The sequence below is a fragment of the Mycobacteroides franklinii genome, assembly GCF_001853795.1.
GTDB classification, from domain to species: domain Bacteria; phylum Actinomycetota; class Actinomycetes; order Mycobacteriales; family Mycobacteriaceae; genus Mycobacterium; species Mycobacterium franklinii.
In genome coordinates, this window is the sequence record NZ_MLIK01000024.1 from 1 (window position 1) to 112,408 (window position 112,408).

A 112,408-nucleotide genomic window follows, 5' to 3' on the forward strand; every position below is an offset into this window, starting at 1 on the left:
CGGTGTTGGTGCAGACACCACCGAGCATGTTGTCGCGTTCGACGACCGCCACCGACTTACCCAGCTTGGCCGCGGCAATAGCGGCCTTCTGGCCTCCGGGGCCGGAACCGATGACGACGAGATCGTAGGTAGGGGTATCTGGACCGTTGGTCATGGGTGTACTCATACGCCGATTCGCCGAATCGTGCATGCCGTCCGCGTCACGGCGACGTGAACAGTTGTCCCAGCCGAATCTCGCGCGCGCCTCCTGGGACCCACGGTGTGCCGATGGCAGCATGTGACCGTGACGGCATCGCGGCTGGTAGCGACGATGGTTGTGGCTGGATGCTGCGCGCTCACGGCTGCGGCGTGCACGCGAGCGGTCGACGGCCTGGCCGTGGAGCCATCGGGTGGCGCCTCATCCCCGTTGCCGACCACCACGACCGCTGTGCGGGCACCGGCGGGCCCGGTGGGCCCGCTGCTGCTGGCGCCGACGGATTTCCCGCACCAATATCCCGCCACCACGCTGGATCCGGATGCGGCCGGTTTGGCGCTGCGCGATATTCGCGGTGTACCCGATGCGGCCACGGTCGCCCCGACGACCTGCGCGCCGGCGCCACTTCCGGCGGTGCCTCAGGATGCGGCGGTGGCGGTGGGCGCCAACGAGGCCGATAACTCGACCATCACGGTTGCGGTGCTGCGCGTTCCGCAGCCCCTTGCCGCGTACAAGTCTCAACTGGAGCGATGCACCTCGTTCACCTTCAGCGGTCCGGATCAGATCCAGAGCACCGTGACGGTGTCGGAGGCAGTGGCTCCGCCCATCAACGCCGACGATTCGGTCGCGATCAATCAAACGGTGGCACCCGCGGCGAAGGGTACTGGCACGCAGACGACCATGTCCCTCATCGCGCAGATCGCCGATATACGAATCCAGGCCACCTACATGACATTTCAGGGCATCGAGCCCGACGCGGTGCTACTGGATCAGGCGTTCACGGCCGCAGTGCTCAAGGTGCACGACAGCGTCCGCTGATCAGTGACAGCCGGTGCTCGATCTTGGTGACGAACGGCGACGTCATCGCCCGCACGAGCGTGCCGTAGCCGACACCGAAGTCGATCTCGTCGCCGACCGCGATCGGATGATCACCGAGATCGACCACCAGGTGGTCGCTGCTCATCCCGAGGATCGTGATGCCCTCGGGTGGTTGCAGGCCGTCGGGGTCCACATCCTGGCGGCCTAGGGCCAGGATTGCTTGGCGCACAGTCGCGCTGCCGGTGCGCACCGGTGCCGCGCCGAAGGCCGCCTGAGCACGATCTCCCCAGGGTTGAGCCGGTTTCATCGCGACCTCGATGACCTCGGCGCTCAAGATGAAGGCATCAGTGTGCAGGCCGGGGATCGGTGTCCGGTACAGCGGGTCGACACCGAGAAGGATGGCTTCGCCGAGTCGGAGTTCGTCGATCCGGCCGACGTCGTGGGTGTGCAGCGCCCAGTTCAGGTTCGCCGAGTTGCCGCCTGAGACGACGTCGAGCGAGATCCCGTGCAGCGACTCGATGTCGTTCGCGAGTCCGGTGAGGATGCCCATGTTCCGGTCGTCGGGCACGACACCGCTCTGACACGCGAGGTTGGCGCCGAGCCCGGCAAGCCGCAGTGAGGAGTGACCGAGAACGGCCCGCACCGCCTCGGGGGCGTCGGCCAGTGCGATGCCCTCGCGCAGGTCACCTAGCTCGATCATGAGCACCACGGCGTGTGTCCGTTTCTGCCGGGATGCGGCCTGATCGAGTGCCGTCAGCACGACGGCCTCGGTGTTCAGACTGATGTCGGCGACGTCAACGATGCGCGCCACTTGGCTGAGCATGGGCGAGCGGATCAACGTCCGTGGTGGCAATGGGTCGAGGTCGGCCAGTCGTGCGAGGTTCGGTATCCGGGAATCGCCGAGGCCACGGGCGCCGCCGCGCAGCATCGCCGCGCCCACTCCCGGCGAACCCAACACGGCCTTGGTGATGCCGGTGACCCTGACGCCCGCCCCGGCAAGCCGGTCAACCAGGGTCCGCGTGTTCTGCTCGACCTTGTCCAGATCGGTCTCGAGCCGGAGCGTCACACCCGGGTTGTCGTGTCGGCCTTCCCCGCGAGCTTCCTCTCGAGTTTTCCCGCGAGCACCGGGAATGCCGCCAACACCATGTCGACCAGATCCGACGAGGGGCGGGTCAGCGGGTCGGTGACCGGGAGTCCGAGCTCCGAATGATGCTCGGAGATAGCATCTTTCAGCTCGGCGTCGGTCATTTCCTCGTGGTTGATCGTGACCCCGATGACGCGGGTGTCGGCGAACGCCTCGATCAGTGCGATCTCGCTGGCGGCGGTGGGCATCGGCACCATCGGGAAGTCGCCGAGCACTTTGCGCTTGGGCGCGTGCTGCACGATCACGCCGGCCGGACGGCTGCCACGCAGGATGTGAGCCGAGGTGATGTACGCGGGGTGGCTGAGCGCGCCCTGGCCCTCGACCACGATGACGTCAGGATCCTCGCCCTCGAACGCGGCGACGACTTGGTGCTCGACCTCACCCGAGCAGAACTGGGGGACCAGCGCGTCCAGCGCGACGCCGTACTTCCCGCCCTGGATCAGGGTGGTCTGACCGGTGCCGACCATGACCGCCTTGATGCCGCACGCATTGAGGGCCTGAACCAGCAAGGTGGCGGTGGTGCGCTTCCCGATCGCCCCGTCCGTGCCGAGGATCGCGATCCTGGGGCAGGTGACGTCGAAGATCCGGCCGGAGAACAGATGCAGGTCGCGCTTGGCCTTCGGCTGGCGTACATCGGTGATGGTGACGCCGGCGATCACGGCTGCCGCCACGAACTCGGCATCGTCGTTGAGGAACTCGTGCAGGCCGTTGATGATGTGCATCCCGCGGGCGATGCCGTCGAGCAGTACGAGTCGCTGCTCATTCGACAGCAGTCCGTCGGCAGGGGCCAGCCCACAGATCAGGTAGTCGGGTACCTGACCCGCGTGAGCGATGGACTCGGCGAGCGAAGCCAACACCGGGATGCCGTTCGCGGTGTCGTCGAGGAATTGCCCGGCGTCGACTCCGGCCCGCAGGCTGTCGATGACGCTGAGGATCTCGTACTTCTCCGAGTGCCGGACCAGGCCGTTGGCGGTCTTGCCGTCCTGCTCGCCGAATTGGCCTTCGCAGTAGACGATTGCGGTGGAACCGGCAGGCATCGGCAGGGGAGCTGCGGGAAGGTTCCCTTCGCTCCGTTCGGACGCATGAAGAAAGGGAGTACCGCTTGCGAGTGAAGACATGGGATCCTCTGAGAAGTCTCAGAGAAGGCGACGGGATCGAGGCGGGGCGATGAGCCCAACGTCCAACGAGTGGTCTGCCCTGAGGGTCGGCAAGATTACCGACAAGTTAATGGTACCCGATCTGCGGTGACCGTCCCGCTTCCGGGCTTGCCCATCACCGCTGATGCACGCCGACCGCGGGCGCGTTGTCCACAGTTGCGTCCGTATCCACAGATCCCCGGAGGCACTGTCACGACGTGCGGTCGCCGTCGGCGCGATGACGGTCCTCGCTGTCACCGTGCGGCCATGACATCACTGATTCCCGGGCCCCCCGGACGCCCCGACTTTCGACTGAACCGACCCGCCGCTCTCATCGCCGCGCTTCCGGCGATGCTGGGCTTCATTCCCGAAGATTCGCTCGTGGTCGTCACGCTCGCCGATGGGTTGGTCGAGGCGATACTGCGCAGGGATCTGCATGACCTGGACGATCCTGAGCACGCGGCTTTCGAGGCGCTGGCAGAGGTGCTCGGCCCAGGGCCGGCCGACGCGGTGATCGCCGTGGTCATCAGTGCGGTCCTGCCCGATCTGGAGGCCGGCGATATCATCCGTCGGCTCGCCAAACATCTTAATTGCCAGGGTATTTCGCTGACCGCCGGCCATGTGGTGGACCGGGTTGGCTCCGACGGATGGTGGCGGTGCTATGACGGATGCGGTGCCGGTGGGCCCGTCGATGATCCGCAATGTTCACCGCTGACAGCGGCCGCGGTGTTGGCGGGCAGGACAGTGCATCGGCGCCGAGAAGACCTCGTGGCATTGATCGCGCCCACCGACACTCGCCGCACCGCCGTCCTGGCTGCCGCACTGCGGCGCCCATTGCCGGTGCGGCGTGACGATGCGGCGGCGGACCGGCGTGCCGTGAATCGGATCATGCGGGCGGCGTGCCAGGTGGCCGAATTCCGGCCGCTCTCGAATCGCGAGATGCTCGCCATCGCGCGTTCCCTGACCGTCCTGCGTGTTCGAGACACGGTGTGCGCGTTGGCTGCAGGCGTGTTGGCCGCAGATGTGGAGCGGCTTTGGTTGGCGCTGAGTCGGCTATTGCCCGCACCCTGGCGCGCCGAGCCGCTGGTGCTACTGGGTTTTAGCGCATATACGCGCGGCGACGGCCCGCTGGCAGGCGTTGCGCTGGACGCTGCGCTCACGGCCCAGCCAGAGCATCGACTGGGGCAACTGCTGCTCTCGGCGCTGCATTCCGGGATGCGGCCCGCTGAGATCGGCACCCTGGCCGACACGGGATTTCGGCTCGCCCACGAGTTGGGAATCAGCCTGCCGCCCAGAGAGATCCGGCGGGTGGTTAGACCTTTTCGACCATGACGGCATGAGCCATCTCGTGCGGCAGCTCGACGCTCTCGTGGCCGGGAATGATGATGATCACGCCGTCGGGGGACGGCTCCACGGTCACGCGTGCGTTCGGCACGACACCGGCGTCCTTGAGGCGGGACAGCAGGCCGGTATCGGCTTGCACATGCTCGGCCAGCCTGCGCACAACCACGGCGACCTGAGGGCCCGACGGGATGTCGGTGAGCCGTACCGCGCTGGCGCTCTCGGACCGGTCGGCAGGCACACCGAGCTCGGAGAGCCCGGGAATGGGATTGCCGAACGGTGAGGTGGTCGGGTTGTTGAGCACCGTGAGCAAACGACGCTCGACGTCTTCGCTCATCACGTGCTCCCAGCGGCATGCCTCGGCGTGCACGTCCTCCCACGGCAGCCCGATGATGTCCACCAGGAGGCACTCGGCCAAACGGTGCTTACGCATCACGGACACCGCGAGCGCACGACCCTTGTCGGTGAGTTCGAGGTGGCGGTCGCCGGCGACGTTCAGCAGGCCGTCGCGCTCCATACGGGCCACCGTCTGACTGACCGTCGGGCCACTCTGCTCCAGCCTTTCGGCGATGCGGGCCCGCAGCGGCACCACGCCCTCTTCTTCGAGGTCGTAGATCGTTCGCAGATACATCTCAGTCGTATCGACAAGATCGTTCACTACTCGCCCCTTACGGTCGTGCTCAGTCTACCGATCTACAACGCAATTCGGGGCGCTGCGCTTCCATAACGCAGCGCCCCGAGGGCAGGGTAGTAGGTCAACTAGCTCGCGTACGAACGCAGGCGCTCCGCACGGTCACCGTGGCGCAGCTTCGTCATGACTTCGCGCTCGATCTGGCGCACCCGCTCGCGGGACAGCCCGAACAGCTTGCCGATCTGATCCAGCGTGCGTGCCTGTCCGTCGTCGAGCCCATAGCGCAACCGAATGACCTGCTGCTCGCGTTCGTCCAGCGTGGACAGCACGCTGCGCACATCCGAGTGCAGCAGCTCGGCGATGACGGCGTTTTCCGCCGACATGGCCTCGGTGTCCTCGATGAAGTCACCCAGGGGTGCTTCCTCATCGGTCCCGACCGGCATGTCCAGGCTCACCGGATCCCGGCTGTGGTCCAACAGGTCGCCGATCTTTTCCACCGGAATGCCGGACTCCTCGGCCAGTTCCTCGTCGCTGGCTTCGCGACCGAGCCGTTGGTGCAGTTCACGCTTGATGCGCGCCAGCTTGTTCACCTGCTCCACCAGGTGCACAGGCAGGCGGATGGTGCGGCTCTGATCGGCCATGCCACGGGTGATGGCCTGACGAATCCACCAGGTGGCGTAGGTCGAGAACTTGAAGCCCTTGGCGTAATCGAACTTCTCCATGGCGCGGATCAGACCCAGGTTGCCTTCCTGGATGAGGTCCAGCAGCGGCATACCGCGGCCGGTGTAGCGCTTGGCGAGCGAGACCACCAGACGCAGGTTGGCCTCCAGCAGGTGGCTGCGCGCCGCGCTGCCCTCGCGCACGATCACCGCCAGATCCTTCTTGCGGGCCTCGCCGAGGCGTTTCTTGGTGTCGAGAAGGTGCTGGGCGTAGAGCCCCGCCTCGATCCGTTTGGCCAGCTCGACTTCGTCCTCCGCGGTGAGCAGAGCAGTCTTGCCGATGCCGTTCAAATACACCCTGACGAGGTCGGCGGCTGGACTCTGAGCGTCCAGATCCTCGGACTCGGTGGTGCGGGCCGGACGGGTCGTGGCGTTTGCCATCGCTGCCTCCTAGTTGATCCGTAAGTCTCATGTGTTGCAACGCCCGGTCGGCCCAGAAAGTTCCTGAGGTTCCCAAACGTCGCTGTCATTGACCTGCGGATTTGTCGTCGGCAGCTGAGAATGTCCTGAGAATTGACATAGCTGTCCCTAAGACGGGCCGGCGGAGTCCTCTGGCGGGGTGTGCGGTAGCGGTGGAGAAGCGGGATCAATCGCTCTGCGTTCTGCGGTGGGGAAAAGCGCATGATGCTGGGTCTGAGGTCCGTAGCGGCGTGGCTCCTCGGCCTTCCGGGGAGGCCGGTCGTTGGCGATCAGCACCGCCATCCACGGCAGTGGGATGGACGCGGCCAGGATGGCCAGTGATATCCACCCGTTGTGCCACACGCTGTAGGCCCAGCCGGCGCCGATGAGCGCCGGGAACCGGAACGCCATCAGCGTCAGATAACGGCGTACCCGAGCGCGATGCTGGTCCTCTACGGAGACGGAGGCCGCGGTGATGAGTACGGGTCGGCCGTCGTCATCGAACGACAGCTCTTTTCTCATATGTCCAGGATGTCACAATGGAGGTATGGACACGCAGACGATCGAGCGTCCCGACACCACCGTCGACGAGAGCACCGATAGCGATACGCCGAAGGTTTTCCACTACGTCAAGAAGGACAAGATCGTGGAGAGCGCGGTCATGGGAAACCATGTGATCGCCCTGTGCGGTGAGGTCTTCCCGGTGACTCGCTCGGCCAAGCCTGGCTCGCCGGTCTGCCCCGACTGCAAGCGCATCTACGAAATGATGAAGAGGGACTAACAGCCCTCGGGGGAGTCGGACGATGATGCCTCGGCATCATCGGCTTCCTTGCCATTCAGGCCATTCTGGCCATTGTTGGGGCTCAGCCATTCCCGCAGCTGCCGGGCGTGTGTTGCCCCGGCCGGCCAGTTCTCCTCGATCGCCGCATTGAGTTCTGCGCCCAACACGATCGCGAATCCGAGCATGAACGCGAACAGCAGGAACGCGATCGGGGTGGCCAACGCACCGTAGGTGTACCCGGTTCCGGTGATCCAGTTCAGATAGAACCGCAGCCCCAGACTGGCGATCACGAAGAACGTCACGGCAAGCAGCGCGCCGATCCACAGTCGGTGTGAAGGCAACGGTCGCGGTAGGGATACCCGGTACAGCAGCGTCACCAAGGCCACCAGTGCGATGCCCAGCAGCGGGAAGTAGCCGTACCGCAGCAGTGCGTTCCACGAATCGGGTACCACACCGGCGATCCGCTTGGGTCCCAGCGCGATCACCGGCAATGTCACGACGGCCATCGCCAACGCGGCGACATACAGCCCCAGTGCAAAGAACCGCTGACGAACGGGGTGGCGCAACGGTGTCTGGTCATGCGCCTCCACCACGGAGTCCACAAAACTCGATATCGCCGACGACCCCGCCCACAGTGAGATGACGAACCCGATCGACACCACCTCGCCACGCCCGTCGCGCATGATGTCGACAATTGTGGGCTCGATGATCTCGGTGACCACACTCTTGCTGAACACGCTGTTGGCCACCCGCAGGATGCGCTCCTGAATCTCGGGCAGCGTATCCGGACCGAACAGCGGCCCGACAAACGTCAAGCTGCCCAGGATGCCCAACAGCAGTGGTGGTAGTGACAACACCTGCCAAAAGGCGGCTTGGGCCGACTGCGCGAAAATTGAGTCGTCCCAACTCTTTACGGCAGTCCGCCGCATCACATGCAAGACGTCCCGACCGATCGAGACATGGCGCGGCTTCTCACTCATGGCCACACCAGCATTCCTGATGGGATGGTCAGTGGTGGCTACTGGGGGTGAAACCGCGGTGACTAATCCTCGAGCGGGCCGCTGATGTACAGCACGGCGGACATCGCGGACAGCTTCTCGGAGTGCTCGTTGGCGTGGTGCTGGCAAAAGAGCAGCTCGGCTCCCGACGGAAGCGTGGCGCGGACCCGGGCAGCCGCTCCGCAACGATCGCAGCGGTCAGCCTTCGTCAGCTCGGGACTGGTCAGAGTTGCGTTCATGGCTCCTCCGTATCTCTTCCGGAGCTTTGCGGTCCGGTGAACCGCTCGGCGCTTCCGTTTGTACCTGATATGTACATTGTCAGACGTTTGGGGGGTTTCGGTTGTTCCCCATGTGTGTTCGGTGTGTCGCGGCTCACGTCCGGTGCGTTACCGGGCCGGGGCGGGGCCGATGGGCCACCCGTGGGATGAGGATCAGATACTGGTGTGATGCAGTCGATGCCGCCGGACGAAGCCGAACTTGTTCACATCTGCACGGTGCAGGAGTGGTCCTCGGCGCGTGCGCGAGGGGAGCATCGGCCCAGTTCACTGGCCGAAACGGGATTTGTTCATCTCTCCGCGCCGTATCAGGTTCACCTGCCCGCCAATCGCTTGTATCGCGGAAGGTGTGATCTGGTCGTATTGTCTGTTGCCCTGAATCTGCTTGACTCTCCGGTACGTTGGGAACCAGGCGTGCCCAGCGACCCTGAATCGATGCTTTTTCCTCATCTGTACGGACCGCTGCCGATTGCCGCAGTTACTTCTGTGGCGAATTTCCGGCCGGGACCGGATGGCTTTTTTAAGCCGCTGGCACCAAGCACTTCCTAAGCTATCAACGTGGTAGCTAGACTGGCCTAGTTCGTCGGTCTTGAGATAAGGGGGTAACCGCGGTGGCCTCTTCAAATCACCCGCTTACGACCGTGCTGGCCGACGAGCCCGCGGTCGGCGCTTCCTGGCGGCCTGAGCTTGCTGCGATGTTCAGCCAGGGCGCCATCACCGACGATTCGCTCAACCTCTCGTTCACCGAGATCGTCGCCGAGAACTTCCGCCCCGGGCAGCTGCCCGTCGAACTGACCCGCCTACGCGAGGCGGGCACCGTTGTGGTGCCACACGGTGTGTCATTGGGTCTTGCGGGCGCCGATCTGCCGGACGCCAAGCGCGTCAAGCACCTGGCTGCCCTGGCCGCCGAGCTGAACGCCCCCATGGTCAGCGAGCATGTGGCTTTCGTACGGGCCGGTTTTGAGAACGGGCGGCACAGCGGTGTGCTCGAGGCGGGACACCTGATCGCTCCGCCGCGCACCACATTGGCTCTCGATGTGCTGGTGGACAACGTGTCCCGGGTGCAAGACGACCTCGGTGTGCCGTTGGCGCTGGAGAATGTGGCCACGACGCTGCAGTGGCCCGAGAATGAGCTCAGCGAGCCCGACTACCTGCGCGAACTGTCGCGACGTACCGACTGCTGGCTGGTGCTCGATATCCCCAACCTGTACGCGACGGCGGTGGCCTCGGGCACCGATCCGGTTGCGCTGCTGCGTCGTTTCCCCGTCGAGCGCGTCGCGTACGTGCACATCGCCGGTGGCCGCTTGGAGGGTGAGTTGTACTGGGATACCCACGCCGACACCATCATCGACCCGGTGGCCGATCTGCTGACCGAACTGGTGGTGCTCACCTCCGGGCGCAGCCTGGGCGTGCTGATCGAGCGTGACGGGTCGATCGACGAGGCCAGCGTGAGTGCCGACCTTTCGGTTGTCCGCCAGGCGATCAAGGCGGGTGTTGTTCATGCTTGACAACCGCGAGATGCTGCGGCGTCGCCAGTTGTCGGTGCTCTCGGATCTGTTGGCGGGCAAGGCCCCATCCGGTTTTGATGAGTACACGGCGCTGGCAGCGGGTGCGCAGCTGCGGGTCAAGCGACGCTACGACATCGCCAGGGTGGTGCCGTGGCTCGCGCAAACGCCCAACTGGGAGTACGAATTTGAGCAATACGCGCTGCTGCATTCGATGCAGTGCTGTGTGTTGTGCGATGCCAAGGAATTCCGCCACTATTCCTATGAACTGCCGCGCCTGCGCGACTGGGTGATGGATCGTGAGGTCTCCGAAGGACTGCGCCGCATCGCCCTGGTGCGCCGCGGTGGCCGTCGGGAGCTTCAGATCGCGTTCGGAAAGAAGCTACGTTACTTCGCGTTACGGCCGGAGCGAGCCGAGGCGTGATGACCGCCGTCATCGTCATTGCGACGGTGATCGTGCTGCTGGTCGTTGGGTTGGGCTTCTTCGTAGTCACAAATTCGGGTAGTAGACCGCGCAATCATGGTGATGGGCCGGACCATCAACAGACCGGTTATTCCGGTGCCAGCTGCGGTCCCGGTCCGGGAAACTAGCCAGTAATGCTGGGCGCGTGCAGATTTCGCACCGTCGGTGATGATTTGACCTGCTGTGGGTCCGGATAGGTTCCGAGTATCCGGTCGGCCGTTCCTGAGCTGGTGACGGTGAACCAGTAGTTCTCGTTCTTGAAGTGGTGGTATCGGTGGTTCCGCCAGACTGCGCGATAGATCGCATGTCGCGGTTTGTAATCGGTGTGAATGAGATAGTGCGTCCACTCATAGAACACCAGGAACAACGCCACGGTGAGGGCGAAGGTCAGCCCAAGTCCGGTGCGCGGGAACGCGAATAGCGCGATCGCGGTCAACCCGGCGATCACCACGATCAGGCTGGGCCACGGAATGAACACCAGCGGGATGTCCCGCGGGTCCTGATGATGTAGACGGTGGTCGCGGGCGAGCCGCGAGTCGATTTTCACCGGCCCCAACGCGCGCGGGCGCCAATGCAGGATCCCGACGTGGATCAGCCATTCGGCCACGGGGGAGATGGCCACCAGCGCGATGGGGACGATGACATCGGCGACTGTCCAGCTGCCCAACATGATTCGCGCGCCCAGTAGCGCGGCGGACCATATCAGGAGCATCCACGGGCTGGGGTGTTTGACGAATTCGACAAGGGCATCACGCAGGGTCATCGGCTTGCGTACGGTGCGGGTCATTGTCGGTTCTCCGATTCCACTGTGAGGTCTTCTGGGAGATCGTGCAGGAGTTTGTCAAAGGCTTTGGTGCCCAACGCGAGCATGGCGGCCGCGGCGGTCTGCGCGGCATCGGGATCGTTGGTCGCGATGGCGTTCGCGAGTGCGCGATAGTGGCCGATATCGCCGACCTCGGCGGCCATGACGTTCACCAGTACATCCAGCGCCCGCACGTATGAATCGCGCATGGTGTTGAACACCAGTCGGAAGGCAATCGAATCGGCGGTGTCGATGACCAGCTCCCAGAATCCGAGCGCCTGCCACATCCGTTGTAGCGGATCGCTTTCCGATTCCAGCTCGGAGGCCATCGCGCGCAGCCGTTCGGCCACACCCGGGGTTTGGTCCGACCGTTGTGCGGCCAATCGTGCGACCTGGGGGCCGATGATGGCGCGAGCCTCGATGACGCTGGCCAGCGTGCGCCGGTCTACATCTCCGCCGTAGGCGAGCAGCAGCGGCAGCACATCGAAGCCGGCGTCGCTGCGGTAGTCCCGGATCACCGTCGACCCGCCCTGGCGGATGTGGATCAGGCCCGAACGTTCCAGCCGGCCCAGCGCTTCGCGAACGGCGGTGCGTGAGACCCCGAGGGCTTCGGCGAGGGCGCGCTCACTGGGCAGGGTTTCGCCGGGAGTGCGGTCGCCGGTCAGGACCTGTGCCGCGAGCTGGCTGAATATCTCGTCGGGTATCGACTGACGAGCGATGGGCTGCAGTGCCATGCCGCAACCGTAGCACCCGAATTGGTAAGAGGTCTAGTGGTCTGACCAATTCACCGGCTGGTCGACAATGGCGTCGGCTTCGATCTCCACGAGCAGCGCCGGGTCGATGAGCGCCGACACCTCGACCATCGTGGCCGCCGGGCGGATATCGCCGAAAAACGCGCCGTGGGCCGAACCCACCTCACGCCACCGTCCGATATCGGTGACAAAGATGCGGGTGCGAACGACATCGCGCAACGAGGCGCCCGCCTGGCTAATCGCCGACTCGATGCGGCGCAGCACCTCGCGGGTCTGTTCGGCGATGTCATCGCCTCCGACCGGGGGCTGACCCGGGCGCGCTGCGGTGGTGCCGGCGACGGCGATATGGCCGCCGACCCGCACCGCGCGCGAGTATCCGACCGTTGCCTCCCACTCACTGCCCGACGAGATCTGCACGCGTGCCATGGCGGCAGCGTAAGTGTCGGGGAATACCGGCGGCGATCGATTAATTGGACTGCGATGTGACTGATCGCATTCGCATTGGAATCCAGCTCCGGCCCGCCAAGGCGCAGAACTACAAGCAGTGGCGCGATGCCGTGCTTCGAGCCGAAGACAAAGGTGCGGACGTCATCTTCGGCTACGACCATTTCCACTGGCCGGCCGGCACCCTCAGCAGCAACGGGGTGGTGCTCGATGAAGTGCAACCCGATGTCAACAACTTCGAGGGCTGGACCGCGCTGGGATCATGGGCCGAGATCACCTCGCGAGCAGAGATCGGGCTGCTCGTCACGGGTGTGGGATATCGCAATCCTGATCTGTTGGCCGATATGGCGCGCACGGTCGATCACATCAGTGATGGCCGGGTGATTCTCGGGGTCGGTGCCGGTTGGTACGAAAGGGACTACACCACCTACGGATACGAGTTCGGTACGGCGGGTTCACGTTTCGACCTGTTCGAGGACAGCCTGGGCCGGATCGAGAAACGATTGGGCCAGCTGTTGCCGCAGCCGGTGCGCCCCATCCCGATCTTGATCGGTGGTGGGGGTGAGAAGCGCACCATTCCGTTGGTGGCCCGGCACGCTCACATCTGGCATGCGTTCGGCGATATCGACACCTACCGGCGCAAGAACGACATTCTGATCGCCGAGGCCGACCGAATAGGCCGCGACCACAACGAGATCGAACGCTCCACCAGCTGGGGACTGGACCCCGCCCGCGGGCTCACCTCGGCGGAGGCCGATGCGTATGCCGAGGTGGGCGCCAGACTGTTCACCGTCGGGATCGACGCCGATAACGACTACGACCTGTCGGTGCTGGACGCGCCGCTGGCCTGGCGCGACTCGCGCTCCTGATTGGGCTGATCACTGCGGTTGAACGAGGTAGTGCTCGCTGATCCGCAGGGTGGTGGGCACGTCGGCTGTGACGACGGTGGGTGCGGCGGCCGGTGGTACCCGATTCTCCGGGCGCCAGGTGACGTCCGTGGGTACCAGGATGAACAGGCCATCGTGATCGCCCACCGGGCCGAACCCGGGTCCCGGTTCCCCGAACGGCAGTAGTCCGAGTGTGTCGTGCATCAGGGCCTGTGTGCCCAGCACGTCAGAAACCCCGAAGCCGACTTCACTCAGAGATCGGATATCGCCGACGCCGAAGGGGTGCGCGATTCGGTTGTCGAGGATGTTGCGTTCGATGAGTTCGAGCACCGCGTCATCGGGTCCGGCGAAGTAGAGGCTGCGCGCCTGCCAGTTGGGCGCACAGTCGAATTCGTCGTGCCATTGACCATCGGTCTGCAGGGTCACTCGTTGCGAGAGCCATTGCTTGGCTGGCGCCAGGCTTCCCGCAGGAATGGTGAAGGCGAGGTGATGTGCGCCGTGATACGCCGGTCCGGGAACCATTGTCAGCGTGCTTTCCCCGATGTGAACCGTGGCGCTGTCCGCATCCAGTTCCACTGGTAATTCCAGTGTTTCGGAGTAGAAGCGGGCGGCGCTCGCTACGTCGGTCGCGGTGATCTGCACATCGTGAATCCTCATGTCCCCGAGGCTAGAACCTCACGTGCACTTGAGGTCAAACGAGCGGCTGAAGCTCACCCAAGACCGTCGGCAGAAACTCCGCCACGGTGGGATGGATATGCACGGTGCGCTGAAGCTGCCGTGCGGGCACGCCGTACTGCATCGTGTCGAGCAGACAGTGCACCACCTCATCGCCGCCCACTCCCAGGATCGTCGCGCCGAGAATGAGATCGGTGTCGGCATCGACCAAAACCTGCATGTAACCGTCGGTCTCGCCCTTCTCGATGGCGCGGCCCACCTGACTCATCGGTTTGTGCCCGACAAGCACGGAGCGCCCCGACGCGCGGGCCTGCGTCTCGGTCATGCCTACCCGGCCCAGCGGTGGATCGGTGTACAGGGCATAGCAGGGGAGCCTGTCGGTGACCCGGCGCGGATCGTCGTCGAGCAGGTTCGCGGCGACGATCTCGAAGTCGTTGTACGAGGTGTGGGTGAATGCGCCACGGCCGTTGCAGTCTCCCAGCGCCCAGATTCCCGGCGCGGTCGTGCGTAACTGGTCGTCCACCGTGACGTACCCACGGTCGTCGGTGGACACCCCGGCGTTCTCCAGTCCCAAGTCGTCGGTGTTCGGCCGCCGCCCCACCGCCACCAACACATGAGACCCGACCACCTCGGGTGCGCCGTGCGTGCAGTCGACACCGACGGCGACCCCGCCGTCGTGGCGCGCCAAGTTGATACAGGAGGCGTTGAGGCGGAAGGAGATTCCCTCACGCTCCAGGAATTCCTGAATGATCGCCGACGCGGCCGGGTCTTCGCGCTCCACGAGCCGTGGGCCGCGGTGCACCACCGTGACCTGGCTGCCGAACCGGCGGTAGATCTGCGCGAATTCCAGTCCGACATAGCTGCCGCCGATCACGACCAGATGTTCGGGGATGCCGTCGTACTCGATCAGTGAGCTGTTGGTGAAGACGGGAACATCGTCGACACCGGGCCAGTCCGGCACCACCGCGCGGCCGCCGACGTTCAGGAAAATCCTTTCGGCGGAAATGGTTTCATCGCCCACAGCCAATTCGGTGGGGGATGTGAAGCGAGCGTGCTCGTGGTAGACCGTGCAGCCGAGATCCTTGAGCCACTTCTCGCCGCCGTTGCGCGACGGCAGAATCACCGAATCCTTCCGTTCTCTCACCCGGGCCATGTTCATATCTACCGAACCACCGACGACGACTCCCCAGCGTGCCGCGTTACGTGCCATGTGGGCGGCATGCGCACTGGCGACGAGCGCCTTGGTGGGCCGGCAGCCGGTATTGACACAGGTACCGCCGAACAGGTGTCGCTCCACGATCGCCACCGTCATCCCCGCGCCACGCAGACGGGCGGCCAGCGACGGGCCGGCCTGACCGGCGCCCACGACGACGGCATCAAAGTGAGTGCTCACGCGGCCAGCGCCAAGGTGATCGCCAGCGCCGCAGCGACGGTGACCGCGTCCTCGGTGAGCGCGGCGGGCAGATCCTTTCCGAAGGCCACGGCCAGCTGGCCGCGGGCCCACGCCCCGCCGAGCGTGCCGATGACCGCTCCGGCCGCGCCGAGTACCAGGCCGATGATGAGCCCGGGGCTGGTGCCGTCGGCCAGCGTGCCGAATACCGCACCGTAGAACGCGCCCAGCGCGACCCGTGCCGCGAACGCGGGTGGTGCCTTGCGGCTCGGTGTCTTGGGCAGTTTGTCGTTGACGATCTCGCCGACCGCCAGCACCGTGGCGATGATGGCCACGATCAGGCTCGCCAGGAACGATGCCCAGGTGCCTTCCACGAGAAGGCATTTGGCGAATGCGGCCCAGCTCAAGACGGCCAGTGGAGTCATCGCGCGCAAACCGGCGACGATTCCGATGAGGAGCGCAGCTACATACAGACCTGTCATGGGTTCTCCCGATGCGTAAGCCGGTGATCTTGCTAGAGCTGGGCTCGAGCGTAGACCCGCGATGTGGCTTTCGCTTCAGAACAGGGTGGGGTCATCGAAACCCGGGGCGTGCTCGAGTCTGAGCAGTTCGCGTTTGGTCATGACACCGCCGTAAGCGGAGAAGCCATGCAGGCTGTGATCGGCGGCGAGCACCCGGTGGCACGGGACGATCAGTGGAATAGGATTGCGCCCCAACGACTGTCCGACGGCCTGCGCGGCACCCGGCGCACCGACGATCGCCGCCACCTCACCGTAGCTGCGGGTCTTACCCGGCCCGATGGCGCGCGTCGCCGTGTACACCTCACGATCGAAATCGGTGGTGCCGTCCAGATCCAGCGGGATCCACTGCAGATCGTCGTCCTCGCCGGCGAGGACGCGTCGAATACCGTCAATCGCGTCAGATACGAACGGAGGCGGTGCAAGTTTGTCGCCGCCGGGGCGCCGGATCCTGGCCACGGTGGATGCGTCATCGCCCTCCGGAAGCTGAAGTGCCACGACACCCTCGGCGCTCCACGCGATGGCGCAGGTGCCGATCGCGGTGTGGAACAGGCAATGGCCGAGGGTGCTCACGGTGCCGAGTATGCCGTCCGGCACCGACAGGATGGCTAGGCTGGTCGCCATGGTCGGGGCGGGGCATCGTGCCAGGGGTTTGGCCGTCGCCGTGGGGCTGCTGGCGGTGGTTGTCGGTTGTACGGGCGCGCCGGACCGCCATGAGGAAGCCGCCCGTCTGGAATCGGCGATCACACAGATGCCCGGCGTGGATTCGGCATCGGTGTCCTACGAAAACGCCTTCGCGCGGGGAGCGACGCTGGGCATCGATGTGGCGATGCCGACGGCCACCGCGTCACAGATCGGCGATGTGGTCAGCGCCCTCGGACGGTTGAAGGGCCAGGATTTCGACGGGTTCTACCAATGGACCAACATCACGGTCACACCACGTCAGCGGCTGGTCGTCAGAATTGGCGGTGATCCGAATCTGGTCGCACTGACCACCCAGGTCGACCAGCTCCGGGGCGTGGAGGCCGCCTTCCCCGACGAAACAATCGAGCAGTACTCGGGGATCGATATCACCGATCTGACGATGCCGGTCCCTGAGGCGCTGGCCCGGGTGCGCACCGCGGTCGGCGGCGGGCAGGTCGAGGTGGTGCTCAAGCCGAAACAGGCCAGCAGCGAGCCACTCTGGGATGTCGAATTTCCGTTTCCCGTGAACCGTGAGAGGGCGATCCGCGAGCAGCTCGACCGGATGCCGGTCACACTCGACGGTGTCTGGATCGGGAAACAGGGATACCTGACGCGGTTGACCGCGGATGTCCGCCATCGCGAGAGGGCGTACGAGGACATCGTCGCCACCATTGCGGCGTCGGGTGCCGACAAGGACCGACCCATGAGTCTTCTCTGGGGAGCACAGGACGGTCCGCAGGATCGGAACGAGCCGACCTTCCACGGTGAGGTCTCGGTGGGTGCCTGCAGCTACGGACCCAACGACCAGGGTCAACCGGACCCGAAGTACTTCACCCCGGACGCGATCGACCTGCAGAAACGCGTCCGAGAGCGATTCGACACCTGCCCGCGCTGATCGTTCGGGAAGGGAGCCGTCCCCGCCCGCGCGGAAGGGGACTAGTCGAGGTAGTCCCGCAGCACCTGTGACCGGCTCGGGTGGCGCAGCTTCGACATGGTCTTGGATTCGATCTGCCGGATGCGCTCACGGGTGACCCCGTACACCTGACCGATCTCGTCGAGGGTGCGCGGTTGGCCGTCGGTGAGACCGAACCGCAGACGCACCACGCCGGCCTCACGCTCGGAGAGCGTCTCCAGCACCGACTGCAGCTGATCCTGCAACAGGGTGAAGGACACCGCATCCACGGCGACAACGGCTTCACTGTCTTCGATGAAATCGCCGAGCTGCGAATCGCCCTCGTCACCGATGGTCTGGTCCAGCGAGATGGGTTCACGCGCGTACTGCTGGATCTCCAGCACCTTCTCCGGCGTGATGTCCATTTCCTTGGCCAGCTCTTCGGGCGTGGGTTCGCGACCCAGGTCCTGCAGCAGCTCGCGCTGGATGCGGCCGAGCTTGTTGATGACCTCGACCATGTGCACCGGGATACGGATGGTGCGGGCCTGGTCGGCCATCGCGCGGGTGATGGCCTGGCGAATCCACCAGGTGGCGTACGTCGAGAACTTGTAACCCTTTGTGTAGTCGAACTTCTCGACCGCACGGATCAGGCCCAGGTTGCCTTCCTGGATGAGGTCCAGGAACGCCATGCCACGGCCGGTGTACCGCTTGGCCAGCGATACCACCAGACGCAGGTTCGCTTCCAACAGGTGGTTCTTCGCGCGGTCTCCGTCACGGCAGATCCAGGACATGTCACGACGCTGCGCGGCGGGAAGCTTCTCGCCCTTCTCGGTCAGCTCGGTGACGATCTGGGTCGCGTACAGGCCGGCCTCGATCCGCTTGGCCAGCTCGACTTCCTCTTCGGCGTTGAGCAGCGCCACCTTGCCGATCTGCTTGAGGTAGGCACGCACCGAGTCCGCGGAAGCGGTGAGCTCGGCGTCCTTACGGGCCTGCCGCAGCGCCTCGGATTCCTCTTCGTCCCAGACGAAATCGCCTGATGCCTTGTCCTTCTCCGAGGGCTCGTCGCTGTCGGCTTCCGCCTCGGGCTCGGGCTCGGGCTCGGCGGCAACCTCGGCGAGGTCGGCCTCGATGTCCGCGTCGTCGGCGAGGTCAACCTCGAGATCTTCACCGGGCTCGATATCGGCGTCTTCGGCACTGCCCTGCGGCTCGAGGGCGGGATCGGTTGCCTTCGCGGCAGCCTTCTTGGCCGGCGCCTTCTTCGCGGGTGCTTTCTTCGCGGGCGCCTTGGCGGCGGCCTTCGCGGGTGCCTTCTTGGCCGGCGCCTTCTTGGCGGGTGCCTTCTTGGCCGGCGCTGCCTTGGCGGCGGTCGTCTTCAACGGTGTCTCGGCGGTGGCCTGCGTTACCGGAGCTGCTTTCGTGGCTGCCACGTACGCCCTTTCCTGGCTACTTCGTCGACGCGCATGGGCATGCAAAATCGAGAATTTGGCTGTCTGCTTGATGTTCGTCGCTGCGGGGGAGCACCTGCGTGGCCCTGCGTGCGGCTATCTGAATGCCATTGTAACGACAAGAATGCATAACCTGTGAAAAAGCTAAGGCGAAACGCCAGCGTGTGCGGCCATCGCCGCGCCGACGATCCCCGCGCTGTTCTGCAGAGCAGCCGCCACCACCGGGGTGCGATTGGTCAGCAGCGGCACCCATTTGTCGGCCTTGCGGCTGATGCCGCCGCCCACGATGAACAGGTCGGGCCACAGCGCGTTCTCCACCGCCTCCAGGACCTTGGTGACCTCGGGCGCCCACTGCTTGTAGCTCCAGTCGTTCTTTTCCTTGACCGATGACGCCGCACGGTGCTCGGCCTCCATGCCGCCGACCTCGATATGCCCGAATTCGGTATTGGGCAACAGGATTCCGTTGTGCAGGACGGCGGACCCGATACCGGTTCCGAAGGTCAGCAGGACGATCACACCCGATTGGTCCTTGCCCGCGCCGTAGCGGTCCTCGGCCAGTCCGGCGGCATCGGCGTCGTTGAGCACGGTGACGGTTTGGCCGCCCAGCTCAGCGCTGATGATGTCGTGGACGTTGACGCCCAGCCACGATTTGTCGACGTTCGCGGCGGTGCGTGCCTCGCCGTGCACGATCACGCCGGGATACGTCACGCCGACGGGCCCTGTCCAGGAGAAATCACGCACGACTGTGGCGATGGTCTCTGCGACCGCCTTCGGTGTGGCGGGCTGCGGAGTGGGGTATTTGACCCGCTCGCCGATCATCTCGCCGGTCGTCAGGTCGATGACCGCGCCCTTGATGCCGCTGCCGCCGACGTCGATGCCGAACCCACGCTGCTCGGTATCGCCGCCTCCCGTTGCGGGTGCGGCCGGTCCGGAATCGGTGGCGGTCATCGGCGCTCCTTGGTCCTGGGTCTACGTGGCTGGCGAACGCGGGCGGCGAACACAGCCGGAACACACTGAATGCGAGTGACACCCTAGTGCCCACCGGGGCGCCGCGCGTGTTGCTCTCGGCTGTGCTGCGATAGGTGTGTGGGAATCGATCCGGGAGCATTACGTTCGGTGGCGGTGCGGCTGGCGTCCGAGGCCGCTGAATTCGTGCGGCATCGCCGCGGCACCGTCGACTGGACGGCATCGGTGCGTACCAAGAGCTCCGCGACCGATCCGGTGACACTCGTCGATACCGACTGTGAACGGCTGCTGCGCCGGCGATTGGCCTCCCTGCGACCTGAGGACGCGATCCTGGGTGAGGAGGACGGGGAAAGCGGCGGCTCGACGTCAGATGCCTTGCGGGCAAGCGACGCACCACAGGTGCGGTGGGTCATCGATCCGATCGACGGCACCGTCAATTTTGTCTACGGAATTCCGGCATACGCGGTGTCTGTGGCCGCTCAGGTGGACGGTGTGTCCGTGGCGGGTGCGGTAGCCGACGTCGTGGCGGATCGTGTCTTCTCGGCGGCCTCAGGCGGCGGCGCGACCGTACGCGAGGCGAATGGGCTGCAGCGGCCATTGACGTGCAATCCCGTTCGCGAAACGAATCTTGCCTTGGTGGCCACCGGTTTTGCGTATTCGACGGTGCGGCGCGAGCGTCAGGCGCAGCTGGTGGCGCAGCTATTGCCCCGGGTGCGCGATGTGCGGCGGATCGGGTCGGCCGCCCTTGACCTGTGCGGGGTGGCCGAGGGGCGTGTCGACGCGCAGTACGAACACGGCCTGGGGCCGTGGGACTGGGCCGCGGGTGCGCTCATCGCCCGCGAGGCGGGTGCGGTACTGGTGCTGCCCGATGCGAACGCGCGGAGCGCCGACGGCGCCCTCATCGCCGCGATGGCCCCCGGAATTGCCGACGAGCTTGGGCAGCTGCTGACCGACATCGGCGCGATGGCGCCGATTCCCGGCTAGCAGGTGCTCTGCCGCGCCCGGCTGATGAGATCCGAATTGGCCTGGCTGCCGGGTTTGAGGCTGTTCAGGGCCGACGTGACCGCGTTACCGGAGGCGAGCTCGGTGAAGCCGCTGCCGAGCGCCAGGTCCACGGAGTCATCGGACCGCTTGTCCTCCACGAACTCGACGCACGGAGCCACCAGCGACAACGTCAGCGCGTTGGCATATCCGGATTCTCCGAAGCGGATCTGCCCAACGCAGTTCAGGCGGGATCCGCTGGGGTAGAAGGGGTCGTTGTCGGCGGTTGGTGCGGGGAATCCCAGATCGCGCAGCGAGGCGGACACATCACCGGCCTGGCCGGCCTGGCCGTTGGCGTTCAGCACACGCAGCTTGACCGCGTTCAGTGTGGCGGGGCTGGTTCCCGCAAGCGCCGAGCGCGAGACCGGCTTGCCGATGGCGCCCGACCCGGGCTCGGCCTGCTGAGCGGGCGGGTTGCAGGCCGTCGCCTCTTTGACCGGCGCTTCGCGGGTGAGCGCCGAAGCCCACGCGAAAACGGTGACGGCCAGCAACGCGATGCCAAGGATCAGCGCTGGCAAATAGTTCCGGCGGCGGAACGGGCGTCCGTAGCTGTCTACGGAGGTGCCCTCGGTGATGTCTGCGACCACGGATGGCACTCTAGGCCAGCGGACTTCCTGGCGACAGACAGCGAAATAGACGGGGCGTCCACCACCGTGTGATGTAAATCACACAAAGAACCGGCGCGATACGGGCACTAATAGTTTGTGATGTCCGTTTCAGCCTGGTACAAAGCCTTGCTGCGCCTATGCAGAAGCTTGATGACGAGATGTTGATAAGGGGATGGACGCATGGCTACCGACTACGACGCTCCGAGGCGATCCGACGCCGACGATGTGTCAGAGGACTCGTTAGAGGAGCTCAAGGCTCGTCGTAACGAAGCACAGTCGGCGGTGGTCGATGTCGATGAAGCAGAAACCGCCGAATCGTTCGAGCTACCAGGCGCCGACCTGTCCGGCGAGGAACTTTCGGTCCGGGTTATCCCGAAGCAGGCCGACGAGTTCACCTGTTCGAGCTGCTTCCTGGTGCATCACCGCAGCCGCCTGGCCAGTGAGAAGAACGGCCAGCTGATCTGCACCGACTGCGCGGCCTGAGTGCGGAGCTAGTCGAGGACTAGCTCCGTAGGGCAGCCAACACCCGATCGGGGTGGCGGCTGCTCACCAGCCAGTACGGAGTGGGGTCGTCGGCATCGTCGAGGACCACCAGAACCATCGGGCCGATCCAGGCCCGGTGCACGACGAAGGCCGCCGGGTCGAGCTGGCGGCCGAGCGCCGCGCTCTTGGCGGTCGCGGGAATCTCCGCGGACTTGGCGATCACGCTGACCGGTAGATGCGCCGATCCGGCGCGCAGCTCGGTGGCGCCATCCGGTCCGGTGGTGACCTCCACGCGGATCCTGCTGAACCACAACAAGACTCCGGCGACGATCGCGAACAGGATCGGGTACGGAACCCAGCCGGGCAGCTGGCGCATGCTCTGATTGATTTCCAGCCCGATCAGCGTTGCCGCAACGAAGCCGGGCAGCGCCCACCACCATGGAACCCACAGCCGCTCGAGATAGCGGATGTTGGTCGTGTTGCTGGGGGAGTCCGTCACGCGGCCAAGGGTAGTCTGGGCGATCGTGCCCACATCTACGAGATTGGCGATCGTTCGCCTCGATCGAGAGCTTCCCCTGCCTTCCCGTGCGCATGCCGATGATGCGGGGGTCGATCTCTACAGCGCCGAGGACGTCGTGATCGAACCCGGCCGCCGGGCGCTGGTGGGTACCGGTATCGCCGTGGCCGTCCCGAGTGGGATGGTCGGGTTAGTGCATCCGCGTTCGGGCCTGGCTGCGCGCGTGGGCCTTTCGATCGTCAACAGTCCCGGCACGATCGATGCCGGGTACCGTGGCGAGGTGAAGCTCAGCCTGATCAACCTGGATCCGGAGACTCCGATCGTCATCGCCCGTGGCGATCGGATCGCACAGCTGCTGATCCAGCAGGTCGAGTTGCCCGAGCTGGTTGAGGTGGATTCCTTTGACGAGGCCGGTCTGGCCGTGACGACCCGAGGCGCGGGTGGGCACGGCTCTAGCGGCGGACATGCGAGTTTGTGATGGCTTTACACCGCAGCGGTGGTCTCAACGACCTAGATGACGCAGCCGACGCCTCCGCGTCGGGCTCGGGGCCGGACGAAACATTCGACGGCCCATACGAAATCGAGGACTTCGACAGCGCCGAGGATGCCGGAATCGGGCGCCTGGACCTGGGTTCGGTACTCATCCCGGTGCCCGAGGCCGGGCAGATCCAGGTCGAGTTGACCGCGGCGGGTACGCCCGGCGCGGTCTTCGTGCTGACACCCAACGGGCGCTATTCGGTGGCCGCCTATGCCGCCCCGAAATCCGCCGGTCTGTGGCGTGAGATCGCCGGCGAACTGGCTGAGTCGTTGCGCAAGGAAGCCGCCGAGGTCTCCATCACCGACGGCCCCTGGGGCCGCGAGGTCGTCGGAGTCGCCGAGGGCGGCTCCGTGCGGTTCATCGGCGTCGATGGCTACCGGTGGATGATCCGCTGTGTGCTGCAAGGACCCGCCGAGACCTTCGACGCGTTGGCACAGGAGGCGCGCGAGGCAGTCGCCGATACCGTCGTGCGTCGCGATGAGAGTCCCTACCCGGTGCGGACCCCGCTGCCGGTGGCGCTGCCCGCACCGATGCTGGAGCAGCTACAGCAGGCGCAGGCCCAGGCGATGGCCCAGGCCGAAACCGAGGCCCTCGCCCAGGAACCCGCGCCGCAAGATGATCCGACGCCGGTGGCACGCCGCAGCGTCTCCGGGTCGGCGATGCAGCAGTTGCGTTCCACCATCACCGGCGGCTAGATCGGAACCTAATCCGGATCGAACCGGAACACCGATAGCGTTCCGGCCAGCGCCTCGAACTCTTCGGGAGTTCCGTGCCGCACCAACCCGGCGCTCTTGGCGAACCGCACACCCACCGGAACCTTCAGGGCGAACTCCCGCAGCACGCGTCGTGCCGCCTCGGGTGGCACGGTGACGATCCTGACGTGCCGGACGCGGTTTCTTCTGGTGAGCGTTCCGGCACCGGCCGCGGCGGCATTACGCGCCCAGTCCGAGCCCGGATAGCCGCCGACAGCGAACAGCCGGCCGTCCATGTCGAACGGTGTGATCGGCGTGGGGCGAGGCTGACCGGTTTTCCTGCCGGGGACGGTGAGCACCATCGCCGGACCCGTGGGGATGCCGAGGCGGTGAAAGGCCCGCACGAGCTTGTTCATCGGTTTGAGCCACCGGGGTGGCTGCGCGCTCGTCATGGTCACCGTCCCTGCTGCGCCGCGAATTCGGCGGGTGCGAACTCGGCTCGAAATCTGTTGGCCCATGCCGCGAATGTCTCCGCGGGATGCCCGAGTATCCGGTCCACCTCGTGGGTCACCACGGCCGGTTCGGTGAGGGTGGCTGCCTGCATGGCCAGGTACGCGTCGGCGAAATCCACCGGAAATCCCAGACCAACGAAGCGCTGACGTACCAGATCATCGGCAACTTGCTGGTACTCCAGGGGGCGTCCCAATACGTTCCCCAGCACCGCGACCAGGCCGGCATTGGTGAACGCCTGTGGGCCGGTCAGCGGGATGCGCTGCCCGATCAGATCGTCTGTGAGCAGCGCACGGGCCGCGACGCCGGAGATATCGCGGTCGGAGATGGGTGCGGCCGAGGCTGCTGCGTACGGTCCACGGATCACATCACCCGCCGTCAGCTGGCTGCCCCACATGCCGAGAAAGTTGGAGGCGAACACGGTCGGGCGCAGACTCACCCACTCCAGCCCGGACTCGACGGCGTACCGTTCCACCTCCTTGTTCCGGTCGCCGCGAAGCCGGGATGGCTGGCGGGAGAAATCGTCCTCGCAGTTGATGGCGGACAGCGCGACGAGCCGCGTAACTCCCTCGTGCACAGCCTGATTCACGAAGTGGGGGAGATCGTCTCCCAATGCTCGTGAATTCAGGAAGACCGAAGTGGCGCCGCTGAGCCCGGCTCGGGCCGATTCGACGGTTGCGACCTGTGGCGAGAAGTTCGCGTGCGCGGGACGCCGGGTGACCGCACGTACGTCGGCGCCTGCCGCGGCGAGTAGGTCGACAAGTGGGCGTCCCACATTGCCTGTTGCGCCGGTGACGAGAATTGTCATGTCGGGTACTCCAATTCGGGAGGTTCGGGATGGTATTCAGCGGGGTTGGTGGCCCACATGAGTACGACGGGGCGCGAGCGCCGAAAGTTACCGGCGGCGGCGGTAACTTTCGGGGCCGCGGAATCGTCGTAGTGGCATGAGTTCTTCGAATACTCACGACGCGCTGGTGGACGCGGCCTGGCGCGACCATTACCCGTACCTGGTGAACCTGGCCTATCAAATGCTCGGAGACATCGGCGATGCCGAGGACGCGGCCCAGGAGGCGTTCGTTCGGCTGGCACGTGCCGACGAGGCGGAGATCGACGAGCCGCGTGCCTGGTTGTCGGTGGTGACGGGTCGGTTGTGTCTGGATCAGTTGCGTTCGGCGCGGATGCGCCGCGAGCGGACCAGTGCCGCATCCATGGTCGAATCATCTGCGCCACTGCATGTTTCGGTGAGTGAGGATCCCGCTGATCGGGTCACCCTGGACGATGAGGTGCGCGGCGCCCTGCTGGAGGTGCTGCGCTCGCTGAGCCCCGCTGAACGCGTCGCGTTCGTCCTGCACGACGTCTTCGGGGTCCCGTTCGAGGAGATCGCGTCGACGGTGGGCCGCCCGGTGGGCACCTGTCGCCAACTGGCCCGGCGCGCGCGTACCCGATTCCAGCAGTCCACATCGCGGGCCACTGATGTCACAGGTGCCGAGCACCAGCAGCTGATCGAGAAGTTCGTCGGTGCATGCGCCCACGGCGACCTGAGTGGGTTGATGGCGGTCCTAGATCCCAGCGTGTGGGGGATCGGCACCATCATCGGGGATCCCGCGCCCCCGCCGCAGGTCAACCGCGGGCGCACCGATGTCGCTACCAACTTGCTCATGTACCTGGGGCACGGCGCCACGCTGGTGGGTGGGCCGTTCGGGCAGCCGGTTCTTCTTGCCTTCGCACGGCGCCGGCTCTTCGCGGTGGTCACCCTGACGGTGCGCGATGGTCTGGTGCTCAAGATCGAGGCCACCGCCGACCCCGCGGCGCGTGGACTGTGACTCAGATATCACCGAGCGCGTCGACACACGCCCGTCCCAGGCACGTCGGGTCGACCCCCAATTGATCCAGGGTGAAGGTACGCAGCGCCGCGCGCGGTGCCCAGGACGCCCAGTCCTGGCCTACCGCGAGCGGGTGGATCGGGTCATCGGTGGCCGCTGCCACCGCCAAGGGCACGGTCAGCCCGCGGATATCGTCGGCGGACGGATTCACATAGGCCGAGACCTCCTCCATGGCATCGGGTAGACCCGGCCACTGGACGGCCCATGATCGGGTGAGCTCGGCAGCAAGCCAGCCGGGGCTGCTGGCCTGCATCGCGGCGGTTACCGCGGCCAGCCCGTCAGAGCGCAGCGATTCGGCGGTGACGCGCGCCGACACCGAGGCCGGCGAGTTTTCCGGCGCTCCGGTCCATGCGGGCATCGCCGCCAGCACCGCCACTGCCGCCCCGGGGTTCTGCAATGCCCACGTCAGAGCCACGGCGGTGCCGATGGACACCCCGCCCACCACGATCGGTCCACCCCGAGCGGCTCGGTCGAGCGCCCGCCGATACCCGTTGACCAGGTCATTCGGTTCTGGGCGCACCGCGATCAGGGTCGCTCCCGCCGTGGCGAGGGCGGGGCCGAAGGCCCGGTTGATGAAGTCGTCATCGGAACCCGTACCGGGCATCAGAACAGCGGTGTGGCCATCAAGTTTTGGGGATGAGCCGCGTGCGTGAAGAGCGTTGATGGACGTCACGCCCCTGATTTTGCCCCGTGCGTGAGACACCCCGGGGGTCGCCTGGCATCGCGGGGCACAAGGGTCTACCGTGGCGGATGCATCAACCGATTGCGCATGTTGAGAGGCCAGGACTGGAAGTGGCTACCACCGGCGGTTATCTGCGTCGACTTACCCGTCGACTGACGGAGGACCTGGATCAAGTAGACGCCGAGAAAATCGGTGACGACGCCGCCGCCACCGGTGCTCAGCGCGTCATCGATTGTCAACGCGGCCAAGAAGTCACCATGTGCGGAACGCTGCGTACTGTCGAAACCAATTCCAAGGGCTGTGTGGCCGGTGTGAAGGCCGAGCTGTTCGACGGCACCGACACCGTGATGCTGGTCTGGCTGGGCCAGCGCCGCATCCCCGGCATCGAATCGGGTCGCACCCTGCTGGTGCGCGGTCGCCTCGGCAAGCTGGAGAACGGCGGCAAGGTGATTCACAACCCGTACTACGAGATTCAGCGCTAAGTGCCGGAAACCTCAGCACACGAGCCCGAGGGCTCGGGTGCACTAGACGCGCACGAGGGCCCGCATCTGAAGATCAGCGTGCCTGGGACCAAACCCGAGGAACCGGGCAGCTCACCGCTGCACGAGATGTGGCACCAGGCCGGCGGATGGCAGGGCATCGTCTACTCGTCCATCCCGGTGATCGTCTTCGTCGTCGCGGTCAGCGTGTCCTCGCTCATCCCCGCGATCATCTCCGCACTGGTTGCCGCGACCCTCGTCCTGATCTGGCGGCTGGTACGGCGGGAATCGCTGCAGCCTGCGGTATCGGGTTTCATCAGTGTCGGTATCAGCGCGCTGATCGCCTATCTCCTCGGAGAGGCCAAGGGCTACTTCCTCATTGGCATCTGGGCCAACTTCTTCTGGGGCATCGTGTTCTTGGCGTCGGTCATCATCCGCCGCCCCATCGTCGGCTATGCGTACAGCTGGGCGACTGGGGGAGACATGTCCTGGCGCGGCAATCGGCGCATCGTGACGGCCTTTGATATCGCGACAGTGTCCTGGATCGCGTTGTTCGCCGTCAGATTCGTTGTGCAGGAGTGGCTGTACCTTGCGGGGAACACGGCCTGGCTGGGTGGGGCGAAGATCGCCATGGGCTGGCCCCTGACGGCAGTCGGTGCGTTGGTCACCCTGCTGGTGATCCGCTACGTGCGACGTCAGACCGATCAGTCGGTGCAGGACCAGACGGTCGGGCCCGAGCCGACCGCCTAGTGCGGGCTACTCGGGCAGCACTGCCCGATGCAGCTCGTCCTCGATCTCGGCGGTGGCCACCAGGATCAGCTCGTCGCCCCCCTCAAGGGGTTCGTCGGGCTGTGCCGGAATGACGCGTGATCCGCGCAGAATCGCCACCAGCACCGCGTCACGGGGCAGTTCCAGCTTGCGTATCGGCTTACCGCCCCACGGGGTGTCGTCGGGCAGCGTGATCTCCACCAGGTTCGCCTGTCCCTTGCGGAACTCCATGAGTCGCACCACGTCACCGACGGCGACCGCCTCTTCGACGAGGGAGGCCAGCATCCGTGGTGTGGACACCGCGACGTCAACGCCCCAGGCCTCGTCGAACAGCCACTCGTTGCGGGGATCGTTCACCCGGGCCACCACACGGGCAACCGCGAACTCGGTTTTGGCCAGCAGGCTCAGCACCAGATTGGCCTTGTCGTCACCCGTTGCCGCGATCACCACGTCGAAGGTGTGCAGCTCCTCGGCTTCCAGCAGGCTGATCTCACAGGCATCGCCGAGCCGCCATTGAGCCTCGGGCACCGCCTCCGGATCGATGTGGTCAGGGTTGCGTTCCAGCAGCGTGACGTCATGACGGCTCTCGATGAGCTCCCGCGCGATCGAGCGCCCGACGGCGCCGGCGCCTCCGATGGCGACCTTCATCGGGTACCTCCGTGGTCGTCGTCGGCATCCTCGCCCGGTGGCTGGGCCGCGATGGCCATCGCCTCGGCGGCGCGGCCCGATACCGCGGAGACGTAGACCTCGTCGCTGTCCTGGATCACCGTCTTGGCGTCAGGCAGCACGCCGGTGCCGAACCGAATGATGAAGGCCGCCCGCGCGCCGGTGGCGGTCTCCAGTGCCGTGACGCGCTTGCCAATCCAGTCTTCGTGCAGCGCGAGCTCGGTGACGACCACCGAACCCGACGGATCGCGCCATTTGGTGGTGTCGCTTTCGCGGGTGAGGGCGTGCAGCAGCCGATCGGTGGCCCATGGCACGGTGGCGACTGTGGGGATGCCCAGCCGTTCGTAGACCGCGGCGCGCTTGGCGTCGTAGATGCGGGCCACGACGCGCTCGACACCGAAGGTTTCGCGGGCCGCCCGGGCCGAGATGATGTTCGAGTTGTCACCGGAGGAAACTGCGGCGAACGCCTGGGCCCGTTCGATCCCGGCCCGCAACAGCACATCGCGATCAAAACCCATGCCGACGATGCGTTCGCCAGTGAACTCGGGGCCGAGCCGGTTGAACGCGGAGGCTTCCTTATCGATGATCGCCACCTCATGGCCGATCCTGGCCAGGCCGCAGGCTAACGCAGCGCCCACGCGCCCGCAGCCCATCACCACTACTCGCACCGGTTGACCTTTCTGGATACGGCTTCGTCGCAATAGTTGGACGCCGCGTCGCGTCGCCCGACACAGCGATGTCAAGTGAGACCGTACCGCGATTGCTCGCGTGGCCTAATGTTGGCGTTCGTGTCTACGCTTTCCAAGCTGTCGACGGCGGCTCGACGCCTGGTAATCGGCCGACCGTTTCGCAGTGACAGCCTTGGCCATACCCTGCTGCCGAAGCGCATCGCGTTACCGGTTTTCGCCTCGGACGCGCTGTCCTCGGTGGCGTATGCGCCCGAAGAAATCTTCCTGGTGCTCTCCGTGGCGGGCATGTCCGCCTATGCGATGACGCCATGGATCGGCCTCGCGGTCGCCGCGGTGATGATGGTGGTGGTCGCGAGCTACCGGCAGAACGTGCACGCCTACCCGTCGGGCGGTGGCGACTACGAGGTCGTCACCACCAATCTCGGGCCCACCGCGGGTCTGACGGTCGGCAGCGCCCTGCTGGTGGATTACGTGTTGACCGTTGCCGTTTCCATGTCCTCGGCGATGTCGAACATCGGTTCGGCGATTCCGCTTGTCGCGCAGCACAAGGTCACGTTCGCGGTGGTCGCGATTGTGATCCTGATGTCGATGAATCTGCGCGGAGTCCGCGAATCGGGCGCCGCGTTCGCGATTCCCACGTACGCCTTCATGGTCAGCATGTATCTCATGTTGGGCTGGGGGCTGTTCCAGATCTACGTACTCGGTACCCCGCTGAAGGCGGAGTCGGCCTCCTTCGAGATGCATGGCGAAGGCAGCGGCATCCTGGGCTTCGCGCTGGTGTTCCTTGTCGCGAGGGCTTTCTCGTCGGGATGTGCGGCGCTGACGGGTGTGGAAGCGATCAGCAATGGCGTGCCCGCCTTCCGGAAACCCAAGTCACGCAATGCGGCCACGACGCTGCTGCTTCTCGGCGGCATCGCCATCACCCTGTTCATGGGCATCATCCTGCTGGCCGAACGCACCGGTGCGAAGATTGCCGAGGACCCCGCCACGCAATTGGTGGGTGCGCCCGCCAACTACCACCAGAAGACCCTGGTCGCCCAGCTGGCCGAGGCGGTGTTCGGTGACTTCCGGATCGGCTTCGTGTTCATCACCGTGGTGACGGCGCTCATCTTGGTGCTGGCCGCCAACACCGCGTTCAACGGTTTCCCGGTGCTCGGATCGATTCTGGCGCAGGACCGTTACCTGCCACGCCAGCTGCACACCCGCGGTGACCGGCTGGCGTTCTCCAACGGCATCATTTTCCTATCGGCCGTCGCCATCCTGTTCGTGGTGGCGTTCAAGGCCGAGGTGACCGCGCTGATCCAGCTGTACATCGTCGGTGTCTTCGTGTCCTTCACGCTCAGCCAGATCGGCATGGTGCGGCACTGGACCCGGTTGCTCACGACCGAGACCGACCCGGCGATGCGCGGCAAGATGATCCGCTCACGGATCATCAACACCATCGGTTTCATCATGACCGGGGCGGTGCTGCTGGTCGTCCTGGTCACCAAATTCCTTGCCGGAGCCTGGATTGCGATCCTGGCAATGGGTCTGCTGTTCGTGCTCATGAAGATGATCCACAAGCACTACAACACGGTGGCCCGCGAGCTGGACAACCACGAGGGAGAAGTGGTGCTGCCCAGCCGTACCCATGCCGTCGTCCTCGTCTCCAAGGTGCACCAGCCCACGCTGCGCGCTCTGGCTTACGCCCGTGCCACTCGTCCGGATGTCTTGGAAGCGATCACCGTCAGTGTGGACGATCGGGACACCCGCGAGCTCGTACGTGATTGGGAGACGAGCGATCTCAGCACCCCGCTGAAGGTGATCGCCTCCCCGTACCGCGAAATCACCCGGCCGATCCTCGATTACGTCAGGCGCATCAGTAAGGAAGCGCCACGCACGGTCGTCTGCATCTTCATCCCCGAGTACGTGGTGGGGCATTGGTGGGAGCAGGTGCTGCACAACCAGAGTGCGCTGCGGCTCAAGGGGCGTCTGCTGTTCGTTCCCAACGTCATGGTCACATCCGTTCCCTGGCAACTTGATTCGTCCGAACGTCGGCGGGAGCTCGACGAGCAGTCCGCACCCGGGGACTCACGACGCGGTTTCGACTCGTAGATGGCTATCGGCGAAATCCTCGAAGTCCAGACCGGCGGGCCGGCCAACGGGGGCAGTGTGGTGGCCCGGCAGGATGGGCGCGTCATCTTCGTCAGATACGCGCTTCCCGGTGAGCGGGTGCGGGTGCAGATCACCGACGACCGGCAAGCCAGTTTCTGGCATGGTGCCGCGATCGAGGTCCTCGACCCATCGCCGCACCGCATCGAACCGTTGTGCCCGATCGCCCATGGCAGCGGCGAATCTGGTTGCTGCGATCTCTCTTTCGCTGATCCGGCGTATCTGCGCGAACTCAAGGGCGATGTGGTGAGCCAGCAGCTGGCGCGGCTCGGTAAGTACGACTGGCAGGGCGTGGCGCAACCGGTGGGAACCGGCGCCCCCACCGGATGGCGTACCCGGGTGCGTCTGGATGTCAATGCGTTGGGCCAACCGGGTTTTCACCGGTATCACAGTGACGAGTTGGTGACCGACCTGCGCTGTGCCCAGGTGGTGCCGGGATTACTCGACGGGCTGGATGAGCCGAATCTGGGTTCCGACGGGCCGCTGCACGCCGTGATAGACGATCAAGGACGGCGACATGTGTTGCGCGGGCGCACGATTGTCGAGGGTGAGGATGTCGCGGTCCAGAAAGTGGGGGACCGGCACTGGCTGGTTCCGGTAACGGCCTTCTGGCAGGCGCACCGCGACGCGGCAAGCACGTACAGCCAACTGGTCTCGGAATGGGCCGAGCTGGAACCGGGGATGAGTGCCTGGGACTTGTACGGCGGCGTCGGGGTTTTCGCCGCGGTGCTGGGGGAAGCGGTGGGACGCGCGGGACGTGTTGTCAGCGTGGATACCTCGCGGCCGGCGTTCCGTAGTGCCAAGGGCGCGTTGGGTGACCTGCGTCAGGTCACGATGATCTGTGGTTCGGTCCGCCACGCCATGCGCGATCTGGGCGCGGCGGATGTTGCGGTGCTGGATCCGCCCCGGGCGGGTGCCGGGCGTGAGGTGATCGGAAAAATCGCGGAGGCCAACGTGCCAAAGGTTATCCATATCGGCTGTGAGGCAGCGGCATTCGCGCGCGATGTGGGCCTTTACCTGGAACGTGGATATCGGGTCCGGGAGTTGCGGGTGTTCGACGCGTTTCCGCTGACTCACCACATCGAGAGCTTCGCCCTGCTCACCCGATAGACAGCAACGAGCGTAAAGATCTTATAAACTGGCTCCAGGTGTGCCGGGAAGTCTGGTCGGCGGTTATCGAGCCCTACCTGAAAAACGAACGGACACCGACTCATGCGACTTAGCCAGCGCGTCTTCACCCGCGGATCATGGGCGGAGTCGTCGCGCGTCGCCGAAATTCTGCGTAAGGAGACTGTCGGCGGCGTCCTGTTGGTGGTGGCGGCGTTGACCGCGCTGCTGTGGGCCAACTCGCCGTGGAGCTCCTGGTACTACCGGCTGGGTGCCATCACCGTCGGGCCCGAGCGCTTGCACCTGAACCTGACGTTGGCGGGCTGGGCCACCGACGGATTACTGGCGATTTTCTTCTTCGTGGTGGGGGTGGAACTCAAACGCGAATTCGTCGCGGGGGACCTGCGCGATCCGGGTCGGGCCGCGCTGCCGATCGTCGCGGCGGTGGGCGGCATGATCGCGCCCGCCGCCATCTATCTGGCGGTCAATGCCGCCGGTGGTGGCGAAGCGATGCGTGGCTGGGCCATCCCGACGGCCACGGATATCGCCTTCGCGCTCGCTGTGCTCGCGGTGATTTCTACCCACCTGCCCACGGCGCTGCGCACCTTTCTGCTCACCCTGGCGGTGGTCGACGATCTGCTGGCCGTCATCGTGATCGCCGTTTTCTACACCGATGAGCTGCACTGGGGTCCGTTGGGGCTGGCGCTCATCCCGCTCGGCCTGTTCACCCTGGCCGTGCAGCGCCGCCGCCGGGAATGGTGGTTACTGGTGCCGCTGGCGGTGGCCACCTGGGCGTTGGTGCATGCCTCGGGTGTGCACGCGACGGTGGCAGGGGTGCTCCTCGGGTTCGCCGTCCCGGTGTTGCGGCGTGATGGCCGCACCGACGTGCACGGTATGGCCGAGCAATTCGAGCATCGACTGCGGCCGCTGTCGGCGGGTGTTGCGGTGCCGGTATTCGCTTTCTTTGCCGCCGGTGTCACCCTCGGTGGCTTCGCCGGGCTCGGGCAAGCCTTACTCGATCCGGTGGCGCTCGGCGTGGTCCTGGGCCTGCTGGTGGGCAAACCGGTGGGGATCTTCCTGACCACCTATCTGCTGGCACGGTTCACCCGTGCCAGCCTCGATGACGACCTCAGTTGGCTGGATATCGCGGGTGTGGCCCTGCTCGCCGGGATCGGCTTCACGGTGTCGCTGCTGATCGGTGAACTGGCGTTTGGAGCCGCGGAGTCGGCGACATCCGGATTGGGCGCGGAAACCGCGTCTCACGTCAAGGTGGGCGTGCTCGCCGGCTCGTTGACATCGGCGGCGGTGGCCTCGGTGGTGCTCAGGCTCCGGAACCGGGCATATGAGCGCATCGAGGCGAAGGAGACTTTGGATGCCGATCACGACGGGGTGCCCGATGTCTTTGGGCCCGCTCCAAGCGACCGGATCTGAATCGCTGCGTAGACTGACGGGATGCTTGACGACATCAGGGGGCCGGGTGACCTGCAGGGTCTCTCGAAGCGAGAACTGGACTTGCTCGCTGACGAGATCCGCGAGTTCCTGATCCACAAGGTCGCCGCGACCGGCGGCCATCTCGGACCCAACCTGGGTGTCGTCGAACTCACGCTCGCCCTGCATCGCGTTTTCGAGTCACCGTATGACCCGATCATCTTCGACACCGGGCACCAGGCGTACGTCCACAAGATCCTCACCGGCCGTACCGGAGATTTCGACACGCTGCGCCAGAAGGACGGACTGTCGGGGTACCCGTCACGGGCCGAGAGTGAGCACGACTGGGTGGAATCGAGCCACGCGTCGTCGGCCTTGTCCTACGCCGACGGACTCGCCAAGGCCTTTGAGCTCACCGGGCAACGGCGCCGCCATGTCGTCGCGGTGGTCGGAGACGGTGCCCTCACCGGCGGGATGTGCTGGGAGGCGCTGAACAATATCGCCGCCGCGGCGCATCGGCGCATCATCATCGTCGTCAACGACAACGGGCGCAGCTACGCGCCCACCATTGGCGGGCTGGCTTCGCATCTGGCCGGGCTGCGGCTCACTCCCTCGTACGAGAAGGTTCTCGACGAGAGCAAGAGGTTGCTGCGCGGTATGCCGGTGGTGGGACCATTGGCATACGCGTTGATGCACAGCCTCAAGGTGGGGGTCAAGGACGCGGTATCGCCGCAGGTGATGTTCACCGATCTCGGGATGAAATACGTTGGGCCGGTTGATGGTCACGATGAGCAAGCGGTGGAAGACGCGCTGCGCCGTGCCCGCGGCTACGGCGGCCCGGTGATCGTGCACGTGATCACTCGCAAGGGCATGGGATACGGCCCGGCCGAGGACGACGAGGCCGAGCAGATGCATTCCACCGGCGTCATCGACCCGAAAACCGGTCGCGCCATTAAGGCTTCGGCTCCTGGTTGGACGTCAGTGTTCTCCGACGCACTCATCGATGTGGCCAGGGAGCATCGCAATATCGTGGCGATCACCGCGGCCATGCCGGGCCCGACCGGACTCAGCAAGTTCGGTGAGTGCTTCCCCGATCGGTTGTTCGATGTCGGCATCGCCGAGCAGCACGCCGTCACCTCGGCGGCCGGACTTGCGATGGGCGGCCTGCATCCCGTGGTGGCGATATACTCCACCTTCCTGAACCGCGCGTTTGATCAGGTGATGATGGATGTTGCGCTGCACCAGCTTCCGGTGACATTCGTACTGGACCGCGCCGGGATCACCGGAAGTGACGGGGCCAGCCACAACGGCATGTGGGATCTGTCGATCCTGAATGTGGTGCCCGGGATGCGGGTTGCCGCGCCTCGCGATGCGTCGCGGCTACGCGAAGAGCTCACCGAAGCCCTCGCGATCGACGACGGTCCGACCGCGCTGCGCTTCCCGAAGGGTGATGTCGGCGAGGATATCCCGGCGGTCGAGCGACGAGACGGCATCGACATACTGGCCCGGCCGGCCAGCGGTTTGCATGCCGATGTGCTGCTGGTGGCGGTCGGCCCATTCGCGTCGACGGCATTGGCGGCGGCCGAAAGGCTGGGCAAGCAGGGGATCGGGGTTACCGTCGTCGATCCGCGCTGGGTGTTCCCCGTCCCCGAACACGTGGTGGAACTGGCCGGGCAGCATCGCCTGGTGGTCACCGTGGAGGACAGCGGTGTGCACGGTGGTGCCGGCAGTGCGGTGACGGCCGCGTTGCAAGATGCCGACGTGGACGTGCCGAGCCGGGATATCGGTGTGCCGCAGCAGTTCCTGGATCACGCGTCGCGCGGGCAGATCCTCGAGCAGCTCGGTTTGACCGATCAGCACATCGCCCGCAAGATCACCGGCTGGGTGGCCGCGATGAGTCGCGAGATCGGCGACAGCACCGTGAACCCGGCGACACAACAGGTCGACTAGGGCCCAATCGAAACTACGGTTTACGACGCATTTCCCAAGTACTCGTCACCAGACGCGGGGTGTCGGTGGGTTAGCCCGCCAACGCCTCGGCGAGGATCGGGACGGTCAGCTCCCGTTGCCAGGGGCGCGCACCGTGTGCGGCCAGTTGTTCTTCGACGTCTCCGTGTCCGTCCCAGTCCCAGCAGATCCGTCGGATGATCTCCGGGGTGACGATGTTCTCCACGGGCACCGATATCTGCTCGGAGAGTGTCGACAGGGCCGCCCTTACGGTTTCCAGGCGGGCATAGGCCTCGGGCTTGCGCCGCGACCAGCGCGACACCGGCGGGGGGCCGATGGTGGGTTCGTTGACCGGTGGAGGAGCGGCCCCGCTGCGTGCTTTCGCGAGCGCCGCGAGCCAACGGTCGGCCTGCTGCTTCTGCCGGGGCCCGCCGAAGACCGGGAGGGCGACCAATTCGGCGCGCGTCTTGGGATCGGCCAGCGCGGCCTCGACGATTGCCGAATCGGGTAGGGTGCGGCCGGGGGCCACGTCGCGTGCGCGGGCCAATTCGTCACGGCTGAGCCATAATTCGCGAACAGCCGCCAATTGTCCGGGCTTGCGTACCTTGTGGACACCGGAGGTGCGACGCCAGTTGTCCCGCCGCGTGGTGGGCGCCGGTGTGTGCGCGAGATGCTCGAACTCCTGGCGCGCCCATTCCGTCTTTTCCTGCTTGGCGAGCACCTCGGCGATCTTCTCGCGCAGCTCGACGAGCACCTCGACGTCCAGCGCCGCGTAGTTGAGCCAATCGTCTGGCAGCGGACGCTTGGACCAGTCGGCGGCGCCATGGCCCTTGGCCAGCCCCAAGCCGAGCAGCCGGTGCACCATCGAGGCCAGGTTCACCTTCTCGAATCCGGCAAGGCGCCCGGCCAATTCGGTGTCGTAGAGCGACGGCGGTTTCATGTCCAATTCGGCCAGGCAGGGCAGATCCTGGTCGGCGGCGTGCAAGATCCATTCGTCGGCGCCCAGCGCCTCGACGATCGGACCGAGGGCGTCCGGAACATTGGTCGGATCCAGCAGCACGGTCCCCGCGCCGCGGCGGCGAATCTGGATCAGATAGGCCCGGTTGGAGTAGCGAAACCCCGAGGCCCGTTCGGCGTCGACGGCAAACGCGCCGGTGCCGGAAGTCAAACGTTGTGCGGCCGCGCGTATTTCATCCGTCGATGCGGTGATCGGCGGCACCCCTTCGGCGGGTCGCAGCAGCGGTGTTGGCTCGGGAAGCTCGGAGTCGGCGTCCATATCTTCGGTTTTCATATCTGAGTCAGCAGCGTATGCGCTAAGCGCGGTGGCGCGAACCCAGATCCGTCACACCGACCGGCGGCAGGCCCGCCGCATGCTCCAGCACCTCGCAGAACGCCTCGACATGGATGCCGATATCCGCGCCGGTGGCGGTCCAGGACGCACGTAGCTCCAGCTGGTGGGCGCGCCCCGGGCCGGCGATGTCGCCGTAGCGGACCGACGTGGTGGCGGTGACGGTTCCGCCCAACGCCGTCACATCCGCGGTGCGTGTGTTGAGCGCGTCGACGAGCCAGCTCCACGCAACTTCCGGCAGCAACGGATCCACGGCCTCGGAGGAGTCCAGGTCGGCCTGGATATAGGCGACCAGCCGCATGGTGCCGTTCCACGCCTCGTCACCGTCGGGGTCGTGCAGCAGGATTAGCCTGCCGAACGCGTCGCCCTCGGATTGTTCGGGCACGTTATCGGTGTCGCGGTGTTTGATCTCAGCGCCGAGTGCGTAGCTGAACGGGGCCAGCCGTTGCGGGGGACGAATAGTGCCCAGCTCGATTTCCGGACGCGCGGTCACGGAGTTCATCGCGTCGACCGCCGCGCGGAACGGGGCTGGTTCGGCAGACGTCACAGCAATGGACGGTAGCGCGCCGGGCCGACATGCTCCCGCAGGCGCGCCGTGCGACGGCGTCTGACGCTCTTCGCGTGTACGGCTCATCGCGGCCATGGCAGCATGGGCGGTGATGACCGGATTGAACGAAGATAGCGCGACGACGGCGCAAACCCCTTCGAAAACGCGGCGTGACCTGCCAACTTCGCCATATTTGGCGGCCGCCGCGGGTGGGCTGCCCAGCCACCCTCCGGTGTGGTTCATGCGACAGGCTGGACGTTCGCTGCCCGAGTACCGCGCGGTGCGCGCGGATCACGCCATGCTGGACGCCTGTTTCAACCCCGAACTGGTTTGCGAGATCACGTTGCAGCCGATCCGCAGGCACCACGTGGACGCTGCCATTTTGTTCTCGGACATCGTGGTCCCGCTGAAGGCCGCCGGAATCGATCTGGACATCGTTCCCGACGTCGGGCCGGTGATCGCCAACCCGGTGCGCACCACCGCCGATGTGGCGGGGCTGCCGCGCTTGGAGCCCGGTCAGGTCGAGGCCGTCAGCGCCGCGGTACGACTGCTGGTTACCGAACTCGGTGCCACCCCATTGATCGGCTTCGCGGGTGCGCCCTTCACGTTGGCCTCGTATCTGGTCGAGGGCGGCCCGAGTCGTCATCATCAGCGCACCAAGGCCTTGCTGTTGGGTGATCCGCAGACCTGGCATGCCTTGATGACCGCGCTGACCGATATCACCATCGAGTTCCTGCGCGCACAGCTCGATGCCGGCGTGGACGCACTGCAGCTGTTCGACTCGTGGGCGGGCGCACTGTCTCTGGCCGACTACCGATCCGCCGTATTGCCGCACAGCACAAGGATTTTCGAGGAATTCGCGGGCGCTGGTGTGCCGATGACGCACTTCGGGGTGGGCACCGCCGAACTGCTCGGTGCGATGGGGGAGGCGGGAGCCACGGTGGTAGGAGTGGACTGGCGGACTCCGCTGAACGTCGCCGCCACCCGGGTCGGTTCCGGAAAAGCCTTGCAGGGCAACCTCGATCCGGCCGTGCTGTTCGCCGGTTGGCCGGTGGTGGAGCGCGAGGTGCGCCGCATCGTCGCCGAGGGGCGCCAGGCGGTGGCCGACGGGGCAGCCGGACATATCTTCAATCTAGGCCACGGAGTGCTGCCGGACACCGATCCTGCGGTGCTCACCGATGCGGTGGCGCTGGTGCATTCCCTGTGATGTCTGTGGTATCCAGATGACGCCGCCGTCGGATTCTCCCTCCATTGCCATTGTGGGGGGCGGGATTTCGGGCCTGACGGCGGCCTATCGACTGCGCGGTGAACTCGACGGCCTAGGGGTAGGCGGAGCCCGCATCACCGTGTACGACCCCGCCGAGCAACTGGGCGGCATCCTGCGCACCATCACCCTGGGCGAGCACCGCATCGATATCGGTGCGGAAGCCTTCATCACCCGGCGCCCGGAGGTGCTGGACCTCCTGGACGAGCTGGGTTTGGCGGACCGCAGGATCGAGACCACCGGTGCGCGGCCCCTCGTCTACGCCGGCGGCAGCCTGCATCCGCTGCCCACGCGGACCGTCAACGGCATCCCCGCCTCGGCGTCATCGGTGATCGGCCTGGTCGACGACGAGACCGTCGCCCGCATCGACAGTGAACCTCAGCGCGATATGCCGTGGACCGTCGGAGCCGACCCCACCGTCGCCGACCTGGTGGCATTGCGGTTCGGGCCGCAGGTCGTCGCCAGGCTGGTTGATCCGCTGCTCGGTGGTGTGTACGCAGGCTCTGCCGCGACGACGGGTCTGCGCACGGCGGCCCCCGGTATCGCCCGGGCGCTCGACGAGGGTGCGGGCAGTCTGCTCGCGGCGGCCCGGCAGGCCTTGCCGCCGATATCTGCCACCGGCATCTTCGGTGCCATCGACGGCGGGTACGTGGTGTTGGTGGAAGAACTCTGGAGCCGCGCGCGCGCCGAACATCGGCAACTCGCGGTGACCGGTGTCGACCGCGACGGCGACGGCTGGACCGTCACCGCAGCGGGCGTGTCCGATCGCGTGGATGCGGTCATTGTCGCCGTGCCCGCACCCCGCGCGGCGGCCATTCTCGATGCGGTGGCACCGGAGTCGGCGGCCGCGGCGCGCTCGATCCCGGTGGCTTCGTCGGTGGTGGTGGCGCTGACCTTGCCCGGCGATGTCGAGCTTCCCGCCAATTCCGGTGTGCTTGTCGCGTCGGGAGAGTCGTTACACGCCAAGGCCATAACGTTCTCGACCAGCAAGTGGGGGATGCGTGGACGGAGCACCCAGGTGGTGCGGTTGTCCTACGGACGCTTCGGCGACACGGTGGCACGCGCCACCAGCGACGACCAGCTCCGGCATTGGGCCGTCGTGGATCTGGAAACCGTCCTCGGTGCTCCCGTCGCTCCGATCAATTCGGCGCTGGCCCGCTGGATTGACGCCATGCCGCAGTACGGGCCCGGCCACGCCGATGTCGTGGATGCCGTCCGCGCCGGATTGCCGTCCGGAATCGCGGTGGCGGGCTCCTACCTGGACGGGATAGGGGTGCCGGCTTGTGTGGCCTCCGCCTCTCGAGCCGTGCGGGACAGCGTGGCACGATGGAGGCATGGCTAGCCTCGATTTCGACACCCTCAACTCCACCATCCGCTACCTGATGTTCTCGGTATTCCAGGTACGCGACGGAGGGTTGGGCGAGGATCGCGACGGCGCCGCCGACGAGGTGGCCACCCTGATCAAGCGGCACGAGGATGACGGCGTCGTGGTGCGTGGCATTTATGACGTGGCCGGCCTGCGTGCCGATGCCGACTTCATGATCTGGTCGCACGCCGAATCCATCGAGAAGCTCCAGGCGTTGTACAGCGACTTCCGGCGCACCACCGCCCTGGGCCGGGCCAGCACGCCGGTGTGGAGCAACGCGGCCCTGCACCGTCCCGCCGAGTTCAACAAGAGCCACATCCCGGCGTTCCTCGCGGGGGAGGAGCCGGGCGCCTACATCTGCGTGTATCCCTTTGTGCGGTCTTACGATTGGTACTTGCTGCCCGATGAGGAGCGGCGCAAGATGCTCGCCGATCACGGTATCGCTGCGCGTGCGTACAAGGATGTGCGTGCCAACACCGTTCCTGCGTTCGCGCTCGGCGACTACGAGTGGCTGCTGGCGTTCGAGGCCCCCGAGCTGTACCGCATCGTCGACCTGATGCGCGACCTGCGCGCCACCGAGGCGCGGCTGCATGTGCGCGAGGAGACGCCTTTCTTCACCGGCCCGCGGATCTCGGCCGAAGAGCTCGTCGCCCGCCTGCCCTAGCCGCCATCCCCGCGCCGACACGCCGTGGCATGCCGAGACACGCCCGCGCGACGCGGCGTGTCGACGGCAAGCGGGGTCAGGACGGCTGCAGCGTCAGTGAGATCGAGTTGATGCAGTAGCGCTGGTCGGTGGGCGTGGGATATCCCTCGCCCTCGAACACGTGCCCCAGGTGGCTGTGGCAGTTGGCGCACAGCACCTCCACGCGCCGCATGCCCATCGAGTCGTCGGGCTTGAGGATCACCGCGTCCGAATCGGCCGGGTCGAAGAACGACGGCCAGCCGCAATGGGATTCGAACTTCTCGGTGCTACGGAACAGCTCGGCGCCACATGCCCGGCAGGCGTATACGCCCTCGGTCTTGGTGTCGGTGTACTCGCCGACGAACGGTCGTTCGGTACCGGCACGGCGCAGCACCGCGAACTCGTCAGGAGTCAGTCGCTCCCGCCACTGCTCGTCGGTCAGATTCACCTTCGGGTCGTTCGATGTCGTCATCGTCCGCTGACTCCTTAGTGCCTATCGCAGCCCTCATCCAGTCTGGATCCAGCCCTTGTTCCAGTGTGCCAGCGGCCTTGGCGGTCCGGTATCGAAGCACCAGCACCATCATCACGACGATCAGCAGCAGACACCAGCCGTAGGTGATCTTCAGGTACTCCAGGGCGCGGCCGGTCGTCAGCCAGTGCACGAGCAACCAGCGGTCCATGGTGAAGAAACCGTAGATCGCCAGCCAGGCCGGCCAGTTCCGCAGCACCGAGTTGGGCAGCACGATTGTCATGACGAACGGGAACAGCGCCATCGAGTAGTAGCCCTGGCCCAATCCCAGCAGCAGGAATGACGCGGTCAGCACCACACCGCCGGTGGTCAATGCCCAGAACCTGGGGTCACGGCGGCGGTAGTACTTGTACAGCAGCCACACGCTCACCAGGGCGATCAGCAGGAACGCGATGCGCAGGAAACCGATCAGCGGCACGGGGAGCCCGTAGTACACGCCATTGCCGGCGATGGAGCTGTTGAAGTAGTCGCGGGTCTCACCGAGGTACCTCACGGTGCGCCGGAGATAGTCCCAGCCGTCCACGATCCGGACCTTGTGTGGGCCGAACATCGCCACCGCGTTGAAGAAGGCGGGGATGCCGAAGGCGGCCGCGAAAACCCGCCACTGCCGGTTCAGTAGCGGCAGTAACAGCAGCGGTAACAGCAGTGGTTTGATGACCAGCGTCAGGCCTATCGCGACGCCGGACAGCCATTCGGAGTTCTTGTTCCCGTCCAGTAGCCAGCGGAAGAACAGCACCTCCAGTAGTAGCATCACGCCATTGATGTTGGTGAAAACAATTGTGTTGGTGACACTTTCGGTGCAGAACATGGCCAGCAGCAGTGCCGGTGCGGCCACCGAGGCCAGCGTGAAGTTGAAAAGCCGGAGCAGGAAGTAGGCCGCGAGCACGATCGCGATGGCGTTGATGGTGATGAACCAGTACCGCGACGCATCCACCGGCAGATATCCGAAGGGCGCCAGCAGCAACGTGCCGCCGGGCGGATAGATGTAGTGCGGGTCCACGTAGGAGAAGTTCTCGTTGTAGACCGGCTGGTGCCGTTTGAAGGCGATGACGGCGCGGTAGACGGGCCCGAAGTCGTCGGTGATGTAGCCGTTGGTGCCCAGCACGTAGCTGCGGTGGATCACCGCCATGATGGCCACCGGCCACAGCACCGAACGCAGGATGGTCGCGATTGACGGCGGTGCGGTCGGCGGTTTCAGAGCCTGTGCGACGGAGTTCTTGAAGCCCTCGATCAGGCGTGAAAATGACGTATCGACTGACACCACGCAGGCACCGTACCTTGCGTGCCCAGTGCGGTTACCGCAAGTACGACTAGGCCGGGCAGAACGTGTCGGTGTCCGGGAGCTTCCCGTCGTTCAGGTAGGCCAGGGACGGGGGCTGCGCGCACGCGGTGTAGACGATGGCACCGTGGCCGATGCCCTGCCACATGACGCGCTTGCTGGCCGCCTTGGCGTTGATGATCACCGCGGCCGTCGCCGAGACGCCCTCGCTGCCGGAGATCGGATCGTGTTGCCCGCCGAGGATCAGCACGTTGATCTTCAGATCCTGTGGCGGGTTCGGCTTGGATCCGCTGGGCCACTGCAGGCAGTTCGCCAATTCCAGGGCGGAGGTGCGCCCGAACAGGGGGTACTGCTTGCCCCAGGCCACCACCAGCTCGCGGACCCGGTCGGGGGTGGGGCGGGCCAGCGCGTCGCTGCACGAGTTGACGAACTGCCCATCGGTATCGCGCAGCGCGTTGGCCCGGTCGACCAGCGGGGTCAACGCGCCACTGTCAGGACCGCGCGCGGCGTTGAGGGTGTTCGCAAGATTCTGCACGACGGCGGTGCTGTCGCCGACCGGATATGCCAGCGCCGTGGTGATCGCCCTGACGACCGTCGCCCGTGACCAGGGCAGGCCGCCGTTCTGTGCGCGGTTCAGCAGGTCACCGACGGCCCCGGCCGGATCGGGTCCCAGCGGGCAGTTGTTGGCGACGCACTGTGCGGCGAAGGCGTCGAACGCGGACTGCTGGCCCTTGAGCCGCTGTTCGGCGGCGGCCTCGGCGGCGATGTCGGCGGCCACCGGTGAGTCGAGCATCAGCCGGGCCACCTTGTTGGGGTGGGATCCGGCGTAGGCCAACGCGACCCGCGCGCCGCTGCCGATGCCGAGCAGCGCCAGGGCCGGCACGTCCCACTGGGCGCGTAGCGCCTCCAGGTCCTCGGCGGCATGCGCGTCGTTGTAGGCGGAGTCACCGGGGGAGATGGTGTCGGTGCAGTTGGTGGTCGCGGTTTCGACGATCTTGCCCAGGCTCGCGACGGGGTCATCGCCGCCGCGGTACTGCGCCTGGTCCCGCATGTCGCGCGTATCCCAGGTATCGCGGCAGGTGATGGCATCGGATCGCCCGATACCGCGGCGGTCGACGGCCACCACAGGGCGCTGCTTGAGCACCTGCGCGCCCGGCCCGTTGAGCCAGGTGGCCAGCTGGACCGAGGACGGGAGATCGGAGCCGGTGGTGAAGACGAGCGGGCCGGCATCGGCGGGTGTCTGCGAAGTCTTGGCGCGCACCGCGCCCAGCGTCACGCTGCCCGGGGCGCCGTTGATCGGGTCCAGCGGCGCCTTGTACTCGGCGCACTCGAGAGTGAACGTGGGCGAGGTGGTGATGTTGGCGCTGGCGAGCACCTCACGGGTGCAGTCCTGCCAGGACAGGTCGACCTTGGGCTTGTCGATCGAGGGGGGACCGCTCGGTGGCGGTGTCGTGGCGGGACCCACATTTCCGTGGCCCTCGTCCATCGCGAAATGCGGCCCGGCCGAGGGGCCGGGTGCACACCCAGCCAGTACCACGGCAACCGCCATCGCCCCCATCAGCCGTGCACGCATGCCGACCACAGTATCGGGTGAACATTGGCTAAGCCCGGACGTGCCGCGTGAACAGGTAGCCGTCCGCGTCTGCGAGCAGCAACACCCGCTGCCACGCCGTGGGTGCTTCGGTGGGGCTCGACACGATCCGGCCCCCGTCGCCGCCGACCGTGGTGGGCGCAACGGTCAGACACAGCTCGTCGACGAGACGTGCCGCAAGCAGCGTGCCGAGCAGTGACGGGCCGCCCTCGCACAGCACTCGGGACAGGCCCCGGCTGTGCAGTCCGGTCAGTGCCGCACGCAGATCGACCTTCCCGGCGTGCAGGTGGTTCTCGGCGACGAGAATCTGCGCTGCCGGAACCCGGGAAGCGACGTTCGCCGCTCCGGACGCCGTGGTGACCACGATCGGCGTGACCTCAGATTCGTTGAACAAGGGAATGCTCGGATCCACGGCTCCCGAGGCCGTGACCACCGCAATCACCGGAACCTCGCCCTGCCCGCGGGCCTGACGGCGCTGACGCACGCCGACCGGTAGATGTGCGCCGTGATAGCGCTCGGCGCGCGCGGTGCCGGACCCGACCAGAATCACATCGGCATTGGCGCGCATCGCGGCGAATACCGCCCGGTCGCCGTCGCCGCCGAGCCCACCGGACAAGCCGGTGACCGTCGCCGCCCCGTCCAGGCTGCCAATCATGTTGGCGCGCAGACAGATTTCATTGTTGGCGGGGTAGTCGTAGAGATCGACCAGCTCGCCGGAATCCACCGGGGCCCCGGTGGTCAGCTGTGTGAGCTGTATCCCAGTAGGGCCCGGAATCGCCTGTTCATCGTCACTGTCGGCCACAAGGAGATCTCAGCACGCCGTTACGCTGCCCGTGTGACTGATCCGCAATCTGGTGCCGTTACGGGCCATTCCCCGTCGCTTCGCTCGCCCGGGTTCCCCCAGCACCTTGCCGACAGGCACCCCACGGTCTCCAACGAGCGGCTCATCGCCCAGCTCGTGCCGCCGCCGACGTTCACCGCGGTGAGCTTTGACTCGTACCGGCCTGACCCCAACGAGCCGACGCAGACGGCGGCCGTGGAATCGTGCCGGGCCTTCGCCCAGGAGGCGACGATCCGCCGGGCGGGCAAGAAGAAGCTGTTCGGAAAGCGCGAGGTGCTGCCCGGAGTGGGGATCTATCTCGACGGCGGGTTCGGTGTCGGCAAGACCCACCTGCTGGCGTCCATCTATCACACGGTGCCCGGCCCCAAGGCGTTCGCGAGTTTCGGTGAATTGACTCAGGTGGCAAGTGTTTTCGGCTTCCTGGAGTGCATCGAACTGTTGGCCGACTACACAGTGGTGTGCATCGACGAGTTCGAGCTGGATGACCCCGGCAATACGACGCTGGTATCGCGGCTGCTTTCGGAGCTGGTGGCGCGCGGGGTATCGATCGCCGCGACCTCCAACACGCTGCCCGAGCAGCTCGGTGAGGGCCGGTTCGCGGCCCAGGACTTCCTGCGCGAGATCGCCGCGCTGTCGGCGATCTTCAACACGGTGCGGGTGGAGGGCCCGGACTACCGGCACCGTGACCTGCCGCCCGCTCCCGAGCCGCATTCCGACGAGCAGCTTCGCGAACTGGCGGCGTCCATCGATGGCGCGACCTTCGACCAGTTCGACGATCTGTGCCGCCACCTGGCGAGCATGCATCCATCGCGGTATCTGAGCCTCATCGAAGGCGTGACCGCGGTCTTCATCGCGGGGGTGGAGCAGGTGCACGATCAGTCGGTGGCGCTGCGGATCGTGGCCCTGACCGACCGGCTCTACGATGCCGGCATCCCGGTGCAGGCCTCCGGGATGAAGCTGGACAAGATCTTCGACGACGAGATGGTGGCCGGCGGTTTCCGCAAGAAGTATCTGCGTGCCACCTCGCGGCTGCTGGCGCTCAGCGCCGCGGCGCTACCGAACGCTGCATGACGTAATCGCTTTCCAGTCGCTCACCCACCCGGAAGGTCTTGGTGCCGCTGCGGGTGAAGCCGTGCTTGGTGTAAAAGCGTTGCGCGCGTTCATTTTCTTGGTTGACGCCGAGCCAAACCCCGGACGCGCCGGACGCGGCTGCCTCGGTAAGCGCCGCGCTCATCAGCACTGCCGCGACGCCGGCTTGGTGGAACTCGGGCAGCACGTACATCTTGGAGAGCTGTATCGCGGGCCGCAGCGTGACCGCGCGCTGCACGTCGGGGTCCTCGGCGACGCCCTCGACAAGCATCGCGTACCCGACGATCGCGGTGTCGTCGCGTGCCACCAGCACCCGGTTATCGAGGATGTATTCCTCGAACCTGTCGGCGCTGAGGTTGGCCGCGATGAATGCCGCGACGTTCGCCGGAGTCGACGACGGGGGACAGGCGAGCGGGAAGGTGCGGGCGGCGACAGTCGCCAGTTCGGTGCTGTCGTCGGCGGTCGCGATGCTGACCTGAATCGGCATGACCGGCAGGCTACCTATACTTGGCCCCGGTTCCAGACTCTGCGGCCCTATCGACGATCAATCCCGAGGAGCACCACATGACCGAGCCTGAGGCTCTTCGCCCAAGAGGCTCATCGCGTCGCGTTACCGCATTTGGCGAGATTCGTGATGCGGTAGTGGGACAAGGCCTGCGCACGCTGGCCCGCACCACCCCGTGGGTGGAGACCGAACTCGTCGGCATCGCCCAGGTGGTCAAGCCGGGCGACGTGTGCATCGACGTGGGTGCGGCGGCCGGTTTCTACACCGCGGAGCTGGCACGTCTGGTGGGTGCCGACGGCCTGGTGTACAGCCTGGAGCCGCTGCGGTTCGCGCACGCCACCTCGTCGGCGGCCCTGGGCCTGCGCAGCGCGCAAAACGTGCGCCGCCATGCCGTCGCACTGGGTACCAATGTCGGTGAGCAGGTGATGAGTGTGCCGCTGCGCAACGGCAAGCCCATCACCGGACGGTCGTTCGTCGATGCGGGTGCCGACGGGTTGGGTTCCAACGCCGAGTTCCATGAGCACATCCGGGTGGTGGTCGACACCGAGACTTTCGACGGTTTCTGTGAGCGGCTGAACATCACGAGGATCGACTTCGTGAAGATCGATGTCGAGGGTGCCGAACTCGATGTGCTGGTCAGCGGCGAGAAGACGATCGAGCGGACCCGTCCGGCGATGATGCTTGAGGTCGAGGACCGTCACATGGAGCGCTTCGGGCGTACCGCCGCCGACATCGTCGCGTGGTTCGCCGCGCGGGACTACCGGATGTCGGTGTGGAGTGCGGACTCGTGGCGGCCCGTGGACAAGGTCACCGAGACCTTCCGCAACTACTTGTTCCAGCCTCGCTGACTTCCTGCTCGCGGGGAAGAGTGAGGGCTCAGAGGTCCCACTGGGCCAGGTGGACCTGGGTCTGCGCCGAACGCAGCACGATGTGACGCACCGGTCCGCGGTAGACATCCCAGTACACCGCGCCGTTTACGGTCGACCCCTGCGGCGCGTTACGCAGCGCGTAGTTCAGATCGTCGGGTTCGTCGGTGCGCTGCGGCTCGTAGGCATCCCCGGTTTCCGGTGAGATGCCGCCGAGCTTGAGCGCCATCAACAGTGCGTACGCGTTGGGCACCGTGGTCGGCCGGATGGTGACGTATGCCTTCCAGATCACGCCGCGTGGGGTGGCCATGCCGGCCGGGACACCGGTGGGCTCGATGTTGTGCACGGTGACATCGGCACCGATGGTGCCGTAGTCGAAATGCAGCGTCTCGCCGATGTGCCCGATGGGGGTGACGCGATCGGGCAGCGCGGAGGCCGCCGGCGCCAGGGTCATGGCAATGGCGGTGAGAGCGGCGATGAGCGGTAAGGCGGGGCGTAGACGCACCCAGCGATCTTGGCACACCCCACATGGGGGTCGGTGCCGCATGGCTCTTCGATATTCGGCCTGCACAGGGGCCCCGACGACCTACGATGACCTGATCGGAGCGTGCGGCCCGGCCGGAGGGGACGTGAGGAATGCGCGTATTGGTCACTGGCGGTACCGGATTCGTGGGTGGGTGGACCGCGAAGGCGATGGCTGACGCCGGGCACCAGGTCCGCTTTCTGGTGCGTAAGGAAGCTCGTCTGCACACCACGGTGGCCACGCTCGGTGTCGACGTATCCGATTACGCCGTCGGGGATATCACCGACAGGGAATCGGTCCAGGCTGCGCTCGACGGATGCGATGCGGTGCTGCACAGCGCGGCCATGGTCAGCACGGACCTCAAAGAGGCCGAACGGATGATGGCCATCAACCTCGCGGGCACGCGCAACGTGCTGGGGACGGCGGTCGAGCGTGGCCTCGATCCGATAGTGCATGTTTCGAGCATCACCGCGCTTTTTCGGCCGGGTTTGCAGACCTTCGAGGCGGACCTGCCCGCGGCCGGTGGCAGCGATGGATACGGCCAGTCGAAGGCGCGGGTCGAGCTGTACGTGCGCGCATTGCAGGACTCCGGCGCGCCGGTCACCATCACCTATCCCGGCATGGTGCTGGGCCCACCCGTCGGCGATCAATTCGGTGAGGCCGCCGAGGGTGTGCGCTGGGTGCTGTTGATGCGATCGGTCCCGGGGCGCAGCGCGGCATGGTTGGTGGTCGACGTCCGCGACCTCGCGGCTCTGCACACCGCTCTTCTGGAACCCGGGCGCGGACCGCGGCGCTATACCGCGGGTGGTCATCGGCTGGAGGTCGACGAGCTGGTGGATCTGCTGGCCGACGCGTCGGACAGCACCGTGTTGGCTGTTCCGGTACCGGACTCGGTGCTGCGCGCGGCGGGGACGGTGATGGATCAGATTGGCCGCTATGTGCCACTGGAAACCCCGGTCACCGAGGCAGGTATGCAGTACTACACGCAGATGCCCGCCTCCGATGACACACCCAGTGAGCACGAACTCGGCGTCACCTATCGTGACCCGCGGGAAACGCTGGCGGACACCATCGTTGCCTTGCGCGCGGGGAAAGCAAACTCGAAACTGTTCGGACTATGGCCCTTCTCAGAATAGAGCGGCTCAGCGCGCTGCCCGCCGACGAGGCATTTGCGCGGATCACCGACTGGCCGCGGCACAGTGCGCACATCCCGTTGACCACCGTCGTCGTGACCAGCGACCCGCCGGATGGCGTCGGCACCACATTCGTGGGGCGAACGGGGCTGGGGCGTATCGGCTTCGAGGACCCGATGACGGTCACCCGGTGGGAGCCGCCGCGCGGCGGTGATCCCGGTCGTTGTCGGCTGGAGAAGACGGGAAAACTGATCGTGGGGTGGGCTGAGATCGAGGTGCGCGCCGAGGGCGCCGGTTCGCGCGTCATCTGGACCGAGCACGTGAGTGTGCGCGGTGTGCCACGCGTCGTAGACCCGCTGGCCAAGGCCGGCGGCCAGTGGATGTTCGGCCGCGCGATCGACCGCATGCTGCGCTAGCGGGCGGCGCGCCACTGCGCGATGGCGATTCCGATCTCGGTGGCGGGCGGCTCACCGTAAATCCACTCGCGGGCAATGCGATGCCAATTGCCGGTGACATTGAGCTGGCCCAGCACGCCGAACGTATAGAAGTCGGCGCGACGCGAGAATATGTGTTCCGGCGGCAGGTTTTGACGGCGCATACCGGCAAACTCGCTGGATCGCGGGTCCACCGCGAGAATCATTGCACTGGAGGCGATTTCCGGAGTAATGGTCATTTCCTCGTCGACGAGATTCCAGCCGGATGCCGCATGGCAATACTCCAGACAGTCCTGGGGGCTGACGTGCCCGTGGCGATCGATGATGCCGCGCGCGACCATCGCGTCGTACATGTCCTGGGCACGGCCTTCGGCGGCGGCGCGCATGATGTGTCGCTCGAATTCCACATGTTCGGGGTCCATCCGGTTGTACAGCCCGAAGTCCACGAATCCGAGGGTTCCCTCGGATGTGCGCAGGATGTTCCCCGGATGGGGGTCACCGCAGAAGTCGTTGTCCTGGAACAGCGACCCGATATAGAAGCGGAAAATGAGCTCGCCGATGCGGTTACGTTCCTCGTCGGCGAGCGTCTGCATATACGGGAACGGTTGGCCGTCAAGGAATTCGGTCACCAGGATCTGCGATGTGCACAGTTCTGGTATGCAATCGGGAATGACGATGAACGGGTGCCCGCGGTAACGTTCGGCGATCTCGTGTTGGGTGCGAGCTTCCCGGGGGTAGTCCAGCTCACTTTCCAAGTTCATGGAGATCTCGTCCATGAATGCCGAATTAGACAGTGTGGGAAGTGCTTTACGCCAAAACTTGGTGAACAGCGCCAGGTTCTGCATATCTGCGCGCACCGCTTCGTCCACTCCCGGATACTTCACCTTGACCGCAACCTCGCGTCCGTCGTGCAGCACGGCGCGGTATACCTGCCCGATGGATGCGGCTGCGACGGGAGTCTCGTCGAAATCGCGGAAGTTTTTCGGCAGCTTTCCCAGATTGGACTCGATGATCGGTCGCATCACCGAGAACGGTTCGCGTGGGGCCTGATCCCGCAACTTGGCCAGCTTCTGCCGGAAGCGCTCGCGGTGAGCTTCGGGCACCATATCCACTTCGAGCATCGAGAGCAGTTGACCGAGCTTCATCGCCGAACCCTTGAGGCTGCCCAGGACGGTCACGAGCTGGTCGGCTGCCTGCAGCGTGGAGCGCTCCGCGAGTAGTGCCCGTGCTTGCTCCGACCGGCCGATCATCGAGAGCCGGCTGCCGGCGGTGCGCACGGCCTGTCCGGCCGCCAACTTGCCGAGTGCACGGCCACGGGTGATACGTGCCAGGGGGATTCCGTCGGTCATGAGGTGCTGCCGCGCGCGCTGGTGAAGGCCAGGTGCAACGGCTGGTCGGGATCAAGGGTTAGTCCGTTGAACTCCGCGATCGACGCGGCGAGGCCGGACAGCACCGTGGTCAGGTACTCCACGAAGGTCTCGATGGACATCGGTTCGGCGCGCAGCTGATTAGGGCCCAGGAACCATTCGGTGGCGGTGCCGATCGCTCCGGCGGCCGAGCTCACCGCGAGGTCGGCGTCGTCGATGTCCACCGTCTCGTCGTCGATCGCACTGGACAGGATTTCGGCCATATCGTGCGTCATCTGCTGCGCGGTCGCCACCAGCCGCTCAGTGCCATCGCTGGAATTGACGAAGTGACCATGCACGATGAAGCGCAACACGTTCGGGTGATCCGAGATCATCTGCGCGTATTCGGTGGCACCGTGCTGAACCAACTCGCGGGCGGAATCGGTCATCAGGTTGATACGCGCCATGGCCGCGTTCCAGACCATGGCCTGCACGCGTTCCAGGACGGCGGTATGTAGGTCGGCCTTGTCTTCGAAGTACCGGTATAGCTTGGGCTTTGCAACGCCCGCCTCGCGGGCGATGTCGTCCATGCTGACGGTGGCGCCCAGGCTGTCGATGGCACGAAATGCCGCATCCAACAACTCTTCTCGGGCAATCTTGCGCCGGTCGCCACGCTTCGCTGCGGCCGGGGCTGCCTTGGACGCGACGGCTGTGCTCACGTTCTCCACGCCTCTCATCACCAGTGATGGTACGTGTGCCCGGCCGTTTGCTGTCCGCTTCGGGCGACACGTTCATGCTCCCTATTGTGCTCGTACCGTGCGGTATGGATACTAACAGTAGTACTCAGAGTACTACTAATAAATCGCCAGGTCAGACGTCAATGAAGACGTCGCAGGAAGGAGTTCCGTCATGGCTGTTGTGGAGCAGGGGCGGCGTGGAGTCGCGGCACGCGCATTGCCCAAGGTGCGCCGGATGAACTTCCGGTTCGGTGAACCGGCCCCCATGAAAAAGCACTACGTCGAGGGCGACATCGTCTTCAGCCACCTGGTCTCGCTCCTTTCCGGGGCGTTCCCTCCCGGTGAGGAGTCATTCATCCGGTCCGTGCGCAATTACTCCGACCAGATCACCGATCCGGTGCTGAAGAAGCGGGTCGCGGGCTTCATCGGTCAGGAGGCCATGCACGGCCGCGAGCACCGCAAGCTCAACGAGAAGATCATCGATATGGGCTACCCGCTGGTCCGCATCATGAACTTCGAGGAGGGGAGTCGGCGCGAGCGGTTGGTCATCGCGCTGGAGAAGCGTGCTCCCAGGATCGCGCATCTGGCAATGACGGCCGCCGCCGAGCACTACACGGCAGTTCTGGCCCAGCGGGTGCTTTCCAGTGCTGAGCTGCAAGAGATTCCGATGTCCAAAGAGATCCACCATCTCCTCAACTGGCATGCCATGGAGGAGATGGAACACAAGTCGGTCGCCTTCGACGTGTACCGCGCGGTGGGCGGCCCCGAGTCGGTACGCATCGGCGTGATGTCACTCATCTGGGCGGGAACGCTGCCGTTCATGACCCTTGCCGTACTGGCCTCGATCCTCACCGACCCGAGCGGCTGGAAACCGCTGGCGGTGCTGCGGCAGACCATCGACGTGTACCGCGGCCCGCTGGTCAAGGGGCTGATGCGCGATATCGCCGAATACATGCGGCCCGGATTCCACCCCGACGACATCGACACCGAAGAGCTGCTCGAGGACTGGCAGGCGATCCTGTTCGGAACCGATGGCGAGCTCAACGACCGCCTCCCGGGACGTCGCGCGGTGGGCCAGTGACAGCTGAGGCCATCCGAGTCGCGCGTACCGACGCCACCGGCAATACGGTGCTGGAGGTCGAAATTTACGGCAGCACACATGTTCTCGACTGGCCGCCGGGCAAGAAGCTGCTCGACGTGCTACTCGATGCGGGGATAGACGCGCCCTACGTGTGCCGGGAATCGGCCTGCGCCACCTGCATCTGTTCGGTGAAGTCGGGACAGACGCGCATGCTGATGAACGAGTCGCTCATCGACAGTGAGGTGGCCGACGGATTCACGCTCGCTTGCCAGACCCTGCCGGAATCAGATCGGGTGCAGATCTTTTTCGACGGGTGACGGTCGGCGCGGCGTCGGTCGATATGGTCAACCCAGTTCGTGCCGCAGGGAAGCATCAGCTGCGCAGTACCTGTGAACAGGCAACCGGGCCTTCCCGATAGGCACGAATGAGCAGCGATAAGCTGACTATCTGCTGATCGAATGAGGTGTATCGACTATGGCGACATATGACCTGCTGGTGCGCGGCGGCCTGGTATTCGACGGGACCGGAGCACCCGGTCGATCCGTGGACATCGGGGTGCGTGGCGGCAAAGTGGTGGCAATGGCGCCCGACCTCTCGAGTGCCGACGCCGACGAGGTCATCGACGCCGACGGTAAATGGGTCATCCCGGGCATGGTCGATGTGCACACCCATTACGACGCCGAGGTGCTCGTCAGCCCGGGGCTCGGGGAATCGGTGCGCCACGGCGTCACCTCGGTCATCTACGGCAACTGCTCGATGTCGGCGGTGTATGCCGATCCGGAGGATGTCGCCGATCTCTTCGCCCGAGTCGAGGCGCTGCCGTGGGATGCGGTCCACTCGGCGCTCAAAGAGCACAAGGACTGGGACGGGCCACGTGGGTACCGCAAGGTCATCGAGTCACTTCCGTTGGGTGCCAACGTCGCAACGCTGATCGGGCATTCGGATATCCGTGCCGCGGTCATGGGTCTCGCACGCGCGACCGACTACGCCGAGCGCCCCACGTCCGGGGAGTTGAGCCGGATGCGTGCCATGGTTACCGACGCCCTGGACGCCGGCTTTGTGGGCCTGTCCACCGACCGGCTGCGCTTCTCCAAGCTCGAGGGCACGCGTTTTGCGGGCCGCCAGTTGCCGTCCACCTATGCGACCTGGCGCGAATACGGCGCCCTCTACGACGTGGTGCGCCGGCGTGGCGCCGTGGTGCAGTCCAATCTCGACGTCGAAAAGCGGCCCGAGACGGTCATGCACTTCCTGCTGAGCGGTGCCCGGCCCTGGCGGCGTTCACTCAAGACGACACTCTTGGCCGCCTTCGATCTGAAGAGCAACCGTTCGGTCATCAGACTTCTCAAGGCCGCCACTGGTGCCCTCAACCCGCTGCTGCGGTCCCAGGTCAACTTCCAGCTGCTGGCGGTGCCCTTCCATCTGTACTCCGACGGCATGGACCTGGTCATCTTCGAGGAGTTCGCCTCCGGCACAGCGGCATTGGATATCCGCGATCAGCTGCAGCGGGTCGACCTGATCAAGGACGAGGGATATAGGCGACGGTTCCGCAAGGAGATGGCCCAGAAGTACGGGGTGGTGGCCTGGAACCGCGATATGTACGACACCGAGATCGTCGGCTGCCCCGACGAATCGGTGGTGGGCAAGTCATTCGGGCAGGTGGCCGACGCTCGCGGTGTGCAACCGGTGGATGCCTTCCTGGACCTTGTCTCGGAGTACCCCGGGAAAGTCCGCTGGCACACCACCATCGCCAATGACCGCACCGACGTGCTCAACGAGTCCATCAAGTACCGGCATTTCCAGCTGGGTAACAACGACTCCGGTGCCCACCTGCGGAATATGTCCTTCTACAACGCCGGGCTGCGGTTGCTCAAGCGCGTGAAGGAGGCCCGCGATGCAGGGGCTCCGTTCATGCCGCTGGAAGCCGCGGTGCATCGGCTCACCGGCGAGCTCGGTGAGTGGTACGGCCTGAACGCGGGGCAGCTGCGCATCGGCGATACCGCCGATATCGCGGTGATTGACCCTGCGGGCCTTGATGATTCGCTTGAGGAATACCACGAGCAGTACATGGAGGAGTTCGGGGTGTCTCGTCAGGTATGTCGCAATGACAAGGCGATTGCGGCCACGGTTGTCGGCGGGCAGCGGGTGTACTCCTACGGCACCTTCGTCGAGGGCTTCGGCAGCACGGTCAAAGCAGGCAGGTTCCTGGCCGCGGGCTAGCCGAGCCAGCCCATGTTCTTCCCGAAGGTCTCGGCCGCGGGGGAGAGCGAGCCCAGCTCCTTGCTGCGCTGTACATAACCCTGAATGGCGATCATGAATTGCATGGGGTTGTACACATCTTCCTCGTTGGCCCATTCGTTGTTGCCGGCGTACCGGAAGATGCTGATATTGGTTGCTTCCCAGATGCTTCCGTCGCCGGGGTCCCTCATTCTGTTGACCAGCTCGCAGATGATCCAACCGTGTTCCTCGTCGACGACGTGCCAGTTGGAGAAGTAGTGCGGCATCTCCACCCCGGGGAACTCCGACATCGTCTTGACCATGGATTCGCGAATGGACTCACGGCCCTCGAAGGTGCCATAGGTCGGTTCGATGTAGGTGGCGTCCGCGGCGAATAGATCGGCGTATTTGGCCCAGTCGCCCTTGGGGCCTATGTCGTCGACCACTCGAAGGTGATGATCGAACATGCCTTGCAGCTCGTCGCGTGACCACTGTCCCATGGCGGGGACATTAACACCGCCGACCGTTCGGCTTCCGGGGTTTCTTCGGTATTGGCGTGAAATTGAAAGCAGCGCACAGAAATTCGCGCGGCTACAGCAGGCCGAGCTGTTTCAGGTCGGTTGCGTACTTGACGATGAGATCCCGTGTGAGGTGTGGGATATCGGCGTTCTGCGCGGACTGGACACCCTCACGGAACCTGATCGCAGGCAGGAAAGCGCCGTTGTGTGCGTGTTGCGGATACCGGTACGCGTGGAGCAGCGGTAGCAGTGAGTGTTGCTTCTGCTTTTCGGGTAGGCCGCGGATGGCGGTGTCGAAGCGGCTGAACCATTCGTTGTAGTTGTCGATGCGCGCGATGGGGTATCCGGCTTCGATGAGCCAGTCGACGAAGTTGTCCAGCGAGATTCCGTCGGCATGCGGATTCACCGAATCGTAGGTGTGGAATCCTTCGATGGCACCGAGGGCGGTGATGGCAGACGCCGTGAAATCGGCTGGTAGCCCGTCATAATGGGCGAGTGGTCGTTCGTCGGTGGTCTGTGCTTGATAGAACGAGCCGGGGGCGATGCCGGTGGCGATGAGGCTGAGGATCAGGCGGGTGAATTGGTCGGGGACGTTGAGCTGTCCGGTGTAGCGGCTGTGGGCCAGGATCATGTCCGAGCGGAACACCGCGACCGGGAGGCCGCACAGGTCGTGTGCCTCACGCAGCAGCACCTCTCCGGCCCATTTCGCGTTGCCGTACCCGTTGGCGTAGCCATCGTCGATGGGACGGACCGCGCTGATGATGCGAATGTCGGACTCCTCGTCGAACACCTTGGGATCTACCGAGATTGCCACGGCAACTGTCGAGAGGTAGGTGACGGGCTTGATCGTGGTGGTCAGCGCCAGTTTGATGATTTCCGCGGTGCCCACGACATTGGGTCCGAAGAGCTGGCTGTAGGGCAACACGTGGTTCACCAGGGCGGCTGGGTGCACGATGACGTCCACGGTGTCGGCCAGACGCTGCCAGGTATCGATATCCAGCCCGAGGTTCGGGTCGCCGATGTCTCCGGGGATCACCTCGAGGTGCTTTTCCGCCAGCGCGCGGAAGTGCGCCAGCAGCTCGGCATCATCGCTGTCGAAGGCCTCCTCGAGGCGCCGGTAGGCGGCTTCGGCGTTCTTGCCGCGAACGATGACGATCAGCTTGCCGTCTGTCTTATGCAGGCGCTCAAGCCATTCCAGCGCCAGGAACCGTCCCAGGTAGCCGTTGGATCCGGTGAGCAACACGGTCTGCGGGATACCGACGGCCCGGGGTACCGAGGGCGCAGCCCGCAGGGTGGCTTCGTCGATGAACTTGTCCAGGGTCAGGTCGGCCGCGCGGATCTCGGTGTGGCCCGCGCCGTGCACCGATTCGGCGCTGGGACGTAGGGACAGCGCAGAGCCCGAGTCCCGGCGCGTCTCGACGATGCGTGCGACGGCGTTCAGGTCGTTGGCGGCGCTGACAATATCGCCGACCGGAATCTCGACGGCGAAGATATCGCGTAGTAGATCCGAGAAGGCAAGGGCCGACAGTGAATCGCCGCCGAGGTCGAGGAAGTGCGCATCCGGGCTCACCTCGGCCGCGGACAATCCCAGCAGCGCCGTGACCGCTCGCTGCACGGTGTCCAGGACGGGCTTGCCCTCGTGCCCGGCAGAATGCAGGGCCTGCAACTCAAGAGCTTGAGCGGTCGCGATATCGGAGTAGAGCTGTTCCAGGCGGGCGCCGTATTTCTCATGCAGTTTGGGGCGGGCCAGCTTTGCGATACCGGTCAGCAGTCCGTTGGCCGCCGTGAACGGCTCGGTCTCCACCAGGAAGTCGCGCGGCACTTCGTAGGGCTGCAGTTCGGCCTCGCGGGCAACCTGCTGGAGCGACTCCGCGATCAGGCGTCTGAGGAGATCGTCGTCTCCCCGGCTCTGTTCGAAAGCCTCGGAAGTGGGCACCACCACGGCGAGCAGGTACGACCGTTCACTGCTGCCGTAGACGCAAATCTGATGCACCAGCGGGCTGTTGGCGTACTCGGCTTCCAGGTTGGCGATCGCTACGAATTCACCCTGCGACAGTTTGATGACGTTGTTGCGCCGGTCCACGATCTGGATCTTGTCGCGCTCCAGCTCGGCGACAATGTCCCCGGTCTTGTAATAACCGTCGGGATCGAAGACGTCGGCGGTGACATCGGGGCGCTTGAAGTAGCCACCGAACACCGATTCCGCCTTCACCAGTAGCTCGCCACGCGGATGCGGCTTGTCGGTGGAGAAGTAGCCCAGCTCGGGAACGTCGACCAACTTGTAGTCGATGACGGGCGGGCGCTGGATCCGGCCGTTGCGCACGATCACACCGGCCTCGGTGGAACCGTAACCGTCGGTGATACGAGCATCCAGGCAGGATTCGATGAAGAAGGCCAGCTCCTCGGAGAGTGGGGCCGAGCCGCACACGATCGTCAAAACACGCCCGCCGAAGAGGTTTTCGCGGATGTCGGTCTTGACGTCGGCATCAAGGGTGGCGAGATCGGCTGCCGAATCCACCGCGGCGCGGCGTTCGACCTCGTTGCGATAGCGTTGAAAAAGCATGTCGCACACGCGGGGAACAAGAGTCACCACGGTGGGGCGAGTCAGGGTGATGTCCTCGAACAGAGTGGACATATCGCTGGATGCGGCGAAGTACGCCAGGCCGCCGCAGGCCAACGCCGTGACCAGGCTGCCGCGTCCCATGACATGGCTCATCGGCATGAAGTTGAGGTTGATCAAAGGAATTTCAGCCTTGGAGCTCAGCGTGTCGGCACGCAACCAGGGCTTGGCCACCATCTTCTCGGTGTACGTGGCGCCCTTGGGAGTGCCGGTGCTGCCTGAGGTGTAGATGACCAGCGCAAGCGGGTCGGTGCCCTCCGCCGCGGTGAACAGGGGGGCATCCGGGAGAGCACGCCCGTGCCCGATGACCACGGATATCGGGTCGACGGAAATGGGCACGCCCGCCTCGGCGATCCGGTGCTGCGCGGACTCGAGGCTTTCGCGCTGTGCGTCGACACCGGGGTGATAGTCGAAGACGATGATATGCCGCAGTGACGGTGTGGCGAGCACCGATTCCATTGCCGCATCGAGTAACTCGGCACTTACCGCCAGCACGGAGGGTTCGGATTCGGCCAGGATCGCGGTCCAGTTGGAGGCCGGCGCGCTGGTCTGCAGCGGAACCGCCACCGCGCCAAGGTGGATGCACGCGAGGTCGATCGCGGTGTAGTCGACGCTGGTGAAGCCGAGCATGGCGACGAAGTCCCCGGCCCGGACCGGGGTGACAGGGTCGTGATGCCAGGCGGAGGCCAGCGCGCGGCCCATGCCCCACAGCTCTCCGTAGGTCAAGGTCTCGAACTCGGGCAGTGGATGTAGCGTCGATCGGCCTGCGTCATCGGTGACGAGTTCCTGCGCCCGGTGCCCGAGCGCCGGACGGTCGGCGTAGCCGTCCATGATCGTGGCGACCACCTGCGCGAGCCGTAGTCCGGGAACGGCCACGGCAGCATCTACCGCGGTATCGGGTTTGGCGGCGCGGAACTGCGGATCCTCGGTGAAGAGGCGTCTGACCCGGTCTCCCAACCGCTGACGACGTGCTTCCTTGGTGTTGTTAGCGGCGGCGTCAATGGTCATATCGGCAGCTTACGAAACCCTGGATTCTGTAAGCGCGCGGGTCACAGCAGCCCGAGCTGTTCGAGGTCCTTGGCGTACTTCACGATCAGCTGCTGCGATAGGTGCGGGATATCGGTCGTGCCGTCCTGCCCGGCCGGGCCGATTCCAGCCGCCTGCACGGCATGCTGGAACCGCTTGGCCGGGACGACCCCGTGGTCTTCGGCGCCGGAGGGCTGCTCGAACGCGTGGAGCAGCGGTAGCAGTGAGTGTTGCTTCTGCTTTTCGGGTAGGCCGCGGATGGCGGTGTCGAAGCGGCTGAACCATTCGTTGTAGTTGTCGATGCGCGCGATGGGGTATCCGGCTTCGATGAGCCAGTCGACGAAGTTGTCCAGCGAGATTCCGTCGGCATGCGGATTCACACAGTCGTAGGTCTCGTAACTGTCCGTCACCTGGGTGCCCAACGTGGTGATCGCCTCGGCGGTGAAGTCACCTGGCAGCCCGTCGTAATGTGCCCGCGGGCGTTCGCCGGCGGCCTGTGCTTGATAGAACGAGCCGGGGGCGATGCCGGTGGCGATCACGCTGAGGATCAGGCGGGTGAATTGGTCGGGGACGTTGAGCTGTCCGGTGTAGCGGCTGTGGGCCAGGATCATGTCCGAGCGGAACACCGCGACCGGGAGGCCGCACAGATCGTGTGCCTCACGCAGCAGCACCTCTCCGGCCCACTTGCTGTTGCCGTAGCCGTTCGCGTACAGCTCGTCGATGGGACGCACCGCGCTGATGAGCCGGATATCGGACTCCTCATCGAATGTCGTCGGATCGACATACGCCGCGACCGCGACCGTCGAAAGATAGGTGACGGGCTTGATCGTGGTGGTCAGCGCCAGTTTGATGATTTCCGCGGTGCCAACGACATTCGGTCCGAACAACTGGCTGTAGGGCAACACGTGGTTCACCAGGGCGGCCGGGTGCACGATGACGTCCACGGTGTCGGCCAGACGCTGCCAGGTATCGACATCCAGCCCCAGGTCTGGGTCGCCGATATCGCCCGCCAGCACCTCGAGGTGCTTTTCCGCCAGTGATCGGAAAAGGGCCAACAGCTCCGTGTCGCCGGTATCGAAGGCCTCCTCGAGGCGCCGGTAGGCGGCTTCGGCGTTCTTGCCGCGAACGATGACGATCAGCTTGCCGTCTGTCTTATGCAGGCGCTCAAGCCATTCCAGCGCCAGGTAGTGGCCCAGATAGCCGTTCGATCCGGTGAGTAACACGGTGTTCGGGGTGCCGGCGGATCGGGGGAGTGACGGTGCCGCCTGCAGGGTGGCTTCGTCGATGAACTTGTCCAGGGTCAGGTCGGCCGCCCGGATCTCGGTGTGCCCGGCGCCGTGTACTGTCTCGGCGGTCGGCCGAGTGCCACCTGAATGGCGTTGTTCATCAATGAATTTCGCGACACCACTGAGATCGTTGGCGGCGCTGACGATCACGCCGACGGGTACTTCGACGGCGAAGATGTCGCGCAGCAGATCAGAGAAGGACAGTGCAGATAGCGAATCGCCACCCAAATCGGTGAAATGCGCGTCCGCGGCGAGCTCGGCGGAGGAGACCCCAAGCAACGCTTGCGCGGCCTTGAGCACCGTCTCCAGCGCGGGCTTGTCCGGATCGACACCGTGCAGCGCACGCAGTTCGGCGGCTTGCAGCTCGGCGATATCGGCGTACATCTGCTCCAGCCGTTCGCCATAGTGCGCCTTGAGGTTCGGGCGCGCCAGCTTGGCGATGCCGGTGAGTAGGCCGTTGCCCTGGGTGAACGGCTGCGGCTCGATGATGAAGTCGCGGGGAACCTCATAGGACTGCAACTGGATTTCCTTGGCGATGTCCTGCAGCGAGTCGGCGATGGTCGCCTTGAGCGCCGCGGCGTCGCCCTTGGCCGTGGCAACCGCCTCCGGTGTCGGCACCACGACGGCCAGCAGGTACGACCGCTCGCTGCTGCCGTACACGTAGATCTGATGCACCACAGGGCTGTTGGCATACTCGGCTTCCAGGGTGGCGACCGCGACGAACTCGCCCTGGGAGAGCTTGAGCACGTTGTTGCGGCGATCGATGATCTGGATGTTGTCGTGGGCTAGCTCCGTGACGATGTCGCCGGTCATGTAGAAACCGTCCTCATCGAAGACGCCGGCGGTCACCTCGGGGCGCTTGTAATAGCCAAGGAACATGCCGTCGGTCTTCAGCAGAAGCTCACCGCGCGGATGCGGCTTGTCGGTGGAGAAGTAGCCCAGTTCGGGCACGTCGACCAGCTTGTATTCGATGACAGGCGGGCGTTGCACGATGCCGTCGCGGAACACCATGCCGGCCTCGGTGGATCCGTAGCCATCGGTCAGGTTCAGCTCGAAGCAGGATTCGATGAACTCGCCCAACTCTTCAGAGAGTGGGGCGGAGCCCACCATGACCGCCAGCACGCGGCCACCGAAGAGGTTGTCGCGGATATCGGCCTTGACCTCTGCGGCAACCGCGTCGGCATCGGAGGAGTTGCCGGTGACGAGGCGGCGATCCACCTCGGTCTGGAATCGCTGGAACACCATGTCGCAGACGCGGGGAACCAGGGCCAGCGCTGTGGGGCGGATCAGCTCCATGTCTTCGAAAAGCGTTGACATGTCACTGGATGCGGCGAAGTATCCGAGGCCGCCCGTGGACAGGGTGGAGGTGAGCGTGCCACGACCCATGATGTGGCTCATCGGCATGAAGTTCAGCCCGATCATGGGCAAGTTTTCGGTCCCGGCCATGACGTCTTCGCGAATCCACCAGCGGCGCACGATGTTCTCGCTGTGCATGGCGCCCTTTGGGGCCCCGGTGCTGCCAGAGGTGTAGATGAGTAGCGCCAGTGGATCGTCTCCGGGGGAGGGCGCGTAGAGCGGAGCCGCGGGAAGCTGGGCGCCCCGGGCGATCACGGCGTCGAGGGTCTCGATGGCGATACCCGATCCTGCGAGCTCTGCGCTGGCCGCTTCGAAGGCGTCACGCTGGTCATCGACCTCGGGGGTGTAGTCAAACACCACGACCTGCTTGATAGACGGTGTGGCGCGCACGGATTCCAGTGCAGCGCCGATCAATTCGACGCTTACCGCAAGCGTGTTGGGCTCTGCCTCGGCCAGGATGGTGGTCCACTGCGAAGCCGGTGCGCTGGTCTGTAGGGGAACGGCGACGCCGCCGAGGATCATGATCGCCAGATCCAGCACGGTGTAGTCGATGCTGGTGAACCCCAGGGTCGCCACCAGGTCGCCGCCCCGGACGGGATGGCCGGTGTCATGATGCCAGGAGGCGGCTACTGACGTTGTGCGGGACCACAATTCGCCATAGGTAGTGGTGTCGAAGCGGGGAAGCAGGCGCAGCACGGTGCGGCCGTTATGGTCGGTGACCAGCTCGCGCGCACGCTCGCCCAGGGCGGGCCGCTCGGCGTATCCGGTCATCGAGGTCGCGATCGCTTCGGACAGGTGTAGGCCGGGGCGCAGTACTCGTTCGGCCACCGCGGTGTCGGGCTGGGTGGCGCGGAACTGGGGATCGCTCTCGCGCAGCTTCTCAATACGACGGGCCAGCTGCTCCTGCTGCGGGTCGGTTTCATTGGTCACGGTCATGGGCAGCCTCACATCAACAGGGTGTTCTTTGGAAGTCTGAAAAGTAGATTACCTAAACTAACGATATATCCAGATATGGTATTCCTCACAACTCAGTCTCCCGCTATCCGGGATGTAAATCCAGCATTGAGTCGCCCATAAAACAGTTGCGCAAGAGTCCCTCGACGCACAGGATTGTCCAGCGCCACGAGCCATGAAAGGAGGCGCCATGACACATCTAGAGGTTGCTAGTCAGAATCTTCCGGGCGCCACGTGCTCGGGTAGGCGGGTGAGGAACTGGGCATCGATGATCGAGCCCGGAACCCTGCGGCAGGCCGAGGAAGTGGCCGCCATGCCGTTCGTCGCGCCGTTTGTCGCGTTGATGCCCGACGCTCACGTCGGCATGGGTAGCTCGGTCGGCACCGTGATTCCCACCGTCGACGCGGTCATCCCGGCGGCGGTCGGAGTCGACATCGGCTGCGGCATGATCGGTATGCGTACCGGCTTCTCCAGATCAGATATCGATCGCCGGATCGCGACTGCGGGTACCACGTTGGCGGCCCTGCGGGAGTCCATCGAGGATGCGATTCCGCTCTCGCCGGGGAACTACAACACGGGGCGCGATCGATTCGCATTCACTCGCGGTCGATACGAGGAGCTGGCCGAACTGGCCGCAAGCACTGAGGTCGATCTGTCGCACTCGCCCAAGTGGCGTGAGCAGCTGGGCTCGCTCGGTGGTGGTAACCATTTCATCGAGCTGTGCCTGGATGAGGCCGATGCGGTGTGGCTGTTCCTGCACTCCGGTAGTCGGGGTGTCGGCAACAAGATCGCGCAGAGGCACATCAAGATCGCCCAGCGGCTGTGCAAGCGTTGGTATGTGCCGCTGCCGCACCAGGATCTGGCATTCCTGCCGCAGGGCACCGACGAGTTCCGGCGTTACCTGCTGGACCTGAAGTGGGCGCAACGATTCGCCTATCTCAACCGGGCCGAGATGATGGACCGGTTCGCTTCGGTTTTCGCCGAGTGGATGGGCGTTGCCGACGCGCAGGTAGTGGAGACCATTAACTGTCACCACAACTACACCCAGCGTGAGGAGCACTTCGGTAAGCAGGTGTGGCTGACCCGTAAGGGCGCCGTCGACGCGCATGAGGGTGTGAAGGCGATCATCCCCGGATCCATGGGAACGCGGTCATATGTGGTGCAGGGCAAGGGGAATCCGGAGTCGCTGTGCTCGGCACCGCATGGCGCCGGGCGTAGGTTCTCCCGAACCGAGGCGCGTAAGCGGTTCACGCAGGACGATCTGCGCAAGCGGATGGCAGGTATCGAGTATCGGGATGGCGCCGAGTTCATCGACGAGATCCCGGACGCGTACAAGGACATCGATCAGGTGATGGAGGACGCGCGGGATTTGGTGACCGTGCTGCATCAGCTGCGCCAGATCATGAACGTCAAGGGCACCTAGCAAGAGCATGGGGCGGTGGGTGGATTCAGACCGTCCCAATGCTGCTGTGTGCTAGGCGTCTTCGGTTCGGGTGAACTCCACGATGTCGCGCCATCGGCTTCCGGTCGCGGACGCGAAAGCGAATCCCTGGGGCTCGGTGAGGGCGCGGAGTTCCTTGATCCCCAGTCGATCGGGATCGAGGAAGATCTCGTGGAAGACCAATCGCCCGCCGGGTTTGAGCACCTGCCCCAGCGATCGGATGCATGCCTCCTTATCGGGGACCTCGCCGATCACGCTGGACAGGAACGCGACATCAAAGGTGTTGTCCGAAAAGGGAAGCCCGCCACTCGCATCGCCCGAGTAGAACCCGGCGTTGCGGTGTCCGGCCCGCTGAAGCTTGCGTCTTACCTTGTCGAGCATTTCTGGCTGTACATCGAACAGGTCCAGATGTCCGCGGGGGAGGCGCGATGCGATAGGCACGCTGAAGATGCCCGGGCCCGGGCCGATCTCCAGCACCCATTCGTCGCCGCGTAGCGCCAACTGCTGGGCGACCCCGGTGGGGTTCACGAATTTTCGGTGAATCGGGTTGTCGAGCATGAAGGCCGCCTGGTGTGGGAACGGAAAGTCGCCGGCCCGACGCACCTGGCGTACCACGGTGTCCATCCAAGTTGTAGGCATAGAGTAAGGGTACCCTTACTTCTGTCGCAGTGGGGCCCCTCGCTAGTGGTGGCCGCCGCCACCACTGCCGCTGCTGCCACTACTACTGCCGCCTCCGCCTGGGCTGGGTGCCTGGGTGGCGGTGCTGTATGTCGGTGCCTCCCGCGTGGGTGCTTCGCGCGTCGGAGCCTCCCGGCTGGGTGCTTCCCGGGTGGGCGCGGCCGGTTCAGCTGCCGGTGCGTGAGACGGAGCTGTCTCGACGGGTACCGGCTCTGCCGTTGCGCGCGGTGCGGGCGCCTCGGAGGTCGGGACCTCGTGCGTCGGTGTGTTGCGCTGCTTGGTTGGTTCGGGAGCCGTGGTGGGTTCCACCGTCTGTGACGGTGCCACGGTCGCCGTTTCGTGGGGAGTCGGCGTCGCCGGTGTCTCGTGCGTCGGAGCCGGCTGCGTCGTCACCGGAGCGGAGGTCTCCTCCTTGGGTGTGGGTGTCGGCGCGACCGAGGTGAGTGTGGGTCCCGGGGTGCTTGTGGTGGCGTTGGCCGGAGGCTCGGACGACGGCGCCGGTGTGTGCGACGGCTCGGTCGACGGCGCCGGGCTCGCGGTGCTGGATGTCGCGCGCGGCTCGGTCGTCGGCACAGGTGTCACCGGCGGAACGGTGGGCAGCGACGGAGGTGTGAAGTCGGCGGGCACTTCCTTCGGCGGAACTGTCGGCGCCGGAGCAGTCAATACCGGTGGAGCGGAAGGCTTTACGGTGGCAGGTGACTCCGGTCCGGAAGACTTCTCCGGCGCCGGGGGTTGGGCGGCGAGCTCCTTGCTGAAGTTGCGGGCTGACTTGGTCGACAGATCCTTGATCAGATCCTTCGACGGGCGGGCCGACTTGTCATCGGCAATGAACTGCGCGAGCGACGCGTCCAGGTTCACCACGGGCTCGGCCAGCACCGGCCGGTCGGCGATGCGGGCCACCGGCGACCAGTCGCGCTGTAACGGGTTGTCCCAGTTGCGATTCAGGTTCCAATCCCGGTACTGAGAGGGATCGATTCCATGCGACTGATCCCAGAGACTCCGGCTGTACACCGGATTGGTGTTCTGGAATTTCCAGTCGTAGTACTGCCGATACGGGTGGTATTTGTCGTACCAGCCCTGGTCGCGGGGGTCATTGTCGTTGACCTGGCCCCACTCATTGCGGCCGCCGCGATCCCGTCCGTCGCGGTTGTAGCCCGACCAGTTGTAGCCGTCCCAGTTGTAGCCCCACCGGTCGTAGCCCCACCGGTCGTAGCCCCAGCGGTCATAGCCCCACCGATCGAAGCCGGTGAAGTCGTATCCGTACCGGTTGAAACCGGAGAGCCCCCAGTTGAACCAGTCCAAGACGTTGTATCCGTACAGCAGCGACCACGACGGGTCATAGCCGCCCAGATCCTGAAGGTTGGGTGTCAATGGCGGCGCGATGGGCGCCGGCCAGTCGGCGACCGGATCGACCGGAATACCGGGAGGCGGGGGAACCGCGTAGGACGCGGGTGCGGCGGCAGGAGCGTTCGCCGCGGCGGTGTATCCCCAGCTGGGCGCGGGGGATGAGGCCGGTGCCGCCGGCCCCACATTGGCCGCCAGGTTCGTGTCGGTGTTCACCCCGGGAGGTGCCGGCAGCGCGGGAAGCTGTTGGGCCTGCTCGGGGGTGTATTGACGCAGCTGCTGGTTGAGCTGCAGATACAGATTCTGCAACGAGGTGCGCTCATCAGAGGTGGAGACGTACTCCAATCCCTGTTTGGCGTCATTGAGCGAGCTGCGGGCGTCGGTGAGCTGATCGGCTGAGGGCTGCTTGCCGTTGCCGAGGATGTCCTGGGCGTTCTTGAGGTCGGAGACCACCGCGCGCACGGCGATGTCCTGCGAATGGGTGGGGAAGACGGTCTTGTTCAATGACCACAGGGAAGCACCGGGCTGTGCGCTGTAGGCCGCGCCCATGAGAACCGCGAACAGGAGGCCAACCAGTGTGCCGAAGGCGGCTGCGCGCAGCTGCGGCTCGCCGGGCACGTACTTGCTCCATCGTGCGGGCGGTTCGGGATTCTCCTCGGGGAACTCCCAGGACCGCATGGCCGTGTCCTCGGTAGGAGGCGGAACAATCGTCATCTCAACCTTCTGTACTACCGGTGCCCCCGCCGAGCCGCGCGGGAACAACTACCAGCACTAAGTACACACCGAACTCTAGGTATTCCATCGCCAGCCTAGTCGTGGTCGTTACCGATTCTTAGTAATCCGGTAGTACCACGATCAGTGACGTTGGGGCGCAATCAGTCCCGGTACATCGCCCACAGGGATGGGCCGTTGGCCGTAGGTCTGATCTCTTCGACCACCTTGAAGCCGAAGCGTTCATAGAGCGGGTTGTTGCGGATGTTTGAACTCTCCAGATACGCCGGCCCCTCGATCTGATCGATCTGGTGCTTGAGGAGCTCGCTCCCGATGCCCCGGCCGGGAACGGCCGCGCCGATGGTCGCCAGATACCAATGCGGGTGAGTAGGGCGAACCGCCGCGGCGGCGCGCGCCAGCGCGACACCGCGAGCGATGCCCAGCCGCAGCCCGCCCAGTAGCAGCGGGACTGCCCGCATCCGCTGTGCGGCGGGCGGCTCCCAGCGAGGGGGATCCCAATGTGCGGCCCCGACCGCGACCCCGTCCTCGTACAGCAGGTACTCGCCCTGGCCGGAGCCGTGCAAGGCCAGCGAAACGCCGCGGAAGATCGTCTCGTCGCGTCGAGGATCGGAGTTCACCCAGCGGAGGACGGGATCCTCGGCGAACGCCGTGGCGATCACGCGGTGGGCAACGGCTTCATTGGTGGAGTCGAGCTCTCGGATCTCGCGGGTCATATGTTTTCTACGAGTCCGGGCCGCGGAAGGTTCCCGGCTGGGCTGTCCATCAGTCCTGGGTGCGGCGCATCACTACGCCGGCAGCGATGGCGATGGCCACCAGCAGCAGCGTCGAAACGCTGGCCACGGCGTGGATGCCGTCCGTCCATCCGGTGCGGGCGAGCTCGGCCGCGGCAGCGCCCGCCTCGCCGCCGATGTCCTGGGCGCGTGCCATCGCCTGGCCCAGCGTCTCGTGGACATGGGTGTGCGCCGTGAAGACGGCCGAGGCGAGTGCGCCGAACAAGGCCAGTCCGAAGGCGGTCCCGAGTTCGAAGCTCATCTCGGAGATGCCCGTGGCTTGTCCCGCCCTTTCTGTCGGGGCCGCGCCGAGCGCTATGGCGGAGACGAAGGTGAACATCACCCCGGCACCGGCGCCGACGATCACCGTCGCAGCGATGTAGACGCCGACCGGTCCATGCGGCCCCAGCGCGAGCAGCACCGCATTGCCGATGGCCATCGACAGCAGCGATGCCACGAACGTCCAGCGTTCACCCAGGATGCGTTCGATACGCGGTGCGTCCATGGAGAAGTAGGCGACGGTCACCGCCATCGGCAGTCCCAGGAATGCCGCGGCGAGCACATCGAACCCCAGAACGGACTGCACGTAGAGTCCGGTGAGGTAGGTAGTGGCGCCGAAAGTCGCCATGGCGCCGACGGTGCCGACGATCGCGACGGTAAAGGTGCGGTTTCGGAACAGATCGAGCGCGAGCAATGGATGTGGGTTGCGCATCTGCTGGCGGACGAACACCGCGAGGGTGAGCACGCCGATCGCGCCGGTGATGGCGACGGCCGTCGAGAATCCGTGTGTGGCCATGGCTTTCACCGAATAGACAAGTGTCATGATGCCGACCATGGACAACGCGACGCCAGCGAGGTCGAACGGCGCGCGCACCGGATTGCGGTACTCGGGGATCAGCGTGTTCGCGGTCAGCAGCAGCCCGATCAGTACCGGCACATTGATGAGGAACACCGAGCCCCACCAGAAGTGATGCAGGAGTATGCCGCCGATGACGGGCCCGACGGCCGCACCAAAGGAGAACGCCGCCGACCAGATGCCGATGGCGAGCGCCTTCTGGCGTGCGTTGGGGAACATGACCCCGATGAGTGAGAGGCTGGCGGGCAGCAGCGTCGCGCCGCCGACGCCCATCAGCGCCCGGGCGGCGATAAGTGCCAGCGGTGTGGGTGCGAATGCGGCGAGCACCGAGGCGGCAGCGAAAAGGGTTGCGCCCCAGAGCATGAGGCGACGTCGACCCCAGCGGTCGCCCAAGTTGCCCATGGTGATGAGCAGGCCTGCGAGTAGGAACCCGTAGACGTCCAGGATCCAGAGCTGTTCGGCTGCTGAAGGATTGAGTGACTCGGACAGTCGGGGCATGGCCAAGAACAGCACCGAGACGTCCATGGACACCAGGAACACGGGTAGCAGTAGGGATGCCAGACCGAACCACGTGCGGCGTCCAGCGCGGTCGCCCTCGGGGGCGGTCGCGTTTTCTGGCGCGGTGGACTTGCAGCTGGTCATGGGGTATCGCTCCGGTTATATTGAGGCGCGTACGGCGTACGCAGCAGACTGGGTACACTGTACGCAAATCGGCTAAAATGGTCAATCGAGTGTGAAGGGAGCGTCGTGACGGATCCGCGCCTGACGCTGGAGTCGATTGTTGCCAAGGCCATCGAGATCGCGGATTCGGATGGTCTATCCGGAGTGTCCATGCGCAAGATCGCCGATGCGCTCGGGGTGGGTGCCATGTCGCTGTACCGCCACGTGGCCGACAAGGATGCGCTCCTGGTCGAAATGACCGCCGAGGTCACCCGGCGATTCGCCTATCCCGACGACATGATGGGCGATCCGGATTGGCGGGCGCGGGTGCGCGTCGCCGTCGAGTACGACTTCAACCTGTACAGCACCCACCCCTGGGTGCTGCTGGCATACGCGGTGCCACGCAATGGGATGCAGCCGGAAACCCTGGTGTGTTTCGACTGGTTGCTCGAGGCATTCGGTCACTTACAGATTCCCGTACCCGAGGCCGCGGAATTGGCGTTTCAGGTATGGAGTTACTCGCAGGGCGTGGGCCTCGGTGCCGTCGGCGGGCAGCTCGTCTCGCCGGGGACGCGTACCGATTTCTCGGGGTTGTCGGAATTGATCGCCGGCACCGCCGATGTGCCGGAGTCTCCACGGTTGGCCGCCCTGGTGGGGTTGGGTGACCTGCCACAGGTAACCAACCCGCGTGAGGTGATCGTCAAGGGCGTGGAAATCCTCTGCGACGGCATCGCACGGCGATACCAGAAGCTATAGGTATTCGGAGAGAATCGTCGCCTCGACGCGCAGCTTTGCGGCGGCCCCGGGCTGCCCGAGTGCGTCGTAACGATCGGCCTCGGTGATCCGGTCGTCCACTTGCGCTTGCACGATGGTGCGGACGTCAGCGGGGGAGAGCGTGCGACGCGGAGCTTCGGTCGCACCAAGGCCCGTGGCCGCACCGGCTATGTGGGTGCTGTTCAGGGTGGTGTCCATGGTGCTGTCCACCGATTCGGCATTGTCGATCGCGGCGATCGCGGTGCGCAGCGCGCTGACGGCCTCGCTGTTGCGGGCCTTCAGTGCGACGCTGAGGTCGGTGCGCATGGTGGCGCGCAGTGCGTGTGGGTCGTGGTTCGATGTCATGGGATCACGAGCGTAACGGCGGGGATCGATGCCGGCCACCGAATAACCATTGGTGTCAGTGAGATTCGGGTACGCCGACGCCGTACGTGTGGACGTTCTTGAGCTCTTTCTGATACGACTCGGCCTTGCCGCGCACCGCCTCCATCAAGGTGGGGTACTGGCCGATCCCGTGGGGGCCGACTCCGCCGAGCTCGAAGACAACCCCCGGCTCATCGCTGAAATATGAATGCGCGACGGCAATGACCATGACGTAGTCGTCCTCGGTGCCGAAGACGGGAATGAGTTGATTGAAGGAATGGGCACCGAAGTACTCGGGAGTCAGGGATGCGCCTTCGATGTACGCCTTCATGCCCTCCCAATTCTTCGAGCCTGGCCCCGCGTCCGCGAGTGCGAACAAATCATCGAAACCGCAGAAGGCGCGCATGCCATCGGAGACCTGGAGTAGGTCGCGATGGTCGGCATCGAGGTAGAGGCCCCATTGCCGCTCGGTGGCACGAATATCGTCGCGTGTCGTCGGCCGGGCTGTGCCGGGCAGGTCGTAGCGGGTGTCCTTGTCGTGCAGGGTCTTCTGCTGATCGCCAAGCATCGACACCAGCGAGGACCATTCGTCCTGCCGGGCAGAGCTACTGGGGGAGACGCAGGCGCAGAGCAGCGCTGCGGTGAGAAAGACTATTGCGCCGAACCGCATACGTTCCCCAAAAATTGCACCTACCAGTCACGATAGCAAACGAAGACCGCAGTGGGGGGGCTTCGGCTAGTGCCTGTCGGATGGCCGGTGAACAGGCTGGGAAAAGGCGCGCAGCATCGCGGGGAAGGCGAGCCGCTCCAGCATGCGAGCCTCGACCGCGTCGGGCTCGACATAGACCTGCGCGGCGGCGCCTTCACGCAGTGCGGTGGCAAGCCGCGCGACGAGTTCGGTGTCGATGATCAACTCCCGATCGGCGATGGACATCAGCTCATTGATTACCCCGGCGGCTTCACGCCGTAGGCGGGCGTCATGTTCGGCCAGTACGGCAGCGGCCTTCGGTTCGCGAATCGCGTAGAGCGTGAACTCGGTGCTGATGAGGTACCAGCGACGCTGGTCGGGGCCTTTGTCATCGATGAGAGCGATGAAGGTGCCGACGGGATCGGGACTGGCGCGGCACTGCTCCAGTGCTGCGTGCAACTGCGTGATCAGCTGATCGCTGCTGGCATCGAACAGCGCGAAAAAAAGTTCATCCTTGCCCGAGAAGTTCGAGTAGAACGCGCCGCGGGTGAATCCTGCTCTCTCGCAGATATTCTCGATGCTCGCACCGTGGAAGCCGCGCTCGGCGAATACGTCAAGAGCGGCCTCGAGCAGGCGTGCGCGCGTGCGTTCACGCCGGTGAGTCCAGTCTTTCGGCATCGGCTTCCTTTCGCTTGTCGAAAATCTAGCACGGTAACAATACAACTGTGTATCTGAAATCATGGCGCCAGTCGCGGTGCGTCGCGTCTCGTCGCGGCGGCGGGGCCGAGGTAAGGCGGAGGTGAGAGTTGTTTATTTTCACCATATTGAGGTGCATTCTTTGCGTCTGACTCACTCTTGACGCGTTTCGCGCCCGGCGGTAGCCTGCGAAAAAGGATACAGATCTGTATCGAAAGGAGATGAGATGGCCGCCGGAGGGACCACAGTGAATGAGGAGATATCGGCCTACGCAGTCGGTTCCACGGGCACCGACTGGATGCACAGGCCTTCGACCACGACAGTCAGTGAGGAACGTGATCTCCGGTTGCGCGAACTGGCGGCAGCTTTCCGGATCTTCGGTGCCTTCGGTTTCTCCGAAGGCGTGGCTGGGCACATCACCGTCCGTGACCCCGAGTTCCCCGAGACGTTCTGGGTGAATCCGTTCGGCATGAACTTCCGGCACATCACGGTGTCGGACCTCGTCCACGTCGATCACGACGGAAACGTGCTCACCGGAGACCGGCCGGTCAACAGGGCGGCGTTCTGCATCCACTCGGAAGTGCACAAGGCGCGACCGGATGTGATCGCCGCCGCGCACGCACACTCGATACATGGAAAGGCGTTTTCGTCATTGGGCCAGCCATTGCTGCCGATCACCCAGGACGCGTGCGCCTTCTATCAGGATCACGCGGTGTACACCGACTACCTCGGGGTGGTGACCGACGTCGAGGAGGGGCGCGCCATCGGTGCGGCCCTGGGGCCGGCCAAGGCGGTCATACTGCAGAATCACGGGCTGCTGACCGTGGGACATTCCGTGGCCGAGGCGGCCTGGTGGTTCATCACCATGGAACGGTCATGTCAGGCGCAACTACTCGCCATGGCAGCGGGTGAGCCGCGGACGATCGCCCACGACACTGCGGTGTCGGTCTATGAGCAGATCGGCACGCCGCTGGCCGGATGGTTCCAGTTCCGCCCACTGTGGGACGACATCGTCCGGACTGCTCCCGAGGCCTTTCGTTGAGCGGCCAGGGGATCTCGACCGTCGACTTACACACTCACGGGCTGAGTATCGCGCCGCGGTGGCTACGGGCCGTGGCGGGCAAGGCCATCGACATGCCGTCCGAGCCGCTTTCCTCCCTTGAGAATGGCCGGTTGGCCGTCGTGACCGCGGTGGGGGACGCGGTACTCGGAACGGCATGGCGGCTCCGATCGCCGTGGAGCGGGGTCAAGGCACAGCTCGCCCTTGCCCGCGCCGAGGCCGCAGCGGCAGGTATTTCGGTGGTGAACAACGTCGAACAGGGACAGAACACCGATCGGCCATCGGTGATGTTGGGTATCGAAGGTGCTGATGTGGTTGGGGCGCAGCCTGATCGGCTGACCGATCTGTATCGCCTGGGCGTGCGTGTCCTCGGTCTGGTCCACTACGCGGACAATGGGCTCGGAACCATCAGTACCTCACTCACCGGAAGCCGCGGAAGCAGAAGCGTGCGGTCCGGGCGCTACGCCGCCGGCTTGACGGCGCTGGGTAGAGAGATTGTGGGAGAAGCGAACCGGCTCGGGATGCTCATCGACGTAGCCCACGCCGATGCGGCCACCACGCTGTCGGTCTGTGAGCACACGGCGGCTCCGGTCATCAGTTCTCACACCGGGGCAGCCGCCGTTCAAGAGTTTCCGCGCTATATCAGCGATGTCGAGGCCCGTGCGATAGCCGACACCGGTGGGCTGGTCGGGCTGTGGCCCATGGGCTTTCGGGGACTTGGTATGCGGGACCTGGACGATTTCGCGCGGCACGCTTCGCACCTGGCGGCGCTCGTCGGCCCCGATCATCTGTGCATAGGAACCGATATGAATGGCGTACCCGGATTCGTCGAAGGATTCGAGGTGCCCACCGGGTTCTCCACATTGGGCGATGCGCTACGGCGCACAGGATTCAGCGCGCCCGAGGTCGAAGGGATTCTCGGTGGCAACGCAGTGCGCGTCATGAGGAAGGTTGTGGACAAACCACAATCCTGACAGCCTGCCAATCACTTTCATGTAGAAAGGAATTCGACCGTGAAGACGCACATAGAAACGGCTCATGCGCCCCGGCCCGTAGGGCCCTACTCGCAGGCCGTCCGGATCGGCGACACCATTCAGGTAGCCGGGCAGGTAGGAATCGACCCCGAGACGGGTTCGCTGGCCGGCGCGACAGCCTACGAACAAACCGTGCAGGCGCTATGCAATATCCGGGCGATCCTGCGTGAAGCCGGCGCGGATTTCGATGATGTCTTGATGCTTCGGGTGTACCTGCAGGCGCCAGAGGAGTTCGGGGAGCTGAACCGGGCCTTCGAGGAGAACCTCAGTGCTCCCTATCCCGCACGCACCACACTTTTCGGTGGACTACCCACCGGCTTGCTGGTCGAGATCGATGCGCTGGCAATTCTTTCAGGGACAAGAGAGTAGCCGTGCGGATCCATCACCTGAACTGTGGCTCGATGGCTCCACTCGGCAAGCGTCTCCTGGAGGGCAAGGGAGCGCCGTGGCAGCGCGGGCGTTTGGTCTGCCATTGCCTGCTTATCGATACCGGCGCGAAATTGATTCTCGTCGACACCGGGTTCGGACTTCGGGATATCGCCGATCCGGTCGGCAGGATTGGACGTCCGCTTCAACTGCTGTTGAACCCCGCGTTCGCCGAAGGTGAGACCGCGGTGCGTCGGGTGGAGGCGCTGGGATACGACCCCGCCGATGTCAGCGATATCGTGCTGACCCACCACGATCACGACCATGTCGGTGGAGTCGATGACTTCCCGCATGCGCGTCTGCATGTGCACGCGCTGGAGGCCGAGTCCATTCGGTCGCAGCTCACTCTCCACGACCGTGTCAGATACAGCGGTCAGTCCGACTTGATGAACCGTAGGCGCGGCCGGGATCGCTGGGTCGAGTACTCGATCGGCGGTGACTGGTGGTTCGGGTTTGAGGCAGCCCGCCAGCTCTCCGGACTGTCAGAGGAGATCGCGATCATCCAGCTGGCGGGTCACAGTCGCGGGCATGTCGGAGTGGTGATCGACACCGGCGGAGTTGGCCGTCCGCGCTGGCTGGTACATGCGGGCGATGCCTTCATGCATCCCGGCGAGATGAGCCCCGACCCGCGATGCCCGATGGTGCTGCGGGTATTCCAGAATCTGGTGCAGGCTGACGCGACGTCGCGGTTGTACAACGCCCAGCGATTGCGGGAACTGGCGGTGCGTGAGGATGTGCAGATCATCAACGCACACAATCCTTATTACCTGGACCACGTCGCCGCGGCGGGGGAGCGCACGCAGGGGGCTGTCCGGTGAAGATCGCCATTGCGGGGGCCGGCAGCATCGGCTGTTACCTGGGTGGCCGATTGCAACTGGCGGGGCACGATGTTGTCTACATCGGCCGGGCACGGCTCGGGCAATCCATTGCCGAGCATGGCTTGACCGTCTCCGATTACCTCGGACTCTCGGAGACCATTCCGGGGCGAGACTGTGTCTTTACCGAAGACATTGACGCTGCGGGTGACGCCGACGCGGTCCTCGTCACAGTGAAATCAGCTGCCAGCGCAGGGATCGCGGAGTCGTTGGCGGGCGGATTGCGGCCCGGGGCGCACGTGGTCAGCCTGCAGAACGGGATACGAAACCCCGCAGTGATCGCGGAATACATCACGCAGCACAGTGTGATTGCGGGAATGGTCGGATTCAATGTCGCCCACATTGCGCCGGGGCACTTTCACCAGGGCACTCAGGGAAAGCTGGCGCTCGCCCGCGGTGCCGAATCCGTAGCGAATGCGTTGGGTGACAGTGGATTACCCACCGATCTGCATGATGACATGCTTGCCGTGCAGTGGGGAAAGCTCTTGGTGAACCTCAACAACGCGGTCAATGCGTTGTCCGGTCTGCCCTTGAAATCTGAACTGGAAGACAGGAACTTCCGCCGCGTGCTCGCGGCAGCGCAACGCGAAGCGCTTGAGTTGCTGCGACGCGTGGGTCAGGCGGTGGTGAGCCCGCTGGCCGCGCCGATTACGTTGATGCCGTGGGTGCTGCGTACACCCGACCCCATATTCAGCAGGCTGGCGCGCCAGATGGTCACCATCGATCCGCAGGCGCGCTCCTCGATGCTGGACGACCTCGAGGCGGGCCGGTCCACCGAAATCGATTACATCAATGGTGAAGTCGTGGCTCTCGCGGCACAGTTGGGCCGGAGCGCGCCGGTCAATGCCACGCTGGTCGACCTGGTCCGCGCGGCAACTGAGGGGAGTCGCACGCAGTGGGACGGTGCCGAACTGCTCCGTGAGATCGGTCGTGGTGTCGGGTGTGGCGAGAGGAGTGCACGGGCCTGAGGGCGTGATCGCGCCATCTTGACAACAAGCGGTGTCAACATCATCATTGCCTCCGAGTTGACGGGTGTCAGCTATGGGAGTCAGAGCTGTGGGAGACCGGATGCGCGCCGTCAGGCACATGATCAACGTCCTTACCAAGCCTGTGCGCGTGACGTATCCGTGGACGCCCACGCTCGCCGAGCGCGTTACCGGTCGAACCGTCGTGATCACCGGTGCGTCGAGCGGGATCGGCCGGCGGTTGGCGGAGCGAATCGCTGCGGCGGGTGCCATCGCGATCGTGACCGCGCGCCGTGCCGATGAGCTCGACGACGTGGTGCGCGGGATCATCGCTGCTGGCGGCGCCGCACACGCGGTGCCGGGTGACCTGTCGACGGCCGAAGGGGCCGAAGCTGTGGCCAACGAGGTGCTCGAACGCTTTGGCGCACCGGATATTCTGGTGCTGAACGCGGGCCGATCAATCATGCGATCGCTGGCGGACTCCGAGCGTCGGCTCCATGACTACGAGCGCACCGTTGCTATCAACTACCTCGGCGGTGTCGGCCTGGTGCTGCGCCTGCTGCCAGGCATGCGCGCTCGCGGCTCTGGTCACATCGTGCACAGCTCATCGATCGGAGTGCTGGGCAACCTGCCCGAATTTTCCGCGTACGTCGGATCGAAGGCGGCCATGGATGCGGTGCTGCGCATCGCGGGCATCGAGAGCCGTGCCGACGGAGTGCGGGTGACCAATATCCATCTGCCGTTGGTTTCGACCGACATGATCGCCCCGACGGATTGGAGTCACTACGCATCGCTCAGCCTGGAAGAGGGGGTCGACATGCTGGTCGACGCGATCCGTCGACAGCGTCGTGAGGTGAACAATCCGCTGGGCATCCTGTACCGCGACTCGTATCGCGTCGCACCCGGGATCGTCAGCCGGGTGCAAAACGACTACTACCGTTGGTATTCGTCGCGGGGCGGGAAGAGGGAACCGGCGCCTGTTGCCACTTCCGGTATCGGTTAATCCGAAGCGGGACCTATGAATTCGAGGCCGGCATTGATCGCCGGCCGGTGCCTCAAGATGCGGTAGTGCGCGAGCCGTCCCAGTCCCTTGGTTGCCATCAAACGCGCGCCGGGCCAGGAATCCGCCAGCCGTTGGCTCGATGCGTAGGGGGTGTCGGGGTCGTCCGGGTCGTGGATGAGCAGCAGCGGGGGGTGGCCGGCATCGGCGGCGACCCGTACCAGCTCGGTTTCCGGCAGCGTCATACCGATCCGTCGTTCGAGCTGTTTTTGCAGGCCCGCGCGTATCCGTGGGCCGAACCCGTGCCGCGCGGCGAACAGGTCGAGATACAGCGGGAAATCACCCATCGGTGCCAGGTAGACCACCCGGCCCACCGATGCTCCGTAGGAAGCGGCGAACGTGGTCGCGTTGGCCCCCAGGGAGTGCGCCACTACCGCGTGGGCGGGCCCGTGCTCCTCGATGACGGCGGCCACGGCGTGCGCGCATTCGATCAGCGTGGTGCGTCCGGGTGCCAGCGCACCGCGGTCGGATTCGTTGTGGCTGGGGAGGTCGAAGGCGATGACGCGGTATCCGGCCTGCAGAAGCGGCTTGATGAAGATCCCCAGGTGCGGGCGCTGCCCGCCCCAGCCGTGTACGAGGTAGACCGCCGGCCCTTCACCCCAGGACTCTCCGGCAATCCGGTGCCCATTCCAGTGAGCCTCCAGAGGCTCGCCGGGAGGCACCCCGGGTGGCATGCGCAGACTCGACTCGATGACGGGCGGGGTGCACCACAGTTCGACCGCCCAGCGCGATCCGATCGCCGGCGCGAGGCGCTCCAGCCACCAGAACGCGCGTCGTATGCGGGGCGAGACCGGGGGCTGAACTCCGGAGCCCTCCACGTCGAGCGTGGGCACCGCGTCTTGAGCCGGTGCGGATTCCGTCTTGTCTCGTTCGGTCACGTCGAAAGAGTCTATTGACGTCCGATACATGCGTGCGCGGTGTGGGCCGATCAGTGGTGCTCACTGTCCACACGGACGCGGCGTCGGGCGGCCCCCCGGCCGTTGCGATGACGGGTGAGCCCCTGCGGCCGCCCCGCTAGGCGGCCCGCTTGGACAGGCGCTCCCGGTGCCATCTGCTTCGCGCGGAATGGTGTGCCGAGAACCCCTCGTTGGGGTGCGTCCCCAGCCTGCCGTTGGGCTGGTCGAACTGAACGAACATGTCGAGATCTTCTGCGGACAAACTGAAATCGAAGATCTGGAGATTCTCGGCCAATCGATGGGGCGAGCAGGTCTTGGGTATCACCACGTGCCCCAGTTCAATATGCCAACGCAGGATCAGCTGCGCCGGCGTCTTGTTGTGCTTGGCGGCCAACGCAGCCAGCGGGGAATCGTCGGTGGCGCCGATTCCTTGGGCGAGGGGACTCCATGCCTCCGTGACGATTTCCCGCTCGGAGTTGAACTGCCGCAACTCTCGCTGCTGGAAGTACGGGTGTAGCTCCACCTGATTGATCACCGGCAGCACGCTGGTCGCGTCGACGATGGCCTGTACGTGCTCGGGTTCGAAGTTGGATACCCCGATGGCGCGGATGTCGCCCGCGAGATAGAGCTGGACGATCTGCTGCCATGCAGTCACATACTGGCCGTTATCCGGTGCAGGCCAATGGATCAGGAACAGATCCACGTAGTCGGTGCCTAGCATGTCAAGGCTGCGTGCGAAAGCGCCGGCGGCATCACAGAAATCGTCCACCCAGAGCTTCGTGGTGACGAAAACTTCTTCCCGGGGCACGCCCGAACGGGAAATGCCGAGACCAACCCCGCGTTCATTGCCATATCTGGTGGCGGTGTCGATATGTCGGTATCCGGCGTCAAGTGCTTGCCGCACAATGACTTCCGCCTCGACATCGGGTATGGCGGCGACACCTAGGCCCAACTGGGGGATGTCGACACCGTTGTGGAAACGAACTTTGGGGACAGTGCATGGTTGCACGAGGGACTCCAATCACTCTGCGGCTGAAGGAGCAGTGGAATTGATACCCGGGAGCGACACGTCCTTGTGACAGTTGAAACTGTAGAACTGTCAGTTGAAATTGGCATCTATGACGCGGCTCACATGATCGCTGTGAACTTCCTGAAACCGCTGAACAGCAAGGAGTTTCGGCGCCGTCGAGGCTTTCGGTTTTACACGATCCTTACACGGTGAGTGCGGAAAAGGCCTCGGCGCCAGGACGTATCCGCGGCCCGAAGCCCCATCGCGTGGCGCGTACGCCAGATGTCAACGGCTCTGGAGCTGGGCCCGCGCCGCTGCCGTGAGGTCACCGAAGAGGCGTAGACGCGAGAGCCCACCGTCGGGATAGATATCCAGGCGTACGTCGGTGACGGGCTGCTGGCCCGCCAGCAGGAAGCGGTGTCGGGTGTCGGGCTGCAGCGAGGTGCGCGGTAAGAGCGGCACCCAGTCACCCTGCGGGGTCAGACCCTGCAGTCCTGCCGCGCCGGGGCTATTGCCGACGAAATACGAGGTGTCGATTTCGGCCAGCCGGAGCACGCCCTCGCCGGCGAGCCGCACTTGCACCCAATCGTTGGCGCCGTCGCGGCGGCGGGCCGTCTCCCATCCGTCGCCCATGACCCGCGCAACCCCGGGGAACAGCAGATTCTGCGGTGAGCTGTAGAACCGGTTGGAGCAATCGGTCACCAGGCCGCCGTTTTCGATGGCGGCAAGATCGAACTGCCCGGCATCGAGGAATCGCGGGTCGGGCCGCCCATGGCCGTGCACACGCAGCCGTGCCACCCCGCCGTCGGGATGCATGGTCAGCCGCACGTGTGTCCACCGTCGCGGCGAATCGACATCGAAGACATTCCGGCTGTCGCCGTAGACCTTCGTGCGGCCGACGATGCTCTGCCAGTCGGTGTCACGGGCGATGTCGTCCGCGGACGGGTACCCGTCGATCTCTGCCGCGTCGATCGATATCTCCGGCGGATAGTTGCCCTTGAACCACGCGGTGTCGACGACGATGCCCGCGATCACTCCGGGCACACCCAAGCGGACGATGGCGGAGTCCTGGCCGGGCTCGCCGACGGGGTCGCGTCTGCGCCGGGTCTCCCATCCGTCGTAGACCTGCCCCTTGTGCCCGAAGGTCGCGGGCCGGTAATCGGCCGGCCCGGGTTTGATCAGATTTTCCTTCTCGGCGAACAGGTCGTCGTTGGCCCAGATCACCGCGCCACCCAGGGGGCGCAGTGCCAAGTCGGGCAGCATGGTGAAGTCGGGCAGTCCCGCGGGTGTGTTGCCGGTCATCTCTGGTCGGTTCCTCCTGTCATGCCACCGATGGTCGTGCGTTGCACGAGTTGGTTCAGGACCGCGCGGTTGCAGCCAGGCATCAGGGCGGCGACCTCATCGTCGGTGTAGGCGCCGCAGTCCAGGCCGCGCAGGACTCCGGCCGCCAGTGCCTGAGCCGTCGCCGGTTCATCGACGACACCACCGCCCTGGTGCTGCAGGTAGGCGACAATGCGGGGGCCGGCCACCGCCAACGCGCGCCGGTGGAACCCGTAGGTCGCCAGCCATCGGGTGACCAGGTGTCCCGGATGCATATCCCATCCCTGCCAATAGCCGCGCTCGAGCGCGCGGGTGACCAGCCGGTGGTGACGGGTGAGCGCCGCGGCCTGCTGCTCAGGGGAGCCGTCGGGATTCACCTGGGTGGAGCCGTCGCATACCCACACACCCGTCTGTGCCGCGGCCGCCAGCATCACCGCCTTGGCGTGGTCGGCCACGGGGTGTTCGAGTGACTGGTATTCGGCGGCTATCCCGCAGGCCGCGCTGTAGTCATAGGTTCCGTAATGCAATGCGGTCAGGCGTCCCCGCGCCAGGTGGATGGCCTTGGCCAGCGGGACTGTGCCGTCGGCGCCCAGCACGGCTTGCGGACTCTCGATCTGGAGTTCGAAACGCAGTGAGCCGCTGGGTAATCCGTGTACCTGCTCAAGTGTGTCGAACAGTCGGAGCGCGGCCTCGACCTGAGTCAGCGACCGGAATTTCGGGAGGGTGGTCACAAATCCCCGCGGTACTCCGGACGCGCCGTCCAATACCAGCTCCAGAGTCCGCACACTGCGCCGCAGATGTAGTGAGGTAAGGCCCTTAATCCGAATTCCCAGTGCTGCAGGAGGATTCGCGTCGATGGACAGAGTGCGCAGCACGCGTCCCGCCTTGCGCGCGTCGGCGTCCTCGGTGCTGTCTTCGCGCCAGCCGTAGCCGTCCTCGAAGTCCAGTCGCAAATCCTGGATGGGGGCGATGGCCAGCCGTTCCTTGACGCGGGGGAGTGCACCGTGTGTGTCGAGGACGGCCAGCGCCTTTTCATGGTGCTGGGCCAGGGCAAGCGCGGATGCTCCCCATTGCCCGGGTAGTTGGGCGTCGGCCAGCGCCGCGCTGAGGTAGACGGTGTGGATGGGCTGTGGTTCACCGGGGCCCTCAGGGTAGGCCGATGCCAGATCGGCATCGGCGGCCGCCACCAGTTCCACGATAGGAGCGAGCCAGCCGGGGCTACCGGCATCTGATGGGTTCGATGGGGATGCCGCTGACACGGCTCCCATGCTCGCAGACGCGTTACCGCAGCGCTCAATCGTGTGCAGCGGCGGACTCCTCGTCGGACTCGGACTCGGGCGCTTCACCAGCGAGAACCTTGTGCATGCGGTCCTGGTCCAGTTGACCCTCCCAATGGGCCACGACCAGCGTCGCCACGCAATTGCCCAGCAGGTTCACCGAGACCCGCATCGAGTCCATGATCCTGTCGGCGCCCAGTAGCAGAGCCACGGCGGCCACCGGGATGGCGCCGTGGCCTATGGCGGCAACGGTCGCGGAGAGCGCCAGGAATGACGAACCCGGCACGCCTGCCATGCCTTTGGATGTCAGCATCAGCACCAGCACGGCAGTGATCTGTTCGCCGATGGTCAGATTGACCCCCAGTGCCTGGGCGAGGAAGAGCACGCATATCGACAGGTACAGGGTGGCCCCATCGAGATTGAAGGAGTAGCCGGTGGGGATGACAAGTCCCGTCGTCGTCTTCGAACAGCCCGCATGGTTCAGCTTGGTCATGATGCGCGGCAACACCACCTCGGTGGAGGCTGTGCCGAGGGCCAGAAATAGTTCGTCCTTGATGTAGACAACGAATTTCCAGAGATTCACTCCTGCGAAGAGTCGCGCGATGACCGCAAGAACGCCGATGAACAGCAACGCGGCCGCATAACAGGCTGCGATGAGCTTGCCGTAGCTGCTCAACGAGCCGATGCCGTACTGGCCCACGATGTAGGCCATCGCACCGAGCGCCCCCAGCGGCGCCAGCCGCATGATCCACCCGATGACGGTGAAGAAGATGTGACTGAGTTGGTCGATGAATTCGAACACCACCGGTGGCCCCGATTCGCCGAACTTGGCCAGTGCCAGACCGAACAGCACCGCGAAGAACAACACCTGCAGCAGGGCGTTCTCGGCGAAGGCCGAGACGATGGAGGAAGGAATGATGCCGAGCAGGAACTCGACGGTGTGTGGCAGCTCCCCGTTGTTGGTTTTCTTGGCGATGGCATCGGCGCCGGTGGCCAGCGTCCCGGCGTCGATATGAAACCCCGCCCCAGGTTTGGCGAGGTTGCCGACGAGCAGGCCGAACAGTAGCGCGAAGGTGGTGACCGCCTCGAAGTAGACGAGGGCCTTGATGCCGATCCGGCCGACGGACTTGAGATCCCCGACGTGCGCGATGCCGAGCACCACCGTGCAGAAGATGATCGGTGCGATCAACATCTTGATCAGCTTGATGAAACCGTCGGCGAGGGGACGCAGATCGGCGCCGAAGGCCGGCCACTGCCAGCCAATGATCACGCCCGCGACGATGGCCACCAGCAGCTGGAGGAACAGCGACCGGTACCAGGGCGGCTTACTCGCTAAGCGCACCATCTCGCTGGCGGGTACCTCGATCGCGGCCGTCATGCGCGCGACCGTAACGACGGCCTGTTTAACGAATGTGAACGCGGGATGCAGCACGTATTACGCGGGCTGCGTTCATGAGGTTCGATAGGGTCATGCCATCCGCAGCGTCCCGTACCACGGCGGACGTCGTTGTCGGTGCGGTACTCGCGGCCGGAGCCGGCACCCGCTACGGCATGCCCAAGATCCTCGCCGAGAACGGACGCTGGCTCGAACTGGCTGTCGCGGCGCTGGACCGTGGCGGCTGCGATGAGATCTACGTGACGCAGGGCGCTGCGCGGGCCGAGATGCCTTTGCCCGCACAGAGTATCGACGTTGATCGATGGCAGGACGGTGTATCGCAGTCGGTGCGGGCGGTGCTCGAACGTGTGCGCTCGCGAACGGACGTGGCGGGGATCGTCATCCATTTGGTGGACCTGCCATCGGTAGGGCCGGAGGCGGTGCGTGCCGTGTTGCGAGCCGTCGGGCGCCGTCGGGTGGCACTTGTCCGTGCGACCTTCGGGGGCAGGCCCGGCCATCCTGTGTACATCGGTTCGGAACATTTCGGCCTGGTGCTGGGCGCGCTGGCAGGCGACCAGGGAGCCGGACCGTACCTGGCCGCACGTACCGATGTGATCGAGGTGCCGTGCGATCACCTCAGTGACGGCGTGGACCGGGACTGGCCGTAGATCAGGTGCGGCGGTACGTGTCGCATACCCAGCAGATAGATCCCGAAGCCGATTCCCGCGCCAAGGAACCAGGTGAAGCTCGCCATGTATGCGCTGCCCCAGACGACCATTGCGATAGCGATCAGCGCACCGACGAGCGTCGCGGCGACCGCCACCGGGTTGATGCCGCCTCGGTAGTAGTAGGCGCCCTCAGGGGAGAGGGTGAACAGGTCGTCGACCTCAATGGTGCGCCCGCGCACGAAGTAGAAGTCGGCGATGAGGATTCCGAACAATGGGCCGATGACGGCGCCCAGCATGTCCAGCGTGTAGTGGATGGTGTCCGGGTTGTTGTAGAGATTCCAGGGGGTGATCAGAATCGAACCAACCGCCGCGATCATGCCCCCGGCCCGCCAGCTGATCCGTGTCGGCGCGAGGTTGGAGAAATCGAATGCGGGCGAGACGAAATTGGCCACGATGTTGATCCCGACGGTGGCGATCGCAAAGGTGAGGACTCCCAGCACTGCCGCGGTGGTGTTGTCGATTTTGTCCACGATCAGCACCGGGTCGGTGATGACGGTGCCATCCGGGCCGTGGCCGATCACTGTTGCTCCCGCGGACACCGTGCACACCACCAGCACCGCGAAGAACAGGAAATTCAACGGCAATCCCAGGAAATTGCCGCGCTTGACCTCGTCGAAACTGCGCCCATACCGCGAGAAGTCGCCGAAGTTGAGCATGGGCCCCGAGAAATAGGAAACGACCAGCGCGATCGCGCTCAGCACTGCTGCCGCCGCGGCGAGGCCAGTCTTGGGCTCACCCGAGGACAGGTTGAAATGCACGTTCTGCCAGCCGGCCTCGGCGATCAGGTAGACGGCCAGGGCCAGCATCACGACGTACACCGCGGGCCCGCAGAAGTCGATGAACCGCCTGATGGCTTCCATGCCGTTCCAGAAGACGGCGGCCTGCAGCACCCACATCAGCAGGAAGCCGGCCCAGCCGAGCAGTGACAAACCCAGAAATCCGTAGTCGTCGGCATTGCCGTAGCGACTCAGGGAGGGCTCGAATTTTACCGCCAGCACCACGAAGGCCGATGAGGCCAAATAGGTTTGAATTCCATACCAGGCGACGGCGATAGCGCCCCGAATCACGGCGGGCAGATTGGCGCCACGCACACCGAACGCGATCCGTGCCGCCACCGGGTACGGCACACCGGCCTGCTGGGACGGCCGCGCCACCAGGTTGCACAACCAGTACACGGCCACGATGCCGATTGCCAGCGCCAGCAGCACCTGCCAGGCCGAGATGCCCAGCGCGAAAAGGCTTCCCGCGAAGACGTAGCCGCCGACGCTGTGGACATCGGACATCCAGAACGCGAAGAAGTTGTAGCCGGTCCACGTCTGTGTGCGCAGCGGCGCCAGGTCGTCGTTGGTCAGTGCCGGGTCGTACCCGGGTTTGATCACGCTGGCGCCTGCGGCACCATGCCCGCTGGGCGGGGCGATGGCATCAGCCGTGAGTACGCCGGTCACGCAACCTCCTGCGAATTGTCGGCCAGCCGGAAATGCTGGTGACACCCGAAGCTAAGCGGCCGGTGTTGCCGCCGTGTTGCACGGAAAGAATATTTTCCCGACTCGGAATTCCTCCGCTGGAAGGCGATTCGATGCGGTGATGCGGGGCGGCCTACTATCGTGCCCACGATGGCTCCTCACGAGACTGGACCGGCGGAACCCCGCGACATGGTGGGCTACGGGCGCAGGCCACCGCACCCGCGGTGGCCTGGCGACGCGCGGATCGCGGTGCAGTTTGTGCTCAATTACGAAGAAGGCGCCGAGAATAACGTTCTGGATGGGTCGGTGGCCTCGGAGACGTTCCTGTCGGAGATGGTCCCGGCCGAAGCGTTCCCCAATCGGCACATGAGCATGGAGTCGTTGTACGAGTACGGTTCGCGTGCAGGGCTCTGGCGGGTGTTGCGTGTCTTCGAGCGCCGCGGTCTGCCGCTGACGATCTTCGCGGTGGCGCAGGCGCTACGGCGCAATCCGGAGGCGGTGGCCGCATTCGGTGAGCTTGGGCACGAAATTGCCTGTCATGGGCTGCGCTGGCAGTCCTACCAGCTGGTGTCGCCGGATATCGAGCGTGAGCACATGGCGCAGGCGGTACAGATCCTGCGTGACCTGACCGGCGCGACCCCGCTGGGTTGGTACACCGGGCGGGATTCCCCGCAGACCCGGCAGCTGGTGGTCGAGCACGGCGGATTCGCTTACGATTCGGACTCCTACGCCGATGACCTGCCGTACTGGGTGCGGGTGTCTGCCGGTGGGGGTGTGGCCCAACACTTGGTGGTGCCCTACACCCTGGACACCAATGACATGCGGTTTGCCTCGGCCGCCGGATTCCCCAGTGGTGAACAATTTTTCACGCATCTGCGGGATGCTTTCGACTGCCTGTATTCCGAGGGGGAGGCGGGCAGCCCGAAGATGCTGTCGGTCGGTCTGCACTGCCGGCTGGTGGGCCGCCCGGCGCGCACCGTTGCGCTCGAACGATTTCTCGACCATGTGCAGGCCCATGACGGTGTGTGGATCGCCAAACGCATCGACATCGCCGAGCATTGGCGCACAGTTCACCCCGCCGGCACAGATCCAAACGAATCGAGCAGTCCGGCATAGCGTTTGATGGGCGGGGCGGCGAACTCACCCTGCCCCGATTTGCGCAGGCCCATCGACACCAACGACTGCACCAGGTTCACCGCGGCGGCCACCCCATCGATCACCGGTAATCCGATTTCCGACGAGATATCCCGGCATAGACTGGCCATCCCCGCGCAACCCAGCACGATCACATCGCTGCCGTCATCGTCGGCTGCGCGGCGGCAGTGCTCAACGAGAATTTCTCGGGTTCGCGGATTGCGTTCCAAGTCCAGCACCGCAATGTCGCAACCGTGTACCCCTCGGCAAAAGCGTGACATCCCATAGCGTTCGGCCAGGTCCCACGCGCGTCCCGCGGTACGTTCCAATGTGGTGACCACACTGAAGCCCCTGCCGAGGTGACTGGCCATGTGCATGGCTGCCTCCGCGATACCGAGCACGGGGCCGGTGGCCAGTTCCCGCGAGGCGTCGAGGCCGGGATCGCCGAAGCACGCGAGCACATACCCTTCGGCGCCTTCGGATTCGGCGCGGCGGATCTCGGCCAGCACACCGGGCACGCTCAACGCCTCGTCGTAGTGGCTCTCGATCGAGACCGGTCCCATCGCGGGATTGACCGTCGTGATGCTCGTCCCCGGCCAGGCCGCCGATTGCGCCACCGCGCCGATGGCCTTCGTCATGGCCTGGGTGGTGTTGGGGTTGATCACGCGTATGCGCATGGCCGACAGGGTACGTCGGTGACCGGCGGTGCGGGTGATCGTGCCCTCACCGGGCATCCCGCAATGAAACGTTCGCGTTAACTCTGTGTCGCCAGCGATGGCGGCCAGGCGCTACCACTGACAAGATCAGGGTCTGGCCGACGGCGATGGAGGGCGAATGTCACGCACGTTCCGCTACCGAAGGCTGATCAACGAGCTGCGCGCCACCCGGTCCGGGCATGATCAGACGAGCGTGCTCGATGGATTGCGCCGCGCCATCCTCGACGGCGCCGCGCCGCCGGGTTCGATGATCCCCATCGGTGAGGTGGCCGACACCTACCAAATCAGCCCCATCCCGGTGCGGGAAGCGCTCAAGACCCTTGTCGCCGAAGGACTTGTCGACCACCGTGCCAACGGGGGATATCGGGTAGCCCAGCTCACGCTGCCGGAGCTTCGTGAGATCTATTTCACCCGAGGCGTTCTCGAGCGTGCCGCGCTCGCACAGGCCGTGACGCTCGCAACGCCCGAGGACCTGGACCGCGCGCTCGCCGAACACGAGCTGCTGCAGCAGGCGACCGTCGAGGGCGACGCGCGGGCATTTCACCTGCATTCCCGGCGTTTTCACCGTGCCCTTGTGCTGCCCTGCGGCATGCACCGCTTGCTGCACATGTTCGAGGCCACGTGGAATCTGACCGAGCCGTTCCAGGTGATGCGGACAGTGTCCGCGTCAGATCAGCTGCAGTTACATGTCGATCATGAGGCGATGATCACAGCAGTGGCACGTCGCGATACCGAGGCCCTACTGGCCGTCGCGGCCACCCACCACGACCGCTTGGAATCGGTGATAGTCGCTGCCGCAGGACAATTGGATGTGGTCGCCGAAGCGTGACGACGTAGGATCACGGGAAAATATAGGCACCCGGCAACCTGGCGGCAACACGATCGCTCTAGCGTCGCTTTGCGCGTCCGGCGGGTCTGGGCGGCTGCACCGAGGCAGGGAGGTCCGTGATGAGGAAGGTCCATCCCGTCGACGAGGTGCCCTCCGCGGGCAAGCTCATCACGCTGGGTATCCAGCACGTGATCGCGTTCTATGCCGGCGCGGTGTTGGTACCCCTGCTCATCGCGCGCGCGATCGGTTTGGACGCCGAGGCGTTGACGATGTTGATCACCGCCGACCTGTTCACCTGCGGCATCGCCTCGATCCTGCAGGCGGTCGGATTCTGGAAGATCGGTGTGCGGCTGCCCCTGCTGCAGGGGGTCACCTTCGCCACCCTGGCGCCGGTGATCAAGATCGCCAACGATCACGGTGGGGGCCGGGTGGGACTGCTGACCGTGTACGGCGCCGTGATCGCCGCGGGAGCGTTCACCTTCCTCATCGCCCCGTTCTTCGCCCGCCTCATCCGGTTCTTTCCGCCGATCGTGACCGGCTCGGTCATCACGATCATCGGCGTATCACTGCTGCCGGTGGGTATCGGCGACGCCGTCCGTAACCCGCACAGCCCGGTGGCCGCGCACGATCCGGGCAATGGGCGTTGGCTCCTGTACGCCGTGGGCACCATCGCGGCGATCGTGTTGATGCAGCGATTCTTCCGGGGCTTTTGGAGCACCATCGCCGTGCTCCTGGGCCTGGTGGCCGGTACCGCCACTGCCTGGCTTGCCGGCGACACCGATTTCACCCGGGTAGGTGAGGCGGCATGGATCGGTTTCACCTCACCGTTCGCGTTCGGCGCGCCGCGCTTCGATGTCATCGCGGTGGTATCGCTGATCGTGGTGCTGTTGGTGACCGCGGTCGAATCCACCGGCGCGGTCTTCGCCACCGCGGAGATCGTCGGTAAGAGGGTGCGCGGAGCGGACATCGCCGCAACGGTCCGTGCCGACGGCATTGCCACCATGATCGGCGGCACCTTCAACTCCTTTCCCTATACCGCGTTCTCGGAGAATGTCGGGCTGGTGCGGCTCACCGGTGTCAAGAGCCGTTGGGTGGTAGCGGCCGCCGGGGTGATCATGATGGTCTTGGGTGTGCTGCCCAAGACCGCCAAGATCGTGGAGTCCATCCCGGCGCCGGTGTTGGGCGGGGCCGCCATGACGCTGTTCGCGACGGTGGCCGTGGTCGGTATTCAGACACTGGGCAAGGTGGACTTCAACGACCATCGCAACTTGATCATCGCCAGCACCTCGTTGGCCATGGGGATGTATGTGCAGTTCTCCCAGTCCTCGGGACCGTCGACGGTCCTGGAGCAGGGGCGCAGCATCGCGGTTCCCGCACTGCCCGGAATTGACCAGGCCGTACCGGGACTGCTGCAGATCCCGTTCAGCACCGGCATCACCATGGGTGCTATCACCGCAATCATCTTGAACCTGTTGTTCTTCCACACCGGCAGCCGTGGCGTGGCGGTGGCCGGGGGCGGCACCATTCGGCTCGCGCAGGTCAACGAGATGACTCTCGAACAGTTTCGGCATACCTTCGGAGGTCTGGTCCAGAACGTGAACTGGGTGGTAGACCGTGCCTACCGGCAGCGGCCCTTCGCCGACGCTCACGATCTGCGCAGCGCTTTCCAGGAGGCGATGCTTACCGGCAGCGACGAGGAACAGCTCGAACTCATCAGATCTTTCCCGGATCTGGGCGCCGAGGACGAAGCTGGAGAGATGGCGGCGGTCGACCACACTATTTTGCAGACTCTCGACGAGAGTGAGCTGAACAACGTGGTGAGCCTGGCCAATGCCTACCGCGAGCATTTCGGTTTCCCGCTGGTGATCTGTGCGCGCGAGACCGAGCGCTATGAGCGGCTGCTGCGCAACGGGTGGAGCCGCATGGAGAATTCCACCACGAGTGAGCGTTCCTTCGCGCTCATCGAGATCGCGAAGATCGCCAACTACCGGTTCGATGACTTGGTGGCCGACGCCAACCCCATCACCGCGGCACGTTTCGGGCGTTACGAGGACTTCCATGCGGCGCGTTGACTGGCGGGGAATCGAGAGTTTCAACGAGCTCAGCGATACCCAGGCGATCCACTGGCTGTACGAGTGCTGCTCATCGCGAATTTGGGCTTTACGAGTGGCGGCCGGGCGGCCCTTCCGTGACCAGGAGGCTCTGTTCAACCGGGCAGACCTGATCCTGGCCGAACTTACCGATGCCGACCTGGACGAGGCGCTCGACGGTCACCCGCGGATCGGGGAGCGGGCCGACAATGCGGCCTCGCGCCGCGAGCAGTCGGGTGTGACGGGTGCCGATACCGCGATCCTGGATCGGCTACGGGAACGCAACACCGAGTACGAGAAGCGGTTCGGTTACGTGTACCTGGTGTTCGCGAACGGTCGGCCCGCCGAGGAACTGCTGGCGATCTTGGAGGAACGGCTCAAGAACGATCCGCAGAACGAACGCCGGGTCATGAGAATGGAGTTGGGCAAGATCAACCGCAGCCGCCTGGCACGGATGCTCAGTCCGGCGGGCAGGCACGCCGACGATGTCGAGACGGAGGATGAATTGTGACGGGTCTGAGCACCCATGTTCTGGACGCGGTGACGGGTCGACCGGCGCGGGGCGTGCGGGTGACGCTGCTGGATGCCACCGGATCTGAGCTAGCAAGCGGGACAACCGATTCCGACGGGCGGATTGCGGAACTTGCCGGGTCGGTATTGGCTGCCGGGCGATACCGGCTGGTGTTCGATACCGGAACCTGGTTCAGCGATAACGCGATCGAGGGCTTCTATCCGGAAGTGGTCATCAGCTTCGAGGCGGACGGTACGGGGCACCTGCATGTCCCGCTGCTGCTGAGTCCGTACGCCTATTCGACCTATCGCGGCAGCTGAGAAAGGAAGCATCAATGGGAATCGTCCTCGGAGGCAACCAGTACGGCAAGGCCGAGAACCGCGTGGTACGGATCTATCGCGATAGGCCACGCCACGAAATCAAAGACCTGAACGTGGGCAGCGCACTGCGGGGAGATTTCGCCGCGGCGTATACCGACGGGGACCAGCGCAAGGTACTGCCCACCGACAGTCAGAAGCAGACCATCTACGCCTATGCCAAGGAGAAGGGCATCGAGACCATCGAGCAGTACGGTCTGGATCTGGCACACCACTTCGTGGATGAATACGAGCCGGTCACCGGGGCGCGTATCGAGATTGACGAGTATGCCTGGGAGCGAGTCGTTGTCGGGGGACGCGAACACGACCACACCTGGGTTCGCAAGGGCCAGGAGGTACGCACCGCCGAGATCACCGTGGACGGTGTCGGCGCCCAGCAGCGGACATGGGTGATCGGCGGGCTCAAGGACCTCGTCGTGTTGAAGTCGACCGGTTCGGAGTTCCACGACTTCTTCGAGGACAAGTACACCATCTTGCAGCCGACCTCGGATCGGGTGATGGCTACCTCGCTGGTGGCCAAGTGGCGTTTTGTCGATACCGACATCAACTGGGATGAAACATATCTCGGGGTGAAGGCGATCATTCTGGAACGGTTCGCCACCGTACATTCGCTTGCGCTGCAGCAGACGTTGTATGAGATCGGCAAGGCGATCCTGGAGACGTACCCGTCGATCGCGGAGGTCCGGCTCTCCGCGCCGAACAAGCACCACTTCGTCTATGACTTATCGCCTTTCGGATTGGAGAATCCGAACGAGGTCTTTCATGCCGACGATCGTCCGTACGGGCTGATACAGGCCACCGTGACCCGAGACGATGCCCCGGATGCCGGACCGGCATGGTCCCCGCATCTGTCGTGGTTGGTCTAGCGGTCGCCGTCGAGGTAGCCGGTGAGATCGCACCCCCGCACCAGCACGGAGCTGATGGCGGGTTCTCGCAGCCCCATCAACAGTCGAAATAATGTCTGTTCGGCCGCCAGCTGCTCATCATCGGATCTGACGCCGTGGGACAGACTGTCGGCCAAGGGTTCCCATCGGTCCGGCTCGATGATCAGAAAATCCGCGTCCTTGCCCGCGTCCAGATTGCCGAAGGTGTCCTCCCGGTCGAGTGCGCGCGCACCCGCAAGCGTCGCGGTGAATAACAGCTCGGCCGGATGCAGCGACACCGCCGCCGACGCCGGTTCGGACATGTGGACTTTGAAACAATCGTTCAGCACGCGGGTCAACAGCCATTCATCGCCGCCGCCCACATCGGTGCCCAGCGCGATGTTGACCCCGCTGGCGACGGTCCGACGCCACGGCATGGTGCCCGACCCCAGGAACAGCTGTGAGGTGGGGCAATGCGCGATGGAACTGCCCGTCTCTGCCAGGCGGGCCAGTTCCGCGTCTTGGCAGTGCACGGCGTGCGCCAGAATGCTCCTGCGGCCCAACAGAGTTGCGCCGCCCTTGCGGGAGCCGGCCAGAAAATGACCGTCATAGGTATCCAGGTAGCTCTTGACCCCATACGCGGTCAGGGTGGTGTCCACCTCGCCGGTGCCCGGCCGGGCGTTCTCATTGAGGTGGGAATGGAAGTAGACACCGTCGGCCCGCACGCCGTCGTAGAGTTCGCCGAGGGCTGCCAGGGTGTCGGCGGTGACGGACAGCGAGAACCGGGGCACCACCGCGACATCGGTGAGCGTGTCCCCGTGCCAGTTCTCGATTTCCGTGGAGCACAGCTCAATTGCGCGCTCTGTCGTGGTGAGCAGAGGTTGGGCGCTCTCGGGGCCCACGGTCTGCACACCGCGGCCGCTGACCAGCCGCAAGCCCGCCGCACGGGTCGCGGTGAACAACGCCTCCTGCGCCTGTGGGAAGGCCGAGCCCATCACCATCGCGGCGGTGGTGCCTGCGGCGATTCGGCGGCGGCAGAACGCTGCGGCCGCGCGCTGCGCCAGCACGGGGTCGGCCAAGCGGGCCTCTGCCGGAAAGATGCAGCGCTCGAGCCATTCCAACAGCTGGCCGCCGCCATAGGAATCGGTGCAGTACACCTGCGGGAAGTGCATATGGGTATCGATGAATCCGGGCAGCAGGAACCCGCCGCGATGATCGTGGATGGGCCACGTGGAATACGGCTGGGGCAGAGTCGCATACGGGCCGCAATAGGCGATCACACCATCGGCGCTGACCGCCAGTGCGCCGTCGGGAACCGACCGCAGATGCGTGGCCGCGTCGACCACCGTGGGGGACCCGGAGATGTGGAAGATGTGGCCGCGGTACACGGTGGCCGCAATCGGGTGCATCGCACCATAGTGCACACCACATGTCCTATCCGCAGCCCGAGGTACGGCAGCGAGTGCGGCCGATGAGCTCAATCACCTTGATCGAGAACGTATTCACGGCCACCCTCGATCCCGTCCGGCGAGAGCTCGACGGTGCGACGGTGGTCGTCGAGGGCGACCGCATCGCAGCCGTGCTGAGCGCGGACGAGCACAACGCGTGGCGGGGGTTGCCGGATGTTGAACGCGTGGATGGCAGAGGCTGCCTGCTCACACCGGGATTGGTCAACACACATCATCACCTGTATCAGTGGATCACCCGCGGGCTGGCGGCCGACCACACGCTGTTCCAATGGCTTACCGCGCTGTATCCGGTGTGGGAGGGCATCGATGCGGACGGTCTGCATGTGGCGGCCCAGGGCGCGCTGAGCTGGCTGGCGTTGTCGGGATGCACCACCACCACCGACCACCATTACGTATTTCCCTCCGGGGCAGGCGATCTGTTGGAGGCTGAGATCGCCGCGGCGCGGGAGGTCGGGCTGCGGTTCGATCCCACCCGCGGGTCGATGGATTTGGGACGGTCTGCCGGAGGCCTGCCGCCCGACAACCTGGTGGAGTCGATCGATACCGCCCTGGACGCCAGTGCCGCCGCCATCGCGCGGTGGCATGACCCGACGCCGGGTTCCATGGTCCGCATCGGTTTAGCGCCCTGTTCGCCCTTCTCGGTGAGCGGGGAGCTGTTGCGTCAGTCCGCGCTGTTGGCCCGCGAGCATGGGGTGCGGTTGCACACCCACCTGGCGGAAACCGAGGACGAGGGTAGATATTGCGCCGATCGTTTTGGCTGTAGCCCGCTCGACTACATGGAGCAGCTGGGCTGGCTGGGCCCCGACGTGTGGTTCGCGCACGGCATCCACCTCGATGACGCGGCCATCGCCCGGCTGGCCGGCACTGGAACCGGCATCGCGCACTGCCCGACCTCGAACGGGCGGCTGGGTGCGGGTATCGCCCGCACCCGGGAGCTGCTGGCGGCGGGGGTGCCGGTGGGTCTCGGGGTGGACGGTGCGGCCTCCAACGAGTCGGGGCGGCTGTTGGACGAGGCGCACCAGGCGCTGCTGCTGGCACGCGCGGTCGGAGGTCCTACCGCGCTGAGCACGCGGACCGCACTCGAGCTGGCGACGCTCGGGGGTGCCCGCCTGCTGGGCCGCGCCGACGAGATCGGCTCGATCGAGGTGGGTAAGTGCGCGGATCTGGTGCTGTGGGATCTGAGCACGCTGAGCCACAGCGGAATCGACGATCCGGTGGCCGCCTTGGTGCTGGGCGCGGTACCGCCGATCAAGTATTCGTGGGTCGACGGCAGACCTGTGGTCAGGAACGGGGAGATGCTCACCGTGGATACCGACCGGGTCGCCGCTGCCGTCGAGGCGGCGCATCATGGATTGATGAGCAGGGTGCGCTGATGGATCTGCACGCCATCGACTCGGTGCTGATTCCCCGGGACCGCGCTGACCTCAGCGGCCTCGGGGCACAGGACGCGGTGCTGGCGGGCGGCACCTGGCTGATGAGTGAGCCGCAGCCCGGGCTGCGGCGTCTGGTGGACCTGACCGGCATGCGGTGGCCCGACGTAGTGGTCGATACCGAGGGTCTGGAGGTGGCCGCCACCTGCAGCATCGAACGGCTCATCAACGCCCCGTACCCTCCGCACTGGAGAGCCACCGCCCTTTTCGGGCAGTGCGCGCGTGCCCTGCTGGCCTCGTTCAAGATCTGGCGCACGGCGACGGTCGGCGGCAATATCTGCCTGGGTCTGCCCGCGGGAGCCATGATCTCGCTGTGCGCCGCCCTCGATGCCGAGCTGCTCATCTGGCGACGTGACGGCACCGACGAGCGTTGCGACATCACCGAATTCGTGACAGACATCAACGAGACGGTGTTACACCCCGGTGATGTCTTGCGCGCCATCACCTTTTCCTCGGTCGCATTGTCGCAGCCAGCGGCGCTGCGCAAGATCGCCTACTCGGCTTTGGGGCGCTCCGGTGCGCTCGTCACCGGAAGGCTCGACGGCGCAGGCATTGTGCTGGGTATCACCGCGGCCACCCGCAGACCGATCGTGTTGCGGGTACCTGCCGACGCCGAGCACGCTGTGCAGGCTGCTGCGGCGATTCCCGATGCACAGTTCCACACCGACGCCCACGGCACCGCTCAGTGGCGCCGCGCGGTCACCGCACAGCTGGCCCGCGAGGTCACCGAGGAGCTGACGGGTGGGCGCTCATGAAGGTCAACGGCCAGATCATCGATGCCAGCCCGCGGCCCGGGCAGTGTCTGCGTACATTCCTGCGCGAGCACGGGCACATCGAGGTCAAGAAGGGCTGCGACGCCGGTGACTGTGGCGCCTGCACGGTGCTGGTGAACGGGGCGTCACAGCATTCGTGCATCGTTCCCGCGCACCGTGTCACCGAGGCAGAGATCCTCACCGTCCGGGGCCTGGGAGATGAGTGCACCCTGCATGCGATGCAGCGCGGCTTCATCGATCATGCCGGTTTCCAATGCGGATTCTGTACCGCTGGAATGGTATTGACGGCGGCCACTCTTACATCGGAGCAGACTGAAGATCTGGGTAACGCGCTGAAAGGCAATCTGTGCAGGTGCACCGGTTACCGGCCCATTCGCGCAGCCATCTGTGGTGTCGCGCCGCCACCGGGCACCGTCAGTGCCCCGGCCGCCGCGCGGGTGGTCACCGGCACCGAGCCGTACACCATGGACCAGTTACCTCTCGGTGTGGGACATATCGCGGTACTGGGCAGCCCGCACCCGTCGGCCCGCATCAGCCGGATCGATACGGACAGGGCCCTCGGCTTACCGGGGGTTCGCGCGGTGCTCTGCTACCGCGACGATCCCGGGGTGCCCTTCTCCACCGCTCGCCACCATGAGCGCGCCGACGACCCCGACGACACACTGGTTTTCGACCGTGTGCTGAGGTTCGCGGGCCAGCGGGTCGCGGCCGTGGTGGCGGACTCACCAACCATCGCGCACCGCGCACTGGAGCACATCGACGTCGAGTACGAGGTACTGCCGGCGGTATTCGATTCGGCACTGGCGCAGCAGCCCGGAGCGCATCTGGTGCACGGTGACAAGGGCCCCGGTGCCCGAATCGCCGACCCCGCACGCAACTTGGTGGCCGAGGTGCACGGTGAGGTCGGTGATATCGCGACGGCCGTAGACCGAGCCAGGGAATCGGGTGCCGTGGTCAGCGGCAGCTGGCACACCGCTCGGGTACAGCATGTTCACCTGGAGACCCACGGATCAGTGGGTTGGCAGGACGAGCGTGGACGCTATGTCCTGCGCACCAGCAGTCAAGTGCCATTCCTGGTGCGCGATGAGCTCTGTCATGTGTTTGGCCTTGCGCGCGAACAGGTCCGGGTGTTCGCACCGCGGGTCGGTGGTGGGTTCGGCGCCAAGCAGGAGATGCTCACCGAGGATCTGGTGCTGCTGGCGGTGCGCGCCACGGGTGCGCCGGCGGTCTACGAATTCACCCGCAGCGACCAGTTCACCATCGCCCCATGCCGCCATCCCATGCGGGTGAATGTCACCGCGGCAGCGGGTAGAGATGGTGTGTTGACGGCGCTGGCGGTCGACGTGCTCTCCGATGCCGGTGCCTATGGAAATCACAGCGTGGGTGTCATGTTCCATGGCTGTAACGAATCCATGGCCCAATACCGTTGTGCCAATAAACGAGTCGATGCGCAGGCGGTGTACACCAACAACATCCCGTCCGGTGCGTTCCGCGGCTATGGGCTGGGTCAGGTGCTGTTCGGGATCGAATCAGCCCTTGATGAATTGGCGCGCGAACTTGGCATCGACCCGTTCGAGTTCCGGCGTCGCAACGCGGTCGTGCCGGGGGACCGCTTTGTCAGCTGGGAAGTGGAGGAGGACGACCTGGGGTTCGGCAGCTACGGGCTCGACCAGTGCTTGGACCTGGCACAGAATGCGCTCGCAGGCGGTGCTGAGGACCCGGCGCGCAACGGGTCGGACCTACCCGCGGGCTGGCAGGTGGGCGAGGGTATGGCGATGGCCATGATCGCGACCGTGCCCCCGCGTGGGCACGTGGCCGATGCCCGCGCCACGCTGGACGAGCGGGGCCGCTACCGGATCTCGGTGGGGTCGGCTGAATTCGGCAACGGCACCACGACCGTGCACGCACAACTCGCCGCTGCCGTGCTGGGGTGTGCCCCGGACCAGATCGACATTCGCCAGGCCGATACCGACGAGGTGGGCCACGACACGGGTGCCTTCGGCTCGGCCGGGACCACCGTCGCCGGCCTGGCCGTATATCGCGCGGCTGAAATACTGCGTGACAAGATCATTCGGTTCGCCGCGGCGAAACTGGCGGTGCCGGAATCGCGGTGTGTGCTAGAACGGGACGGCGTGCGAATCGGCGAGGATCTGTTGAGCTTGGCCGATATCGCACGCTCGGCGGCGCTCCCGCTGGCAGCGGTGGGCCGCCACGAGGGCACGCCACGGTCGGTTGCCTTCAACGTCCAGGCATTTCGTGTCGGTGTCCATCCACAAACCGGCACGGTGCGCATCCTGCAGTCGGTGCAAACCGCCGATGCCGGAGTGGTCATCAACCCGCAACAATGCCGCGGACAGGTGGAAGGTGGTGTCGCCCAGGCAATCGGCTCGGCGCTGTACGAAGAGATCCTGGTGCACGATGGCCTCGTCAGCACCACGACGCTGCGTAACTACCACATTCCGCGGTCAGTGGACCTGCCCGAGACCGAGGTCTACTTCGCCGACACCTATGACACCCTCGGGCCGCTCGGGGCCAAGTCGATGAGCGAGTCCCCGTACAACCCGGTGGCGCCCGCGCTGGCCAATGCCATCCGCGATGCCGTCGGTGTACGGATGCACCGCCTGCCGATGAATGCCGCGCGAGTGTGGCAGGCCATCAACGAGTCCACGGAAGGAGCGTCATCGTGAAAGACATACTCGACGATCTCATTGCTCTGCTGGACAGTACGTGCCGCGTTGCGCTGGCCCGCGTCGTGGAGGTCAGTGGCGCGGTTCCGCGGGAGCCCGGCGCGGCGATGATCGTGACAGCCGATGGAGCGGTCATCGGATCACTGTCCGGTGGATGCGTGGAAGCGGCGATCATCGAGACCGCGCGTGAGGTCATGGAAACCGGAATGTGTGTCAGCGAGGGGTTCGGCGTCGACGATGGGTTCGCGCCGGGCCTCACCTGCGGAGGCGAGATCGAAATCGTCACCGAACGCGTTGGTGCCGAACAACTACCGCTGCTACACGAGTTACGGTACGGGCTTGACGCGGGGGAGCCGCTGGCTTTGGTGAGCACACTGTCGGGGGTGCCCGACTGGGCGCTGGCGCGCCCGGGCGAACCGTCGCCGTGGCCTGCGATCGACGGCGATATCGCATCACTGGTGCGGGCGGGCCGCAGCGCGATGGCGGGCGCCGACCGCTGCGAGCCAGATCAATCCGCCCTGCCACGGGTGTTCGTACAAGCATTCGCGGCCCCACCGCGGATGATCCTGGCGGGGGCCAACGCCTTTGTGCGGGCCCTGAGCCGCACCGGCAGCCAGCTCGGCTACCGGGTGACGGTCGTCGATGCCCGCGAGGTATTCGCGACCCCGGCACGATTCCCCCACGCACAGGAGGTGGTGGTCGACTGGCCACACCGGTATCTGTGCGCCGAGGCGGCGGCCGGGCGTGTCGATGGGCGCACCGTGGTGTGCGTGCTGACCCACGATCCGAAGTTCGATGTCCCGATGTTGGCGGCGGCGCTGAGGGCGCCGGTGGCATTTGTCGGCGCACTGGGTTCACGGCGCACCCACACAGATCGGTTGGCGCGCCTGCGTGAGGAGGGCATGACCGACGATCAGCTGCGGCGGCTGCGCAGCCCGCTGGGCCTGGATCTCAACGCCCGAACACCCGAGGAGACCGCGATATCCATTGCGGCACAGATCATCGCCGAAACCGCCGGAGGTTCCGGGCGCGCCTTGAATGACCTCGACGGGCCGATCCACCGATAAGGGGCACGGGCGTACCCGGAGGTATGACGAAACAGGGGTGTGGTGTTGGTTTTGGCGTGTGCGAGTTGATGAACTGTCATACTCGTTGTGTTCTATACGGTTTCAGCCCCGGTGAGGGAGTCCCATGCCAGCTGCTCGTATTCTCAGGCGGATCACTCGGTCCGATCGTGAGTTCGAAGCTCTGTGTCGTGGATGGAACCGGCGATTTCACGCGGACCCCCTGGAGATTGTGTTTCCGGCCAGCACCGACGAGGTGGCTGCGGCTCTGTTGGAGACGCAAGAGCGGGGAATACCGTTTCGAATCCGCTCGGGTGGACATTCAGTAGACGGCTTCTCGGGGATTGCGGACGGCATCGTTATCGACCTCAGAGATCTGAACACCGTTGACATCGGCGCTGAACGCACGAATGTCAGGGTTGGTGCTGGCGCACATCTGCACGACGTCTATGAAGTGCTAGGTCAGATCGACCGGGTAATACCGGGCGGGGTAGGTCGTTCGGTGGGTATGGGCGGTTTGATCACCGGCGGGGGACTGGGCGGACTGACGCGCTGGCTGGGCGCACTGGCTCACAACGTCGTCTCATTCGACCTGGTTGACGCACAAGGCGAGATCCACCGGGTGACGCCCGACAGTCACCCGGACTTGTACTGGGCTTGTCTTGGCGCCGGTGGAGGCAACTTCGGCATCATCACCGATTTCACGCTGCGGATGACGCCGCTATCTGCCGCTGTTTGGTACCGATTGTCGTGGCCCTGGAGTCAGTTCGAGGACGTATATGGAGCGTGGCAGCAGTGGGCGCCGACCGCCGATAGTCGGCTGACGCCGCTGCTGGTGATGTGGCCGACAACGTCGGCCAACCGCATCGATGTGGCCGGCATCTTTCCGGGCACTCCTGAACAACTCGAAGATTTGTTGGAGCCGCTACTCGAGTCGGTACCGCCGCCGAGTGAAAGGCAAATAACGCCAACAACATTTGTTGCCGCCATGGCGGCGCTACTGGAGAAGATTGGCGGTGAGTCATTTGGCGTCGGCACGCGGGCGGTGACCGCATCGCCGTTCTTTGACCGACCACTGGACCGGAATCTCATGCGCATACTTCGTGATTGGCATACCGGAGCGCCGGGTAATTCGTTTGTGTGGTGTCTTCCCGGTGGGGCAGAACTCGCAACCGCCGCCGCTCGGGGAATGCAATCGTTCGCTCACGGCCAGATGCAGCAGCTGATGCTCATCCGATCCGACTGGACCGACGTACGCGAGGATGACGCCTGCATCGCATGGGTCAGCGGCCTCTACGAACTGATGCAGCCGTACGCCTGCGGTGCCTATCTCAACTGGACCAACACCGACATCGAATCGCGGCCGCACCGGCTATACCGCGACAGCTATGCCAGATTGGTTCAGATCAAACACCGCTACGACCCGAACAGCACCTTCAGCTTCACGCACGCAATCCCGGCCTCGATATCCCGCGCACAAGCCCGTCAACTCCAACTACCGGACTCCACGCTCGCCGAGCTGTCCCACCGAGGCGTTCCTAGTCGACTAGAGCCGCCTCGCTGCCGTGGGTGCGCGGTCAGCGTCCGTAATTTCGTTGTCCCGGATGCGTGAGAGGCGCGTGTGCCTCACAGTGGTGAGAACGCCGTGTCAGCCGGAGGTTTGTCATTTCCACGAAACTAAGAGTCGCGGGCCTGCAGACTGCCGGAAATCCCGCCAACCCGGAGGCCAACCTTGCCGAGCTCGATCAGGTCGCGAAAAGACTAACGGGACAGGCAGATCTACTCATCACGCCCGAGCTGTTCGTGACCGGATACGACATCGGAGATCGCTTACGGGAACTTGTGCGCGCCGATCATCTCGACGCGGTCTGCTCCATCGCCGAACGGAACAGGATCGCCATCGTCGTGGGGCTGGCCGAATATGACGCGGCCGGGGCGCTGTACAACAACGCTGTCTTCATCGACGACCGGGGCGCGGTGCGTGGGCGGCACCAAAAGACTCACCTGTTCGGCGAGATAGATCGTGCGTACTTCACGCCAGGAAGCCAGCCGGCCACCGTGGTGCAGTACCGCGGCGTCAACATCGGCGTGATGATTTGTTACGACGTCGAGTTCCCCGAGAATGTCCGGATGAGCGCCCTTGCGGGGGCGCATCTGCTCGCGGTGCCGACGGCTCAGATGACGCCCTTCGCATTTGTCGCCGACGTGGTGATCCGGGCCCGCGCCTGGGAGAACCAGATTTATGTGGCGTATATCAACCACGACGGCGTCGAGAACGCGACGACCTATGTCGGACGCAGCAGCATCGTCGGTCCCGACGGGGGTGTACTTGACCGCATCGAATCGGGGAACGGCACGATCATCGCCGAGATCGACACGGAGGTGGTGCGGCAAGCGCAAGAGGCCAACCCTTACCTGGCCGATCTGCGTCCTGATCTGAATTCGCCTCTGGTTGCCCCGACGACGGACGGTTTTTCGCACAATCGGTGACCGAAGCAAGCGCGGTCCACGCGGGATTGGTCGTCATCTGGTGAGACTCCCGCCAGCGGGGGAGGAGGGGATCGTGCAATGCATCTCTGCAATGCCTCTACCTGCGAAAACTGTGGTGCGCGATACTGGGATTGAACCAGTGACCTCTTCCGTGTCAGGGAAGCGCTCTCCCGCTGAGCTAATCGCGCGGGTCTTTATGGAGGTGGAGACGGGAATCGAACCCGTGTGCACGGCTTTGCAGGCCGTTGCCTCACCACTCGGCCACTCCACCGCTAGGGATGACTGTCCACCCTTCGAGCGGATGACGGGATTCGAACCCGCGACCCTCACCTTGGCAAGGTGATGCGCTACCAACTGCGCTACATCCGCGCGCAACGGATGAGATCGTCATCCGGTGCGAATTGAAACAGTAGTCGAACGGGAGGTTTATTCACAAATCCCTTGCGTGAGCGGCCTCTAAGCCGCCGGACTACGGTGTTTCCGGCGGCTCGTGCTAGCCTTTCACCTCGATCGGTCAGCCTCCACGACCGATACACGGTCTCGTAGCTCAGCGGAAGAGCACTCGCCTCACACGCGAGGGGTCGCTGGTTCGAACCCAGCCGGGACCACCAGAAAGACATAGGTAGAAGACCTAACAAATGACCCGGTTGTGGCCCAATCTGGGCCTTCTACCCGGCCTGCTCACTGCAGTGGCACTTGTCGCCCGCCCGGCGGTGAGGACCACCGCCACACAAAGCCGTCATCGCGTTTCCCTGTGAACCACGCATGTTCGTTTCGTTGTTCACCTGAGCCGCACGTGCCGACGTATACCTGCCTGACGTCGACCGCGCCATCGGTCTGGCCGCCCGAATCGCGATCACAACTCTGCGAAATCGTCCCCAGGAGAAATCGTGCGGTTGCTCGCTCACGAAATCCTCACCGAGGGTGAAGATCCGGTCGGCGATTCCAACTTCGCCTTCTGCACCGCTCTTTTCGTGTGGGCCGGAGCACACAGCAGATGCCATTTTCCAGGCTTAGATTCGAGTTGTGGTCAGCTGGTGTCGAGACGGGGGAACAGTACTTCCTGTGCGATCAGTTGTAACGCGGCGGCGAGGGGGATGGCTATGAGTGCACCGAATACCCCCAGTAGTGCGGCGCCGACCAGTACTGCGATCACGGTCACCAGTGCGGGTACTTCGACGACGCGACCGATGATTCGCGGCACTAGCAGGTAGTCTTCGGCGAGGCGGAACACTACAAAGAAGGCTGCGGTGGTTATGCACACCGGCAGTGAAACCGTTAGTGCCACTGCGCAAACCACGATACCTGCGATTGTCGAGCCGACGACCGGCACCAAGTCCAGCAAAGCTACAAAGATACCGAGCAGCAGTGGATACGGCACACCGAAAGCTGCCAGCCACACTGCTGTCGCAGTCCCGGCGATTACGGAGATTACGAGGTTACCTAGCACGTACGCACCTACTTTGGTGAACACGTCGTCGCCGATGAGTATCACGCGTGGGCGGCGACTTTGAGGTGCCAAGCGGTACAGGGTCGCTCGTATGCGGGGAAAGTCGGCCAGAAGGTAAACCGTTAGTACCACCACGATGAGGGTGTCGGCGAGGGCGCCGAACACCACAGAGCTGGCCGTGACCACTCCGTTGAGCATTGAGGTTCCAGATCCGTTGACCGTCTCGGCGATTCGCTGCTGGATGTGAAAGCGATCATTGAGCTTTCCGATGGTGGATGAATGGCTTTGGGCCTGCTGAATGTAGTGGGGGGCTTGATCGATCAGCTGGCTAGCCTGCTGAGATAACGGCGGGATCGCTGCGGCGACGAAAGCCGCTATTACGGCCAGAACCACCAGGAACACAGTCGTGGTGGCGAGCCAGCGGGGCAAGCGATGGGCTACTAGCCACGAAACTGCAGGTTCGAGCCCGAGCGCCAGGAAGAATGATCCAGCAATCAACATCAGTACCGATCCGGCAGCGAGTACTACGTGAACGGCCGCGTACGTTGTCGCAACACCGGCGGTCGCGATCATTCCGAAGAAAAATGGGGACCCTCGATTGAACTTCGGTCCCAGTTGGCCGTGAGGGCTGTCCTCGGTTTGCATTGCTGCGGCCGCAGTTTCGGCTTCTGCAATCGAATCTGTAGCCGTTGCCTGGTTCTTGTCACTGCTTGCTGCAAGAGGTATGTCGCCGTTTGCGCCCACGAGTCACCTCCTTCATCAGCTACAACGCCCCGTGAGGATCTGTGGGTGCGTTCGGCCGACTCAGCGGGCGGCCTCTTTTGCAGCAGGCCGCTGCTGTGAACAGGCCTGACTGCCAGGCATGCCGCGGTTCGAAAAATTCAGAACCACACTTTGCGGCCTGCTACCGGCCGCCCTGTCGCCCCCAAAATCCACAAGACGGCGCCAACGAGTACGAGGATGCCGCCCACTGTTTCCAGGATGGGGATTGCCAAAAAATATCCCAAGATCGCCAACACGATACCCAAGATGATCATAAGGAAACTCCTTATTTTAAAGGCGGTGTTACGCCCGGTAAAACATAGTGTACGCCATAAACTATGTTGCGGAACGTAGAATTTTAGAGCTACTTTTCGCGTAGTGTCGGTGTAGTGCGAGGGAAGGATGCCCAATCCGTGGATGTCGATTCTGGCTCCTCCGCAGGCGAGTGCCGAATATTTCAACTATGACGAGAAGAGTTGCAAGACATGGGAATTGATGACGACGTCAAGAACAAATTCGATGACCTCAAAGGCCGCGCCAAGGAGGCTGCCGGCGCCGCCACTGATGATGACGACCTGAAGGCCGAGGGGCAGGCAGACCAGGGCATCGCCTCCATTAAGCAGAAAATTTCCGAAGCGGCCGACAAGGTCAAAGAAGGTGTCGACACGATCAAAGACAAGCTGACCGGAAACGACTAACTCAAAGGCGCAGGAGCAGTGCCGGTCGGGTCGTGAATTGTCGACATGCCTAGATCGGTTTCGCGAGAGCGCTTTGGGCCGTGAGCGAAAGCTCCTCCCCGGTGCTGCACGATTTTCACTGAACGAGTGGTGACAGATCGGACGCCGGCCCGCCAGGCGTACCTCGATCTGCAATGCCAAAAAGACAGCTGGGTGCGTGGCTTCTCGACATTCTTTGACGCAAGATCTCTTTCGTAAGTGATTCCGTCGCTCCCGAACTCGACGGAATCGTCGGCAGTTGAGACCTTTTTGGCCATTTCGGACATCGTGTCGAACGGAAGTGGTGCCACCCCTGGTCCCCGGGCATGCTTGGGCAGCCGGAACGCTATCGCTGTCGGCATCCAGTATGGACGGGATCTGCACGGACTGAGCCGCCTTGGGGGACAAGGGCAGCCCACGTCGCGCCGACCCGATCTCGTGTTGGCCCCAGAGAACCTGCGTGCTGCGTGCGTGCGATGCAACGGATCACAGGGCACGGACCGAGGATGAGGCGCAGCAAGGCTCCTAGTCCTTCCCGGCGCGGGCAGTACTTCCCGTGTTCTGGTAGATGACTCGGCGCCCGATCTCTACCGCGTGGTCAGCGAAACGTTCGTAGAAGCGGCCCAGCAAGGTCACATCCACTGCGGTCGCTGTTCCGTACGCCCAATGCGGATCGGCTAGAACCGTGAACAGGTGTTGATGGAGCCGGTTCATTGCTTCGTCGTCACGGCCCAATTGTTGTGCCTTCTCCGGATCACTTTCGAGCAGAACTGTTTTAGCGCTGTTGCCGATCGTGACAGCGATGTGGCCCATCTCGGAGAACACTTCGCGGACATCCTCGGGTAACGCATGGGCCGGGTGGCGTCGGCGGGCAGTCTTGGCCACATGCAGCGCCAGCGAGGCCATCCGGTCAACATCGGCGACGTTCTTCAATGCCGCTACCACCGCGCGCAGATCTCCTGCGACCGGAGCCTGGCGGGCCAGCAACACGAATGCATCTCCTTCGGTCCGAGAAGCCAGATTCACGATGTGATCGTGCTCGGCGAACACCTCCTCGGCCAGGAACAAGTCGGCTTGCAGCAGTGCGGCGGTTGCACATTCCATCGCATGTCCAGCTAATCCGCATGCATGAGCAATACCCGCATGTAGGGCATCGAGCTGCTGGTGAAAGACCGTGCGCATGCCTGAACTCTAGAAGCCTCTATGCCCGCGGCCAACGCCTCTGGTGGATACCCGGTGAACCGTTCCTCGCGTGTCTACTCGCACCCGTGTGAAACTGGCCAAAGCGGGTATCCTGACCAGCAGATATGGGTAGCGAGGCGGTTCCGCCCAGGATCCGGATGGCGAGGTGCGACATGGCGTTGCCTGATGTACTGGCCCGAATCGTGAAGTTCCTGCGTGCCGGGTATCCCAACGGGGTTCCCTCTACTGACTACATCCCGCTATTGGCGCTCCTCAAGCGGCGTCTCACAGACGACGAGATCGTCACTGTCGCTAACGAACTTGCGACTCACGGCCGCCTGCTGGTCGACGGCGGCGACATCCGCGTGGCCGTCACAAAAATGACCGACGATATGCCGGAACCCCAGGACATCGATCGCGTGACGGCTCAACTCGCATCGATCGGTTGGCCGGTTGCTGACGAGTTCAGACTGCCTCCGTCGTAGATACCTGCCTACCTCAGTTCGAGGGTGAGACATGGCGATTCGCCGCTCTCATAGAGTGGTTACGCCGGGCGAGCCGAGCTTACTCGCATCATCGGGATAAGAGATCCAGCTCGGCCAGAAAGTCGTCGATGGCCGGCCACGTCTCGTTGACGCCGGCCGACAATGCCACCAGTCCGAGATGGCTCGCCTCCACCGTGGTGAACCGAACGTCCGCCGACTTGAGCATGGCGACGCCGTTGTGCACGCACTGCCAGGGCGCGATGGCATCACGGTGGCTGCCGAATAGCTGGATCGGCAGCGTCAGTGCCGTCAGATCCAGGGTGTAACCCGCGACATTGACGACGCCTACGGCGATCTCATCGTGATAGATGAATCGGCCCCACATCTGCGACACCGCCCGCCCCGGATAGCCCGGGAAGGCGTCCTGAAAGCGGTCGATCACCTCGGCCTTGGCCAAAGCTTCGGTGTTGTCCAGATTGTTCAGGAGAAACCAGGGGCGTTTGATTTCACGGTCCCACGAGGTGGCGCGGTAGGCGGCCTGTACTACCGGAGCAGGAATACCGCCGAGTGCCCGCAGCACCGTGGTGACCGCATAGCCGTTGGTGGGCTTGGTGATTCGGCGCGCCTCGGGATATCCCGGGATTTGTCCGTAATCCAACGGGGTACCGATAGCAACGATTGAGCGGATCGGCAATTCGCGGTTGGCCGCGGCCGTCAAAAGACTCAGGGTGCCGCCGAGACTCCATCCGATCAGGTCGAGCTGTGGCTGTCCGGAATCGATGAGTACCCGCTCGATGGCCTGCGGAATGATATCGGCGAAGAAGGACTCAAGGCCCAGATATCTATCCGCCCAACCGATCTCACCATAGTCAACGACGTAAGGTGTGCGGCCTTGCTCGAGCAGGTGCGCCACCAGCGACTGGCCCGGGGCAAGGTCGTAGCACGTCGCCGATGCGGCCAGCGGCGGAACCAAGAGGACGGGGACGGCGCTGGATTCGCGCGGATCGTCGGTGCCGTAACGGCGCAACTGGCGATGCGGTTCGTCGAACAGCGAAACATGGCTGGTCGGCCGGGGTGGGCGCACGCCGTCGCCGAAAGTAATGGAGAACAAGTTTCTCGCCGACACCGGAATCGAGACCATAGGTAGTTCGCGCCCTCATTCTTGTTGTCACTGCCCGGACCATTGGTTGGTTCACCAAAAGCCTTTCAGTAGATCGTTGGACGTACAACGGTTTGTGGCATGCATGACACATGGGTGCGTTGGCCGCAGCGCCCGACTTAGTTCAGTCGTCGCGTTATTGATGACGGGGGAGCGGCAGCTGCGTGGCGGGAGAACTGAACGTTGACGAACGTTGCTTGGGTATCCGAGTCCCGCCTTTGGCTTGGTGCGATGCTCAGCCCGGATCCGACGTCGATTCTGCGTCCACTGTGGCCGCGTACAACGCCACCGCATCAGTCTTGCCCCGCAGCGGAATCGTCGGCCGCGCAGCGAAGATGGCGATGTCGGTGTTGTCCAGCCGTTGCAGGGTCTGTTCGCTCAGCAGAATGGCATCCCCGGTCAGCCGGGTAGCTGACTCGACCCGCGCCGCCACATTGACGGTGTCGCCAATTACGGTGAAATCGAATCGCCCGGCGCCACCGATATTTCCGGCAACGACAGGACCCGAGTTCAACCCGATACCCACCTGCGGCTCGTCGGGGCGCGCAGCCAGGGTCCGTGCGATCTCCAGTGCCGCCGCCAACGCCCTATCGGCGTGGTCGCGGTGCGGCTGCGGGGCGCCGAAGACGGCGAGAAGCCCGTCGCCGACGAATTTGTCCACGTGGCCGCCATGCTTGCTGATAATGGGCACGACGATGCCGAACAGATCATTGAGCATCGCCACGACTTCACTGGCCGGGCGGTGCTCTGAGTAGCCGGTGAATCCGCGGACGTCCAGGAACAGGGCAGTGATCTCGACCTCCTGACCGAGAGCCAGCGCCTCGTTTCCGCTGGTCAGAATGAGATCGGCGATGGCAGGGTCCAAATACGTTCCGAACGCCGCGCGGATGCGGTCGCGTTCTCGAAGGCCGGTGATCATGGTGTTGAACGACTGGGCAAGTACGCCGAGGTCGTCCGTGGCGGTCACCGGTACCCAGGTGTCGAGGTCGCCGCGTCCGACTCGATCGGCGGCGGCTCTCAGGTCGCGCACCGGTTCGGTGACGGAACGGGTGAGCAGCAGCACGAGAACGCCGGCAATGCTGACCGCCACCGCGATCGAGACTCCCACCGCAATCGCGAGGCTGGCCACGGTGTGGGGGCCGACGATTCCCGCCACGACGGTTCCGGCGACCACGGCGATAGCCAGGGTGACGACGAACATCCTCTGGGTCAAGGGAATTCGTACTCGAACGGGAATCCTCTGGTCGCCGGCGGCCGTGCTGAGGTCGGCCAGCACCGGACGCAGCATCTGTTCGGAGAGCATGGCACGCATTCCCATCCAGTACAGCCTGGTCAACAGCGTGCCGGGAATGAACAGCACGAGCGTGAGGATCGGGATCGACTGCAGCCATCCCAGCACGCCGATCCAGCCCAGGTTCAGAACCGCGACGAACAGCAGCCGGTCCCACTGCAACGGTGCCAGGGGAATCTGGGCGCCCACCTGCCACACCTGAACCGCGATGACGGGGTCCCGGGTCCGTGCCCAATCCTCGATGACCCGTAGCCGCGGTGCGATAGTGCGGAACGCCAGAAACCCGTCGACCAGGAAAATGGTGAATCCGAGGGCGATGAGCACAGTGACGTCCCGGAGCGTCAACCCAGGCACGAACAATCGGGCCAGCATCGTCCCGACGATCGCGAACAGCAGCGCAAGAGCGAACTGACAGAAAAGCATTGCGCGTCTGACGAAACCGACCCCCATGCGTGCATAGGCGATCTCGAACACCCTGATGGTGTCCGGATGCACGGTGTCCTCCCGGTACGCATCGCTCACAAGCACAACGCCTGCACGTCGACCTTCACGCTGTCAGTATTTCGCAACGCAGGTCTGGATAACCGGCATTTACGCCCCAACAGACCTGTTCGGAGCCGGTGCCGGCCCTATTTGGGCACGGTTGTATGTCGAACCTGTCTCGGATGGGTATTTAGCGCACGTAACGATTGAGTCCTTTGATTCGATCTGTGATTGTGAAGATTCTCGTAGGTATTGCAGCATCAGCAGCGATTGCCGCCAGCGGTTTGGGCCTTGCGGCCACCGCCAACGCAGCCCCTGCTCCGGCCTTCCCGGCGCCGAGCTATCACTGGTGCCCAGGCGAGTTCTGGAACCCGATCTGGGGGTTCAACTGGTTTGATCGCGAATGCCACGACGACAACTGGCGCGACAGCGGCTGGGATCGAGACGGATTCGACCGTGACGGCCGCGACCGTGACGGCTGGGACCGAAACGGTTGGGGACGCGACGGGCGGCAGCGGGATTGGCGCGATGGTGATCGTCACGATGATCGCGGTGACCACCGTGACGATCGCGGCGACCACCGAGGTGACAACCGCGGGGACCACCGCGGCGACGACTGGCGCCGTTAACACCCGAATAGCAACACACCCGATCGGTAGCGTTCCCGGTTCCGCCTGGCGGCGTGCTGGGGACGCTACCGAGGAGGTTGGTGCCGCCGCGCGGCCCGATCACCTTCGGCGCCACCAAGAGTTCACTTACGTCATCGCGGTCACTGCGTCAGGATGGCGGGATGGCCGAGATCGACTTCTCGCTGTTGGACGTTCCGCGCGCTGGACCTAACGTCGACCCAGAGGCGTATCTGAGTGCCGCGATTGCGTGGCATTTCGGTGCGGACACCGGTTCGCCCTTTTGGTTGCGGGCGGCGCAAAGCCTGGATTTCAACCCGCTGACCGACGTGCACGGGTTCGACGACCTGCGGCTATTTCCCAACCTCGTCAATGAGCTACGGAACGCGCCCGTCGAGGACCTCATTCCGCGCGGTTACGGGTCGCCGGCGCCCGTGCCGAAGGTGTTCGAATCGGGAGGCACCACCGGGGCGCCCAAACGTACCGCGCAGTTGCCCGACTGGGTTGAGCAGATCACCCAGTGGCAGATCGAGGACTTCACGGCGGGTGGCTTCGTGGACGGCCAGGGCCTGCTGTTCCTGATGCCCAGCGGTCCACATGGTGTGGGCCATTTTTCGCGCGCGGTGAGCGAACGGCTGGGTTCGGTGTTCTATCCGGTGGACCTGGACCCGCGGTGGGTCAAGAAGATCGCGGCGCGGGGCGCCACCGCGGAGGTGTCCGCATATGTGGAGCACGTGCTGGAGCAGGCAAGGTTCGTGCTGCACACCCAAAATGTGGCGAATCTGCATACCAGCCCACCGCTGTTGAGTGCGATTGCGCGCGACGACACCATGGCAGACCTGGTGAACCAGAAGATCCGCTACATACTGCTCAGCGGCGCTCATGTGGACCTGGACACCCTGGACCTGCTCCGCGAAATTTTCCCGGCGACGGCCATCGCGATGGCGTTCGGCAGCACAATGATCTTGTCCCAGGCCAAGACCCGCGTCGACGGCGACATCTATGTCTTCGACCCCCGCACGCCCTATGTCGTGTTCTGGGTCATCGACCCCGAGACGGGGGAGCGAGTGCCGCATGGCCACCGCGGTCAGGTGGTGATGAACCACATCAGCAAGGGCATGTTCATCCCCAACAACCTCGAACGCGATAGCGCGATCCGCAGACAGGGGCCCGACGGCCAGATCGGCGACTCGGTCAGCGAGGTCGCCCCGGTCGCGACCTTCGAGGGTGAAGCGGTCATCGAAGGCGTCTACTGAGATGGCGTCTGCGTTGCCCGAAAACATCAGTAGGACAATCTTTTCCCTTGATGCGTTGGGCCCCGGCGGTGAGTACCGCACCCGCACGCGCGAAGTGATCACCGATATCGCGGGGACACCGGTCGCCGACTTGAGCATCGTGCCGCCGCTGTATGTCAGCCGCAGCATCCGCGCCCAACGCAATGTTGCGCCGTTGCCGGCCGCCCGCCGGGAAGCCGCACTGGCCGGTGCTGCCGAGATCTTCGCCGACGCCGAGATCGCGGGCTACGGCTTTGATCAGTACGTCGACGTGGTCAGCCGGGTCTCAGGACTGCCCATCGCCGTGGCGCGGGCCAGCGCGATAGGCGTCGCCGAAGCCGTTCGCCACGCGATTGACGCGGTGACACCTGCCCGGCCGGTGGGCGCGACCCTCTACTGGCGCGATGAGTGCACCCGCCGGGGGAGCGCGGTCTGGACCCGGCGGGGTGAGGTGCTGGCTGTGCACGCGTCGGGGAACAGTCCGGGTGTACACGGCGGGTGGGTGCAGGCATTGGCATTGGGATATCGCGTGGCCATCCGTCCGTCGCGGCGCGAACCCTTCACGGGTCACCGGCTCGTCAACGCCTTGCGTCAGGCGGGATTTCGGCCCGAAGATGCCCTGTATCTGCCGACCGACCATGCGGGTGCGGCCGAGATCATCGCCGCGGCCGATCTCGCCGTCGTCTACGGCGGGCAGGACATCGTGGACAAGTACGCGGGCGATCCGGCGGTGATGGTGAACGGGCCAGGGCGCACCAAGATCCTCGTCACCGCTGAGCAGGATTGGCGCGACTATCTGGATGTCATCGTCGAGTCCATCAGCGGGCAGGGTGGGATGGCGTGCACCAACACCACAGCCGTTCTGTACGAAGGC

Annotated in this window: 112 protein-coding genes and 4 tRNA genes (1 of these 116 cut by a window edge); 56 read left to right on the top strand and 60 right to left on the bottom strand. The window is 64.9% G+C overall.

Annotated elements, in window-relative coordinates; translation table 11 throughout:
• On the bottom strand, positions 1-166 hold a 166-nt coding region (locus tag BKG76_RS24605), incomplete at its 3' end, for an FAD-dependent oxidoreductase (RefSeq protein ID WP_131815831.1).
• Positions 167-277: 111 nt separating this feature from the next.
• On the opposite strand from BKG76_RS24605, the gene BKG76_RS19395 reads away from it, so the two are divergent.
• Positions 278-1,012, top strand: a complete 735-nt coding sequence (locus BKG76_RS19395) for a hypothetical protein (protein WP_070939374.1) — start codon at positions 278-280, stop codon at positions 1,010-1,012.
• Here the strand turns inward: BKG76_RS19395 and BKG76_RS19400 are convergent.
• A complete protein-coding gene (locus tag BKG76_RS19400; protein WP_070939375.1) occupies positions 987-2,078 on the bottom strand; it encodes an alanine/ornithine racemase family PLP-dependent enzyme in 1,092 nt (363 codons plus the stop codon). The genes BKG76_RS19395 and BKG76_RS19400 overlap by 26 nt on opposite strands.
• Entirely contained in the window at positions 2,075-3,274 is a 1,200-nt protein-coding gene (locus tag BKG76_RS19405) for a DUF1611 domain-containing protein (protein ID WP_207543794.1), read from the bottom strand. Before BKG76_RS19405 ends, BKG76_RS19400 begins: the two co-directional genes overlap by 4 nt.
• 285 nt (positions 3,275-3,559) lie before the next feature.
• Between BKG76_RS19405 and BKG76_RS19410 the strand changes: the two genes are divergently transcribed.
• Positions 3,560-4,624, top strand: a complete 1,065-nt coding sequence (locus tag BKG76_RS19410) for a DUF4192 domain-containing protein (protein WP_070939377.1) — start codon at positions 3,560-3,562, stop codon at positions 4,622-4,624.
• Here BKG76_RS19410 and BKG76_RS19415 read toward each other — a convergent pair.
• The 3 genes from BKG76_RS19415 to BKG76_RS19425 all read right to left on the bottom strand — a co-directional run bounded on the left by BKG76_RS19415 (position 4,605) and on the right by BKG76_RS19425 (position 6,904).
• Positions 4,605-5,291: a metal-dependent transcriptional regulator gene (locus BKG76_RS19415; protein WP_070939378.1), complete on the bottom strand. Its 687-nt coding sequence runs from the start codon at positions 5,289-5,291 to the stop codon at positions 4,605-4,607. The genes BKG76_RS19410 and BKG76_RS19415 overlap by 20 nt on opposite strands.
• Before the next feature lie 101 nt (positions 5,292-5,392).
• Positions 5,393-6,364, bottom strand: a complete 972-nt coding sequence (locus BKG76_RS19420; RefSeq protein ID WP_070939379.1) for a sigma-70 family RNA polymerase sigma factor — start codon at positions 6,362-6,364, stop codon at positions 5,393-5,395.
• 147 nt (positions 6,365-6,511) lie between these two features.
• A complete protein-coding gene (locus BKG76_RS19425; protein WP_070939380.1) occupies positions 6,512-6,904 on the bottom strand; it encodes a DUF3099 domain-containing protein in 393 nt (130 codons plus the stop codon).
• Positions 6,905-6,929: 25 nt separating this feature from the next.
• Here BKG76_RS19425 and BKG76_RS19430 point away from each other — a divergent pair, with 25 nt between their 5' ends.
• Positions 6,930-7,163, top strand: coding sequence for a DUF3039 domain-containing protein (locus BKG76_RS19430; RefSeq protein WP_070939381.1), 234 nt, complete (start codon positions 6,930-6,932; stop codon positions 7,161-7,163).
• Here the strand turns inward: BKG76_RS19430 and BKG76_RS19435 are convergent.
• Complete coding sequence (locus tag BKG76_RS19435; RefSeq protein ID WP_070939382.1) at positions 7,160-8,143, bottom strand: YihY/virulence factor BrkB family protein; 984 nt, start codon at positions 8,141-8,143, stop codon at positions 7,160-7,162. The two genes, BKG76_RS19430 and BKG76_RS19435, sit on opposite strands and share 4 nt — an antisense overlap.
• A 62-nt stretch (positions 8,144-8,205) precedes the next feature.
• Positions 8,206-8,400: a DUF7455 domain-containing protein gene (locus BKG76_RS19440; protein ID WP_070939383.1), complete on the bottom strand. Its 195-nt coding sequence runs from the start codon at positions 8,398-8,400 to the stop codon at positions 8,206-8,208.
• A 207-nt stretch (positions 8,401-8,607) separates the two neighbouring features.
• Between BKG76_RS19440 and BKG76_RS24610 the strand changes: the two genes are divergently transcribed.
• The 3 genes from BKG76_RS24610 to BKG76_RS19455 all read left to right on the top strand — a co-directional run bounded on the left by BKG76_RS24610 (position 8,608) and on the right by BKG76_RS19455 (position 10,365).
• On the top strand, positions 8,608-8,985 hold the full coding sequence (locus BKG76_RS24610; RefSeq protein ID WP_083338139.1) for a DUF952 domain-containing protein: 378 nt from the start codon (positions 8,608-8,610) through the stop codon (positions 8,983-8,985).
• A gap of 62 nt (positions 8,986-9,047) precedes the next feature.
• Complete coding sequence (locus BKG76_RS19450) at positions 9,048-9,944, top strand: multinuclear nonheme iron-dependent oxidase (protein ID WP_070939385.1); 897 nt, start codon at positions 9,048-9,050, stop codon at positions 9,942-9,944.
• The gene (locus tag BKG76_RS19455) at positions 9,937-10,365 is read left to right on the top strand and encodes a hypothetical protein (protein ID WP_070939386.1); all 429 of its coding nucleotides are present in this window, start codon (positions 9,937-9,939) and stop codon (positions 10,363-10,365) included. The genes BKG76_RS19450 and BKG76_RS19455 overlap by 8 nt, the downstream gene beginning before the upstream one ends.
• A gap of 163 nt (positions 10,366-10,528) precedes the next feature.
• On the opposite strand, the gene BKG76_RS19460 is transcribed toward BKG76_RS19455, so the two are convergent.
• The 3 genes from BKG76_RS19460 to BKG76_RS19470 are packed head-to-tail and all read right to left on the bottom strand — an operon-like array spanning position 10,529 to position 12,384.
• Complete coding sequence (locus BKG76_RS19460) at positions 10,529-11,191, bottom strand: sterol desaturase family protein (protein ID WP_070939387.1); 663 nt, start codon at positions 11,189-11,191, stop codon at positions 10,529-10,531.
• Positions 11,188-11,940 (bottom strand): FadR/GntR family transcriptional regulator, encoded by a 753-nt coding sequence (locus tag BKG76_RS19465; RefSeq protein WP_070939388.1) that lies wholly within the window; start codon positions 11,938-11,940, stop codon positions 11,188-11,190. The genes BKG76_RS19460 and BKG76_RS19465 overlap by 4 nt, the downstream gene beginning before the upstream one ends.
• A 33-nt stretch (positions 11,941-11,973) precedes the next feature.
• Positions 11,974-12,384: a RidA family protein gene (locus BKG76_RS19470; protein ID WP_070939389.1), complete on the bottom strand. Its 411-nt coding sequence runs from the start codon at positions 12,382-12,384 to the stop codon at positions 11,974-11,976.
• A 56-nt stretch (positions 12,385-12,440) separates the two neighbouring features.
• On the opposite strand from BKG76_RS19470, the gene BKG76_RS19475 reads away from it, so the two are divergent.
• Positions 12,441-13,271, top strand: coding sequence for an LLM class F420-dependent oxidoreductase (locus BKG76_RS19475; protein ID WP_070939390.1), 831 nt, complete (start codon positions 12,441-12,443; stop codon positions 13,269-13,271).
• A gap of 9 nt (positions 13,272-13,280) precedes the next feature.
• Here BKG76_RS19475 and BKG76_RS19480 read toward each other — a convergent pair whose 3' ends face one another.
• The 4 genes from BKG76_RS19480 to BKG76_RS19495 form a co-directional block, all read right to left on the bottom strand.
• Complete coding sequence (locus BKG76_RS19480) at positions 13,281-13,946, bottom strand: VOC family protein (RefSeq protein ID WP_070939391.1); 666 nt, start codon at positions 13,944-13,946, stop codon at positions 13,281-13,283.
• Positions 13,947-13,980: 34 nt separating this feature from the next.
• Positions 13,981-15,357 (bottom strand): FAD-containing oxidoreductase, encoded by a 1,377-nt coding sequence (locus BKG76_RS19485; protein ID WP_070939392.1) that lies wholly within the window; start codon positions 15,355-15,357, stop codon positions 13,981-13,983.
• Positions 15,354-15,836: a DUF4126 domain-containing protein gene (locus BKG76_RS19490; protein WP_070939393.1), complete on the bottom strand. Its 483-nt coding sequence runs from the start codon at positions 15,834-15,836 to the stop codon at positions 15,354-15,356. Before BKG76_RS19490 ends, BKG76_RS19485 begins: the two co-directional genes overlap by 4 nt.
• Before the next feature lie 75 nt (positions 15,837-15,911).
• On the bottom strand, positions 15,912-16,469 hold the full coding sequence (locus BKG76_RS19495; protein WP_165611553.1) for a methylated-DNA--[protein]-cysteine S-methyltransferase: 558 nt from the start codon (positions 16,467-16,469) through the stop codon (positions 15,912-15,914).
• Between the two features lie 25 nt (positions 16,470-16,494).
• Here BKG76_RS19495 and BKG76_RS19500 point away from each other — a divergent pair, with 25 nt between their 5' ends.
• The gene (locus tag BKG76_RS19500) at positions 16,495-17,451 is read left to right on the top strand and encodes a hypothetical protein (protein ID WP_070939395.1); all 957 of its coding nucleotides are present in this window, start codon (positions 16,495-16,497) and stop codon (positions 17,449-17,451) included.
• 41 nt (positions 17,452-17,492) lie between these two features.
• On the opposite strand, the gene BKG76_RS19505 is transcribed toward BKG76_RS19500, so the two are convergent.
• On the bottom strand, positions 17,493-18,920 hold the full coding sequence (locus BKG76_RS19505) for an RNA polymerase sigma factor (protein ID WP_236737613.1): 1,428 nt from the start codon (positions 18,918-18,920) through the stop codon (positions 17,493-17,495).
• A 117-nt stretch (positions 18,921-19,037) separates the two neighbouring features.
• Positions 19,038-19,841 carry a polyphosphate--glucose phosphotransferase gene (gene ppgK / locus BKG76_RS19510; protein WP_070939397.1) on the bottom strand — a complete coding sequence of 268 codons (804 nt, stop codon included), beginning with the start codon at positions 19,839-19,841 and terminating at the stop codon, positions 19,038-19,040.
• Positions 19,842-19,979: 138 nt separating this feature from the next.
• Here ppgK and BKG76_RS19515 point away from each other — a divergent pair, with 138 nt between their 5' ends.
• Positions 19,980-20,843, top strand: a complete 864-nt coding sequence (locus tag BKG76_RS19515; protein WP_070939398.1) for an inositol monophosphatase family protein — start codon at positions 19,980-19,982, stop codon at positions 20,841-20,843.
• Here the strand turns inward: BKG76_RS19515 and cei are convergent.
• Complete coding sequence (gene cei / locus BKG76_RS19520; protein WP_070939984.1) at positions 20,840-21,487, bottom strand: envelope integrity protein Cei; 648 nt, start codon at positions 21,485-21,487, stop codon at positions 20,840-20,842. The two genes, BKG76_RS19515 and cei, sit on opposite strands and share 4 nt — an antisense overlap.
• A 201-nt stretch (positions 21,488-21,688) precedes the next feature.
• Between cei and BKG76_RS19525 the strand changes: the two genes are divergently transcribed.
• A complete protein-coding gene (locus tag BKG76_RS19525) occupies positions 21,689-21,991 on the top strand; it encodes a DUF4193 domain-containing protein (RefSeq protein WP_005057245.1) in 303 nt (100 codons plus the stop codon).
• 19 nt (positions 21,992-22,010) lie between these two features.
• Here the strand turns inward: BKG76_RS19525 and BKG76_RS19530 are convergent, their stop codons facing one another.
• Positions 22,011-22,523 carry a DUF3093 domain-containing protein gene (locus BKG76_RS19530; RefSeq protein WP_207543795.1) on the bottom strand — a complete coding sequence of 171 codons (513 nt, stop codon included), beginning with the start codon at positions 22,521-22,523 and terminating at the stop codon, positions 22,011-22,013.
• Between the two features lie 10 nt (positions 22,524-22,533).
• On the opposite strand from BKG76_RS19530, the gene dut reads away from it, so the two are divergent.
• The gene (dut, locus tag BKG76_RS19535; RefSeq protein ID WP_109420912.1) at positions 22,534-22,986 is read left to right on the top strand and encodes a dUTP diphosphatase; all 453 of its coding nucleotides are present in this window, start codon (positions 22,534-22,536) and stop codon (positions 22,984-22,986) included.
• A complete protein-coding gene (locus BKG76_RS19540; RefSeq protein ID WP_070939401.1) occupies positions 22,986-23,741 on the top strand; it encodes a DUF3710 domain-containing protein in 756 nt (251 codons plus the stop codon). Before dut ends, BKG76_RS19540 begins: the two co-directional genes overlap by 1 nt.
• Before the next feature lie 8 nt (positions 23,742-23,749).
• Here the strand turns inward: BKG76_RS19540 and BKG76_RS19545 are convergent, their stop codons facing one another.
• Together BKG76_RS19545 and BKG76_RS19550 are read right to left on the bottom strand one after the other, a co-directional pair.
• Positions 23,750-24,154, bottom strand: coding sequence for a nitroreductase family deazaflavin-dependent oxidoreductase (locus BKG76_RS19545; protein ID WP_083338190.1), 405 nt, complete (start codon positions 24,152-24,154; stop codon positions 23,750-23,752).
• A gap of 38 nt (positions 24,155-24,192) precedes the next feature.
• Positions 24,193-25,056 (bottom strand): NmrA family NAD(P)-binding protein, encoded by an 864-nt coding sequence (locus BKG76_RS19550; protein ID WP_070939402.1) that lies wholly within the window; start codon positions 25,054-25,056, stop codon positions 24,193-24,195.
• A gap of 136 nt (positions 25,057-25,192) precedes the next feature.
• Here BKG76_RS19550 and sigI point away from each other — a divergent pair, with 136 nt between their 5' ends.
• Positions 25,193-26,071: an RNA polymerase sigma factor SigI gene (gene sigI / locus BKG76_RS19555; protein WP_070939403.1), complete on the top strand. Its 879-nt coding sequence runs from the start codon at positions 25,193-25,195 to the stop codon at positions 26,069-26,071.
• A 1-nt stretch (position 26,072) separates the two neighbouring features.
• On the opposite strand, the gene BKG76_RS19560 is transcribed toward sigI, so the two are convergent.
• Entirely contained in the window at positions 26,073-26,735 is a 663-nt protein-coding gene (locus BKG76_RS19560; protein WP_070939404.1) for an alpha/beta fold hydrolase, read from the bottom strand.
• A gap of 146 nt (positions 26,736-26,881) precedes the next feature.
• On the opposite strand from BKG76_RS19560, the gene BKG76_RS19565 reads away from it, so the two are divergent.
• Positions 26,882-27,295, top strand: coding sequence for an OB-fold nucleic acid binding domain-containing protein (locus BKG76_RS19565; protein WP_164911316.1), 414 nt, complete (start codon positions 26,882-26,884; stop codon positions 27,293-27,295).
• Positions 27,296-28,042, top strand: coding sequence for a DUF3159 domain-containing protein (locus tag BKG76_RS19570; protein WP_070939406.1), 747 nt, complete (start codon positions 27,296-27,298; stop codon positions 28,040-28,042).
• Between the two features lie 6 nt (positions 28,043-28,048).
• Here the strand turns inward: BKG76_RS19570 and BKG76_RS19575 are convergent, their stop codons facing one another.
• Positions 28,049-28,708 carry a potassium channel family protein gene (locus tag BKG76_RS19575; protein ID WP_070939407.1) on the bottom strand — a complete coding sequence of 220 codons (660 nt, stop codon included), beginning with the start codon at positions 28,706-28,708 and terminating at the stop codon, positions 28,049-28,051.
• Positions 28,705-29,394 (bottom strand): potassium channel family protein, encoded by a 690-nt coding sequence (locus BKG76_RS19580; protein WP_109420913.1) that lies wholly within the window; start codon positions 29,392-29,394, stop codon positions 28,705-28,707. Before BKG76_RS19580 ends, BKG76_RS19575 begins: the two co-directional genes overlap by 4 nt.
• Positions 29,395-29,514: 120 nt before the next feature.
• On the opposite strand from BKG76_RS19580, the gene BKG76_RS19585 reads away from it, so the two are divergent.
• The 4 genes from BKG76_RS19585 to dxs all read left to right on the top strand — a co-directional run bounded on the left by BKG76_RS19585 (position 29,515) and on the right by dxs (position 36,051).
• Complete coding sequence (locus BKG76_RS19585) at positions 29,515-31,509, top strand: APC family permease (RefSeq protein ID WP_207543796.1); 1,995 nt, start codon at positions 29,515-29,517, stop codon at positions 31,507-31,509.
• Positions 31,510-32,676 (top strand): class I SAM-dependent RNA methyltransferase, encoded by a 1,167-nt coding sequence (locus tag BKG76_RS19590; RefSeq protein ID WP_070939410.1) that lies wholly within the window; start codon positions 31,510-31,512, stop codon positions 32,674-32,676.
• A gap of 102 nt (positions 32,677-32,778) precedes the next feature.
• On the top strand, positions 32,779-34,104 hold the full coding sequence (gene nhaA / locus BKG76_RS19595) for a Na+/H+ antiporter NhaA (protein WP_070939411.1): 1,326 nt from the start codon (positions 32,779-32,781) through the stop codon (positions 34,102-34,104).
• A gap of 21 nt (positions 34,105-34,125) precedes the next feature.
• Positions 34,126-36,051 carry a 1-deoxy-D-xylulose-5-phosphate synthase gene (gene dxs / locus BKG76_RS19600; protein ID WP_070939412.1) on the top strand — a complete coding sequence of 642 codons (1,926 nt, stop codon included), beginning with the start codon at positions 34,126-34,128 and terminating at the stop codon, positions 36,049-36,051.
• A gap of 70 nt (positions 36,052-36,121) precedes the next feature.
• Here dxs and BKG76_RS19605 read toward each other — a convergent pair whose 3' ends face one another.
• Together BKG76_RS19605 and BKG76_RS19610 are read right to left on the bottom strand one after the other, a co-directional pair.
• Positions 36,122-37,324, bottom strand: coding sequence for an HRDC domain-containing protein (locus tag BKG76_RS19605; protein WP_070939986.1), 1,203 nt, complete (start codon positions 37,322-37,324; stop codon positions 36,122-36,124).
• A 37-nt stretch (positions 37,325-37,361) separates the two neighbouring features.
• Positions 37,362-37,943 carry a DUF3000 domain-containing protein gene (locus tag BKG76_RS19610; RefSeq protein WP_070939413.1) on the bottom strand — a complete coding sequence of 194 codons (582 nt, stop codon included), beginning with the start codon at positions 37,941-37,943 and terminating at the stop codon, positions 37,362-37,364.
• A 112-nt stretch (positions 37,944-38,055) separates the two neighbouring features.
• Here BKG76_RS19610 and hemE point away from each other — a divergent pair, with 112 nt between their 5' ends.
• Genes hemE through hemQ form a run of 3 tightly spaced genes read left to right on the top strand, consistent with a single transcriptional unit; the run spans position 38,056 to position 41,237 of the window.
• Positions 38,056-39,150: a uroporphyrinogen decarboxylase gene (hemE, locus tag BKG76_RS19615; protein WP_070939987.1), complete on the top strand. Its 1,095-nt coding sequence runs from the start codon at positions 38,056-38,058 to the stop codon at positions 39,148-39,150.
• Positions 39,151-39,166: 16 nt separating this feature from the next.
• Positions 39,167-40,549, top strand: coding sequence for a protoporphyrinogen oxidase (locus BKG76_RS19620; RefSeq protein WP_070939414.1), 1,383 nt, complete (start codon positions 39,167-39,169; stop codon positions 40,547-40,549).
• On the top strand, positions 40,542-41,237 hold the full coding sequence (hemQ, locus tag BKG76_RS19625) for a hydrogen peroxide-dependent heme synthase (RefSeq protein ID WP_070939415.1): 696 nt from the start codon (positions 40,542-40,544) through the stop codon (positions 41,235-41,237). Before BKG76_RS19620 ends, hemQ begins: the two co-directional genes overlap by 8 nt.
• Before the next feature lie 76 nt (positions 41,238-41,313).
• Here the strand turns inward: hemQ and msrB are convergent, their stop codons facing one another.
• The 4 genes from msrB to BKG76_RS19645 are packed head-to-tail and all read right to left on the bottom strand — an operon-like array spanning position 41,314 to position 45,456.
• On the bottom strand, positions 41,314-41,703 hold the full coding sequence (gene msrB / locus BKG76_RS19630; protein ID WP_078278046.1) for a peptide-methionine (R)-S-oxide reductase MsrB: 390 nt from the start codon (positions 41,701-41,703) through the stop codon (positions 41,314-41,316).
• Positions 41,660-43,045: a glycosyltransferase family 87 protein gene (locus BKG76_RS19635; protein ID WP_407937668.1), complete on the bottom strand. Its 1,386-nt coding sequence runs from the start codon at positions 43,043-43,045 to the stop codon at positions 41,660-41,662. The genes msrB and BKG76_RS19635 overlap by 44 nt, the downstream gene beginning before the upstream one ends.
• A gap of 49 nt (positions 43,046-43,094) precedes the next feature.
• Complete coding sequence (locus tag BKG76_RS19640; RefSeq protein ID WP_083338191.1) at positions 43,095-44,636, bottom strand: alpha/beta hydrolase; 1,542 nt, start codon at positions 44,634-44,636, stop codon at positions 43,095-43,097.
• Positions 44,637-44,664: 28 nt separating this feature from the next.
• Complete coding sequence (locus BKG76_RS19645; protein WP_070939419.1) at positions 44,665-45,456, bottom strand: pyrimidine reductase family protein; 792 nt, start codon at positions 45,454-45,456, stop codon at positions 44,665-44,667.
• Between the two features lie 33 nt (positions 45,457-45,489).
• Here BKG76_RS19645 and zapE point away from each other — a divergent pair, with 33 nt between their 5' ends.
• On the top strand, positions 45,490-46,566 hold the full coding sequence (gene zapE / locus BKG76_RS19650; protein WP_070939420.1) for a cell division protein ZapE: 1,077 nt from the start codon (positions 45,490-45,492) through the stop codon (positions 46,564-46,566).
• Here zapE and BKG76_RS19655 read toward each other — a convergent pair.
• Positions 46,535-47,071, bottom strand: a complete 537-nt coding sequence (locus BKG76_RS19655; protein ID WP_070939421.1) for a GNAT family N-acetyltransferase — start codon at positions 47,069-47,071, stop codon at positions 46,535-46,537. The two genes, zapE and BKG76_RS19655, sit on opposite strands and share 32 nt — an antisense overlap.
• 77 nt (positions 47,072-47,148) lie before the next feature.
• Between BKG76_RS19655 and BKG76_RS19660 the strand changes: the two genes are divergently transcribed.
• The gene (locus tag BKG76_RS19660; protein WP_070939422.1) at positions 47,149-47,937 is read left to right on the top strand and encodes an FkbM family methyltransferase; all 789 of its coding nucleotides are present in this window, start codon (positions 47,149-47,151) and stop codon (positions 47,935-47,937) included.
• Positions 47,938-47,965: 28 nt separating this feature from the next.
• On the opposite strand, the gene BKG76_RS19665 is transcribed toward BKG76_RS19660, so the two are convergent.
• On the bottom strand, positions 47,966-48,460 hold the full coding sequence (locus BKG76_RS19665) for a DUF1942 domain-containing protein (protein WP_109420961.1): 495 nt from the start codon (positions 48,458-48,460) through the stop codon (positions 47,966-47,968).
• A 131-nt stretch (positions 48,461-48,591) separates the two neighbouring features.
• Here BKG76_RS19665 and BKG76_RS19670 point away from each other — a divergent pair, with 131 nt between their 5' ends.
• The gene (locus tag BKG76_RS19670) at positions 48,592-49,614 is read left to right on the top strand and encodes an SDR family NAD(P)-dependent oxidoreductase (RefSeq protein ID WP_070939424.1); all 1,023 of its coding nucleotides are present in this window, start codon (positions 48,592-48,594) and stop codon (positions 49,612-49,614) included.
• On the top strand, positions 49,596-50,027 hold the full coding sequence (locus tag BKG76_RS19675; protein ID WP_070939425.1) for an SRPBCC family protein: 432 nt from the start codon (positions 49,596-49,598) through the stop codon (positions 50,025-50,027). The genes BKG76_RS19670 and BKG76_RS19675 overlap by 19 nt, the downstream gene beginning before the upstream one ends.
• Here the strand turns inward: BKG76_RS19675 and BKG76_RS19680 are convergent.
• Entirely contained in the window at positions 50,024-51,394 is a 1,371-nt protein-coding gene (locus tag BKG76_RS19680) for an ABC1 kinase family protein (RefSeq protein WP_070939426.1), read from the bottom strand. The genes BKG76_RS19675 and BKG76_RS19680 overlap by 4 nt on opposite strands.
• Entirely contained in the window at positions 51,391-52,119 is a 729-nt protein-coding gene (locus BKG76_RS19685; RefSeq protein WP_070939427.1) for a TetR/AcrR family transcriptional regulator, read from the bottom strand. The genes BKG76_RS19680 and BKG76_RS19685 overlap by 4 nt, the downstream gene beginning before the upstream one ends.
• 181 nt (positions 52,120-52,300) lie before the next feature.
• Here BKG76_RS19685 and BKG76_RS19690 point away from each other — a divergent pair, with 181 nt between their 5' ends.
• From BKG76_RS19690 to BKG76_RS19700, 3 genes are all read left to right on the top strand, one after another.
• Positions 52,301-53,209 (top strand): metal-dependent hydrolase, encoded by a 909-nt coding sequence (locus tag BKG76_RS19690; RefSeq protein WP_070939428.1) that lies wholly within the window; start codon positions 52,301-52,303, stop codon positions 53,207-53,209.
• Positions 53,206-53,526, top strand: a complete 321-nt coding sequence (locus tag BKG76_RS19695; protein ID WP_070939429.1) for a 2Fe-2S iron-sulfur cluster-binding protein — start codon at positions 53,206-53,208, stop codon at positions 53,524-53,526. The genes BKG76_RS19690 and BKG76_RS19695 overlap by 4 nt, the downstream gene beginning before the upstream one ends.
• Before the next feature lie 157 nt (positions 53,527-53,683).
• A complete protein-coding gene (locus tag BKG76_RS19700) occupies positions 53,684-55,426 on the top strand; it encodes an N-acyl-D-amino-acid deacylase family protein (protein ID WP_070939430.1) in 1,743 nt (580 codons plus the stop codon).
• Here the strand turns inward: BKG76_RS19700 and BKG76_RS19705 are convergent.
• The 3 genes from BKG76_RS19705 to car (BKG76_RS19715) form a co-directional block, all read right to left on the bottom strand.
• Positions 55,423-55,923: a nuclear transport factor 2 family protein gene (locus BKG76_RS19705; RefSeq protein ID WP_070939431.1), complete on the bottom strand. Its 501-nt coding sequence runs from the start codon at positions 55,921-55,923 to the stop codon at positions 55,423-55,425. The two genes, BKG76_RS19700 and BKG76_RS19705, sit on opposite strands and share 4 nt — an antisense overlap.
• Positions 55,924-56,014: 91 nt before the next feature.
• On the bottom strand, positions 56,015-59,569 hold the full coding sequence (car, locus tag BKG76_RS19710) for a carboxylic acid reductase (protein ID WP_070939432.1): 3,555 nt from the start codon (positions 59,567-59,569) through the stop codon (positions 56,015-56,017).
• A gap of 41 nt (positions 59,570-59,610) precedes the next feature.
• Positions 59,611-63,165, bottom strand: a complete 3,555-nt coding sequence (gene car, locus BKG76_RS19715; protein WP_070939433.1) for a carboxylic acid reductase — start codon at positions 63,163-63,165, stop codon at positions 59,611-59,613.
• A gap of 208 nt (positions 63,166-63,373) precedes the next feature.
• On the opposite strand from car (BKG76_RS19715), the gene BKG76_RS19720 reads away from it, so the two are divergent.
• Entirely contained in the window at positions 63,374-64,606 is a 1,233-nt protein-coding gene (locus tag BKG76_RS19720; protein WP_070939434.1) for an RtcB family protein, read from the top strand.
• Positions 64,607-64,657: 51 nt separating this feature from the next.
• Here the strand turns inward: BKG76_RS19720 and BKG76_RS19725 are convergent, their stop codons facing one another.
• The 4 genes from BKG76_RS19725 to BKG76_RS19740 all read right to left on the bottom strand — a co-directional run bounded on the left by BKG76_RS19725 (position 64,658) and on the right by BKG76_RS19740 (position 69,646).
• The gene (locus tag BKG76_RS19725) at positions 64,658-65,248 is read right to left on the bottom strand and encodes a class I SAM-dependent methyltransferase (protein WP_070939435.1); all 591 of its coding nucleotides are present in this window, start codon (positions 65,246-65,248) and stop codon (positions 64,658-64,660) included.
• Positions 65,249-65,305: 57 nt separating this feature from the next.
• On the bottom strand, positions 65,306-67,360 hold the full coding sequence (locus tag BKG76_RS19730; protein ID WP_070939436.1) for a hypothetical protein: 2,055 nt from the start codon (positions 67,358-67,360) through the stop codon (positions 65,306-65,308).
• A gap of 161 nt (positions 67,361-67,521) precedes the next feature.
• Positions 67,522-68,091: a GNAT family protein gene (locus BKG76_RS19735; RefSeq protein ID WP_070939437.1), complete on the bottom strand. Its 570-nt coding sequence runs from the start codon at positions 68,089-68,091 to the stop codon at positions 67,522-67,524.
• A gap of 49 nt (positions 68,092-68,140) precedes the next feature.
• Positions 68,141-69,646, bottom strand: coding sequence for an MFS transporter (locus tag BKG76_RS19740; RefSeq protein ID WP_070939438.1), 1,506 nt, complete (start codon positions 69,644-69,646; stop codon positions 68,141-68,143).
• A 105-nt stretch (positions 69,647-69,751) separates the two neighbouring features.
• On the opposite strand from BKG76_RS19740, the gene BKG76_RS19745 reads away from it, so the two are divergent.
• On the top strand, positions 69,752-70,420 hold the full coding sequence (locus BKG76_RS19745) for a TetR/AcrR family transcriptional regulator (RefSeq protein WP_070939439.1): 669 nt from the start codon (positions 69,752-69,754) through the stop codon (positions 70,418-70,420).
• Here BKG76_RS19745 and BKG76_RS19750 read toward each other — a convergent pair.
• The 3 genes from BKG76_RS19750 to BKG76_RS19760 form a co-directional block, all read right to left on the bottom strand.
• Entirely contained in the window at positions 70,415-70,783 is a 369-nt protein-coding gene (locus tag BKG76_RS19750) for a hypothetical protein (RefSeq protein WP_070939988.1), read from the bottom strand. The two genes, BKG76_RS19745 and BKG76_RS19750, sit on opposite strands and share 6 nt — an antisense overlap.
• Positions 70,784-70,838: 55 nt before the next feature.
• Entirely contained in the window at positions 70,839-71,375 is a 537-nt protein-coding gene (locus BKG76_RS19755; protein ID WP_083338192.1) for an SMI1/KNR4 family protein, read from the bottom strand.
• Between the two features lie 162 nt (positions 71,376-71,537).
• On the bottom strand, positions 71,538-72,167 hold the full coding sequence (locus BKG76_RS19760; protein WP_070939440.1) for a TetR/AcrR family transcriptional regulator: 630 nt from the start codon (positions 72,165-72,167) through the stop codon (positions 71,538-71,540).
• Positions 72,168-72,411: 244 nt separating this feature from the next.
• Between BKG76_RS19760 and BKG76_RS19765 the strand changes: the two genes are divergently transcribed.
• From BKG76_RS19765 to BKG76_RS19790, 6 genes are all read left to right on the top strand, one after another.
• Positions 72,412-73,227, top strand: coding sequence for a class II aldolase/adducin family protein (locus BKG76_RS19765; RefSeq protein ID WP_070939441.1), 816 nt, complete (start codon positions 72,412-72,414; stop codon positions 73,225-73,227).
• Positions 73,224-74,219: a dipeptidase gene (locus tag BKG76_RS19770; RefSeq protein ID WP_070939442.1), complete on the top strand. Its 996-nt coding sequence runs from the start codon at positions 73,224-73,226 to the stop codon at positions 74,217-74,219. Before BKG76_RS19765 ends, BKG76_RS19770 begins: the two co-directional genes overlap by 4 nt.
• A gap of 39 nt (positions 74,220-74,258) precedes the next feature.
• Complete coding sequence (locus BKG76_RS19775; RefSeq protein WP_070939443.1) at positions 74,259-74,648, top strand: RidA family protein; 390 nt, start codon at positions 74,259-74,261, stop codon at positions 74,646-74,648.
• Positions 74,649-74,680: 32 nt separating this feature from the next.
• Positions 74,681-75,523 (top strand): MBL fold metallo-hydrolase, encoded by an 843-nt coding sequence (locus BKG76_RS19780; RefSeq protein WP_207543797.1) that lies wholly within the window; start codon positions 74,681-74,683, stop codon positions 75,521-75,523.
• Entirely contained in the window at positions 75,520-76,548 is a 1,029-nt protein-coding gene (locus tag BKG76_RS19785) for a 2-dehydropantoate 2-reductase (protein WP_070939445.1), read from the top strand. The genes BKG76_RS19780 and BKG76_RS19785 overlap by 4 nt, the downstream gene beginning before the upstream one ends.
• A 100-nt stretch (positions 76,549-76,648) precedes the next feature.
• Positions 76,649-77,548 carry an SDR family NAD(P)-dependent oxidoreductase gene (locus BKG76_RS19790; RefSeq protein ID WP_070939990.1) on the top strand — a complete coding sequence of 300 codons (900 nt, stop codon included), beginning with the start codon at positions 76,649-76,651 and terminating at the stop codon, positions 77,546-77,548.
• Here the strand turns inward: BKG76_RS19790 and BKG76_RS19795 are convergent.
• The 5 genes from BKG76_RS19795 to dctA form a co-directional block, all read right to left on the bottom strand.
• Complete coding sequence (locus BKG76_RS19795; RefSeq protein WP_070939446.1) at positions 77,545-78,513, bottom strand: alpha/beta fold hydrolase; 969 nt, start codon at positions 78,511-78,513, stop codon at positions 77,545-77,547. The two genes, BKG76_RS19790 and BKG76_RS19795, sit on opposite strands and share 4 nt — an antisense overlap.
• A gap of 106 nt (positions 78,514-78,619) precedes the next feature.
• A complete protein-coding gene (locus BKG76_RS19800; protein WP_070939447.1) occupies positions 78,620-79,510 on the bottom strand; it encodes an aldo/keto reductase in 891 nt (296 codons plus the stop codon).
• Between the two features lie 285 nt (positions 79,511-79,795).
• Positions 79,796-80,812, bottom strand: coding sequence for an allantoicase (alc, locus tag BKG76_RS19805; protein WP_070939448.1), 1,017 nt, complete (start codon positions 80,810-80,812; stop codon positions 79,796-79,798).
• Complete coding sequence (locus BKG76_RS19810) at positions 80,809-82,098, bottom strand: DUF6986 family protein (protein ID WP_083338142.1); 1,290 nt, start codon at positions 82,096-82,098, stop codon at positions 80,809-80,811. Before BKG76_RS19810 ends, alc begins: the two co-directional genes overlap by 4 nt.
• A 25-nt stretch (positions 82,099-82,123) precedes the next feature.
• Complete coding sequence (gene dctA / locus BKG76_RS19815) at positions 82,124-83,485, bottom strand: C4-dicarboxylate transporter DctA (RefSeq protein WP_070939992.1); 1,362 nt, start codon at positions 83,483-83,485, stop codon at positions 82,124-82,126.
• Between the two features lie 74 nt (positions 83,486-83,559).
• Here dctA and BKG76_RS19820 point away from each other — a divergent pair, with 74 nt between their 5' ends.
• Positions 83,560-84,150: a nucleotidyltransferase family protein gene (locus BKG76_RS19820; protein ID WP_083338143.1), complete on the top strand. Its 591-nt coding sequence runs from the start codon at positions 83,560-83,562 to the stop codon at positions 84,148-84,150.
• Here the strand turns inward: BKG76_RS19820 and BKG76_RS19825 are convergent.
• Positions 84,114-85,655 (bottom strand): NCS1 family nucleobase:cation symporter-1, encoded by a 1,542-nt coding sequence (locus BKG76_RS19825; RefSeq protein ID WP_070939450.1) that lies wholly within the window; start codon positions 85,653-85,655, stop codon positions 84,114-84,116. The two genes, BKG76_RS19820 and BKG76_RS19825, sit on opposite strands and share 37 nt — an antisense overlap.
• A 168-nt stretch (positions 85,656-85,823) precedes the next feature.
• On the opposite strand from BKG76_RS19825, the gene puuE reads away from it, so the two are divergent.
• Positions 85,824-86,789 (top strand): allantoinase PuuE, encoded by a 966-nt coding sequence (gene puuE, locus BKG76_RS19830; protein WP_109420964.1) that lies wholly within the window; start codon positions 85,824-85,826, stop codon positions 86,787-86,789.
• On the opposite strand, the gene BKG76_RS19835 is transcribed toward puuE, so the two are convergent.
• Complete coding sequence (locus BKG76_RS19835; protein WP_070939993.1) at positions 86,744-87,484, bottom strand: aspartate/glutamate racemase family protein; 741 nt, start codon at positions 87,482-87,484, stop codon at positions 86,744-86,746. The two genes, puuE and BKG76_RS19835, sit on opposite strands and share 46 nt — an antisense overlap.
• 157 nt (positions 87,485-87,641) lie before the next feature.
• Here BKG76_RS19835 and BKG76_RS19840 point away from each other — a divergent pair, with 157 nt between their 5' ends.
• The 5 genes from BKG76_RS19840 to pucL all read left to right on the top strand — a co-directional run bounded on the left by BKG76_RS19840 (position 87,642) and on the right by pucL (position 92,196).
• A complete protein-coding gene (locus BKG76_RS19840) occupies positions 87,642-88,352 on the top strand; it encodes a GntR family transcriptional regulator (protein WP_070939452.1) in 711 nt (236 codons plus the stop codon).
• A gap of 119 nt (positions 88,353-88,471) precedes the next feature.
• Positions 88,472-90,424 carry a solute carrier family 23 protein gene (locus BKG76_RS19845; RefSeq protein WP_070939453.1) on the top strand — a complete coding sequence of 651 codons (1,953 nt, stop codon included), beginning with the start codon at positions 88,472-88,474 and terminating at the stop codon, positions 90,422-90,424.
• Positions 90,411-90,953, top strand: coding sequence for a 2-oxo-4-hydroxy-4-carboxy-5-ureidoimidazoline decarboxylase (uraD, locus tag BKG76_RS19850; RefSeq protein WP_070939454.1), 543 nt, complete (start codon positions 90,411-90,413; stop codon positions 90,951-90,953). The genes BKG76_RS19845 and uraD overlap by 14 nt, the downstream gene beginning before the upstream one ends.
• A complete protein-coding gene (uraH, locus tag BKG76_RS19855) occupies positions 90,950-91,273 on the top strand; it encodes a hydroxyisourate hydrolase (RefSeq protein ID WP_070939455.1) in 324 nt (107 codons plus the stop codon). Before uraD ends, uraH begins: the two co-directional genes overlap by 4 nt.
• A gap of 14 nt (positions 91,274-91,287) precedes the next feature.
• On the top strand, positions 91,288-92,196 hold the full coding sequence (pucL, locus tag BKG76_RS19860) for a factor-independent urate hydroxylase (protein ID WP_070939456.1): 909 nt from the start codon (positions 91,288-91,290) through the stop codon (positions 92,194-92,196).
• Here the strand turns inward: pucL and BKG76_RS19865 are convergent.
• Positions 92,193-93,581, bottom strand: a complete 1,389-nt coding sequence (locus tag BKG76_RS19865) for an amidohydrolase family protein (RefSeq protein WP_070939994.1) — start codon at positions 93,579-93,581, stop codon at positions 92,193-92,195. The two genes, pucL and BKG76_RS19865, sit on opposite strands and share 4 nt — an antisense overlap.
• Before the next feature lie 98 nt (positions 93,582-93,679).
• Here BKG76_RS19865 and BKG76_RS19870 point away from each other — a divergent pair, with 98 nt between their 5' ends.
• The 6 genes from BKG76_RS19870 to BKG76_RS19895 all read left to right on the top strand — a co-directional run bounded on the left by BKG76_RS19870 (position 93,680) and on the right by BKG76_RS19895 (position 102,106).
• On the top strand, positions 93,680-95,035 hold the full coding sequence (locus BKG76_RS19870) for an 8-oxoguanine deaminase (RefSeq protein WP_236737625.1): 1,356 nt from the start codon (positions 93,680-93,682) through the stop codon (positions 95,033-95,035).
• Positions 95,035-95,847 (top strand): FAD binding domain-containing protein, encoded by an 813-nt coding sequence (locus tag BKG76_RS19875; RefSeq protein ID WP_070939457.1) that lies wholly within the window; start codon positions 95,035-95,037, stop codon positions 95,845-95,847. Before BKG76_RS19870 ends, BKG76_RS19875 begins: the two co-directional genes overlap by 1 nt.
• Positions 95,844-98,552, top strand: coding sequence for a molybdopterin-dependent oxidoreductase (locus BKG76_RS19880; RefSeq protein WP_070939458.1), 2,709 nt, complete (start codon positions 95,844-95,846; stop codon positions 98,550-98,552). The genes BKG76_RS19875 and BKG76_RS19880 overlap by 4 nt, the downstream gene beginning before the upstream one ends.
• Positions 98,549-99,619: an XdhC family protein gene (locus tag BKG76_RS19885; RefSeq protein ID WP_070939459.1), complete on the top strand. Its 1,071-nt coding sequence runs from the start codon at positions 98,549-98,551 to the stop codon at positions 99,617-99,619. Before BKG76_RS19880 ends, BKG76_RS19885 begins: the two co-directional genes overlap by 4 nt.
• A gap of 124 nt (positions 99,620-99,743) precedes the next feature.
• Positions 99,744-101,228, top strand: coding sequence for an FAD-binding oxidoreductase (locus BKG76_RS19890; RefSeq protein ID WP_083338144.1), 1,485 nt, complete (start codon positions 99,744-99,746; stop codon positions 101,226-101,228).
• Between the two features lie 53 nt (positions 101,229-101,281).
• Entirely contained in the window at positions 101,282-102,106 is an 825-nt protein-coding gene (locus BKG76_RS19895) for a carbon-nitrogen hydrolase family protein (RefSeq protein ID WP_070939461.1), read from the top strand.
• Between the two features lie 113 nt (positions 102,107-102,219).
• Here BKG76_RS19895 and BKG76_RS19900 read toward each other — a convergent pair.
• From BKG76_RS19900 to BKG76_RS19910, 3 genes are all read right to left on the bottom strand, one after another.
• Positions 102,220-102,294 (bottom strand) — tRNA-Val (locus BKG76_RS19900).
• Between the two features lie 9 nt (positions 102,295-102,303).
• Positions 102,304-102,377, bottom strand: a tRNA-Cys gene (locus BKG76_RS19905).
• A gap of 25 nt (positions 102,378-102,402) precedes the next feature.
• Positions 102,403-102,475: transfer RNA gene (locus tag BKG76_RS19910), tRNA-Gly, on the bottom strand.
• 167 nt (positions 102,476-102,642) lie between these two features.
• On the opposite strand from BKG76_RS19910, the gene BKG76_RS19915 reads away from it, so the two are divergent.
• Positions 102,643-102,717, top strand: a tRNA-Val gene (locus BKG76_RS19915).
• A gap of 419 nt (positions 102,718-103,136) precedes the next feature.
• Here the strand turns inward: BKG76_RS19915 and BKG76_RS19920 are convergent.
• Together BKG76_RS19920 and BKG76_RS24930 are read right to left on the bottom strand one after the other, a co-directional pair.
• A complete protein-coding gene (locus BKG76_RS19920; RefSeq protein WP_236737614.1) occupies positions 103,137-104,300 on the bottom strand; it encodes an AI-2E family transporter in 1,164 nt (387 codons plus the stop codon).
• Between the two features lie 137 nt (positions 104,301-104,437).
• Entirely contained in the window at positions 104,438-104,593 is a 156-nt protein-coding gene (locus BKG76_RS24930; RefSeq protein ID WP_109420918.1) for a hypothetical protein, read from the bottom strand.
• Positions 104,594-104,803: 210 nt separating this feature from the next.
• Here BKG76_RS24930 and BKG76_RS19925 point away from each other — a divergent pair, with 210 nt between their 5' ends.
• Positions 104,804-105,016: a CsbD family protein gene (locus BKG76_RS19925; RefSeq protein WP_070939462.1), complete on the top strand. Its 213-nt coding sequence runs from the start codon at positions 104,804-104,806 to the stop codon at positions 105,014-105,016.
• A 543-nt stretch (positions 105,017-105,559) separates the two neighbouring features.
• Here the strand turns inward: BKG76_RS19925 and phoU are convergent.
• Positions 105,560-106,216 (bottom strand): phosphate signaling complex protein PhoU, encoded by a 657-nt coding sequence (phoU, locus tag BKG76_RS19930; protein ID WP_070939463.1) that lies wholly within the window; start codon positions 106,214-106,216, stop codon positions 105,560-105,562.
• A gap of 173 nt (positions 106,217-106,389) precedes the next feature.
• Here phoU and BKG76_RS19935 point away from each other — a divergent pair, with 173 nt between their 5' ends.
• Complete coding sequence (locus BKG76_RS19935; protein ID WP_070939464.1) at positions 106,390-106,701, top strand: DUF3349 domain-containing protein; 312 nt, start codon at positions 106,390-106,392, stop codon at positions 106,699-106,701.
• A gap of 88 nt (positions 106,702-106,789) precedes the next feature.
• Here the strand turns inward: BKG76_RS19935 and BKG76_RS19940 are convergent, their stop codons facing one another.
• Both BKG76_RS19940 and BKG76_RS19945 read right to left on the bottom strand, forming a co-directional pair.
• A complete protein-coding gene (locus tag BKG76_RS19940) occupies positions 106,790-107,842 on the bottom strand; it encodes an alpha/beta fold hydrolase (protein WP_070939465.1) in 1,053 nt (350 codons plus the stop codon).
• A gap of 253 nt (positions 107,843-108,095) precedes the next feature.
• Positions 108,096-109,673 (bottom strand): adenylate/guanylate cyclase domain-containing protein, encoded by a 1,578-nt coding sequence (locus tag BKG76_RS19945; protein ID WP_070939466.1) that lies wholly within the window; start codon positions 109,671-109,673, stop codon positions 108,096-108,098.
• Between the two features lie 194 nt (positions 109,674-109,867).
• On the opposite strand from BKG76_RS19945, the gene BKG76_RS19950 reads away from it, so the two are divergent.
• The 3 genes from BKG76_RS19950 to BKG76_RS19960 all read left to right on the top strand — a co-directional run.
• Positions 109,868-110,263, top strand: a complete 396-nt coding sequence (locus BKG76_RS19950) for a hypothetical protein (RefSeq protein ID WP_070939997.1) — start codon at positions 109,868-109,870, stop codon at positions 110,261-110,263.
• 161 nt (positions 110,264-110,424) lie between these two features.
• The gene (locus tag BKG76_RS19955) at positions 110,425-111,516 is read left to right on the top strand and encodes an acyl-CoA synthetase family protein (RefSeq protein WP_070939998.1); all 1,092 of its coding nucleotides are present in this window, start codon (positions 110,425-110,427) and stop codon (positions 111,514-111,516) included.
• A gap of 37 nt (positions 111,517-111,553) precedes the next feature.
• Positions 111,554-112,408, top strand: the 5' portion of a protein-coding gene (locus BKG76_RS19960; RefSeq protein ID WP_070939999.1) for an aldehyde dehydrogenase family protein. It continues 510 nt past the right edge of the window; only the first 855 of its 1,365 coding nucleotides appear in the window; the start codon lies at positions 111,554-111,556; its stop codon lies beyond the right edge, outside the window.

What these genes read in the sequence shown, in the direction of transcription:
- BKG76_RS19405 (WP_207543794.1), bottom strand. Translation starts at nt 3,274, where the DNA reads ATGTCTTCACTCGCAAGCGGTACTCCCTTTCTTCATGCGTCCGAACGG.
- BKG76_RS19410 (WP_070939377.1), top strand. Translation starts at nt 3,560, where the DNA reads ATGACATCACTGATTCCCGGGCCCCCCGGACGCCCCGACTTTCGACTG.
- BKG76_RS19420 (WP_070939379.1), bottom strand. Translation starts at nt 6,364, where the DNA reads ATGGCAAACGCCACGACCCGTCCGGCCCGCACCACCGAGTCCGAGGAT.
- BKG76_RS19425 (WP_070939380.1), bottom strand. Translation starts at nt 6,904, where the DNA reads ATGAGAAAAGAGCTGTCGTTCGATGACGACGGCCGACCCGTACTCATC.
- BKG76_RS19430 (WP_070939381.1), top strand. Translation starts at nt 6,930, where the DNA reads ATGGACACGCAGACGATCGAGCGTCCCGACACCACCGTCGACGAGAGC.
- BKG76_RS19435 (WP_070939382.1), bottom strand. Translation starts at nt 8,143, where the DNA reads ATGAGTGAGAAGCCGCGCCATGTCTCGATCGGTCGGGACGTCTTGCAT.
- BKG76_RS19440 (WP_070939383.1), bottom strand. Translation starts at nt 8,400, where the DNA reads ATGAACGCAACTCTGACCAGTCCCGAGCTGACGAAGGCTGACCGCTGC.
- BKG76_RS24610 (WP_083338139.1), top strand. Translation starts at nt 8,608, where the DNA reads ATGCAGTCGATGCCGCCGGACGAAGCCGAACTTGTTCACATCTGCACG.
- BKG76_RS19455 (WP_070939386.1), top strand. Translation starts at nt 9,937, where the DNA reads ATGCTTGACAACCGCGAGATGCTGCGGCGTCGCCAGTTGTCGGTGCTC.
- BKG76_RS19460 (WP_070939387.1), bottom strand. Translation starts at nt 11,191, where the DNA reads ATGACCCGCACCGTACGCAAGCCGATGACCCTGCGTGATGCCCTTGTC.
- BKG76_RS19465 (WP_070939388.1), bottom strand. Translation starts at nt 11,940, where the DNA reads ATGGCACTGCAGCCCATCGCTCGTCAGTCGATACCCGACGAGATATTC.
- BKG76_RS19470 (WP_070939389.1), bottom strand. Translation starts at nt 12,384, where the DNA reads ATGGCACGCGTGCAGATCTCGTCGGGCAGTGAGTGGGAGGCAACGGTC.
- BKG76_RS19480 (WP_070939391.1), bottom strand. Translation starts at nt 13,946, where the DNA reads ATGAGGATTCACGATGTGCAGATCACCGCGACCGACGTAGCGAGCGCC.
- BKG76_RS19490 (WP_070939393.1), bottom strand. Translation starts at nt 15,836, where the DNA reads ATGACAGGTCTGTATGTAGCTGCGCTCCTCATCGGAATCGTCGCCGGT.
- BKG76_RS19500 (WP_070939395.1), top strand. Translation starts at nt 16,495, where the DNA reads ATGGTCGGGGCGGGGCATCGTGCCAGGGGTTTGGCCGTCGCCGTGGGG.
- ppgK (WP_070939397.1), bottom strand. Translation starts at nt 19,841, where the DNA reads ATGACCGCCACCGATTCCGGACCGGCCGCACCCGCAACGGGAGGCGGC.
- BKG76_RS19525 (WP_005057245.1), top strand. Translation starts at nt 21,689, where the DNA reads ATGGCTACCGACTACGACGCTCCGAGGCGATCCGACGCCGACGATGTG.
- BKG76_RS19540 (WP_070939401.1), top strand. Translation starts at nt 22,986, where the DNA reads ATGGCTTTACACCGCAGCGGTGGTCTCAACGACCTAGATGACGCAGCC.
- BKG76_RS19545 (WP_083338190.1), bottom strand. Translation starts at nt 24,154, where the DNA reads ATGAACAAGCTCGTGCGGGCCTTTCACCGCCTCGGCATCCCCACGGGT.
- BKG76_RS19550 (WP_070939402.1), bottom strand. Translation starts at nt 25,056, where the DNA reads ATGACAATTCTCGTCACCGGCGCAACAGGCAATGTGGGACGCCCACTT.
- sigI (WP_070939403.1), top strand. Translation starts at nt 25,193, where the DNA reads ATGAGTTCTTCGAATACTCACGACGCGCTGGTGGACGCGGCCTGGCGC.
- BKG76_RS19560 (WP_070939404.1), bottom strand. Translation starts at nt 26,735, where the DNA reads ATGCCCGGTACGGGTTCCGATGACGACTTCATCAACCGGGCCTTCGGC.
- BKG76_RS19565 (WP_164911316.1), top strand. Translation starts at nt 26,882, where the DNA reads ATGCATCAACCGATTGCGCATGTTGAGAGGCCAGGACTGGAAGTGGCT.
- BKG76_RS19575 (WP_070939407.1), bottom strand. Translation starts at nt 28,708, where the DNA reads ATGAAGGTCGCCATCGGAGGCGCCGGCGCCGTCGGGCGCTCGATCGCG.
- BKG76_RS19590 (WP_070939410.1), top strand. Translation starts at nt 31,510, where the DNA reads ATGGCTATCGGCGAAATCCTCGAAGTCCAGACCGGCGGGCCGGCCAAC.
- nhaA (WP_070939411.1), top strand. Translation starts at nt 32,779, where the DNA reads ATGCGACTTAGCCAGCGCGTCTTCACCCGCGGATCATGGGCGGAGTCG.
- dxs (WP_070939412.1), top strand. Translation starts at nt 34,126, where the DNA reads ATGCTTGACGACATCAGGGGGCCGGGTGACCTGCAGGGTCTCTCGAAG.
- BKG76_RS19605 (WP_070939986.1), bottom strand. Translation starts at nt 37,324, where the DNA reads ATGGACGCCGACTCCGAGCTTCCCGAGCCAACACCGCTGCTGCGACCC.
- hemE (WP_070939987.1), top strand. Translation starts at nt 38,056, where the DNA reads ATGACCGGATTGAACGAAGATAGCGCGACGACGGCGCAAACCCCTTCG.
- BKG76_RS19620 (WP_070939414.1), top strand. Translation starts at nt 39,167, where the DNA reads ATGACGCCGCCGTCGGATTCTCCCTCCATTGCCATTGTGGGGGGCGGG.
- hemQ (WP_070939415.1), top strand. Translation starts at nt 40,542, where the DNA reads ATGGCTAGCCTCGATTTCGACACCCTCAACTCCACCATCCGCTACCTG.
- BKG76_RS19640 (WP_083338191.1), bottom strand. Translation starts at nt 44,636, where the DNA reads ATGCGTGCACGGCTGATGGGGGCGATGGCGGTTGCCGTGGTACTGGCT.
- BKG76_RS19655 (WP_070939421.1), bottom strand. Translation starts at nt 47,071, where the DNA reads ATGCCGATTCAGGTCAGCATCGCGACCGCCGACGACAGCACCGAACTG.
- BKG76_RS19660 (WP_070939422.1), top strand. Translation starts at nt 47,149, where the DNA reads ATGACCGAGCCTGAGGCTCTTCGCCCAAGAGGCTCATCGCGTCGCGTT.
- BKG76_RS19670 (WP_070939424.1), top strand. Translation starts at nt 48,592, where the DNA reads ATGCGCGTATTGGTCACTGGCGGTACCGGATTCGTGGGTGGGTGGACC.
- BKG76_RS19675 (WP_070939425.1), top strand. Translation starts at nt 49,596, where the DNA reads ATGGCCCTTCTCAGAATAGAGCGGCTCAGCGCGCTGCCCGCCGACGAG.
- BKG76_RS19680 (WP_070939426.1), bottom strand. Translation starts at nt 51,394, where the DNA reads ATGACCGACGGAATCCCCCTGGCACGTATCACCCGTGGCCGTGCACTC.
- BKG76_RS19690 (WP_070939428.1), top strand. Translation starts at nt 52,301, where the DNA reads ATGGCTGTTGTGGAGCAGGGGCGGCGTGGAGTCGCGGCACGCGCATTG.
- BKG76_RS19700 (WP_070939430.1), top strand. Translation starts at nt 53,684, where the DNA reads ATGGCGACATATGACCTGCTGGTGCGCGGCGGCCTGGTATTCGACGGG.
- BKG76_RS19705 (WP_070939431.1), bottom strand. Translation starts at nt 55,923, where the DNA reads ATGGGACAGTGGTCACGCGACGAGCTGCAAGGCATGTTCGATCATCAC.
- car (WP_070939432.1), bottom strand. Translation starts at nt 59,569, where the DNA reads ATGACCATTGACGCCGCCGCTAACAACACCAAGGAAGCACGTCGTCAG.
- car (WP_070939433.1), bottom strand. Translation starts at nt 63,165, where the DNA reads ATGACCGTGACCAATGAAACCGACCCGCAGCAGGAGCAGCTGGCCCGT.
- BKG76_RS19720 (WP_070939434.1), top strand. Translation starts at nt 63,374, where the DNA reads ATGACACATCTAGAGGTTGCTAGTCAGAATCTTCCGGGCGCCACGTGC.
- BKG76_RS19725 (WP_070939435.1), bottom strand. Translation starts at nt 65,248, where the DNA reads ATGGACACCGTGGTACGCCAGGTGCGTCGGGCCGGCGACTTTCCGTTC.
- BKG76_RS19730 (WP_070939436.1), bottom strand. Translation starts at nt 67,360, where the DNA reads ATGACGATTGTTCCGCCTCCTACCGAGGACACGGCCATGCGGTCCTGG.
- BKG76_RS19735 (WP_070939437.1), bottom strand. Translation starts at nt 68,091, where the DNA reads ATGACCCGCGAGATCCGAGAGCTCGACTCCACCAATGAAGCCGTTGCC.
- BKG76_RS19740 (WP_070939438.1), bottom strand. Translation starts at nt 69,646, where the DNA reads ATGACCAGCTGCAAGTCCACCGCGCCAGAAAACGCGACCGCCCCCGAG.
- BKG76_RS19750 (WP_070939988.1), bottom strand. Translation starts at nt 70,783, where the DNA reads ATGACATCGAACCACGACCCACACGCACTGCGCGCCACCATGCGCACC.
- BKG76_RS19760 (WP_070939440.1), bottom strand. Translation starts at nt 72,167, where the DNA reads ATGCCGAAAGACTGGACTCACCGGCGTGAACGCACGCGCGCACGCCTG.
- BKG76_RS19765 (WP_070939441.1), top strand. Translation starts at nt 72,412, where the DNA reads ATGGCCGCCGGAGGGACCACAGTGAATGAGGAGATATCGGCCTACGCA.
- BKG76_RS19780 (WP_207543797.1), top strand. Translation starts at nt 74,681, where the DNA reads ATGGCTCCACTCGGCAAGCGTCTCCTGGAGGGCAAGGGAGCGCCGTGG.
- BKG76_RS19790 (WP_070939990.1), top strand. Translation starts at nt 76,649, where the DNA reads ATGCGCGCCGTCAGGCACATGATCAACGTCCTTACCAAGCCTGTGCGC.
- BKG76_RS19795 (WP_070939446.1), bottom strand. Translation starts at nt 78,513, where the DNA reads ATGTATCGGACGTCAATAGACTCTTTCGACGTGACCGAACGAGACAAG.
- alc (WP_070939448.1), bottom strand. Translation starts at nt 80,812, where the DNA reads ATGACCGGCAACACACCCGCGGGACTGCCCGACTTCACCATGCTGCCC.
- BKG76_RS19810 (WP_083338142.1), bottom strand. Translation starts at nt 82,098, where the DNA reads ATGGGAGCCGTGTCAGCGGCATCCCCATCGAACCCATCAGATGCCGGT.
- dctA (WP_070939992.1), bottom strand. Translation starts at nt 83,485, where the DNA reads ATGACGGCCGCGATCGAGGTACCCGCCAGCGAGATGGTGCGCTTAGCG.
- BKG76_RS19820 (WP_083338143.1), top strand. Translation starts at nt 83,560, where the DNA reads ATGAGGTTCGATAGGGTCATGCCATCCGCAGCGTCCCGTACCACGGCG.
- puuE (WP_109420964.1), top strand. Translation starts at nt 85,824, where the DNA reads ATGGCTCCTCACGAGACTGGACCGGCGGAACCCCGCGACATGGTGGGC.
- BKG76_RS19835 (WP_070939993.1), bottom strand. Translation starts at nt 87,484, where the DNA reads ATGCGCATACGCGTGATCAACCCCAACACCACCCAGGCCATGACGAAG.
- BKG76_RS19840 (WP_070939452.1), top strand. Translation starts at nt 87,642, where the DNA reads ATGTCACGCACGTTCCGCTACCGAAGGCTGATCAACGAGCTGCGCGCC.
- BKG76_RS19845 (WP_070939453.1), top strand. Translation starts at nt 88,472, where the DNA reads ATGAGGAAGGTCCATCCCGTCGACGAGGTGCCCTCCGCGGGCAAGCTC.
- uraD (WP_070939454.1), top strand. Translation starts at nt 90,411, where the DNA reads ATGCGGCGCGTTGACTGGCGGGGAATCGAGAGTTTCAACGAGCTCAGC.
- pucL (WP_070939456.1), top strand. Translation starts at nt 91,288, where the DNA reads ATGGGAATCGTCCTCGGAGGCAACCAGTACGGCAAGGCCGAGAACCGC.
- BKG76_RS19875 (WP_070939457.1), top strand. Translation starts at nt 95,035, where the DNA reads ATGGATCTGCACGCCATCGACTCGGTGCTGATTCCCCGGGACCGCGCT.
- BKG76_RS19880 (WP_070939458.1), top strand. Translation starts at nt 95,844, where the DNA reads ATGAAGGTCAACGGCCAGATCATCGATGCCAGCCCGCGGCCCGGGCAG.
- BKG76_RS19890 (WP_083338144.1), top strand. Translation starts at nt 99,744, where the DNA reads ATGCCAGCTGCTCGTATTCTCAGGCGGATCACTCGGTCCGATCGTGAG.
- BKG76_RS24930 (WP_109420918.1), bottom strand. Translation starts at nt 104,593, where the DNA reads ATGATCATCTTGGGTATCGTGTTGGCGATCTTGGGATATTTTTTGGCA.
- BKG76_RS19925 (WP_070939462.1), top strand. Translation starts at nt 104,804, where the DNA reads ATGGGAATTGATGACGACGTCAAGAACAAATTCGATGACCTCAAAGGC.
- phoU (WP_070939463.1), bottom strand. Translation starts at nt 106,216, where the DNA reads ATGCGCACGGTCTTTCACCAGCAGCTCGATGCCCTACATGCGGGTATT.
- BKG76_RS19935 (WP_070939464.1), top strand. Translation starts at nt 106,390, where the DNA reads ATGGCGTTGCCTGATGTACTGGCCCGAATCGTGAAGTTCCTGCGTGCC.
- BKG76_RS19940 (WP_070939465.1), bottom strand. Translation starts at nt 107,842, where the DNA reads ATGGTCTCGATTCCGGTGTCGGCGAGAAACTTGTTCTCCATTACTTTC.
- BKG76_RS19955 (WP_070939998.1), top strand. Translation starts at nt 110,425, where the DNA reads ATGGCCGAGATCGACTTCTCGCTGTTGGACGTTCCGCGCGCTGGACCT.